The sequence below is a fragment of the Oryzomicrobium sp. genome (assembly GCF_036820405.1).
Classification (GTDB): domain Bacteria; phylum Pseudomonadota; class Gammaproteobacteria; order Burkholderiales; family Rhodocyclaceae; genus Oryzomicrobium.
Genome location: NZ_DAISLS010000002.1, coordinates 227,503 through 341,332 on the forward strand (window position 1 = coordinate 227,503; position 113,830 = coordinate 341,332).

The 113,830-nt window shown below is 66.1% G+C and carries 105 protein-coding genes, 1 tRNA gene and 1 other RNA gene (1 of these 107 cut by a window edge); 24 read left to right on the top strand and 83 right to left on the bottom strand.

Features of this window, described 5'->3' with window-relative positions:
- Positions 1-25: 25 nt before the first annotated feature.
- Positions 26-754 carry a phosphoglycolate phosphatase gene (locus tag V7Z98_RS02525; RefSeq protein ID WP_334156872.1) on the bottom strand — a complete coding sequence of 243 codons (729 nt, stop codon included), beginning with the start codon at positions 752-754 and terminating at the stop codon, positions 26-28.
- A gap of 24 nt (positions 755-778) precedes the next feature.
- On the bottom strand, positions 779-1,468 hold the full coding sequence (rpe, locus tag V7Z98_RS02530; protein ID WP_334156873.1) for a ribulose-phosphate 3-epimerase: 690 nt from the start codon (positions 1,466-1,468) through the stop codon (positions 779-781).
- A gap of 138 nt (positions 1,469-1,606) precedes the next feature.
- Between rpe and apaG the strand changes: the two genes are divergently transcribed.
- Positions 1,607-2,017: a Co2+/Mg2+ efflux protein ApaG gene (gene apaG / locus V7Z98_RS02535; protein WP_334156874.1), complete on the top strand. Its 411-nt coding sequence runs from the start codon at positions 1,607-1,609 to the stop codon at positions 2,015-2,017.
- A gap of 154 nt (positions 2,018-2,171) precedes the next feature.
- Positions 2,172-3,149 (top strand): cytochrome-c peroxidase, encoded by a 978-nt coding sequence (locus V7Z98_RS02540; protein ID WP_293259292.1) that lies wholly within the window; start codon positions 2,172-2,174, stop codon positions 3,147-3,149.
- A 521-nt stretch (positions 3,150-3,670) separates the two neighbouring features.
- Here V7Z98_RS02540 and V7Z98_RS02545 read toward each other — a convergent pair.
- The 5 genes from V7Z98_RS02545 to V7Z98_RS02565 form a co-directional block, all read right to left on the bottom strand.
- The gene (locus tag V7Z98_RS02545; RefSeq protein ID WP_334156875.1) at positions 3,671-3,886 is read right to left on the bottom strand and encodes a hypothetical protein; all 216 of its coding nucleotides are present in this window, start codon (positions 3,884-3,886) and stop codon (positions 3,671-3,673) included.
- A gap of 485 nt (positions 3,887-4,371) precedes the next feature.
- Positions 4,372-8,067, bottom strand: coding sequence for an ATP-binding protein (locus V7Z98_RS02550; protein ID WP_334156876.1), 3,696 nt, complete (start codon positions 8,065-8,067; stop codon positions 4,372-4,374).
- Between the two features lie 296 nt (positions 8,068-8,363).
- On the bottom strand, positions 8,364-9,614 hold the full coding sequence (argJ, locus tag V7Z98_RS02555) for a bifunctional glutamate N-acetyltransferase/amino-acid acetyltransferase ArgJ (RefSeq protein ID WP_293259286.1): 1,251 nt from the start codon (positions 9,612-9,614) through the stop codon (positions 8,364-8,366).
- Positions 9,615-9,677: 63 nt separating this feature from the next.
- A complete protein-coding gene (gene secA, locus V7Z98_RS02560) occupies positions 9,678-12,395 on the bottom strand; it encodes a preprotein translocase subunit SecA (RefSeq protein ID WP_293259283.1) in 2,718 nt (905 codons plus the stop codon).
- A 166-nt stretch (positions 12,396-12,561) separates the two neighbouring features.
- Positions 12,562-13,515 carry a M23 family metallopeptidase gene (locus V7Z98_RS02565; RefSeq protein ID WP_293259280.1) on the bottom strand — a complete coding sequence of 318 codons (954 nt, stop codon included), beginning with the start codon at positions 13,513-13,515 and terminating at the stop codon, positions 12,562-12,564.
- 14 nt (positions 13,516-13,529) lie between these two features.
- Between V7Z98_RS02565 and V7Z98_RS02570 the strand changes: the two genes are divergently transcribed.
- Positions 13,530-13,955 (top strand): DciA family protein, encoded by a 426-nt coding sequence (locus V7Z98_RS02570; protein ID WP_293259277.1) that lies wholly within the window; start codon positions 13,530-13,532, stop codon positions 13,953-13,955.
- Between the two features lie 91 nt (positions 13,956-14,046).
- Here the strand turns inward: V7Z98_RS02570 and V7Z98_RS02575 are convergent, their stop codons facing one another.
- The 22 genes from V7Z98_RS02575 to rsmI all read right to left on the bottom strand — a co-directional run bounded on the left by V7Z98_RS02575 (position 14,047) and on the right by rsmI (position 36,766).
- A complete protein-coding gene (locus V7Z98_RS02575; protein WP_293259275.1) occupies positions 14,047-14,244 on the bottom strand; it encodes a hypothetical protein in 198 nt (65 codons plus the stop codon).
- A 29-nt stretch (positions 14,245-14,273) separates the two neighbouring features.
- Entirely contained in the window at positions 14,274-15,200 is a 927-nt protein-coding gene (lpxC, locus tag V7Z98_RS02580; protein ID WP_293259272.1) for a UDP-3-O-acyl-N-acetylglucosamine deacetylase, read from the bottom strand.
- Positions 15,201-15,361: 161 nt separating this feature from the next.
- Complete coding sequence (gene ftsZ, locus V7Z98_RS02585; protein ID WP_293259270.1) at positions 15,362-16,504, bottom strand: cell division protein FtsZ; 1,143 nt, start codon at positions 16,502-16,504, stop codon at positions 15,362-15,364.
- A gap of 127 nt (positions 16,505-16,631) precedes the next feature.
- Complete coding sequence (gene ftsA / locus V7Z98_RS02590) at positions 16,632-17,861, bottom strand: cell division protein FtsA (protein ID WP_293259268.1); 1,230 nt, start codon at positions 17,859-17,861, stop codon at positions 16,632-16,634.
- Positions 17,858-18,664, bottom strand: coding sequence for a cell division protein FtsQ/DivIB (locus V7Z98_RS02595; protein ID WP_334156877.1), 807 nt, complete (start codon positions 18,662-18,664; stop codon positions 17,858-17,860). The genes ftsA and V7Z98_RS02595 overlap by 4 nt, the downstream gene beginning before the upstream one ends.
- A 22-nt stretch (positions 18,665-18,686) precedes the next feature.
- Positions 18,687-19,607, bottom strand: coding sequence for a D-alanine--D-alanine ligase (locus V7Z98_RS02600; protein ID WP_293259262.1), 921 nt, complete (start codon positions 19,605-19,607; stop codon positions 18,687-18,689).
- Positions 19,608-19,614: 7 nt separating this feature from the next.
- Positions 19,615-21,015: a UDP-N-acetylmuramate--L-alanine ligase gene (gene murC / locus V7Z98_RS02605; protein ID WP_334156878.1), complete on the bottom strand. Its 1,401-nt coding sequence runs from the start codon at positions 21,013-21,015 to the stop codon at positions 19,615-19,617.
- A gap of 13 nt (positions 21,016-21,028) precedes the next feature.
- Complete coding sequence (murG, locus tag V7Z98_RS02610; protein WP_293259256.1) at positions 21,029-22,114, bottom strand: undecaprenyldiphospho-muramoylpentapeptide beta-N-acetylglucosaminyltransferase; 1,086 nt, start codon at positions 22,112-22,114, stop codon at positions 21,029-21,031.
- Positions 22,111-23,223, bottom strand: coding sequence for a putative lipid II flippase FtsW (gene ftsW, locus V7Z98_RS02615; protein WP_334156947.1), 1,113 nt, complete (start codon positions 23,221-23,223; stop codon positions 22,111-22,113). The genes murG and ftsW overlap by 4 nt, the downstream gene beginning before the upstream one ends.
- 44 nt (positions 23,224-23,267) lie before the next feature.
- Complete coding sequence (gene murD / locus V7Z98_RS02620; protein WP_334156879.1) at positions 23,268-24,653, bottom strand: UDP-N-acetylmuramoyl-L-alanine--D-glutamate ligase; 1,386 nt, start codon at positions 24,651-24,653, stop codon at positions 23,268-23,270.
- Positions 24,654-24,659: 6 nt separating this feature from the next.
- Positions 24,660-25,763: a phospho-N-acetylmuramoyl-pentapeptide-transferase gene (gene mraY, locus V7Z98_RS02625; protein ID WP_293259250.1), complete on the bottom strand. Its 1,104-nt coding sequence runs from the start codon at positions 25,761-25,763 to the stop codon at positions 24,660-24,662.
- The gene (locus V7Z98_RS02630; RefSeq protein ID WP_334156880.1) at positions 25,763-27,160 is read right to left on the bottom strand and encodes a UDP-N-acetylmuramoyl-tripeptide--D-alanyl-D-alanine ligase; all 1,398 of its coding nucleotides are present in this window, start codon (positions 27,158-27,160) and stop codon (positions 25,763-25,765) included. Before V7Z98_RS02630 ends, mraY begins: the two co-directional genes overlap by 1 nt.
- Complete coding sequence (locus V7Z98_RS02635; protein WP_293259243.1) at positions 27,157-28,638, bottom strand: UDP-N-acetylmuramoyl-L-alanyl-D-glutamate--2,6-diaminopimelate ligase; 1,482 nt, start codon at positions 28,636-28,638, stop codon at positions 27,157-27,159. The genes V7Z98_RS02630 and V7Z98_RS02635 overlap by 4 nt, the downstream gene beginning before the upstream one ends.
- The gene (locus V7Z98_RS02640) at positions 28,638-30,374 is read right to left on the bottom strand and encodes a peptidoglycan D,D-transpeptidase FtsI family protein (protein WP_293259240.1); all 1,737 of its coding nucleotides are present in this window, start codon (positions 30,372-30,374) and stop codon (positions 28,638-28,640) included. Before V7Z98_RS02640 ends, V7Z98_RS02635 begins: the two co-directional genes overlap by 1 nt.
- Positions 30,371-30,661: a cell division protein FtsL gene (gene ftsL / locus V7Z98_RS02645; protein WP_293259237.1), complete on the bottom strand. Its 291-nt coding sequence runs from the start codon at positions 30,659-30,661 to the stop codon at positions 30,371-30,373. Before ftsL ends, V7Z98_RS02640 begins: the two co-directional genes overlap by 4 nt.
- A gap of 7 nt (positions 30,662-30,668) precedes the next feature.
- Positions 30,669-31,601, bottom strand: coding sequence for a 16S rRNA (cytosine(1402)-N(4))-methyltransferase RsmH (gene rsmH / locus V7Z98_RS02650; RefSeq protein WP_334156881.1), 933 nt, complete (start codon positions 31,599-31,601; stop codon positions 30,669-30,671).
- Positions 31,598-32,047 (bottom strand): division/cell wall cluster transcriptional repressor MraZ, encoded by a 450-nt coding sequence (gene mraZ / locus V7Z98_RS02655; RefSeq protein ID WP_293259231.1) that lies wholly within the window; start codon positions 32,045-32,047, stop codon positions 31,598-31,600. The genes rsmH and mraZ overlap by 4 nt, the downstream gene beginning before the upstream one ends.
- 511 nt (positions 32,048-32,558) lie before the next feature.
- Positions 32,559-32,998, bottom strand: an RNA gene (gene rnpB / locus V7Z98_RS02660) — RNase P RNA component class A.
- 10 nt (positions 32,999-33,008) lie between these two features.
- Entirely contained in the window at positions 33,009-33,818 is an 810-nt protein-coding gene (locus V7Z98_RS02665; RefSeq protein ID WP_334156882.1) for a DUF3025 domain-containing protein, read from the bottom strand.
- Entirely contained in the window at positions 33,815-34,285 is a 471-nt protein-coding gene (locus tag V7Z98_RS02670; protein WP_334156883.1) for a hypothetical protein, read from the bottom strand. Before V7Z98_RS02670 ends, V7Z98_RS02665 begins: the two co-directional genes overlap by 4 nt.
- Before the next feature lie 46 nt (positions 34,286-34,331).
- Positions 34,332-35,378 (bottom strand): dihydroorotase, encoded by a 1,047-nt coding sequence (gene pyrC / locus V7Z98_RS02675; RefSeq protein WP_334156948.1) that lies wholly within the window; start codon positions 35,376-35,378, stop codon positions 34,332-34,334.
- Between the two features lie 530 nt (positions 35,379-35,908).
- Positions 35,909-36,766: a 16S rRNA (cytidine(1402)-2'-O)-methyltransferase gene (gene rsmI, locus V7Z98_RS02680; RefSeq protein ID WP_334156884.1), complete on the bottom strand. Its 858-nt coding sequence runs from the start codon at positions 36,764-36,766 to the stop codon at positions 35,909-35,911.
- A 111-nt stretch (positions 36,767-36,877) separates the two neighbouring features.
- Between rsmI and V7Z98_RS02685 the strand changes: the two genes are divergently transcribed.
- The 4 genes from V7Z98_RS02685 to V7Z98_RS02700 all read left to right on the top strand — a co-directional run bounded on the left by V7Z98_RS02685 (position 36,878) and on the right by V7Z98_RS02700 (position 39,022).
- On the top strand, positions 36,878-37,252 hold the full coding sequence (locus V7Z98_RS02685) for a YraN family protein (protein ID WP_334156885.1): 375 nt from the start codon (positions 36,878-36,880) through the stop codon (positions 37,250-37,252).
- A complete protein-coding gene (locus V7Z98_RS02690) occupies positions 37,239-37,634 on the top strand; it encodes an HIRAN domain-containing protein (RefSeq protein WP_334156886.1) in 396 nt (131 codons plus the stop codon). Before V7Z98_RS02685 ends, V7Z98_RS02690 begins: the two co-directional genes overlap by 14 nt.
- Before the next feature lie 105 nt (positions 37,635-37,739).
- A complete protein-coding gene (locus V7Z98_RS02695) occupies positions 37,740-38,333 on the top strand; it encodes a phosphoheptose isomerase (protein WP_293259213.1) in 594 nt (197 codons plus the stop codon).
- Positions 38,330-39,022 (top strand): BON domain-containing protein, encoded by a 693-nt coding sequence (locus V7Z98_RS02700; RefSeq protein ID WP_334156887.1) that lies wholly within the window; start codon positions 38,330-38,332, stop codon positions 39,020-39,022. The genes V7Z98_RS02695 and V7Z98_RS02700 overlap by 4 nt, the downstream gene beginning before the upstream one ends.
- Positions 39,023-39,109: 87 nt before the next feature.
- Here V7Z98_RS02700 and V7Z98_RS02705 read toward each other — a convergent pair whose 3' ends face one another.
- Entirely contained in the window at positions 39,110-40,636 is a 1,527-nt protein-coding gene (locus V7Z98_RS02705; RefSeq protein WP_334156888.1) for a CoA-acylating methylmalonate-semialdehyde dehydrogenase, read from the bottom strand.
- A 169-nt stretch (positions 40,637-40,805) separates the two neighbouring features.
- Between V7Z98_RS02705 and chrA the strand changes: the two genes are divergently transcribed.
- Together chrA and V7Z98_RS02715 are read left to right on the top strand one after the other, a co-directional pair.
- Positions 40,806-42,191, top strand: coding sequence for a chromate efflux transporter (gene chrA / locus V7Z98_RS02710; protein ID WP_334156889.1), 1,386 nt, complete (start codon positions 40,806-40,808; stop codon positions 42,189-42,191).
- Positions 42,192-42,303: 112 nt separating this feature from the next.
- Entirely contained in the window at positions 42,304-43,548 is a 1,245-nt protein-coding gene (locus V7Z98_RS02715) for a nitronate monooxygenase (RefSeq protein WP_334156890.1), read from the top strand.
- A 269-nt stretch (positions 43,549-43,817) separates the two neighbouring features.
- On the opposite strand, the gene V7Z98_RS02720 is transcribed toward V7Z98_RS02715, so the two are convergent.
- Together V7Z98_RS02720 and cysQ are read right to left on the bottom strand one after the other, a co-directional pair.
- Positions 43,818-44,597, bottom strand: coding sequence for a sulfite exporter TauE/SafE family protein (locus V7Z98_RS02720; RefSeq protein WP_334156891.1), 780 nt, complete (start codon positions 44,595-44,597; stop codon positions 43,818-43,820).
- Positions 44,594-45,382 (bottom strand): 3'(2'),5'-bisphosphate nucleotidase CysQ, encoded by a 789-nt coding sequence (cysQ, locus tag V7Z98_RS02725; protein WP_334156892.1) that lies wholly within the window; start codon positions 45,380-45,382, stop codon positions 44,594-44,596. The genes V7Z98_RS02720 and cysQ overlap by 4 nt, the downstream gene beginning before the upstream one ends.
- Positions 45,383-45,548: 166 nt before the next feature.
- On the opposite strand from cysQ, the gene cysD reads away from it, so the two are divergent.
- On the top strand, positions 45,549-46,910 hold the full coding sequence (gene cysD / locus V7Z98_RS02730; RefSeq protein ID WP_334156949.1) for a sulfate adenylyltransferase subunit CysD: 1,362 nt from the start codon (positions 45,549-45,551) through the stop codon (positions 46,908-46,910).
- Complete coding sequence (gene cysN / locus V7Z98_RS02735; protein ID WP_334156893.1) at positions 46,910-48,832, top strand: sulfate adenylyltransferase subunit CysN; 1,923 nt, start codon at positions 46,910-46,912, stop codon at positions 48,830-48,832. The genes cysD and cysN overlap by 1 nt, the downstream gene beginning before the upstream one ends.
- Here cysN and V7Z98_RS02740 read toward each other — a convergent pair.
- The 36 genes from V7Z98_RS02740 to V7Z98_RS02905 form a co-directional block, all read right to left on the bottom strand.
- A complete protein-coding gene (locus tag V7Z98_RS02740; RefSeq protein WP_334156894.1) occupies positions 48,810-50,759 on the bottom strand; it encodes a polysaccharide biosynthesis protein in 1,950 nt (649 codons plus the stop codon). The two genes, cysN and V7Z98_RS02740, sit on opposite strands and share 23 nt — an antisense overlap.
- A 30-nt stretch (positions 50,760-50,789) precedes the next feature.
- Positions 50,790-51,350 (bottom strand): sugar transferase, encoded by a 561-nt coding sequence (locus tag V7Z98_RS02745; RefSeq protein WP_334156895.1) that lies wholly within the window; start codon positions 51,348-51,350, stop codon positions 50,790-50,792.
- On the bottom strand, positions 51,347-52,279 hold the full coding sequence (locus V7Z98_RS02750) for a UDP-glucose 4-epimerase family protein (RefSeq protein WP_334156896.1): 933 nt from the start codon (positions 52,277-52,279) through the stop codon (positions 51,347-51,349). The genes V7Z98_RS02745 and V7Z98_RS02750 overlap by 4 nt, the downstream gene beginning before the upstream one ends.
- Positions 52,276-53,523, bottom strand: a complete 1,248-nt coding sequence (locus V7Z98_RS02755) for a glycosyltransferase family 4 protein (protein ID WP_334156897.1) — start codon at positions 53,521-53,523, stop codon at positions 52,276-52,278. Before V7Z98_RS02755 ends, V7Z98_RS02750 begins: the two co-directional genes overlap by 4 nt.
- 7 nt (positions 53,524-53,530) lie before the next feature.
- Positions 53,531-54,661 (bottom strand): non-hydrolyzing UDP-N-acetylglucosamine 2-epimerase, encoded by a 1,131-nt coding sequence (gene wecB, locus V7Z98_RS02760; RefSeq protein ID WP_334156898.1) that lies wholly within the window; start codon positions 54,659-54,661, stop codon positions 53,531-53,533.
- Between the two features lie 22 nt (positions 54,662-54,683).
- Positions 54,684-55,802 (bottom strand): UDP-2-acetamido-2,6-beta-L-arabino-hexul-4-ose reductase, encoded by a 1,119-nt coding sequence (gene wbjC, locus V7Z98_RS02765; RefSeq protein ID WP_334156899.1) that lies wholly within the window; start codon positions 55,800-55,802, stop codon positions 54,684-54,686.
- Position 55,803: 1 nt separating this feature from the next.
- Positions 55,804-56,853, bottom strand: a complete 1,050-nt coding sequence (locus V7Z98_RS02770; protein ID WP_334156900.1) for a polysaccharide biosynthesis protein — start codon at positions 56,851-56,853, stop codon at positions 55,804-55,806.
- Positions 56,854-56,855: 2 nt separating this feature from the next.
- A complete protein-coding gene (locus V7Z98_RS02775) occupies positions 56,856-57,827 on the bottom strand; it encodes a hypothetical protein (RefSeq protein ID WP_334156901.1) in 972 nt (323 codons plus the stop codon).
- 1 nt (position 57,828) lies between these two features.
- A complete protein-coding gene (locus V7Z98_RS02780) occupies positions 57,829-58,620 on the bottom strand; it encodes a class I SAM-dependent methyltransferase (RefSeq protein WP_334156902.1) in 792 nt (263 codons plus the stop codon).
- On the bottom strand, positions 58,617-59,756 hold the full coding sequence (locus V7Z98_RS02785; protein WP_334156903.1) for a CgeB family protein: 1,140 nt from the start codon (positions 59,754-59,756) through the stop codon (positions 58,617-58,619). Before V7Z98_RS02785 ends, V7Z98_RS02780 begins: the two co-directional genes overlap by 4 nt.
- Positions 59,753-60,481, bottom strand: coding sequence for an FkbM family methyltransferase (locus tag V7Z98_RS02790; protein ID WP_334156904.1), 729 nt, complete (start codon positions 60,479-60,481; stop codon positions 59,753-59,755). Before V7Z98_RS02790 ends, V7Z98_RS02785 begins: the two co-directional genes overlap by 4 nt.
- On the bottom strand, positions 60,478-62,259 hold the full coding sequence (locus V7Z98_RS02795; protein ID WP_334156905.1) for an ABC transporter ATP-binding protein: 1,782 nt from the start codon (positions 62,257-62,259) through the stop codon (positions 60,478-60,480). The genes V7Z98_RS02790 and V7Z98_RS02795 overlap by 4 nt, the downstream gene beginning before the upstream one ends.
- On the bottom strand, positions 62,226-63,464 hold the full coding sequence (locus V7Z98_RS02800; protein WP_334156906.1) for an acyltransferase family protein: 1,239 nt from the start codon (positions 63,462-63,464) through the stop codon (positions 62,226-62,228). The genes V7Z98_RS02795 and V7Z98_RS02800 overlap by 34 nt, the downstream gene beginning before the upstream one ends.
- Positions 63,457-65,205, bottom strand: a complete 1,749-nt coding sequence (locus V7Z98_RS02805) for a hypothetical protein (protein WP_334156907.1) — start codon at positions 65,203-65,205, stop codon at positions 63,457-63,459. Before V7Z98_RS02805 ends, V7Z98_RS02800 begins: the two co-directional genes overlap by 8 nt.
- Positions 65,206-65,225: 20 nt before the next feature.
- Positions 65,226-66,119, bottom strand: a complete 894-nt coding sequence (locus V7Z98_RS02810) for a sulfotransferase (RefSeq protein WP_334156908.1) — start codon at positions 66,117-66,119, stop codon at positions 65,226-65,228.
- A 47-nt stretch (positions 66,120-66,166) separates the two neighbouring features.
- Positions 66,167-66,967, bottom strand: a complete 801-nt coding sequence (locus V7Z98_RS02815; RefSeq protein ID WP_334156909.1) for an SDR family oxidoreductase — start codon at positions 66,965-66,967, stop codon at positions 66,167-66,169.
- Between the two features lie 15 nt (positions 66,968-66,982).
- Complete coding sequence (locus tag V7Z98_RS02820) at positions 66,983-67,687, bottom strand: acylneuraminate cytidylyltransferase family protein (RefSeq protein ID WP_334156910.1); 705 nt, start codon at positions 67,685-67,687, stop codon at positions 66,983-66,985.
- Between the two features lie 11 nt (positions 67,688-67,698).
- Positions 67,699-68,694 (bottom strand): Gfo/Idh/MocA family protein, encoded by a 996-nt coding sequence (locus tag V7Z98_RS02825; RefSeq protein WP_334156911.1) that lies wholly within the window; start codon positions 68,692-68,694, stop codon positions 67,699-67,701.
- Between the two features lie 51 nt (positions 68,695-68,745).
- Positions 68,746-69,522 carry a crotonobetainyl-CoA--carnitine CoA-transferase gene (locus V7Z98_RS02830; RefSeq protein ID WP_334156912.1) on the bottom strand — a complete coding sequence of 259 codons (777 nt, stop codon included), beginning with the start codon at positions 69,520-69,522 and terminating at the stop codon, positions 68,746-68,748.
- Between the two features lie 28 nt (positions 69,523-69,550).
- A complete protein-coding gene (locus V7Z98_RS02835) occupies positions 69,551-70,246 on the bottom strand; it encodes a class I SAM-dependent methyltransferase (RefSeq protein WP_334156913.1) in 696 nt (231 codons plus the stop codon).
- Complete coding sequence (locus V7Z98_RS02840) at positions 70,246-71,301, bottom strand: GNAT family N-acetyltransferase (protein ID WP_334156914.1); 1,056 nt, start codon at positions 71,299-71,301, stop codon at positions 70,246-70,248. Before V7Z98_RS02840 ends, V7Z98_RS02835 begins: the two co-directional genes overlap by 1 nt.
- Before the next feature lie 15 nt (positions 71,302-71,316).
- The gene (locus V7Z98_RS02845; RefSeq protein ID WP_334156915.1) at positions 71,317-72,363 is read right to left on the bottom strand and encodes an N-acetylneuraminate synthase family protein; all 1,047 of its coding nucleotides are present in this window, start codon (positions 72,361-72,363) and stop codon (positions 71,317-71,319) included.
- Positions 72,364-72,379: 16 nt separating this feature from the next.
- Complete coding sequence (locus tag V7Z98_RS02850; RefSeq protein WP_334156916.1) at positions 72,380-73,504, bottom strand: hypothetical protein; 1,125 nt, start codon at positions 73,502-73,504, stop codon at positions 72,380-72,382.
- Entirely contained in the window at positions 73,498-74,667 is a 1,170-nt protein-coding gene (gene neuC, locus V7Z98_RS02855; RefSeq protein ID WP_334156917.1) for a UDP-N-acetylglucosamine 2-epimerase, read from the bottom strand. Before neuC ends, V7Z98_RS02850 begins: the two co-directional genes overlap by 7 nt.
- A 1-nt stretch (position 74,668) precedes the next feature.
- Positions 74,669-75,724, bottom strand: a complete 1,056-nt coding sequence (locus tag V7Z98_RS02860) for a nucleotidyltransferase family protein (protein ID WP_334156918.1) — start codon at positions 75,722-75,724, stop codon at positions 74,669-74,671.
- A 1-nt stretch (position 75,725) separates the two neighbouring features.
- Positions 75,726-76,898, bottom strand: coding sequence for a LegC family aminotransferase (locus V7Z98_RS02865; RefSeq protein WP_334156919.1), 1,173 nt, complete (start codon positions 76,896-76,898; stop codon positions 75,726-75,728).
- 16 nt (positions 76,899-76,914) lie between these two features.
- On the bottom strand, positions 76,915-77,937 hold the full coding sequence (locus tag V7Z98_RS02870) for an NAD-dependent 4,6-dehydratase LegB (protein WP_334156920.1): 1,023 nt from the start codon (positions 77,935-77,937) through the stop codon (positions 76,915-76,917).
- A gap of 18 nt (positions 77,938-77,955) precedes the next feature.
- Positions 77,956-79,044 (bottom strand): DegT/DnrJ/EryC1/StrS family aminotransferase, encoded by a 1,089-nt coding sequence (locus V7Z98_RS02875; RefSeq protein ID WP_334156921.1) that lies wholly within the window; start codon positions 79,042-79,044, stop codon positions 77,956-77,958.
- Complete coding sequence (locus V7Z98_RS02880; protein ID WP_334156922.1) at positions 79,037-79,420, bottom strand: sugar 3,4-ketoisomerase; 384 nt, start codon at positions 79,418-79,420, stop codon at positions 79,037-79,039. Before V7Z98_RS02880 ends, V7Z98_RS02875 begins: the two co-directional genes overlap by 8 nt.
- Positions 79,421-79,579: 159 nt before the next feature.
- A complete protein-coding gene (locus V7Z98_RS17825) occupies positions 79,580-79,855 on the bottom strand; it encodes a hypothetical protein (protein WP_442951800.1) in 276 nt (91 codons plus the stop codon).
- A gap of 111 nt (positions 79,856-79,966) precedes the next feature.
- Positions 79,967-80,131, bottom strand: coding sequence for a hypothetical protein (locus V7Z98_RS17830; RefSeq protein WP_442951801.1), 165 nt, complete (start codon positions 80,129-80,131; stop codon positions 79,967-79,969).
- Entirely contained in the window at positions 80,112-80,414 is a 303-nt protein-coding gene (locus V7Z98_RS17835; protein WP_442951802.1) for a hypothetical protein, read from the bottom strand. Before V7Z98_RS17835 ends, V7Z98_RS17830 begins: the two co-directional genes overlap by 20 nt.
- Positions 80,415-80,809: 395 nt before the next feature.
- Positions 80,810-81,067, bottom strand: coding sequence for a hypothetical protein (locus V7Z98_RS02890; protein WP_334156923.1), 258 nt, complete (start codon positions 81,065-81,067; stop codon positions 80,810-80,812).
- Positions 81,068-81,269: 202 nt separating this feature from the next.
- The gene (gene rfaH, locus V7Z98_RS02895; protein WP_334156924.1) at positions 81,270-81,767 is read right to left on the bottom strand and encodes a transcription/translation regulatory transformer protein RfaH; all 498 of its coding nucleotides are present in this window, start codon (positions 81,765-81,767) and stop codon (positions 81,270-81,272) included.
- 324 nt (positions 81,768-82,091) lie between these two features.
- Entirely contained in the window at positions 82,092-82,244 is a 153-nt protein-coding gene (locus V7Z98_RS02900; RefSeq protein WP_334156925.1) for a hypothetical protein, read from the bottom strand.
- Positions 82,245-82,364: 120 nt separating this feature from the next.
- Entirely contained in the window at positions 82,365-82,883 is a 519-nt protein-coding gene (locus V7Z98_RS02905) for a recombinase family protein (protein WP_334156950.1), read from the bottom strand.
- On the opposite strand from V7Z98_RS02905, the gene V7Z98_RS02910 reads away from it, so the two are divergent.
- Positions 82,882-83,106 carry a DUF2188 domain-containing protein gene (locus tag V7Z98_RS02910; protein ID WP_334156926.1) on the top strand — a complete coding sequence of 75 codons (225 nt, stop codon included), beginning with the start codon at positions 82,882-82,884 and terminating at the stop codon, positions 83,104-83,106. The two genes, V7Z98_RS02905 and V7Z98_RS02910, sit on opposite strands and share 2 nt — an antisense overlap.
- Before the next feature lie 303 nt (positions 83,107-83,409).
- Here V7Z98_RS02910 and V7Z98_RS02915 read toward each other — a convergent pair.
- From V7Z98_RS02915 to V7Z98_RS02940, 6 genes are all read right to left on the bottom strand, one after another.
- Positions 83,410-83,485: transfer RNA gene (locus V7Z98_RS02915), tRNA-Ala, on the bottom strand.
- A gap of 73 nt (positions 83,486-83,558) precedes the next feature.
- Complete coding sequence (locus V7Z98_RS02920; RefSeq protein WP_334156927.1) at positions 83,559-84,614, bottom strand: L-threonylcarbamoyladenylate synthase; 1,056 nt, start codon at positions 84,612-84,614, stop codon at positions 83,559-83,561.
- A gap of 15 nt (positions 84,615-84,629) precedes the next feature.
- On the bottom strand, positions 84,630-85,811 hold the full coding sequence (locus tag V7Z98_RS02925; RefSeq protein ID WP_442951803.1) for a 5-(carboxyamino)imidazole ribonucleotide synthase: 1,182 nt from the start codon (positions 85,809-85,811) through the stop codon (positions 84,630-84,632).
- A gap of 2 nt (positions 85,812-85,813) precedes the next feature.
- Positions 85,814-86,311 (bottom strand): 5-(carboxyamino)imidazole ribonucleotide mutase, encoded by a 498-nt coding sequence (gene purE / locus V7Z98_RS02930; protein ID WP_293266367.1) that lies wholly within the window; start codon positions 86,309-86,311, stop codon positions 85,814-85,816.
- A 27-nt stretch (positions 86,312-86,338) separates the two neighbouring features.
- Positions 86,339-87,202, bottom strand: coding sequence for a bifunctional methylenetetrahydrofolate dehydrogenase/methenyltetrahydrofolate cyclohydrolase FolD (gene folD / locus V7Z98_RS02935; protein WP_334156929.1), 864 nt, complete (start codon positions 87,200-87,202; stop codon positions 86,339-86,341).
- Positions 87,203-87,278: 76 nt separating this feature from the next.
- Positions 87,279-88,043: a hypothetical protein gene (locus tag V7Z98_RS02940; protein ID WP_334156930.1), complete on the bottom strand. Its 765-nt coding sequence runs from the start codon at positions 88,041-88,043 to the stop codon at positions 87,279-87,281.
- Positions 88,044-88,477: 434 nt separating this feature from the next.
- Between V7Z98_RS02940 and aceE the strand changes: the two genes are divergently transcribed.
- The 4 genes from aceE to V7Z98_RS02960 all read left to right on the top strand — a co-directional run bounded on the left by aceE (position 88,478) and on the right by V7Z98_RS02960 (position 96,485).
- Positions 88,478-91,150 carry a pyruvate dehydrogenase (acetyl-transferring), homodimeric type gene (aceE, locus tag V7Z98_RS02945; RefSeq protein WP_293266373.1) on the top strand — a complete coding sequence of 891 codons (2,673 nt, stop codon included), beginning with the start codon at positions 88,478-88,480 and terminating at the stop codon, positions 91,148-91,150.
- A 15-nt stretch (positions 91,151-91,165) separates the two neighbouring features.
- Positions 91,166-92,827, top strand: a complete 1,662-nt coding sequence (gene aceF / locus V7Z98_RS02950; protein ID WP_334156931.1) for a dihydrolipoyllysine-residue acetyltransferase — start codon at positions 91,166-91,168, stop codon at positions 92,825-92,827.
- A 10-nt stretch (positions 92,828-92,837) separates the two neighbouring features.
- The gene (lpdA, locus tag V7Z98_RS02955) at positions 92,838-94,622 is read left to right on the top strand and encodes a dihydrolipoyl dehydrogenase (protein WP_334156932.1); all 1,785 of its coding nucleotides are present in this window, start codon (positions 92,838-92,840) and stop codon (positions 94,620-94,622) included.
- A gap of 159 nt (positions 94,623-94,781) precedes the next feature.
- Positions 94,782-96,485, top strand: a complete 1,704-nt coding sequence (locus V7Z98_RS02960) for a hypothetical protein (protein ID WP_334156933.1) — start codon at positions 94,782-94,784, stop codon at positions 96,483-96,485.
- On the opposite strand, the gene V7Z98_RS02965 is transcribed toward V7Z98_RS02960, so the two are convergent.
- The 4 genes from V7Z98_RS02965 to V7Z98_RS02980 form a co-directional block, all read right to left on the bottom strand.
- Entirely contained in the window at positions 96,428-97,663 is a 1,236-nt protein-coding gene (locus V7Z98_RS02965) for a glycosyltransferase family 4 protein (protein ID WP_334156934.1), read from the bottom strand. The genes V7Z98_RS02960 and V7Z98_RS02965 overlap by 58 nt on opposite strands.
- 75 nt (positions 97,664-97,738) lie before the next feature.
- Positions 97,739-98,119, bottom strand: a complete 381-nt coding sequence (locus V7Z98_RS02970) for a diacylglycerol kinase (protein WP_293266383.1) — start codon at positions 98,117-98,119, stop codon at positions 97,739-97,741.
- A 12-nt stretch (positions 98,120-98,131) separates the two neighbouring features.
- Positions 98,132-99,415 carry a glycosyltransferase gene (locus V7Z98_RS02975; RefSeq protein WP_334156935.1) on the bottom strand — a complete coding sequence of 428 codons (1,284 nt, stop codon included), beginning with the start codon at positions 99,413-99,415 and terminating at the stop codon, positions 98,132-98,134.
- A gap of 5 nt (positions 99,416-99,420) precedes the next feature.
- Positions 99,421-100,308, bottom strand: a complete 888-nt coding sequence (locus V7Z98_RS02980) for a UDP-2,3-diacylglucosamine diphosphatase (protein ID WP_334156936.1) — start codon at positions 100,306-100,308, stop codon at positions 99,421-99,423.
- 142 nt (positions 100,309-100,450) lie between these two features.
- On the opposite strand from V7Z98_RS02980, the gene rpiA reads away from it, so the two are divergent.
- The 3 genes from rpiA to V7Z98_RS02995 all read left to right on the top strand — a co-directional run bounded on the left by rpiA (position 100,451) and on the right by V7Z98_RS02995 (position 102,597).
- Positions 100,451-101,128: a ribose-5-phosphate isomerase RpiA gene (gene rpiA / locus V7Z98_RS02985; RefSeq protein WP_293266389.1), complete on the top strand. Its 678-nt coding sequence runs from the start codon at positions 100,451-100,453 to the stop codon at positions 101,126-101,128.
- Positions 101,129-101,259: 131 nt separating this feature from the next.
- Positions 101,260-101,961, top strand: a complete 702-nt coding sequence (gene phoU / locus V7Z98_RS02990; protein WP_293266391.1) for a phosphate signaling complex protein PhoU — start codon at positions 101,260-101,262, stop codon at positions 101,959-101,961.
- A 345-nt stretch (positions 101,962-102,306) separates the two neighbouring features.
- Entirely contained in the window at positions 102,307-102,597 is a 291-nt protein-coding gene (locus V7Z98_RS02995) for an HU family DNA-binding protein (RefSeq protein WP_293266393.1), read from the top strand.
- A gap of 242 nt (positions 102,598-102,839) precedes the next feature.
- On the opposite strand, the gene V7Z98_RS03000 is transcribed toward V7Z98_RS02995, so the two are convergent.
- The 4 genes from V7Z98_RS03000 to V7Z98_RS03015 all read right to left on the bottom strand — a co-directional run bounded on the left by V7Z98_RS03000 (position 102,840) and on the right by V7Z98_RS03015 (position 107,241).
- Positions 102,840-103,112, bottom strand: a complete 273-nt coding sequence (locus V7Z98_RS03000; RefSeq protein ID WP_293266395.1) for an oxidative damage protection protein — start codon at positions 103,110-103,112, stop codon at positions 102,840-102,842.
- A gap of 169 nt (positions 103,113-103,281) precedes the next feature.
- Positions 103,282-104,637: an amino-acid N-acetyltransferase gene (gene argA, locus V7Z98_RS03005; protein WP_293266397.1), complete on the bottom strand. Its 1,356-nt coding sequence runs from the start codon at positions 104,635-104,637 to the stop codon at positions 103,282-103,284.
- A 186-nt stretch (positions 104,638-104,823) separates the two neighbouring features.
- On the bottom strand, positions 104,824-106,320 hold the full coding sequence (gene pap, locus V7Z98_RS03010; RefSeq protein WP_334156937.1) for a polyphosphate:AMP phosphotransferase: 1,497 nt from the start codon (positions 106,318-106,320) through the stop codon (positions 104,824-104,826).
- A gap of 177 nt (positions 106,321-106,497) precedes the next feature.
- Positions 106,498-107,241, bottom strand: a complete 744-nt coding sequence (locus tag V7Z98_RS03015; RefSeq protein WP_334156938.1) for a 16S rRNA (uracil(1498)-N(3))-methyltransferase — start codon at positions 107,239-107,241, stop codon at positions 106,498-106,500.
- Between the two features lie 85 nt (positions 107,242-107,326).
- Here V7Z98_RS03015 and V7Z98_RS03020 point away from each other — a divergent pair, with 85 nt between their 5' ends.
- Together V7Z98_RS03020 and V7Z98_RS03025 are read left to right on the top strand one after the other, a co-directional pair.
- Positions 107,327-107,881: a thioredoxin family protein gene (locus V7Z98_RS03020; RefSeq protein ID WP_334156939.1), complete on the top strand. Its 555-nt coding sequence runs from the start codon at positions 107,327-107,329 to the stop codon at positions 107,879-107,881.
- A gap of 42 nt (positions 107,882-107,923) precedes the next feature.
- Positions 107,924-108,727 carry an inositol monophosphatase family protein gene (locus V7Z98_RS03025; protein WP_293266405.1) on the top strand — a complete coding sequence of 268 codons (804 nt, stop codon included), beginning with the start codon at positions 107,924-107,926 and terminating at the stop codon, positions 108,725-108,727.
- A gap of 167 nt (positions 108,728-108,894) precedes the next feature.
- Here the strand turns inward: V7Z98_RS03025 and V7Z98_RS03030 are convergent, their stop codons facing one another.
- Positions 108,895-111,468 (bottom strand): putative bifunctional diguanylate cyclase/phosphodiesterase, encoded by a 2,574-nt coding sequence (locus V7Z98_RS03030; RefSeq protein WP_293266407.1) that lies wholly within the window; start codon positions 111,466-111,468, stop codon positions 108,895-108,897.
- Positions 111,469-111,712: 244 nt separating this feature from the next.
- Between V7Z98_RS03030 and V7Z98_RS03035 the strand changes: the two genes are divergently transcribed.
- From V7Z98_RS03035 to tkt, 3 genes are all read left to right on the top strand, one after another.
- Complete coding sequence (locus V7Z98_RS03035; RefSeq protein ID WP_293266409.1) at positions 111,713-112,726, top strand: class 1 fructose-bisphosphatase; 1,014 nt, start codon at positions 111,713-111,715, stop codon at positions 112,724-112,726.
- A 19-nt stretch (positions 112,727-112,745) separates the two neighbouring features.
- The gene (locus tag V7Z98_RS03040; protein ID WP_293266411.1) at positions 112,746-113,621 is read left to right on the top strand and encodes a phosphoribulokinase; all 876 of its coding nucleotides are present in this window, start codon (positions 112,746-112,748) and stop codon (positions 113,619-113,621) included.
- A gap of 109 nt (positions 113,622-113,730) precedes the next feature.
- Positions 113,731-113,830, top strand: the start of a protein-coding gene (gene tkt, locus V7Z98_RS03045; RefSeq protein ID WP_334156940.1) for a transketolase. It continues 1,934 nt past the right edge of the window; 100 of the gene's 2,034 nt are visible here — the first part of the coding sequence; its start codon is at positions 113,731-113,733; its stop codon lies beyond the right edge, outside the window.

Here is a 113,830-nt window from a genome sequence, read left to right on the forward strand (position 1 = left end):
TGCCGGCGGAATCGTTACGCTTCAATCACGAGTGCCGCGCCGGCGGTGGAAGCTCCCCGCCTTGGCGGAGGCTTTCGTTCCATGCCGCCACCATGCGGGCGGCGTCATGAAGGTCCGATACTAGCGCATGGCAGGAAGCGACGTCTACCGATGACTCTGTCACCGGCCGTCCCTCGTTGTAGCCGTAGGGTACGCCGATGGTCAGACAGCCGGCGCCCCGGGCGGCGATGAAGTCGTTGCTCGAATCGCCGACGTGGACATTCTCCGCCGGCAGGCAGCCCAGCAGCTCGCAGGCGTGGCGTACCGGCGCCGGGTCCGGCTTTTTCTGCGCCAGGGTGTCGCCGGACACCACCGCGGCGAAGTAGTGGGCCAGCCCCTGGCGTTCGAGCAGCGGCAGGGTGAAGGCCTCGGGCTTGTTGGTCACCACCCCGAGCTTGAGCCCCTGGGCCGCCAGGGCGTCCAGCCCGGCGAACACACCGGGATAGGGCTGCGCCGTCCGGCCATTGGTTTCGGCGTAGTGGCGGCGAAAGGCGGCGATGCCGGCCTGCACCAAGGCGGGTTCCGGCGGCGCGCTCCAGGTCAGGCAGCGCTCCACCAGCACCGCCATGCCTTTGCCGACGAAATTGCGTATCTCGTCGTCGCTGCGCGGCGGCTGGCCCAACTCGGCCAGCATGGCATGGCAGGCGGCGGCCAGGTCGGGCACCGTGTCGAGCAGGGTGCCGTCCAGGTCCAGGGTTACCGAAAGGAGCGCCATGGCAGTCACCGGCCCGTCGCCCACTCAGGCCTTGGCCAGTTCGGCGCGCAAGGCGGCGATGACCGAGTCGTAGCGATTGCGGTCGCTGTCCTTGCCGGCCCCGTACACGGCCGAACCGGCGACGAAGGCGTCGGCCCCGGCCCGGGCGATTTCGGCGATGTTGTCCACCTTCACCCCGCCGTCGATCTCCAGGCGGATGCTGCGGCCGGTGCGGGCGGTGTAGGCGTCGATCTTGGCCCGGGCCTCGCGCAGCTTGTCCAGGGTGCCGGGAATGAATTTTTGCCCGCCGAATCCCGGGTTCACGCTCATCAGCAGCACCACGTCGAGCTTGTCCATGACGTAGTCCATGTAGGTAAGCGGCGTGGCCGGGTTGAACACTAGGCCGGCCTGGCAGCCGGAATCGCGGATCAAGCCCAGGGTGCGGTCCACGTGGTCGGAGGCTTCAGGGTGGAAGGTGATGATGTTGGCGCCGGCCTTGGCGAAGTCCGGGACGATGCGGTCCACCGGCTTGACCATGAGGTGCACGTCGATCGGCGCGGCGGTGCACGGGCGGATCGCCTCGCACACCAGGGGGCCGATGGTGAGGTTGGGGACGTAGTGGTTGTCCATCACGTCGAAGTGGATCCAGTCGGCGCCGGAGGCGATCACGGCGGAGACTTCTTCGCCCAGCTTGGCGAAGTTGGCGGAAAGGATGCTGGGGGCGATGACGTGCATGGCGGAGGCCGAAGGGGCAAAAAGGCGAAGGGGCGATTTTACCGCGAACCCCATCCTGACTCCGCTGTCAGAATGCAACCCCAACCCGGACGCTGCCATCCCGGCGCCCGGCCCACGAACGCTTACAACAAGACCGCCATGGCCACCATCACCAGCCCCGACCCCGAGCAGTCCCGGGACGACTACGCCGTCCGCGTCAGCGCCGTCCCCCAGTTCATCCCCGAGCAGTCCGACAGCGACGCCGGACGCTACATCTTCGCCTACACCATCACCATCGAGAACGTCGGTCGCGTCGCTGCCAAGCTGGTGTCGCGCCACTGGATCATCACCGACGCCCGGAACGAGGTCCAGGAAGTGCGCGGCATCGGCGTAATCGGCCAGCAGCCCCTGCTACGTCCCGGCGAGCGCTTCGAATACACCAGCGGCTGCTCCCTGCCCACCCCGGTGGGCACCATGCGCGGCACCTACCGCATGGAAGCCGACGACGGCACCGCCTTCGACGCCGACATCCCGGAATTCACCCTGGCCGCCCCCCGGGTGCTGCACTGAGCCGGCCTTTTTTCCCCGTCATGAATAGGCACGCCCTATCGCAGCCATAGGGCATGCCTATTGCAAGCCATTGATTTAAATCAACATTGATCCTGACGTGAAACGGACAATCCCCTTCTGATAACAAGGTTTTTCAACCAGCAAGGGAGATGTCATGAAAAAGAGAGTCGCATTGCCCCTCCTCGTCGCGGGGCTCCTCGTCGCCGGTGCCAGCCAGGCCGCCGACCCCTACGGCAAGTTCAAGGAACTGTTCAAGCCCCTGCCGGCCATCGCCCCGATTCCGGCGGACAACCCCCAGACCGAGGCCAAGGTCGAGCTGGGCAAGATGCTCTACTTCGACGCCCGCCTGTCCGGCGACGGCACCATCGCCTGCGCCACCTGCCACAACCCGGCCCTAGGCTTCACCGACCGCATCCCCCGGGCCATCGGCCACGGCGCCGCCCGCGGGCCGCGCAACTCGCCTACCACCCTGAACGCCGCCTTCCTCACCTCCCAGTTCTGGGACGGCCGCGCCCCCACCCTGGAAGCCCAGGCCCTGGGCCCCCTCCAGGCCAACATCGAGCACAACATCACCCTGGACAAGGCGATCGCCGTGCTGAAGGGCTTCCCCGAGTACCAGAAGCGCTTCGCCGACGTGTTCGGCGGCAAGGACCCGGTCAATCCGGACAACCTGGCCAAGGCCATCGCTGCCTTCGAGCGCACCCTGATCACGCCGAACTCCCCCTTCGACCGCTACCTGGCCGGGGATGAATCGGCGATCAGCACCCAGCAGAAGAAGGGCATGAAGGCCTTCGTCGAAAAGGGCTGCGTCGGCTGCCACAACGGCCCCAACTTCACCGACGGCAACTTCTACGCCATCAAGGTGCCGGGCTCCACCGACGAAGGACGCTACACGGTGACCAAGAAGGAGAGCGACAAGCACGCCTTCCGCACCCAGACCCTGCGCAACGTGGCCCTGACCTACCCGTACTTCAACAACGGCTCGGTGTGGAAGCTCGACGAGGCGGTGAAGATCATGGGCAAGGAAATGCTCAAGACCGACCTGAGCAAGGATGAGGTGGACGACCTGGTGGCCTTTCTGCACGGCCTGACCGGCGAGATGCCCAAGTTCACCATCCCGGCCCTGCCGTAAGCCGCCAGGCCCGCAGCAACCACGAACGGGGGCGCAAGCCCCCGTTTTCGTTGGGCACGCCTACTCCAGCCGCCCACCCCGGGCGCGGCCAAGGGAAGCGGACTTTTCCGGGCGCAGGGTGCGCAGGTGCGGCGTTCGTAGTAAAAGCGGGGATCTGCTCGATTGCGTGGGATTGGCGCGATGGCCCGCCCCGGTGCTGTGCAAGGCTAGAAACCGGCCCAGCCCGACCAACGCGCCCTCTGGCACGGAGTATCGCCCGGATATTTCAGGCCCAACCCCGGCTCTCCGCCCGCCAAGCCATCGTCAACCGCGATGGCTGTTTTTAGCCCCTGCTGAAACCCCACGACTGGCGTGGGGTTTGGCGGTGCATCAAAAAGTGCCATCGCCGTTGACGATGGCAAAAGAGAGTCTAGCCGCCGTAAAGCCAGGGCCGGAGTAGCGCCACCTGTCGGACCGGGGCCATGGCAAGGCACGGAGGTTTGCCCAGCGGCCGCCGCCATCGCCGGGGTGCCTCGGTGGACTCAACGATCCGCCGCGTTGGCGGGTGGGATGCGCCCCTCGTCCATGCGCTCGCCGTAGATTTCCACCGCCATCAGCCCGGCGATCAGGGCCACGATCACGGCGCAGGCGATCGCCCCGAAGATCAGGGTGCCGCGCCGTTCCGACTGCGCCGCTGCCCGCACTGCCGCCTGTTCCGCCGCCCGCTTGGCCGCGGCCGGGTCCTGGTGATCGCTCATGGCTGTCGCTTCCGCAAGATAAACGCCCATTATCCGCCCTTTCGCCCGCCGCCTTCCTGCCGGAGGTCAGCGCGGTCGCCAATGAAAAAGCCCGCGCGCAAATGCGGCGGGCTTTTCCGGAAGCCGGGTTCTTCGGGCCCAAGGCCCGAGAGCTGCAGCGCTGCGGTAATCGGCGTTAATGGTCTGAACACCACAGAACACAGGGGAGATGCCTTTTATATTTTTCTTCATACCAGCTTTATACCCACTTTAATTTTTGCAGGGTTCATTCTACCGGCAAGGCTCCCAGGTCCAATCAGCCCCAACTTGCCCATCGCGTCCCCAACACCAGTTTTTAGCCATTATTTTCGCAAGGACAAGCGTCCTTTACTCAGCATGATGGCGCGATGTCCCTCTCTCAACTATGGCTGGGGTGAGGCTCCGCTACGCAAGCTATCGTCAGAATGGATCACAAGAATAGTTAGGGCTGTCCCGACTGGTCTTGCTTATGTCGCGTCAACTCGCTGGACAGACCACGCTCGAAGCCCGTCATAGCTGAAGCCCACGAAGCATGTCACGAACACGTTTTCATCACGAGCTTTCGTAATTCCACATGACCCGGGAACGAAGAACGCCTTCAAGCCGCCATTGAGCTCAATTTCGCCGGACTGTGGCCCCAATATGGATGTGACAACTCCTTGTACTCTGCTCAACTTGTCATCGAGCTCCCAAAAATCTCTTTGTTCAGACCACGCCCCGAGTTCATTATGGTGGACCAGTTTGTCTAGGTCGCATCCATTTCCCAGCCACTCGAAACTGAAAGAGCGGTCCCGCCTGTAGCGCGCTCGGGCCCGTGTTTCCTCTAACTCCCGCTGGGAGCGCTCTGCAGCCAACGAAAGACCTGCCAGACCTTGGGTCGCATACAAGACGTACAAGTAGTAGCAGGCGTCTATGCTGTTGGCATTAGCTTTCCAGTACGCAATCTTTTCTATCGCAGCATCCAAGGACGGTGCTGGCTTCAAGTAACGGGCGCCCTGAAGCCAAAGCCTAGTAGAGCTATCATCCCCGGGTTCCTCGGTGATGTTCTGTTCAAGGAGATTGAGGCTCCTTCGTAGGTCCTTGGATGAAAGTTTCCCCCAATGGCGCCCAGTTCTGGCCAAGTAAGTCCAAACAATTTGACGCCGAATCGGTGGAGCGAAAACTTGCGACGCACCAGATCGATCCCGTCTATCAAGCAGGTTCTGCCAGCGCTGTAAAGCATCATCGTGCGCGCCATAAAGCACATCCAACTCAGCGCGACAGCGTTCCTCATAGTCACTCGGTCGTTCGCCGCGTCGAAGTTGTCGCGCGCCGGCTAACACATTTTCGACCCGCTGAAACGCTTCGCGTAGCCAGCTATCAGTTGATTCGGCCGAAGCCTGGATAGCTGACTTCTTTTTAACGCTTGCAGCATATTCAAGCACCCGTATGAGCAACTGAGCCTCGCTGATGTATCCGTACTCATCATCTGGAGCCATTTCTCTACTGACTTCGAAACTGGTGGATGCTTTCTTTCCGAGGTCAATGATCGTGTCGAGGCTTGCGTTCGCAGCAACCTGCGTGAACAAGGAATTTCTTAGCACCATACCTTTCATATGGTGGAGCAAATAATCGCTTTGATCGAGTTCGATTGCCCTCTCAATTGCATCTAGCGCATCGTCGAAACGCTGTAACTCAACCGAATAGAACCGCCCCAGATGTGCCCAGTAATGGGGCTTCCCTGGAAAAAGGTCAGTTAGGTGCTTAAATAATCGAAGCCTTGATTCAGACGACGGGAGATCGCTCACCAAAGAAGAGAACAATCGCCCCCCTGAACTGACAGTCCCCAAGAGATCAGAGTCATCACGGAACAGGAAGACTCGGTCCGAAATCGCACTGAGCTCTTCGGGCTGCACCGGTCGAGATGGATTACAAAAATCCGCCAACGAAATAGCGGCATCTGCTAAATGCGACCTCCAGTTTCGAGTGTCGTGCATATCAGCAGACAGTGTCTGAATAATAATTTCTGTCGCGATCAACTCATGCGCGGTGCGCCATTGGCTTTTCCCTGAACCGACCACAAGGCCCTTAGCCGCAGGACACAAGACATGATCGAGATTAACGGGACGAGATTGCGGCACGCCCAATAGATCGGCAAAATGCTGCTCCGAAACGGACTGGTGCCCATACTTGTGTACTAAAGCCAATATGAGCAGGATTTGTCGTTGCGCCGGAGAGACTTCACGAAGGTGGTTCGCAACAAATGGAGTAATGCCCATGAAATCCTGCTGAAACGCAGTAAGGCAAAAAACAAATGGCGTCTGATTTTCCGCCGGCCCGCGTGCGAGCCCCTCCAGCTTTTGACGCTGATTCGGAACTTCACTTGCCAAAACCTCTATAAACCTTGGCAGCTCCGAGCGGCTGACGGACGATGGCAACGTGAACGAACGATTTCCTTGTTTCGGAAGGTTATGCCGACGGAGAACCTGAAGGATGACGGAGGGAGTGCGCCGCGCTGTGAGCTGTCGAGCCAAGTCGGCTGCACTAGCATCGTCGACAATACTGCCTTCTCGAATTATCAAAACGGGCTTTTCGGTCCGCTGATAGATCCAGGCAATGCGCTCGACTGTTTCCTTCGGTTCGCATCTCGTCAATGCGACGCACGGAAAATCAGAACGGAGAGTCCATGCTATCCGTTTAGCGATAGTCGTTCCACCCGCGCCCGGCTTATGAAAAAGGTTGATGCGAGACGAAAGTCTGGCCGTTAAATCGGTCTGGACGGCATTTTGCACTTCCCTTGTCTTCTCGCGTTCAATATCGCAAGCAACCCCCAATTCGAACCATGCGATTGCACGGCCCCTCAGAAATTCGAATCCAAGTGGACCGAGTCGCTCCGGCTTCTGCCCGACGGTAGGATGGATAAGTTCTAGGTCTTCTTCGAGCCACGCAACATCCTTCGGCTCAATATGCTTCTGCACCCCTCCTATCCCCGGAAGAAATATTGCATGATCGGAGCCTTGCAATTGCGATGTGGCAAACGATGATAGGCCATCAAGGAAATGGCGAGGCTCGAAGGAAAACATTTCAGCACCGCAATCTTCCGCCGTCCGCCTTAAGGCGTCGTTCTCATCGGTCACGAGGATAGCCGTAACTGCATCACCGAAAGCTTCCGTCGACGATTCGAAACAGCGACGTAGATGCTGTTCAGAGCTGAGATCATTCCATAACGCAATTGCAACGACTGGTTCCGAACTCGCTGCAGCGTAAGCCAGTAACCTAGTTCGAAAATCCGCTGCGCATTTCTTCAGCCATTCTTGCCATTTCGGCCCCACCAACGAACTCGCCCGGCCCGTAATTCCTCTAGCAAGGTACCAAAGTGTGCTTTTGGAATACGCACCTCCAGGTGTATCACCATTCGTTACAGCGTGAACGGGGCGTCTCTTTTCCAATATGGGCCTAACCGCATTGAGCACCCCCGACCCAACACTGTTTGGATCAAAATCTGCGACAAATCCCCAGTCCAATCCCGCTAGAGCCTTCGCATATTCGGGGGACGGAATTTCCTTGAGCCCCAAGAACAAAACATAGCGAATTCCCTTTTCCCCCAAGCATGTGACCTCGGAAAATCGCGGCCATTGCGGCTCGTCCGATTGAAGTGCTGGTTTGGCAACTTGGGCCCCGATGAACCAACCAACAATGTTCTTAACTTCATCGGGATTTGCTTCAGAATTCTTCGAGCCACGTCGGGTGTAAAGGACGTTAGGCCTGAGTGCCTCCCCCCCTTTACTCTTGACTGTGGGATAGAACGGACCACTAGCGAAGTGATCGTTGTAGATCTCAATTACTCCAAACTGCTTTGAATCGTGCGTGATCTCGTGATAGGCAAACTTTGGATGCGGATACACCCAGTCGTCCAGTTGCTGCTGAAAGATATTGTCATCGACGTGCTGTACCACCCCCTTCTTCTCAACCGTCCCGTCGGCATGTCGCTTTACGCCGATAACGATAAACGCGCTGCACTCTCGTGGCGTGTTTGCAAAAGAGATAATGTCTTTAACGAATGCTGTTCTGTTCTTTTTCTTCTCATCAGGATCGGATGCCGAAAGATCGTAAGGATCCCGCTTGAAATCCAGAACGTTCGACTCGGATTGTTGGAGCAGTGACAACAATTGTTGTTCATTCATTACGTCACCTTGAGAAGTAGCGCCGTGGAATCTCGAATAGACCGTAGGCATCTTACACAAGGCATTGCCAGATGTGAAACGGGCTGAGATGACGGTGCTGGTGACGAGATTTCGCTCTGTCGCGGGCTCTCAGGCAATACCCGCTTTTTACAGAACCAAAATTGGTTTCGGTACACGCTTTTTCACCCGCTTTTTAGTTGGATGTCAATGGACATTACCGGACAGTAGCGTATAAAAAAGCCCGCATTTCGCGGGCTTTCTGGATCTCATCGGACAACACCGGATTCTGAACTTTACTAGCTGCGGTAGTCGGCGTTGATCTTCACGTAGTCGTAGGAGAAGTCGCAGGTCCACACGGTGCCGGCGGCGCTGCCCCGGCCCAGGTCGATGCGCACGGTGATCTCGGCGGACTGCATGATGCGGGCGCCATCCTCTTCCCGGTAGGCCGCGGCGCGGCCGCCGTTCTCGGCCACCAGCACGGCGTCGTCGCCGGCCGCCAGCCAGACGCGGATGCCGTCCACGTCCAGGTCGGCGATGCCGGCGTAGCCCACCGCCGCCAGGATGCGGCCCAGGTTGGGGTCGGACGCGAAGAAGGCGGTCTTGACCAAGGGAGAATGGGCAACGGCGTAGGCCACCTGGCGGCATTCCTCCCGGGTTTTGCCCCCTTCCACGGCGATGGCCATGAACTTGGTGGCGCCCTCGCCGTCGCGCACGATGGCCTGGGCCAGTTCCCGGGCCACTTCGATCAGGGCGGCGCGCACTTCGGCCCAACCCGGCTCGTCGCCGCGGGCAAAAGCCACGCCGGCCTGGCCGGTGGCGGCCACGACGAAGGAATCGTTGGTGGAAGTGTCGCCGTCCACGGTGATGCAGTTGAACGACTGGTCCGCCGCCTCCTTGGTCACCGCCTCCAGCAGGTCCTGGGCGATGCCGGCGTCGGTGGCGAGGAAGCCGAGCATGGTGGCCATGTTCGGGCGGATCATGCCGGCGCCCTTGGAGATGCCGGTCAGGGTCACGGTCTTGCCGCCCACCACCACGCGGCGCGAGGCGGCCTTGGCCACCGTGTCGGTGGTCATGATGCCGTGGGCGGCGGCGTGCCAGTTGTCGGCCTTGAGATCGGCAATGGCCGCCGGCAAGCCGGCCACCAGGCGATCCACCGGCAGGGGCTCAAGGATCACCCCGGTGGAGAACGGCAGCACCTGGCCCGCCGCCAGACCCAGCATTTCGGCCAGGGCGGCACAGGTGGCGTTGGCCGTGGCCAGCCCCGGGGCGCCGGTGCCGGCGTTGGCGATGCCGGTGTTGACCACCAGGGCGCGGATGCCCGCAGCGCCGTCCCGGGCCGCCGCCAGGTGGCTGCGGCACACCTGCACCGGCGCGGCGCAGAAGCGGTTGGCGGTGAACACGCCGGCCACGGTGCTGCCCTCGTCCAGGGCGATCACCGTCAGGTCGCGGCGGTTGGCCTTGCGAATGCCGGCCTCGGCAACGCCGAGGCGGACGCCGGCGACGGGAAACAGGGCTGCGGGAGCGGGGGTGGCGTAATTGACGGGCATGGCGGGTACCTGGAAAGAAAACCGGCCGGGCGCGGGGTCATCCCCGGCCCGGCCGCACGGTCGTCAGTTGAGTTTGCCGTGGCAGTGCTTATACTTCTTGCCGCTGCCGCAGGGGCAGGGATCGTTGCGACCGACCTTGTCGGCACCGGCCGGCAGGGGCGTCAGTTCGGTTTCGGCACCGTCGGCGCTGGACAGGGCTTCGTCGTAGTCGGCGTGGTGGTATTGGACATTCTCCACGTCGGCGTGGGGCGCCGTCTCGGCCACTTCCTCGGCGGAACGGATCTGCACGGTCATGAGCAGGCGGGTGACCTCGTTGCGCACCGCGTTGAGCAGTTGCTCGAACAGCTCGAAGGACTCGCGCTTGTACTCCTGCTTGGGGTTCTTCTGGGCGTAACCGCGCAGGTGGATGCCCTGGCGCAGGTGATCCAGGGCCGCCAGGTGCTCGCGCCAGCGCTCGTCGAGGCGTTGCAGCATGACGTTGCGCTCGAACTGATGGAAGGCGTCGTCGCTCACCAGGGCGATCTTGGCGGCGTAGGCGGCGTCGGCGGTTTCCACCAGGCGGTGCAGCAGGTCGTTCTCCTGCAACTGGGGCTCGCTCTTCAGCCATTCGCCCACCGGGGCTTCCAGCAGCAGTTCGGCGGCCAGGGTCCGTTCCAGGCCCGGAATGTCCCACTGCTCTTCCACCGACTCTTCCGGCACGTGGGCGCGGAACAGTTCTTCCACCACGCCGTGGCGCATGGCGGTGATGGTCTCGGAGATGTCGGCGCTTTCGAGCAGCTCGTTGCGCTGGGCGTAGATCACCTTGCGCTGGTCGTTGGCCACGTCGTCGTATTCGAGCAGCTGCTTGCGGATGTCGAAGTTGCGGGCCTCGACCTTGCGCTGGGCCGACTCCAGGGAGCGGGTCACCAGGGGGTGCTCGATGGCCTCGCCCTCGGGCATCTTCAGCCGCTCCATGATCGCCTTGAGGCGGTCGCCGGCGAAGATGCGCAGCAGGGGGTCGTCCAGGCACAGGTAGAAGCGGGACGAGCCCGGGTCGCCCTGGCGGCCGGCGCGGCCGCGCAGCTGGTTGTCGATGCGGCGGGATTCGTGGCGCTCGGAGCCGATGATGTGCAGGCCGCCGGCGGCCACCACCTGCTCGTGCAGGGGCTTCCACTCGGCCTTGAGGGCGGCGATGCGCTCGGCCTTTTCCTCGGCGGACAGGGCCTCGTCCTCGCGGATGGCGTCCACCTTCTTGTCGATGGCGCCGCCGAGCACGATGTCGGTGCCGCGGCCGGCCATGTTGGTGGCGATGGTGATCATGCCCGGGCGGCCGGCTTCGGCCACGATCTCGGCCTCGCGGGCGTGCTGCTTGGCGTTGAGCACCTGGTGGGGCAGCTTTTCCTTGTCGAGCAGGGCCGAGAGCAGCTCGGAGTTCTCGATCGAGGTGGTGCCCACCAGCACCGGCCGGCCCTTGCCGTACTGCTCGCGGATGTCGGCGACGATGGCGGCGTGCTTCTCGTCGGCGGTGCGGAACACCTGGTCGTTCAGGTCCTGGCGCACCACCGGCCTGTTGGGCGGGATGACCACGGTTTCCAGACCGTAGATCTGGTGGAATTCGTAGGCTTCGGTGTCGGCGGTACCGGTCATGCCGCCGAGCTTTTCGTACATGCGGAAGTAGTTCTGGAAGGTCACCGAGGCCAGGGTCTGGTTCTCGGGCTGGATCGATACGCCTTCCTTGGCCTCCACCGCCTGGTGCAGGCCGTCGGACCAGCGGCGGCCGGCCATCAGGCGGCCGGTGAATTCGTCCACGATGACGATCTCGCCCTGGGGGCTGACCACGTAGTGCTGATCCCGGTGGAACAGATTGTGGGCGCGCAGGGCGGCGTTCAGATGGTGCATCAGGGTGATGTTGCCGGCGTCGTACAGGCTGCGGCCGTCGGCGAGCAGGCCGATTTCCACCAACAGCTGCTCGGCGTGCTCGTGGCCGGCGTCGGACAGGTGCACCTGGTGGCCCTTCTCGTCCACCCAATAGTCCCCCTCGCCGTCCTCGGTCTCCATGCGCGTCAGGCGGGGCGCCACCTGGTTGAGCTTGAGGTAGAGGTCGGTGTGGTCGTCGGCCTGGCCGGAGATGATCAGCGGGGTACGGGCCTCGTCGATGAGGATCGAGTCCACTTCGTCCACGATGGCGAAGTGCAGGCCGCGCTGCACCCGGTCGTCCTCGTCGTAGACCATGTTGTCGCGCAGGTAGTCGAAGCCGAACTCGTTGTTGGTGCCGTAGGTGATGTCGGCGGCGTAGGCGGCCTGCTTGGAGTCGTGGTCCATCTGGGACAGGTTCACGCCCACGGTGAGGCCCAGGAAGCGGTGCAGGCGGCCCATCCACTCAGCGTCGCGGCTGGCCAGGTAGTCGTTCACCGTGATGATGTGCACGCCCTTGCCGGTGATGGCGTTGAGATAGGACGGCAGGGTGGCCATCAGGGTCTTGCCCTCGCCGGTGCGCATTTCGGCGATCTTGCCGTAGTGCAGGGCCATGCCGCCGATCATCTGCACGTCGTAGTGGCGCATGCCCATGACCCGTTTGCCGGCCTCCCGGACCACGGCGAAGGCTTCCGGCAGCAGGGCGTCCAGGGATTCGCCCTGGGCGTGGCGCTGCTTGAACTCGGCCGTCTTGGCGGTCAGGGCCTCGTCGCTCAGGGCGGCGATGCCCGTTTCCAGCTCGTTGATGCGGCGGACGGTCTGGGTGTATTGCTTGATCAGCCGGTCGTTGCGGCTGCCGAAAAGCTTTTTGAGAAGGCCGGAAATCATGTCGGGAAGGACCCTGAACTCACGCAAATCGCGAAAGGCGGGATTCTAGCATGGGGGAATGACCGCCCCGACGGGGCGAGCCCGGGGCGGTACCAGAAGGCGGCGGGGACGAGCCGCCTGGGGAAAGCGGAAGGCCGAGGCGGGGCGGGGCCAGCCTCTGAGAGGATCAGCGCTGCGCCAGGCGCGGCAGGGCCCGCTCCAGGAAGCGGTTGGGGTTCTGCGCCACGCCGTTCATGCGCACCTCGAAGTGCAGGTGGGGGCCGGTGGAGCGGCCGGTGGTGCCTACCTCGGCGATGCGCTCGCCCGGCTTGACCACCTGACCTTCGCGCACCACCAGCTTGGAGCAGTGAGCGTAGCGGGTGGTCAGGCCGTTGCCGTGGTCGATCTCGACCATGTTGCCGTACTGGGGATGGAGTTCGGCGGCGATCACCACCCCGCCGGCGGCGGCAACGATCTCGGTGCCCACGCCGGCGACGAAATCCACCCCTTCGTGAAGGGCCCGGGCGCCGGTGAAGGGATCGATGCGCCAGCCGAAGGTGGAGGCGTTCCACTGGGAATTGACCGGCAGCACCGTGGGCAGCCGGCTCTTTTCCGCCCAACGGGCGAGCAGCTCGGATTCGAGCAGGGAAAACTGTTCGCTCTGCACGTCCAGGCGTTCGGAGAAGCGGTCCAGCTCCTGGTGCAGGTCGCCCAGGGACATGGCCGGCCGGGCCAGCACCAGGGGCCCGCCCTGTCCGCCGGCGGACAGGGCGTCCAGGGGCTTCAGGGCCGCCCCGCCCTGGCCCACCTTCTCGCCGGACTTCACCCCGGCCAGGCCCATCAGGCGCTCGCTCATGGAATCTAAGCGCAGCACCTGGGCCTGGAGTTGCCCCAGGCGCAGAGCCATGGCATTGACGTTGTCGCGCAGGAAGGCCTCGCGCTTTTGCGCTTCATGTTCACGGACCGCCGTCAGCATCTGCTCGGCCACGGGCAGCCGGAAGTGCAGCGACAGGTAGGCGAGGATCAGGCCCACCAGCAGGACGCCACCCAGCAGCGCCAGGCCCGCCAACAGCAGGTGTCGCCCGGTCAGGGTGACGGTCTTGGCGGTGGCCAACCGGTTTGAGACTACAATGATGTGCATACGCTGATCTCCCCATGCCCAACTTCATCAACGCTTATTTCGACGCCCCCGACGGCCTGGGCCGAATGATGGCCCACGCTCGTCTGCTCAAGCGGTTGCAAGCCGCCTATGAACAGGCGGCACCAGCCTATCTGGGACAAGCGAGCCGAGTGGCGAACTACAAGCAGGGAATGGTGGTTATCCACGCCGACAGCGGCGGCGTGGCGGTCAAGCTGAAGCAGCTAAGCCCCTCATTGACCGGTGTTTTTCTTGGAATGGGGATCGAGTGTAGCGGCATCCAGGTGAGGGTGCAACCCGCCCCGGAAGGCCCGGAAGCCCGCCCCCGCCCGAACCGGGCGCTCACCCCCAACGCCCGCCAGGGCCTCGGCGAACTGGCCGCCGGCATGGCCGACAGCCCCCTGCGCCGCGCTCTGGAATCCCTGCTCAAGCGTAGCGCCTGAGCGCTGTTCCCCACCCTGGGCGTGGTGATTCAGCGATTTCAGTAGGTCGATCAGCCAGGAAGCAGCGTCGCGCCTCCGGCCAACAAGCACCTCAGACCAGCAACGGCGCAATCACCGCCACCCTCTCCAGCAGCAACAGGCCGAAGAAGCACAGGGCGACGATCAAGGCCCAGCGGAACAGGCGGAACGCGATGGTCAGGTAGCGCCGGTCGGCGGTGAAGAAGTAGGCGGCCACGCAGCCGGCCACGCCGATCACCACCAGCACCGCCAATATCCGCAGGACGAGCATGGCGGCGGCGCGGAGTCAGAGCACCCGGCTCAGGCGGCCAGGGCGGCCGGCTGTTCCAGCCAGCGGGAAACGGCGGGCGGGGCCTCGCCTTCCTTCTCGAAGGTGACGAACTCCCAGGCGTCCTGCTGGGCCAGCAGGGCCCGGGCCAACTGGTTGTTCACCCCATGCCCGGACTTGTGGGCGGTGAAGGAGGCCAGCAGCGGGTGGCCGAGCAGGTAGAGGTCGCCAATGGCGTCTAGCACCTTGTGCTTGACAAACTCGTCCGGCAGACGCAGCCCGTCGGCGTTGAGCACCCGGAACTCGTCCAGCACCACCGCGTTGTCCAGGCCGCCGCCCAGGGCCAGGCCGTTCTCGCGCAGCCACTCGACCTCCTGCATGAAGCCGAAGGTGCGGGCCCGGGAGACTTCGCGCACGTAGGACTGCTCGGCGAAGTCGAAGGTGGTTTCCTGGGCGGTACGGTCGATGGCCGGGTGGGAGAAGACGATGGAGAACGACAGCCGGTAGCCGTCGTAGGGCTCGAAGCGGGCCCACTTGTCGCCGTCGCGCACCTCGATGGGTTTCAGCACGCGGATGAATTTCTTGGCCGCCGGCTGCTCCTCGATCCCCGCCGACTGGATGAGGAAGACGAAGGGTGCCGAGGAACCGTCGAGGATGGGCACCTCGGCCGCATCCAGGTCCACGGTGGCGTTGTCGATCCCCAGGCCGGCCATGGCCGACATGATGTGCTCGACGGTGCCGACCTTGACCCCGTCGCGCTCGACGCAGGAGCACATGCGGGTATCCCCCACCAGCAGGGCGGAGGCGGGCAGATCCACCGGCTCGGGCAGGTCCACGCGACGGAAGACGATGCCGGTGTCGGGGGCGGCCGGGCGCAGGGTCATGGTGACCCGGGCGCCGGAATGGAGGCCCACGCCGGAGGCGCGAATCGTCGATTTGAGGGTGCGCTGCCTGAGCATTTTTATACCGAAGCGAACCTCCGCGTCGCCGATGGCCCGCAACGGGCCGGCAACGGAAGGCAAAAATTCGTTTTCGCGTTGAAAAAGGGGGGAAGAACGCATTTTAGCACGCGCACGTCCTTCCCCCTTTCAAGAGGCGAGTATCGATACGTTAGGCTGGATTAATCAGCCTGCCGGCGCAGGAAGGCCGGGATGTCGTAGCGATCGACGCCGGAGGAGACCATGGCCTCCACCTTGGCGTTGCTGCGGTTGGTGCGGAACACAGCCGGCACTTCCAGGCTGGCGTAGTCGGGACCGGCGGCCATGGGGGCGTCGTCGGTGCCGGTACGGGCAGCCACCACCAGCTGGGGCTGCTTGACCGCCTGGCCGAGGCCGGTGGCGACCACGGTGACGCGCAGGGCGTCGCCCACGTTCTCGTCGAACACGGCGCCGAAGATGATGTGGGCGTCCTCGGCGGCGAAGGCGCGGATGGTGTTCATCACCTCGTTCACTTCCTTCATCTTCAGGGAGCGGGAAGCGGTGATGTTGACCAGCACGCCCTTGGCGCCGGACAGGTTGATGCCTTCGAGCAGCGGGCTGGCCACGGCCTGCTCGGCGGCGATGCGGGCGCGGTCCACGCCGGCGGCAACGGCGGAACCCATCATGGCGCGGCCCATCTCGCTCATCACGGTGCGCACGTCTTCGAAGTCCACGTTCACCAGGCCGGGGAAGGTGATGATCTCGGCGATGCCGCCCACGGCGTTGCGCAGCACGTTGTCGGCGGCCTTGAAGGCCTCGTCCATGGACACGTCGTCGCCCAGCACTTCCATCAGCTTGTCGTTGAGGATGACGATCAGGGAATCGACGTGCTGTTGCAGCTCGGCCAGGCCGGCTTCGGCCAGCTTCATGCGCTTGCCTTCGAAGCCGAACGGCTTGGTCACCACGGCCACGGTGAGGATGCCCAGCTCGCGGGCCACTTCGGCCACGATCGGGGCGGCGCCGGTGCCGGTGCCGCCGCCCATGCCGGCGGTGATGAACACCATGTTGGCGCCCTTGAGGGCTTCGGCGATCTGCTCACGCTGCTCCATGGCGGCGCTGCGGCCGGCTTCCGGCTTGGCGCCGGCGCCAAGGCCGGTGGCCCCGAGTTGCAGCTTTTGGACGGCCACGCTGCGGTTGAGCGCCTGGGCGTCGGTGTTGGCGGCGATGAATTCCACCCCCTGCACCCCTTCCCGGATCATGTGGTCGACGGCGTTGCCGCCGGCGCCACCCACGCCCACCACCTTGATGATGGTGCCGCCCACTTCCTTATCGATGATTTCAAACATACTCGCCTCCGTTACAAGAGATTCATTGATATTGTTTGCTGCTTAAAACGGAACTACCGAAAACACGGGTACTGCCTGACACCTGAAGCGCCCGGGCTGCAAAGGTCGCCCGGGATGCCGCGAAACCTTAGAAGTTCTTCTCGAACCAGCCCTTCATCACCGAGAACACGTCCTTCACCGAACGGGTCTCGCGCACCTTCATGCCCCGCTTGTGCTGGGTCTGGGCTTCGAGCAGCAGGCCGTAGGCGGTGGAGAAGCGCGGGCTCTGCACCACGTCGGCCAGGCTGCCCACGTACTTGGGGATGCCCAGGCGCACCGGCATGTGGAAGATTTCCTCCCCCAGCTCGACCATGCCCGGCATCAGGGCGGCGCCACCGGTGATGACGATTCCCGAGGACAACACGTCCTCGAAGCCGGAGCGGCGCAGCTCGGCGTGGATCAGGTCGAAAAGTTCCTCGATGCGCGGCTGGATCACGTCGGCCAGCGCCCGGCGCGACAGCTTGCGCGAGGGGCGGTCGTCCATGCCGGCCACTTCGAACACGTCTTCCGGATCGGCCAGGTCGGACAGGGCGGTGCCGTACTGGCGCTTGATCTCTTCCGCTTCCCGGGTCGGGGTGCGCAGGGCCATGGCGATGTCGTTGGTCACCTGGTCGCCGGCGATGGGGATCACCGAGGTGTGGCGGATGGCGCCCTGGGTCCACACGGCGATGTCGGTGGTGCCACCGCCGATGTCCACCAGGCACACACCCAGATCCTTCTCGTCCTCGGACAGCACGGCGTAGCTCGACGCCAGGGGTTGCAGCACCAGGTCGTTCACTTCCAGGCCGCAGCGGCGCACGCACTTGACGATGTTCTGGGCGGCGGACACGGCGCCGGTGACGATGTGCACCTTCACTTCGAGGCGCATGCCGCTCATGCCGATGGGCTCGCGGATGCCGTCCTGGCCGTCGATGACGAATTCCTGGGTGAGGATGTGCAGGATTTCCTGGTCCGCCGGGATCGGCATGGCGCGGGCGGTCTCGATCACCCGGTCCACATCCATCGGGGTGACTTCCTTGTCCTTGATCGCCACCATGCCGTGGGAATTGAAGCTCTTGATGTGGCTGCCGGCGATGCCCGTGTAGACGTCCTTGACCTTGCAGTCGGCCATCAGCTCGACTTCCTGCACCACCCGGGAGATGGTGGCCACGGTTTCCTCGATGTTGACCACCACGCCCTTCTTGAGCCCCTTCGACTCCTGGGTGCCCATGCCGATGACGTTGAGGCGTCCTTCCGGCGTGATCTCCGCCACCAGCGCGACGATCTTCGAGGTGCCGATATCCAGGCCGACCACCAGATCCTTGGTATCCCTGCTCATTTCTTTTCCTTGCCGTCAGGCTTCGTTCCAGCGTTGCCGGTGCCCATCACCCGCAGCGCAAATCCATTGGGGTACCGCATGTCCACCACATCCAGCCGCGGCGTGCGCACGGCCAGGGTGCCGGGGTAGTAGGTGACGAAGCGGGCCAACCGCGCCGCCACCGGCGCCTTGGCCTGCTCCCGCCCCAGTTCCACCACCATCCCGTCGTCCAGCTTGAGGTGCCAGGCCAGCCGGGGCGACAGGGTCAGCTCCACCGGCCGTCGCGCGATCGGCTTGAGGGCGGCCTGGGTATCCACGTAGCGGCGCAGCACCTCGGCGCTGGAGCCGGCCGGTCCGTAGAGCATGGGCAGGCGCGCCAGCGCCAGACCGCGGGCCTCGCCCTCTTCCCCCGGCACCGGCGCCGTGGCCCCGGTGGCGAAGACCTCGCCGTAGGTATTGACCATCTGCCCCGGCTCGGCACCCCAGCGAGCGGCGGCCTGATGCTCTTCCAGGCGCACTTCCAGCTTGCCCGGCCAGCGCCGCCGCACCTCGGCCTTGCGCACCCAGGGCAGTTTTTCCAGGGCGCCGCGCACCGCTTCCAGGTTCACGTTGAAGAAGTTGCCGCGCAGCAGCCCGGACCCGGCCAGGGCGCCTTCCAGCTCGTCCGGACGCACCGACTGGAGCCGCTCCAGCAGCACCACCTGGTGCAGCGGAAAAAGAGGCAGCCGCGCCGCCGCCAGCACGCCCGCGGCGAGAATGGCCGCCGCTCCCGCTGCGAACAGCAGGTCGGCCAGGACATTCAGCAGGTGCGGTTTGTGCCACATGCGCGGGAGCCATTTCGTCGGATCAATCGTTGGCCGCCAGGGCCAGGACCTGGAGCACCAGGGCCTCGTAGTCGAGGCCGGCCACCCGGGCCGCCATCGGCACCAGGGAGTGGTCGGTCATGCCCGGGGAGGTGTTGGCTTCGAGGAAGTAGGGGTTGCCGGCCTCGTCCATGAGGAAGTCCACCCGGCCCCAGCCGCGCCCGCCCAGCACCCGGAAGGCCTGCAGGGCCTGGGCCTGGATGGCGGCCTCCTGCTCGGCGGACAGGCCGCAGGGGCAGCGGTAGGCGGTGTCATCGCGCAGGTACTTGGCCTCGTAGTCGTAGAACTCGGTGGCCGGCTCGATCTTGACGATGGGCAGGGCGCGCATGTCCTCGCCGCTGCCCAGGATGCCCACGGTGTATTCGCCGCCCAGCACCGCCTGCTCGGCGATCACCAGGGAATCGTGGCGGGCGGCCTCCTGGTAGGCGCTGCGCAGCTCGGCGGCGGTCTTGACCTTGGTCACGCCGATCGACGAACCCTCGCAGGCCGGCTTGACGAACAGGGGCAGGCCCAGCTCGCGGGCCACGGCGTCGAAGTCGCTGCCGGCGTCGAGCATGCGGTAGGCCGGCACCGGCAGGCCCGCGGCCTGCCAGAGCAGCTTGGTGCGCCACTTGTCCATGCCCGCGGCGGAGGCCAGCACGCCCGGGCCGGTGTAGGGGATGTGCATCAGTTCCAGGGCGCCCTGGATGGTGCCGTCCTCGCCGTGGCGGCCGTGCAGGGCGATGAACGCCCGGTCGTAGCCCTTGAGGGCGTCCAGGGGCTGTTCCGCCGGGTCGAAGGGATGGGCGTCCACGCCCTGCCGTTGCAGCGCCGCCAGCACGCGGGAGCCGCTGTTCAGGGAAACTTCCCGTTCTGCCGAGGTGCCGCCGAACAGCACCGCCACTTTTCCGAATTCCTTGTTCATAACCACGTCACACCGTTGCAAGTTTGGCGGGAACGGCGCCGATCGACCCCGCTCCCATCGTCAAAACCACATCGCCGTCCTGAGCCACGGCGCGGATGGTGGCCGGCATCTCGGCCATGTCCTCGACGAACACCGGCTCCACCTTGCCCGCCACCCGCAGAGCCCGCGCCAAAGCCCGACCGTCGGCGGCGACGATGGGCGCCTCGCCGGCGGCATAGACGTCGGCCAGCACCAGGGCATCGACGGTGGACAGGACCTTCACGAAATCCTCGAAGCAGTCCCGGGTGCGGGTGTAGCGGTGGGGCTGGAAGGCCAGCACCAGGCGGCGGCCGGGGAAGGCGCCGCGGGCGGCGGCCAGGGTCGCGGCCATTTCCACCGGGTGGTGGCCGTAGTCGTCGATCAGGGTGAAGCTGCCGCCGCTTTCCAGGGCCACTTCGCCGTAACGCTGGAAGCGCCGGCCGACGCCGCGGAATTCGGCCAGGCCCTTGGCGATGGCCTCGTCCGACACGCCGACCTCGGTGGCCACGGCGGCGGCGGCCAGGGCGTTGCGCACGTTGTGCAAGCCGGGCAGGTTGAGGGTCACCGGATAGCGCACGGTGGTGCCGTTGACCCGCACCAGGTCGAACTTCATCTGGGCACCGGCGGCCTCGATGTTCTCGGCGCGGAAGTGGGCCTCGGCGGCATGCTCCGGATCGATGCCGTAGCGCACCACGTGCTTGGAGACGAAGGGCAGTATCTCGCGCACGTTCGGGTCGTCCACGCACACCACCGCCACGCCGTAGAAGGGCAGGCGGTTGAGGAAGTCGATGAAGGCGTGCTTGAGCTTGCCGAAGTCGTGGCCGTAGGTCTCCATGTGGTCGGCGTCGATGTTGGTCACGATCGACATCACCGGCGTCAAAAACAGGAACGAGGCGTCCGACTCGTCGGCCTCGGCCACCAGGAATTCGCCGGTGCCGAGCCGGGCATTGGCACCGGCGGCGTTGAGTCGGCCGCCGATGACGAAGGTCGGATCGAAGCCGCCCTCGGCCAGGATCGAGGCTACCAGGCTGGTGGTGGTGGTCTTGCCGTGGGTGCCGGCCACGGCGATGCCCTGCTTGAGGCGCATCAGCTCGGCCAGCATCTGGGCCCGGGGCACCACCGGGATGTGGGCGGCGCGGGCGGCGATCACTTCCGGGTTGTCGGCCTTGACCGCGGTGGACACCACCACGGCGTCGGCGCCGGCCACGTGGGCGCCGTCGTGGCCCAGCAGCACCCGGGCACCGGCGGCGGCCAGGCGGGCGGTGGTGGCGTTTTCCGCCAGGTCCGAGCCGGACACGGTGAAGCCCAGGTTCACCAGCACCTCGGCGATGCCGGACATGCCGGAGCCGCCGATGCCGACGAAGTGGATGTGTTTGACCTTGTGTTTCATGGTCGTCGATTCCTCAAACGTTCTTTTCCGCCGCTTCGGCGCAGATCGCCGCCACCCGCTCGGCAGCGTCGGTGCGGGCCACGCCCCGGGCCTTGGCGGCCATTTCGGCGAGTTGTTCCCGGGGGATCGCGGCCAGTTCGGCCAGGGCCGCCGGGGTCAATTGGTCCTGGGGCATCAGCACGGCGCCGCCGGCGTCGGCCAGATGGCGGGCGTTGGCGGTCTGATGGTCGTCCACCGCATGGGGGAAGGGCACCAGCACGCTGGCCACCCCGGCGGCGGCCAGTTCGGCCACGGTCAGGGCCCCGGCGCGGCACACCACCAGGTCGGCCCACTCGTAGGCACCGGCCATGTCGGTGATGAAGGGCACCAGGAAGCCGTTGGCGCCGGCCACCTCGTAGTTCTCGCGCAGGGCCTTCATGTGCTTTTCGCCAGCCTGGTGCACCACCTCGGGCCGCTCTTCCTCGGCGATCAGGGCCAGGGCCTGGGGCACGGCGGTGTTGAGGGCCGCGGCGCCCAGGCTGCCGCCCACCACCAGGATGTGGCGCACGCCACTGCGCTCGGCGTAGCGGGCGGCCGGCGGAGCCTTGTCGGCCACGGCGGCGATCTCGGCGCGCACCGGGTTGCCGACCCACTCGCCCTTGGGCAGCACGTCGGGGAAGCCGGTGAGGACGCGGTCGGCCACCTTGGCCAGAACCTTGTTGGCCAGGCCGGCCACGGCGTTCTGCTCGTGGACGATCAGGGGGATACCGGCCAGGGAGGCCATCATGCCGCCCGGGAAGGTGATGTAACCGCCCATGCCCAGCACCACGTCGGGCTTGATCCGCTTCAGGGCGCGGCGGGCCTGCCAGAAGCCGGACAGCAGGGTGAACGGCAGCAGCAGCTTACGGGCCAGGCCCTTGCCGCGCAGGGCGCCGAACTTGATCCAGACACACTCGAAGTCCTGCTCGGGCACCAGGCGGGCTTCCATGCCGTCCGGGTTGCCCAGCCAGACCACGCGCCAGCCCTGGCTGCGCAGCACCTTGGCCACGGCCAGGGCGGGGAAGATGTGGCCGCCGGTGCCGCCGGCCATCACCAGGAGGGTTTTCGGGCTAGTGCTCACAGCTTTCCTCCCCGCATCAGCTGGCGGTTTTCCCAGTCGATGCGCAACAGCACGGCCAGGGCGATGCAGTTGGCGAGGATGCCGGAGCCGCCGAAGCTCATCAGGGGCAGGGTCAGACCCTTGGTGGGCAGCAGGCCCATGTTCACCCCCATGTTGATGAAGGACTGCACCCCCAGCCAGATGCCCACGCCCATGGCCACCAGGGCCGGGTAGAGGCGGTCGAGGGTGACGCACTGGCGGCCGATGGCGAAGCAGCGCTGCACCAGCACCGCGAACAGGGCCACCACCAGCAGCACGCCGGCAAAGCCCAGTTCCTCGGCGATCACCGCCAGCAGGAAGTCGGTATGGGCTTCGGGCAGGTAGAAGAGCTTCTCGACGCTGGCCCCCAGGCCGACGCCGAACAGCTCGCCGCGGCCGAAGGCGATCAGGGCGTGGGACAACTGGTAGCCGCGGCCGAAGGCGTCGGTCCACGGGTCCATGAAGCCGAAGATGCGCTCGCGCCGGTAGGGCGAGACGATGATCAGGATGGCGAAGGCCACCAGCATCACCACGATCAGCACGGCGAACAGGCGGGCGCGCAGGCCGCCGAGGAAGAGGATGCCCATGGCGATGGAGATGATCACCACGAAGGCGCCGAAGTCCGGCTCCTTGAGCAGCAGCATGCCGACGAAGATCATGGCCGCCGCCATGGGCAGGAAGGCCTTCTTCAGGTCGCGCATGTGGGGCATCTTGCGCACCGTGTAGTCGGCGGCGTAGAGCACGGCGAACAGCTTCGTCAGCTCGGACGGCTGCAGGTTCACCGGCCCCAGGGGCAGCCAGCGCCGGGCGCCGTTCACGTCCCGGCCCAGGCCGGGGATGAGCACCACCACCAGCAGCAGCACCCCGGCCATGAACAGGTAGGGCGCCCACTGCTGCCAGGCGGTGAGCGGCACCTGGAAGGCCACCACGGCGGCGACGATGCCGACGGTGAGGAAGACGCCGTGGCGCACCAGGAAGTAGGCCGGCTGGTGGCCGGTGAAGCGGCTGCCCTCGGCGGTGGCGATGGAGGCCGAATAGACCATCACCATGCCGAGCAGCAGCAGGACCAGGCCGGACCAGAGCAGCAGCATGTCCACCTCGGTGGGCGCGCGGCGGGTGTTGTCGAGGATGGCCCTCACCGCTCCTCCCCCTGACCCTTGGCCACGGCGGCCAGCTCGGCCACGGCGTCGATGAACACCTGGGCCCGGTGGGCGTAGCCGCGGAACATGTCGAAGCTGGCGCAGGCCGGCGAGAGCAGCACGGCGTCGCCGGATTGGGCCCGGTCCGCCAGCCAGCGCACGGCGGCGGGCAGGTCGGCGCAGCGCTGCACGGGCACCCCGGCGGCGGCCAGGGGCGCGGCGATGGCGGCGTCGATCAGCCCAGCGTCGCGGCCGATCAGGGCCACGGCGCGGCCGTGGGCGGCCAGGGCGGCACCCAGGGGTGTGAAATCCTGACCTTTGCCGTCGCCGCCCAGGACGATGCCGACCTTGCGGCCCAGGCCCTCGATGGCGGCCAGGGTGGCGCCCACGTTGGTGCCCTTGGAATCGTCGATGTAGGTCACGCCGCCGACCTCGGCCACGGTCTCGACCCGGTGCGGCAGGCCGGCGAAGGCCTTGAGGGCCGGCAGCACCCGCTCGGCGGCCACGCCCACCGCCTCGCACAGGGCGATGGCGGCCAGGGCGTTGGCGGCGTTATGGGCGCCGGTCAGCTTGAATTCGTCCTGGCGCACCAGGGCCTTGTCACCCTTCACCAGGGCTCCGCCCACCAAGCCGAAGTCGCCGGCGCGGCCCGGGGCGTCCAGGCCGAAGGTGACAAAGGGCACGCCGCAGCGGCCATTGGCCAGGCTCCAGTCGTCGTCCCGGTTGAGCACGGCCACCTTGGCCCCCTTGAAGACGCGGGCCTTGGCCGCGGCGTAGTTGGCCAGGCTGCCCTGGTAGCGGTCCAGGTGATCCTCAGAGACGTTCAGCACCGTAGCCGCGTCGGCGTTCAGGGTATGGGTGGCCTCCAGCTGGAAGCTGGACAGCTCCAGCACCCAGGCCTGGGGCAGGTCGCCGTGGTCCACGGCGTCCATCAGGGCGTCCAGGGCCGAGGGCGAGATGTTGCCGGCGGCCCGGGCGGTGACGCCGGCGCCGTTGAGCAGGTGAGCGGTCAGCGCCGTGGTGGTGGTCTTGCCGTTGCTGCCGGTGATGGCCACCACTTTGGTGGCCGGGGCCAGGGCGCGCAGGCCCCAGGCGAACAGTTCGATTTCCGAGACTACCGGCACGGCCAGGGCCGGCAGGGTTTCCCGAGGCACGCCGGGGGAGATGGCCACCACGTCGGCGCCGGCGAAGGTGTCGGCAGCGAAGGCACCGCAAACGAGTTCGGCCGCCGGCACGGCGGCGGCCAGTTCGGCTTGGTTGGGCGGCACGGCACGGCTGTCGGCGACCCGTACCCGGGCGCCTTGCCGATCCAGCCATTTGGCCATGGCCAGGCCGGACTCGCCGAGCCCCGCCACCACGACCGTTTTACCCTTGAGTTCCATGTTCGCTTACCGCAGTTTCAGGGTGGAGAGGCCAAACAGCACGAGCATGATGGTGATGATCCAAAAGCGCACCACCACTTGGGTTTCCTTCCAGCCGCTCTGCTCGAAGTGATGGTGCAGAGGCGCCATCAGCAAGATGCGGCGGCCTTCGCCGAAGCGCTTCTTGGTGTATTTGAAGTAGCCGACCTGGAGCATCACCGAGAGGGTCTCGACGACGAACACGCCGCCCATGATGAACAGCACGATCTCCTGACGGACGATCACCGCCACGGTGCCGAGGGCCGCGCCCAGGCCCAGGGCGCCCACGTCGCCCATGAACACCTCGGCCGGGTAGGCGTTGAACCAGAGGAAGCCGAGGGCCGCGCCGGCCATGGCGCCGCAGAACACCGCCAGCTCGCCGGCACCGGGGATGTAGGGCACCCCCAGGTAGCGGGAGAACACGGCGTGGCCGGCCACGTAGGCGAAGATCGCCAGGGCGCCGCTGACCATGGCGGTGGGCATGATGGCCAGGCCGTCCAGGCCGTCGGTGAGGTTCACCGCGTGGCTGGTGCCGGTGATGACGAAGTAGGTCAGCACGACGAAGCCGATGGCGCCGAGGGGATAGGCCACGGTCTTGAAGAAGGGCACGATCAGTTCCATCTGGGACGGCACACTGGCGGTCAGCGCCAGGTAGAGGGCCGCCCCCATGGCCAGCACCGAGGTCCAGAAGTATTTCCAGCGCGAGGCCAGGCCCTTCGGGTCCCGGTACACCACCTTCTTCCAGTCGTCGTAGAAGCCCACCGCACCGAAGCCCAGGGAAACGATCAGCACCACCCAGATGTAACGGTTGGTCAGGTCGCCCCACAGCAGGGTGGTGATACCGATGGCGATGAGAATCAGCACCCCGCCCATGGTCGGGGTGCCCGACTTCTTGAGGTGGGTCTGGGGGCCGTCCTGGCGCACCGCCTGGCCGATCTTCTTGGCCGCCAGCCAGCGGATCACGCCGGGGCCGGCCCAGAAGGCGATCAGCAGGGCAGTCATCGCCGCCAGCACCGTGCGCAGAGTGATGTAGTTGAAAACGTTGAAGGCCCGGATGTCCTGGGCCAGCCACTGGGCGAGAAGCAGCAGCATCAGTGGGACTCCTGCACGGGTTCGTCGGCGAGCAGGGCGACGACCCGCTCCATCTTCATGAATCGGGAGCCCTTGATCAGGACGGTGACGTCCGGGCCCAGCTCGGGGATCAGGGCCTGGGCCAGGGTCTCGGGGCTGCCGAAGTGCTGGGCGCCCTCGCCGAAGTTGCGGGTCGCCACCTCGGCCAGGTCGCCCAGGGTGTACAGCCGGTCCACCCCCTGGCTCTTGGCGTAGCCGCCCACCTCGTCGTGGAACTGGCCGCTCATCTCGCCGATCTCGCCCATGGCGCCGAGCACCATGACCTTGCGGCCGACGGTGGCGGCGAGCACGTCGATGCCGGCGCGCACCGAATCCGGGTTGGCGTTGTAGGTGTCGTCGAGCAGCTGGGCGCCCTTCTTGCCGGCGCGGCGTTGCAGCCGCCCGGCGACGCCGGTGAAGCGGGCCAGCCCCTCGGCCACCTGGGCCAGGGGGATGCCGGCGGCCAGGGTGGCGGCGGCGGCGGCCAGGGCGTTGGCGGCGTTGTGCCGGCCGGGGACGGCCAGGCGCACCATGGCGCTGCCCTCGGCGCAGGCGAGGTCCAGCTCCAGGTCGAGGCCGTGGGTGCGCACCGCGCCGCGCACGCTGGCGCCCTCGGCAAAACCGAAGGTACGCACGGTGCGGCCGCAGTTGAGGCCCTGCCAGTAGCCGGCGAACTCGTCGTCGGCATTGACCACCGCCACGCCCTTGGCGTCGAGGCCGGCGTAGATGCTGCCTTTCTCCCGGGCCACCTCGTCCAGGGTGCCCATGCCTTCCAGGTGGGCGCGCTGGGCGTTGGTCACCAGGGCCACGGTGGGCCGGGTCAGGCCGGTCAGGTAGGCGATCTCGCCGGGGTGGTTCATGCCCATCTCGATCACCGCCACCTTGTGGGCGGCGGTGAGGCCGAGCAGGGTCAGGGGCAGGCCGATGTCGTTGTTGAAGTTGCCTCGGGTGGCCAGCACCGCTTCGGCACCGAAGGCCACCGCCAGGATGCTGGCGATCATTTCCTTGGTGGTGGTCTTGCCGTTGGAGCCGGTCAGGGCGATCACCGGAATGGCAAACTTGGCGCGCCAGTGGGCGGCCAGCCGGCCCAGGCCGTGGCGGGTGTCGGCGCAGGCCACCAGGGGCAGGGCCGGCGCTGCGGCGCGCGCCTTGGCCAGCTGGTCGTCGGCCACCAGGGCGGCGGCGGCGCCCTGGGCGGCCACCTGGGCGATGAAGTCGTGGGCGTCGAAGCGCTCACCCTTCAAGGCGACGAACAGCTGCCCGGGGGCCACGGCCCGGCTGTCGGTGCTCACGCCGGCGACGTTGGCCGGGCCGCCATGGACGGTGCCGCCGACGGCGGCGGCGATTTCAGCCAGATCCAGGATCACGTGTTGGCTCATTGTTGGTTGCTCCACGCAGCCAGGGCCGCCTTGGCCTGGACCACGTCGGAATAGGGCCGGCGCACGGCGCCGACCTCCTGATAGTTCTCGTGCCCCTTGCCGGCGAGCAGCACCACGTCCCGGGCGCCGGCTTCGGCGATGGCGCGGGCCACGGCCCGCTCCCGGTCCAGGTCGTGCTCGGCGCCCGGGGCCCCGGCCAGGATGGCGGCGACGATGGCCGCCGGGTCCTCGCTGCGCGGGTTGTCGCTGGTGACGATCACCCGATCGGCGCGGCGCATCGCCACTTCGCCCATCAGGGGGCGCTTGCCGCCGTCCCGGTCGCCGCCGCAGCCGAACACGCAGACCAGCTTGCCGCCCCGGGCCATGGCCACTTCGCGCAGGGCCGCCAGGGCGTTGTCCAGGGCGTCCGGGGTGTGGGCGTAATCCACCGCCACCAGGGGCTGGCCGTCGCCGCCCAGGCATTCGAGGCGCCCGGGGGGCGGCGCCAGGCGGGACAGTTGCTCGGCCACCTCTTCCACGGGCAGGGCCAGGCTAACGAGGGCGCCGGCCACCGCCAGCAGGTTGGCGGCGTTGTAGCGGCCGATCAGGCGGGAGGCCACGGGAGCGCGGCGATGGCCGTCGCTCAGGGTGAAGTGCAGACCGGTGGCGGCGATGGCCAGGTCCTCGGCGACCAGGGTTCGGGTGGCCCGGGGATGGCTGGCGCCGGCGAGGCTGTAGGCGATGCGTTCCCGGGCGTCGGTGACGGCCAGCAGGTGGGCGCCGTAGGGGTCGTCCAGGTTCACCACCACCGCGTCGAGGCCGGGCCAGCGGAACAGCTTTTCCTTTTCCGCCGCGTAGCGCTCCATGGAACCGTGGTAGTCCAGGTGGTCCCGGGTCAGATTGGTGAACACGGCGGTGGCGAAGCGGCAGCCGGCCACCCGGTCCTCGGCCAGGCCGATGGAGGACACCTCGATGGCGCAGGCCCGGGCGCCGGCGGCGACGAAGCCGGCCAGCTTTTCCTGGAGGTGGGCCGGTTCCGGAGTGGTGAAGCCAGACGGGACCAGGGCCCCTGGGAAGCCGTCGCCCAGGGTGCCGACCACGGCGCAACGCCGGCCGGCGCCGTCCAGGGCCTGGGCGATCCACTGGGTGCAGGACGTCTTGCCGTTGGTGCCGGTGACCCCCACCAGGGCCAGCTTGCCGGTGGGCGCGCCATAGACGGCGTCGGCCAGGGCGCCGCACCAGTGCTTGAGCTGCGGGACGGCCACGGCGGGAACGGCCAGGGACGCGGCATTCCAGCCGGCGGCCTCGTAGACCACCGCCACGGCGCCCCGGGCGATGGCGTCGCCGATGTAGCGGCGGCCGTCGGCGGCGTCGCCCGGGTAGGCGAGGAAAACGTCGCCCGGACGCACCCGGCGGCTGTCGTTTTCCAGCCGGGCCACGGCCACGCCCTGGGCGCGCAGGGCATCGAGCACGGAGGCGATCACGGTTTGGGCGTCCATCACATGCCCTCCGGTTCGGCGACCACCTGGGCCACTTGCAGATTGCTGTTCAGGGGCGCGTCGTGAGGCACCCCCAGGGTGCGCAGGGCGCCGGCCATGATGCGCGAGAAGGCCGGGCCGGCCACGTCGCCGCCGAAGTGGCGGCCGTTGGAGGGCTCGTCGATCATCACCGCCACCACCAGGCGCGGGTCCGAGGCCGGGGCCAGGCCGATGAAGGAGGCCACGTACTTCCGGGCGTAGACGCCGTTCTCGATCTTGTAGGCAGTGCCGGTCTTGCCGGCGACGCGGTAGCCCGGCACCTGGGCCTTGGGCGCGGTGCCGCCGGGCTGGGTGGCCATCTCCAGCATGGTGCGCACTTCCTGCACGGTCTGGGGCGAGAAGATGCGGGTGCCGGTGACCGGGCCCGGAGGCAGCTTGGTCAGTGACAGGGGCAGCAGCTCGCCGTCGGTGGCGAACACCGAGTAGGCCCGGGCCATCTGCACCAGGGACACGGCGATGCCGTGGCCGTAGGACATGGTGGCCTGCTCGATGGGGCGCCAGTGGGCGTAGGGCCGCAGCCGGCCGCCGACTTCGCCGGGGAAGCCCAGGCGCGGCGGCTTGCCGAAGCCGACGCTGTCGAACATTTCCCACATTTCCTTGGGGGCGAAGGTGCCGGCCACCTTGGCGGTGCCCACGTTGGACGACTTCTGGATCACCTGGGCCAGGGTCAGCACGCCGTGGGGGTGGGCGTCGGAAATGGTGGCGGTGCCGATGGTGAGCTTGCCCGGGGCGGTGTTGATCAGGCTGTCGAAGCGGAACTTGCCCTTTTCCAGGGCGAGCGCCGCGGTAAACGGCTTCATGGTCGAGCCGGGCTCGAAGGTGTCGGTCACCGCCCGGTTGCGCAGCTGGGCGCCGGACAGCCGCTCCCGGTTGTTCGGGTTGTAGGTGGGCCAGTTGGCCAGGGCCAGCACTTCGCCGCTCTTGGCGTCGAGCACCACCACGCTGCCGGCCTTGGCGGCGTTGTCGGTCACGGTCTGCTTGAGAGTGCTGAAGGCCAGGTACTGGATCTTGCCGTCCAGGGCGAGCTGGATGTCGCGGCCGTCCTGGGGCGGCTTGATCGAGCCCACGTCCTCGACGATCTGGCCGCGCCGGTCCTTGATCACGCTGCGGCTGCCGTTCTTGCCTTCGAGCTGGTTCTGGAAGGCCAGCTCCACCCCTTCCAGGCCCTTGGCGTCCACACCGGTGAAACCAACGATGTGGGCAGTCATTTCGCCGGAGGGGTAGTAGCGGCGGTATTCCTTTTCCTGGTGGATGCCGGGCAGCTTGAGGGCAGCGATGCGGTCGGCGGCGTCCGGCGGGATCTGCCGTTGCAGGAAGACGAAGTTGCGGTCGGTGGCCAGCTTGCGGTTCAGCTCGCGCTGCTCCAGGTCGAGCAGCTGGGCCAGAGCGCGGGACTGGTCCGGGGCCAGCTTGACGTCGCTAGGGATGGCCCAGATCGACTTCATCGGCGTGGAGATGGCCAGCACCTCGCCGTTGCGGTCGGTGATGCGGCCGCGGGAGGCGGACACCTCGATGTCGCGGCGGTAGCGGGATTCGCCCTTTTCCTGGAGGAAATCGTTGTTGATCACCTGCAGGTAGAACGAGCGCCCCACCAGGGACACCATGGCGGCCATCAACAAAACGACGATCGCCCGGCTGCGCCAGGCGTCGAGTTTGAGGTGGAGCACGGGGCTCTCGGTGTATTTGTGGGGCTTCATTTCGCCCCCCCGCCGCCCCGGGGCGAGGACTCCCGGGCCACCACCACCTTGGCCGGGTCCGGGGTCTGCATTTTCAAGCGCTCCCGGGCGATTTTCTCGATGCGCGGATGGGTCGCCCAGGTGGACAGTTCGAGCTGGATCTGGCCGTACTCCACGTCCAGGCCGCGGGCGTGCTCCTGTTCGGCCTCCAGGGCCTGGAACAGCTTGCGCGCCTTGTGCTGGGCGGTGATCACTCCCAGGGAGCAGAGCATCACGGCGAGGAGCAGGGCCATGTTGAAGCGCAGCATGGTCGCCTCAGGCCGCCAGCTTTTCGGCGACGCGCATCACGGCGCTGCGCGAACGGGGGTTGGCCGCCACTTCAGCGGCGGAGGCCTTGACCGGCTTGCCGACGATCTTGAGGCGCGGCTGGGGCAGCTGGGCGGCGGTCAGGGGCAGGTTCTTGGGCAGGTCGTCCGGATTGGCCTCGGCCTTCATGAAGCGCTTGACGATGCGGTCTTCCAGGGAATGGAAGCTGATCACCGCCAGGCGGCCGCCGGGGACGAGCAGGCCCATGGCCGCGGGCAGGGCTAACGCCAGCTGCTCGAGCTCCTGATTGATATGAATCCGTAGAGCTTGAAAGCTCCGCGTCGCCGCATCCTGCCCTGGCTCGCGGGTACGCACGGCCTCGCGCACGAGCGCAGCGAATTCACCTGTGGTTGCAATACGCCGTTCCCGCCGAGCAGCCACAACCTTCTTTGCAATCTGGAAAGCAAACCGTTCTTCGCCATAATCCCTGATCACCTCCGTAATTTCCCGCTCGCTGGCGCGGTCGAGCCACTCGGCGGCGGTTTCGCCCCGGGAGGTGTCCATGCGCATGTCGAGGGGCGCGTCGAAACGGAAGGAAAACCCCCGCTCCGCTTCATCCAGCTGGGGAGACGAGACGCCCACATCGAGCAGCACGCCATCCACCGCCGGGTAACCCGCACCCCGGACCACCTCGCCCATTTCGGCAAATGGGGCGTGGAACAGGGTGAAGCGGGGGTCGTCGATGTTGCCGGCCGCAGCGATCGCCTGGGGATCGCGGTCGAAGGCCAGCAGCCGGCCATTGGGGCCGAGTTTGGAAAGGAGCAGGCGGCTGTGGCCGCCACGGCCGAAAGTCCCGTCGACGTAAACGCCGTCGGCTTTCACCGCCAGCGCCTCGATCGCCTCTTCAAGCAGGACCGTGACGTGGGTGAGGGGCGCGGTCACAGCGAAATCGCCTCGAAGCCCGGCGGGGGAACGTCGCTCTGCAGCGCCGCCAGGGCCGCCGCGTTCTGGGCCTGCCAGCCCTCGTCGCTCCAGATTTCGAAGTGGGAACCCATACCCACCATCCACACCTGCTTTTCCAGCTTGGCGTGGCCGCGCAACTCGGGGGCGATCAGCAGGCGCCCGGCGGAATCCATCTCTTCTTCCCGGGCGTTACCCACCAGCACGCGCTTGAGGGCGGCGGAGCGGGGATCGAAGCTGGGGGCCTTGAGAATCTGGTCGCGGATCGGCTCCCAGGCTTGCAGGGGGTAGAGCAGCAGGCAGCCATGGGGATGGGCGGTCAGCACCAGCCCGCCGGCCGACGCCTGGGCGAGCGCCTCCCGGTGACGCGCCGGAATGGCGAGCCGCCCTTTGGCGTCGAGGCTGATCGAAACCGTCCCCTGGAACATGGCGCCCTGTCGCTTCCCCTGTTAAACCCGTTTTCGCCTCACCGAGGCGAAGCCCAAAAAACCCGTTTTTCCCACTTCCTACCACTTTCACCCACTTTAGAGGAATGATTTCCCACGGTCAAGCAAGAAAACGGGTTTTTCTCAATGGAGACAATGACTTAGAAGCGCTTTTGCGCAAAAAACCTCGAAAAATAAACCTTATGAATCAATAGGGATACAAAAGCATCTGAAAGTGCTTTGTGAGGAATACAACCGTTATTCCCGGGCGACGGACGGTCATGCCGGACGCATCGGCCGATACCAGGGGCGAACAGGCGGGGAAAACGGCAGTGAGGGCAGCGGCAGGCGCGATGCCCAGAGGAGACGCCACGGCGCGCTCGGCGCGGGGCGGATGGCCGACCCAGAAGGGGCACGGCCGGAAGGAAGTGCGACACAGCAGATAACGCCAGACAGCCAATACCGATAAAACAGCCCGGCACCCGGACAGGTGTGCCGCGGCAAGAAACGCGAAGTGGGAAGCCGGCCGGTAAGCCGGGTTCTGTCGATGCCCGAAGGCACCGTGGCAGCCATTCCTCTAGGCGACGCGTTGCCACGCCGCTCAAGCAGCCTACCCGGGAGCAGCGCGAGCCACGCCATTGCTCCCCTATTTGGCCTTGCTCCGGATGGGGTTTACCGTGCCGTCCGGCGTTGGCCCCGGACGCGGTGGGCTCTTACCCCACCATTTCACCCTTACCTGGCGTGCGGCGCCATCGGCGGTATCTCTCTGTTGCCGGAATCAGGCGGCGCGAAGGTTGCCCTTCAAGCCGCACCGCCGCCTGATCCGCCCACCCCTGCGGGCGGGACTTTCCGTCACCTTGGTTATAGTGCCCGGCCGTTAGCCGGCATCCTGCTCTGCGGAGCCCGGACTTTCCTCCCCGTGCTTGCGCACGCGGCGGCTGCCTGGCCGACTTCCCGGGGCGGATTATACCCCGAGAGGTGCCCTCTCCCGCCGCCCCGGGCGGAATTGCCGTGTGTCGTCGTAGTAAGCCGGATCGGCGTTGGCCGCAGTCGCCCCGGGAATGCCCAGCAGCGGCACCGGCTGGAGCGCCCGGGGAGCATCGTAGCTGCCGGCGGCCAGGTCCCGGGCCAGCCAGCCGTCCAGGGCCGCGCGCAGTTCGTCCGCGGGCAGGGCCAGGGCGTCCGCCGCCACCGGATAGAGGATGGCCTTGGCGGTGAGGCCGAAGAACGGCGCCAGCAGGGCCTCGTAGGTGGCGTGGCCGAAAACGATGAAGCGCATGTGCCGGGCCACGTCGGCGCGGCGCTCCCAGAACAGGGTCTTCCACTGGAAGCCGCGCAGCAGGTCGAGCAGGGACGGATCGGAGGACAGCACCGCCATGCCGCACTCGTCGAAGTGGGTCATGGCGTCCCGGGCATGGCCGCGGGCCTGGCCGGGGGCCGGTTCGCCGCCCGCCTCGGCGATGCCGCGCAGGTGGCGGGCGTTGAGCGCCGCCTTGGCCCGGGGAAAGGCCAGCCAGACCAGGGCATTGAAGAAGTCATGCCAGTTGTCGGGGCGGGTTTCCACCTCGCCCCGCTCCCACACCCGGCGCTCGTAGCCCAGGCCGTCGTCGGCCGGCGGGACGAAGCGCACCGGCAATCCGGATTCGGTGAACACCGGCAGGGCCGCGGCCAGCGCCGCCAGGACCTGCCCGTCGGGCCGGCCGGGCAGGCGGTCGAGCCAGGGGCGCAGCGGGTCGAACAGGGGATGGGCGTAGGCGCCCGGACCGCCGGTCATTGCCCGGCGGCAGCCCCGGCAACCCCGGCCGTGCCGCTGGCGCCCTCGGCCTGGAGGTCGGGATTGGCGGCGAAGCGCAGCTTGCCGCCCTCGACCTTGAAGGTGCCGAGCCACTCGCCCAGGCCGCCCGGGGGCTCCTCCTCCAGGGCGCGGAAGCCCTCGCAGGTCTGGGTTTCCACCAGGTAAAGCTTCTTGCCCTGGCGCAGCACGTAGGTCTTGTCGCCGGCCCGATGCACTTCCATGGCGATGCTGGCGATCGGCACCGCCTTCAGGTTGTGGCGGCGCTGGCAGTCGGGCAGGCGCGCCGCCACCACGGCCAAGTCGGCCTCCGGCTTCCAGAACCAGGGCTGGTCGGCGATCAGGGTCAGGGCATGGTCGCGGCCGGCGATCTGGTACGACGCGGCGTCGTGCATGCACCCGGCGAGAAGCGGCAGGGCGATGAGGGGCAGGAGCAGGTGGGCGCGCATGGGGGCCTCGGCTGGGCTGGGCGGTAGGGGGAAGAAGGTCGCGGGGTCAGTCCTGCAAGCGCCAGGCCAGGGTCTCGCCGGCACGCAGCGGGGTAAGGGTTTCGCCCGGGGCGTAGTCGTAGGCATCCGGCACGGTCCAGGGCTGCTTGACCAGGGTGACGGTGCCGGCATTGCGCGGCAGGCCGTAGAAGTCGGCGCCGTGGAAGCTGGCGAAACCCTCCAGCTTGTCCAGGGCACCGGCGGCCTCGAAGGCCTCGGCGTACAGCTCCAGGGCGGCGTGGGCGGTATAGCAGCCGGCGCAGCCGCAGGCGGCTTCCTTGGCGTGGCGGGCGTGGGGGGCCGAGTCGGTGCCGAGGAAGAACTTCGGGTTGCCGCTGGTGGCGGCCTCCACCAGGGCCAGCCGGTGGGTTTCGCGCTTCAACACCGGCAGGCAGTAATAGTGGGGGCGGATGCCGCCCTGGAAGATGGAGTTGCGGTTGTAGAGCAGGTGGTGGGCGGTGATGGTGGCCCCCACGTTGGGGCCGGCGGCCTTGACCAGTTCGGCCGCATCCTTGGTGGTGATGTGCTCGAACACCACCTTGAGGCCGGGGAACTTGGCGATCAGGGGCAGCATCACCCGCTCGATGAACACCGCTTCCCGGTCGAAGATGTCGATGGCCGGGTCGGTGACTTCGCCGTGGACCAGGAAGGGGATGCCGCGCTTTTCCATTTCGGCGATGGCCGGGAAGGCCTTTTCCAGGGCGGTGACGCCGGCGTCGGAGTTGGTGGTGGCGCCGGCCGGGTAGAGCTTGACCGCCTTGACGAAGCCCGACTCGGCCGCCTTGACGATCTCGGCCGCCGGGGTGTTGTCGGTCAGGTACAGGGTCATCAGCGGCTCGAAGGCCGCGCCCGGGCCTTGCTGCGGCAGGGCCGCCAGGATGCGCTCCCGGTAGGCGCTAGCGGCCTCGACGGTGGTCACCGGCGGGCGCAGATTGGGCATGATGATGGCCCGGCCGAACTGGCGGGCGGTATGGGGCATCACCGCGGCCAGGGCGGCGCCGTCGCGCACGTGCAGGTGCCAGTCGTCGGGACGGGCGATGGTCAGGGGGGTCAAAGCGGAAGAAGGCTGGGTCACGGCAGGCTCGGCAGACGGCGGGTTACGGACAATGGCGGGATTTTACCGGGGAACCGCCCCGGCTCCGATGGAATCCGCACAGGTGCCGCCGGCACCGGTCGAAACCCCGCGCCAGTGCTTGCTTTCCGGGCATCCCATGGGAAGGCCCGCATCCCGGGCCGGCTTCCGCCGCCCCACCGCCAAGCACCAGGACAGGCGCGGGATTCGGCGGATTCGGCGGATTCGGCGGACCCGCCAACCTCGCGCCTGCCCCGCCTTCCGCTCGCACCGTACTAAATAGGCGCCGCCCCCAGCCGCCCCCGATGCCGCGCCGGAACATGGGCACATGGGAGGCCATCATCGATACATTAATTTTCTTAATGTATTTCTGGAGACACCAGGCCAAACCCCAATACTGGCGCGGACCTTGGTTTTTTCGCCCGCCGCTTACTTGAATTTTTTTAATACATCGGCCGACAGCAGCGGCTGCACAAGCCACACAAGCCGCGCCTGCTGCGGCCGGTGCCGCGTCACGCCGCCCCGTCCTTAAGCTCCAAGGCCCGGGCGTAGAGGGCGTTCTTGGCGGTGCCGGTCAGGGCCGCCGCCAGCTTGGCCGCCTGCTTCACCGGCAGCCCCTCGTCCAGCAACAGGACCAGGGCGCGCTCGGCCTCGGCGGGCAGGCCCTCTTCCACCGCCGCCGGCGCTGCGCCGACGATGACCACGAACTCGCCGCGCTGGTGGTTGGGGTCTTCGGCCAGCCAGGCCGGGCCGTCGGCCAGGGGGCAGGCGTGGATTTGCTCGAAGGTCTTGGTCAGCTCCCGGGCGATCACCAGGGGGCGCGCCGGCTCCAGGGTGGCGGCCAGGTCGGCCACCATGTCCACGATGCGGTGGGGAGCCTCGTAGAAGACCAGGGCGGCGTCCACCGCCTTGAGGGCTTCCAGCTCGCGCCGCCGCTCGCCGGCCTTGGCCGGCAGGAAGCCGACGAACAGCCAGCGGGCATCCGCCAGCCCGGCGGCGGAAAGGGCCGTGACCGCCGCGCTCGGCCCGGGGATGGGGATCACCTTGAAGCCGGCGGCGCGCACCGCCTCCACCACCTTGGCGCCCGGGTCGGACACCGCCGGGGTGCCGGCATCCGAAACCAGGGCCACGGATTCGCCAGCGGTGAGCTTGTCGATGATCTGCCCGGCAGCCTGGCGCTCGTTGTGCTCGTGGGCCGCCAACAGGCGCGCCGAGATAGCGAAATGGCTAAGCAGCCCCTGGGTGTGGCGGGTGTCCTCGGCGGCGATCCAGCCCACCCCGCGCAGCACCTCCTGGGCCCGGGGGGAAAGATCGGCCAGGTTCCCCAGGGGGGTGGCCACCACATACAATGCGAAAGATTCAATCGTCATTTTTTTGCATTCACATCGGCCGCCGCCGGCAAGGTGCAACCACGCGGAACAGGCGGCCGCAAGCGCGCAGGCACAGGCGCGGGGCGGCTTCGGAAACAAAGGGGAAGCGCAATGGCGACGCACGATAGCACACCGTCCGGCACCACCGCCCGGGGCGCCGCCGCCGAGCAGGCGGCCGCCGACCACCTGGTCCGCCACGGGCTGACGGTGCTGGCGCGCAACTACCGGGTCAAGGGCGGCGAGATCGACCTGATCTGCCGCGACCGGGGGGCGCTGGTGTTCGTCGAGGTGCGCGCCCGGGCCGGCTGGGCCTTCGGCGGCGCGGCGGCGAGCATCGACCCGCGCAAGCAGGCCCGCCTGGTGCTGGCTGCCCGCCATTACCTGCAACGGACCCGCCAGGACGACATGCCCTGCCGCTTCGACTGCGTGCTGTTCGACGCCGGCCGGCTGACCTGGCTGAAGGACGCCTTCCATGCCCCGGACTGAGGCCGCCCGGGCCGTACGGCTGACCACCCTCATCTTGCTGCTTGCGGTCTGGGCGGCGCCCGCCGCCGCCCAGACGGTGCGCATCCTGGTGCAGGACTCGCCCCTGGCCGGCAGCCAGTACTATGCGCTGGAAGCGCGCTTTGCCGACCTGCGGGTAGGCGATTCCCTGGCCTTGATCCGGGAGCCGGACAACCGCCACGACCGCAACGCGGTGCGGGTGGACTGGCGCGGCGAGAAGCTCGGCTACCTGCCCCGGGCGGAAAACCGGGCGGTGGCGGCAGCCATGGACGGCGGGCTGGCGGTGGAGGGACGCATCGCCGCCCTGGTGCCCCATTCCAACCCCTGGAAACGCCTGCGCGTCGAAGTGTGGATCGCCCCCTGACGCGCCGGCCGAACACTGCTCCGCCATGACCGGCCTGCCGGAGCAAAAACGGCCCCGTGTTAAACTTGAAGCTTCATTTCTCCCTACGCCCGACGACGACTCGCCATGGATCTCATCGCCCGCATCAGCCAGCAATTTCAGGACAGCGCCGACACCAAGCTGGCGGCCGTGGAACTCCTCGCCGCCCCCATCGCGGCGGCCACCGAGCTGATGACCGGTGCCCTGCTCAACGGCGGCAAGATTCTGGCTTGCGGCAACGGCGGCTCCGCCGGCGACGCCCAGCACTTCGCCGCCGAGCTGGTGGGCCGCTTCGAGCGCGAGCGTCAGGAACTGGCCGCCATCTCCCTGTCCACCGACACCTCGATCATCACCGCCGTGGCCAACGATTACGCCTTCGAGCAGATCTTCGCCAAGCAGGTGCGGGCGCTCGGCCATCCGGGGGACGTGCTGCTGGCCATTTCCACCTCGGGCAACTCGGCCAACGTGATCGAGGCCATCCGCGCCGCCCATGACCACGATATGAAAGTGGTGGCGCTGACCGGCAAGGGAGGCGGAAAAATCGGGGAACTGCTGCGTGACGACGACATCCACCTCTGCGTGCCGGCCAAGCGCACGGCGCGCATCCAGGAGGTGCATCTCTTGACCATCCACTGCCTGTGCGATGGCATCGACTGCATGCTGTTAGGAGAAGACGAATGACCGAGCGCGTTTCCCGATCCGCCCCCACCCGCAACACCCTCCCCCGCCGCGCCGTCCGCGGCGTGGCCGCCGCCCTGGTGGCCGCGACCCTGGCCTCCGGCCTGGCCGGCTGCTTTCCGGTGGTCGCCGCCGGCGTCGGCGCCGGCGCCCTGATCGTGGCCGACCGCCGCACCAGCGGCACCTACACCGAAGACCAGGGCATCTCGCTCAAGGCCGGCCAGCGCATCGGCCACATCATGGGCGAGAACTCACACATCAATTCCACCAGCTACAACCGCAAGGTGCTGCTGACCGGCGAGACCGACAGCGAGGAGCTGCGCGCCAAGATGGAAGAGACGGTGCGCGGCATCCCCAACGTGGCGGGCGTGTACAACGAGATCAAGATCGCCCCGCCGACGCCGTTCACCTCCCGCTCCGCCGACACCTTCATCACCTCCAAGGTGAAGGGCCGCTTCGTGGACGCCAACAAGTTCTCCGCCAACCACGTCAAGGTGGTGACCGAGGCCGGCGTGGTCTACCTGCTTGGCCTGGTCACCCAGCGCGAGGCCGACGATGCGGTGCAGATCGCCCGCACCACCGGGGACGTGCGCAAGGTGGTGAACGTGATGGAGATCATCAGCGACGCCCAGGCCAAGGAGATCGACGCCAAGCCGGCCACCGATGCCAACAACGACGCCACCTCGCGCTGAACGCCCCGTTCCCGCCGCGAGGACGAAAAAAGCCGGAGCCAACGCTCCGGCTTTTTTCATGCCCGTGCGGATCGCGGGGGCCGCGGCTCAGCCGTTGACCGGCATGACGAACTCCGGCCCCTTGCCGAGGCTGTCCGGCCAGCGCTGCATGACGCTCTTGTAGCGGGTGTAGAAGCGCACGCCCTCCTCGCCGTAGGCATGGTGGTCGCCGAACAGGCTCTGCTTCCAGCCCCCGAACGAATGCCAGGCCATGGGCACCGGGATCGGCACGTTGATGCCGACCATACCCACCTCGATGCGCTGGGCGAATTCCTGGGCGGTGCGGCCGTCCCGGGTGAAGCAGGCGACGCCGTTGGCGAACGCGTGGCCGTTGACCAGGGCCACCGCCTCGGCCAAGGTGTCCACCCGCACCACGCCCAGCACCGGGCCGAAAATCTCGTCCCGGTAGATGTCCATCTCCCGCCGCACCCGGTCGAACAGGGTGGCACCGAGGAAGTAACCCTGGGGCCGTGCCGGCACCGGATGGGCGCGGCCGTCGAGCACCAGTTCGGCCCCGGCGGCGATTCCCGATTCGATATAGCCAAGGATACGCTCCCGGTGGGCGGCGGAAACCACCGGCCCCATGTCCACGCCCGGCTCCAGGCCGTCGCCGATGGTCAAGCGGCGGCTCCGCTCCGCCACCTTGGCCACCAGCTCGTCGGCAATGCCGCCCACCGCCACGGCGACGGATACGGCCATGCAGCGCTCGCCGGCCGAGCCGTAGGCCGCCCCCACCAGGGCGTCGGCAGCCTGATCCAGGTCGGCGTCGGGCATCACCACCAGGTGGTTCTTGGCCCCGCCCAGGGCCTGCACGCGCTTGCCATGGCGGGCGCCGGTCTCGTAGATATGGCGGGCGATCGGCGTCGAACCGACGAAGGACACGGCCTGCACGTCGGGGTGGGCGAGCAGCCCGTCCACCGCCACCTTGTCGCCCTGCAGGACGTTGAACACCCCGGCCGGCAGCCCGGCCTCGGCCCACAGGGCAGCGGTCATCAGGGAGCCCGACGGGTCCCGCTCCGAGGGCTTGAGGACGAAGGCGTTGCCGCAGGCAATCGCCACCGGCGCCATCCACATCGGCACCATGAAGGGGAAGTTGAACGGCGTGATACCGGCCACCACGCCCAGGGGCATGCGCTGGCTCCAGTGGTCGATGCCGCCGCCGATGGCCGGCGAATGCTGGCCCTTGAGCAGTTGGGGCGCGCCGCAGGCGAATTCGATCACCTCCAGCCCGCGCTGCACCTCGCCCAGGGCATCCGGCAGGGTCTTGCCGTGCTCCCGGGTGATCCAGCGCGCCAACTCCTCGGCGTGGCGCTCCACCAGTTCGCGGAAGCGGAACAACACCCGGGCGCGCTTCTGCGGCGGAGTCTCGGCCCAGGCGGGAAAGGCCGCTTTCGCCGCGGCCACGGCGGCCGCCACGTCGGCGGCGTCGGCCAGGGCCACCTGGCGCGCCACAACGCCCCGGGCCGGATCGAACACGTCGCCCCGGCGCCCGGAACTCCCCGGCGTATTGGCGCCAGCGATCCAGTGGCCGAGCAGAGGCAGGCCGGAAGCGGCCTGTTGTTGCGGTTCGGTCATCGATGCATCTCCTTTGTTCATGCCTGGCTAAAATCTGGCGGCCGGTCCGGCGGCGCGCCACTCCATACTGTGTTATGGGCCTGCCAGAACCAGGCCGCATACTGCGCCGGATGCCGCCGGCCGCCAACAATGCTGCCACGCCAGCGGCCATACCCATTCGCCCACCGCCATGACCGACGCCCCGCCCAATCACCCGCCGCCACCCGCAGTTTCCTTCGCCGCCGCCTTCCGCTTCTGGCTCAAGCTGGGCTTCATCAGCTTCGGCGGGCCGGCTGGGCAGATCGCGGTGATGCACCAGGAGCTGGTGGAAAAGCGCCGCTGGATTTCGGAGCGGCGCTTTCTCCACGCCCTCAACTATTGCATGCTGCTGCCCGGCCCGGAGGCCCAGCAGTTGGCCACCTACATCGGCTGGTTGATGCACCGCACCTGGGGCGGCATCGTCGCCGGCGGGCTGTTCGTGCTGCCGTCCCTGCTGATCCTGACTGGCCTGTCCTGGCTGTACGCCGCCCAGGGCCACACGCCCCTGGTGAGCGGCCTGTTCTACGGCATCAAACCGGCGGTCACCGCCATCGTCCTCCACGCCGCCCTGCGCATCGGCGGCCGGGCCCTGGGGCGCCCCCTGCACTGGGCCATCGCCGTGGCGGCCTTCGTCGCCATCTTCGCCTTCGCGCTTCCCTTCCCCCTGATCGTTGCCGGTGCCGCCCTGACGGGCTACCTGGCCAACCGATTCGCCCCGGCCACGGCGGCGGCACAAGCCGCCGCACCCAATTCCCAGGCCCAGGACGGGCATGCCCCCTGCCTGATCGACGACCACACCCCATCGCCGCCCCACGCCCGCTTCCGCTGGCCGCTGCTCGCCCGGGTGGCGGGCATCGGACTACTGCTATGGCTGCTGCCCCTGGCCCTGCTGGCACTGGCCGGCGGCTGGCAGGCCCCCCTGCCCCAGATGGGCTGGTTCTTCACCAAGGCGGCCCTGCTGACCTTCGGCGGCGCCTACGCGGTGCTGCCCTACGTGTACCAGGGGGCGGTGGTCCACTATGGCTGGCTGTCGCCCGCCCAGATGATCGACGGCCTGGCCCTGGGCGAAACCACCCCGGGACCGCTGATCATGGTGGTGGCCTTCGTCGGCTTCATCGGTGGCTACGGCCACGCCGAGGCCACCCTGGCCATGGCCGGGGCCAACCCGTTCCTGGCCGGCGCCGCCGCCGCGGCCGTGGTCACCTGGTTCACCTTCCTGCCCTCCTTCCTGTTCATCCTGGCCGGCGGCCCCCTGGTGGAATCCACCCACGGCGACCTGCGCTTCACCGCCCCCCTTTCGGCGATCACCGCCGCCGTGGTGGGGGTGATCGTCAACCTGGCCCTGTTCTTCGCCTACCACGTCTTCTGGCCCGCCGGCTTCGGCCCGGACCTGGCAGCCCTGGCCCGGCCCGACTGGCCATCGCTGGTCATAGCCGCCCTGGCAGCCACGGCCCTGCTGCGCTTCAAGCGCGGCGTGGTGGAGGTGATCGGCGGCTGCGCCCTGCTGGGGCTTCTGCTGAGCCAATTCCCCCACTAACCGGCCGCCTATTACCCGCTGACCCACGGTTTTTTTCGTGGAAATTTCCCCTTCCCCCCCACGAGCGGCGATAATGCGGGGTTAGGCATAAAAAAACCGGATTCAAAATTACATGAAGCGAGTGGATGACTTTCGCCTGCGCCTGGGCAACCAGGAGCTGGTTCCGATCGTAATTGGTGGCATGGGGGTCGATATCTCGACCGCCGAGCTTTCGCTGGAGGCCGCACGCCTGGGTGGCATCGGCCATATCTCGGACGCCATGGTCCCGACCGTGTCGGACCGGCGCTTCAACACCAAGTACGTGCGCAACAAGCTCGCTCAGTACAAGTTCAACGTGGCCAACCCGGACAAGTCGGTGGTCAAGTTCGACCTGGGGCTGCTTGCGGAAGCCACCAAGCTGCACGTCAGCCGCACCATGGAAGCCAAGCGCGGCCCCGGACTGGTGTTCATCAACTGCATGGAAAAGCTGACGATGAACGCCCCCAAGGACACCCTACGGGTGCGCCTTTCCGCCGCCCTGGACGCCGGCATCGACGGCGTCACCCTGGCGGCCGGCCTGCATCTGGGCACCTTTTCCCTGATCGAGGATCACCCGCGCTACAACGACGCCAAGCTGGGCATCATCGTCTCGTCCCTGCGGGCGCTGCAAATTTTCCTCAAGAAAAATTCCCGCCACGGCCGCCTGCCCGACTACGTGGTGGTGGAAGGCCCTCTGGCCGGCGGCCACCTGGGCTTCGGCATGGACTGGGCCAAGTACGACCTGGCCGCCATCGTCGCCGAGATCCATGCCTGGCTGGTGGCGGAAAAGCTGGACATTCCCCTGATCCCCGCCGGCGGCATCTTCACCGGTAGCGACGCGGCAAACTTCCTGGAGATGGGCGCCGGCGCCGTCCAGGTCGCGACCCGCTTCACCGTGACCCACGAATGCGGCCTGCCCGAAGATGTACAGCAGGAATACTTCAAGGCCAGCGAAGACCAGATCGAGGTCAACCAGATCTCGCCCACCGGCTATCCGATGCGCATGCTCAAGAATAGCCCCGCCATCGGCAGCGGCATCCGCCCCAACTGCGAAGCCTACGGCTACCTGCTCGACGCCTCCGGCAACTGTCAGTACATCGAAGCCTACAACCGCGAAGTGGCCGCCCACCCCGAGGCACGCAAGGTCAAGGTATTCGACAAGACCTGCCTATGCACCCACATGCGCAACTTCGACTGCTGGACCTGTGGCCACTACACCTACCGGCTGAAGGACACCACCCGCAAGAACGAGGATGGCAGCTACCAGCTGCTGACGGCTGAACATGTGTTCCATGACTACCAGTTCAGCACTGATGGGAAGATTGCGCTGCCGGAGTAAACAGCACTTTGTACTCTTGCAGTGCCAAGACGCAAAAAAGGCCAGAGATTTCTCTCTGGCCTTTTTCATGTTCCGGTGGTGAGTTCCCCAGTACAGGAAACCGTCCTGCCTCGCAAGCAAGCTCACCATTTGCCCCCCAACTAACCGAGCGGTCGAAGACGGCATCGTGTTCGACCCTGCCTCCGTCATGGCCGAGGAGATCCACAAGGAAGCTGGCTACGGCGGCGTTCGCGTGATCATTGCGGCCGATCAGTCGTACTCCGGCTGAGTCAGATCAGTACTTTTACTCCCGCTGCCATCAAGATCAAGGCCAAGGCAATCTGAATTCCTCGACCAGGAATCTTCCCGGCTAACAAGCTTCCCAAGAGCACGGTGGGAATTGAACCCGCTAACAAACTGGCCAGCATCCACCAGTCAACCATGCCTGCGAACAGATAACCCAGCCCGACCACCACCGCCAAGGGAATGGCATGCACGATGTCGGTTGCCACCAACCGATGCGGTGTCATCCGCAGCGGATACAAGTAGAGCATCATCACGCTACCCAATGCGCCTGCCCCTACCGAAGTCAGCGCAACACACAGGCCCAACACGCCGCCGGACACTACCGAGAGCGCAGGCTGGATGGCCTTGAAACGCTCGGGCTGCCCAATGCGCCGACCTCGGGCATACGCCACCAGCTTAGGGGCAACCAGCAAACCGATGGCAGTGATCAGCACCACTATGCCTATGGCTTTCGTCAACCAACCCACTTTCGCAACCTGCGCCCCCAGGCTGACAATCACCACAATCAACAAAGCCATGGGCAGACTACCTAACCACAGACGTTTAGCAACCTGCCAGTCGACATTGCCATTGGTATGATGAACTCTGGCCCCCACCAACTTGGTGATGGCTGCAAACCAAAGGTCTGTGGCAATGGCCGTCGTGGGCGACACACCAAAAAAGATCAGCAGGATGGGCGTCATCAAGGCACCGCCACCGACTCCGGTCAATCCCACTACAAAGCCAGTTAACGCTCCAGCCAAGGCATACGCGGTATCGATCATGTTGGAATCAAAGCCGTATTGCGGGTGGCGATGAAGGAAGGATTGAGTACATCGGGCTTTCCGTACTGCAACGGCACACCCTGAAGATCCACAACCGCGCCCCCGGCGCCCTCCAATACCGCCTGGGCTGCCGCCGTGTCCCACTCACAAGTCGGTGCTAACCGGGGGTAGATGTCGGCAGCGCCCTCAGCCACCCGGCAGAACTTGAGTGAGCTGCCGGCCTGAAGCAGGTCTAACTCACCCAGGCGATCAATCATTGCTTGGGTTGCTTCGTTCAAATGGCTTTTGCTGGCCACCACCCGGCATACGTGGTCTGTCTTACTGGCGCCTACCTTGATGGCAACCGTTTGAGCACCCATGCAACGAAACGCCCCCAGCCCGGCGCCGCCCCAGTACAGCGCATCGATGGCGGGGGCATACACCACCCCGAGCGTGCAGCGGCCATCTTCAATCAGGGCGATATTGATCGTGAACTCACCATTGCGGGCGATGAACTCCTTGGTGCCATCTAGAGGGTCAATCAACCAGAAACAACCTGTATTTCGACGGTACACCAGCGACGCAGAGTCTTCTTCAGAGACGACTTGGCAGCCTGGCAACAGGTGGGCTAACTGCGTGGCCAGCACACAATGCGCCGCCAAGTCAGCCTCCGTCACCGGGCTGGCATCCACTTTGTGGCGCACTTCCGTCGATCCGCGCCTGTAGATCGCCATGATGGCGTCTCCAGCTGTACGGGCAATGGGAATCAATTGCTCCATCAGGTCTTTGCGGTCAATTTGTCGCATTGCGTATGTTTTTGTGATTTAATTTTCAAAATAATCATAACACAGCCAATTGGCAATAGCCTTCATGGACAAAAAACAATCTGCGACAAAATCTGAAGTCGGCCTGCTTGGCTTGGACGCCCCCCGAGTCTGGGACACCGAACTCGCCTTCGCCCACCTGCAAGCAATGGGCGAAGCCGATACCAAACGCACGGCCGAGCGGCGCCTGAACTCCTTAGGCCTGCTGCCGCAGGAACTGGCGCCCGCGTTGCTGCTGGACGAGCGCGACCGTTCTCCCAACCGGCTGGTACTGGAATGGGCCGTGGAGCAAGCCCGCAAGCGACGCGACCGAGTGCTGTTTGCCCAGTTGTATTCCTTGCCTGGCGGCCGGCCCTGTTTACACGCCAACGACGCCCGTGGGGCCCGTTTCTGGGTACCTTTGGCCAGTTTGTGCGATACGGCCATTCAAAAAGCACTGACCGACCTGCAGGGCCACATCAACAAACCCGTCGCCGTGTTTCCGCATAGCGCGTTGGTCGGGCACTTGCGCCATGCCCCGAGCACCACCGAGATTCAGCTATGTCCGCAAGCCTATCGCCCTGTCTTGCATACGGGGTTGAGCCTGAGCGGCAACGCTAAACCCAGTCTGGCACCTTCTCCCCACCTCAAACGGTTGGAGGCAGAAAGCATCCACATCCTGCGCGAGGCGGTCGCCGAAGCGCAGAACCCGGTGATGATGTACTCCATCGGCAAAGACAGTGGGGTCATGCTGCACCTGGCGCGCAAGGCGTTCTACCCGGCACCTCCACCGTTTCCGCTGCTGCACATCGACACGCGCTGGAAGTTCCAGGAGATGTACCTGTTTCGGGATTTCATGGCGTGCGAAAGCGGCATGGATCTGTTGGTGCACACCAACCCCGAGGCAATCGAAAAGAACATCAACCCGTTTGACCATGGGTCAGCGCTGCACACCGACATCACAAAGACCGAAGGACTGAAACAAGCACTCGACCATTACAAATTTGACGTCGTCTTTGGTGGCGCCCGACGCGATGAAGAGAAGTCCCGCGCCAAAGAGAGGGTGTTCTCATTCCGAACCGCCACACACCGCTGGGACCCGAAAAACCAGCGTCCAGAACTCTGGAACCTCTACAACACCAGAAAGAGCCCCGGCGAGAGCATCCGGGTGTTCCCATTGAGCAACTGGACTGAGCTCGACATTTGGCAGTACATCTATCAGGAGAACATTCCCATGGTGCCGCTGTACTTTGCAAAACCCCGGCCGGTGGTGGTGCGGCCCGATATGATCATGATGGTGGACGACGAGCGCTGCCGTCTCCTGCCGGGTGAGGAAGTTCAAATCAAGAAGGTGCGCTTTCGCACCCTGGGCTGCTACCCGCTGACCGCTGCGGTGGAGTCCAACGCCGAAACGCTGGAAGACATCCTGCTCGAAATCATCCACGCCCGCCAGTCCGAACGCCAGGGCCGCAAGATCGACACCGATAGCGCCGGCTCCATGGAAAAAAAGAAACAGGAGGGCTATTTCTAATGGTACGCCCCCAGAAAACCTCTTCGGCGCCCCTCCAGCAAGCCACGTCCCAGGTCCCTAAAGATGCCACCATCCACGACTGGATGACCCAGCAAGCCCAGCAGGATTTGCTACGCTTCATCACCTGCGGAAGCGTGGACGACGGCAAGAGCACCCTCATTGGCCGTCTGCTGTGGGAGTCCCAGCAGGTATTTGACGACCAGCTCACCGCCTTGCAGGCCGACTCCAGGCGGCATGGCACGCAAGGGCAGGACATCGACTTTGCCTTGCTGGTAGATGGTCTCGCCGCGGAGCGCGAGCAAGGCATCACCATCGACGTGGCCTACCGCTTTTTTGCCACGCCAAGACGAAAATTCATCGTGGCCGACACCCCGGGGCACGAGCAATACACCCGCAATATGGTCACCGGCGCCTCAACCGCCGATGTAGCAGTACTACTGATCGATGCCCGCCAGGGTGTGCTCACCCAAACGAGGCGGCATGCCTACCTTGTGTCGCTGGTCGGCATCAAACAAGTGGTCCTCGCCGTCAACAAGATGGACCTGGTGGGCTACAAGCCAGAGGTATTCGATACCATCGTGGCCGAATTCCACACCCTGGCCCAACCGCTAGGTTTCACGGGCATCACGCCTATTCCGCTGTCGGCCCTCAAGGGCGACAACATAACCGAGCGCTCCAGGCATACGGCCTGGTACCAAGGCCCCACCTTGGTGGGGTGTCTGGAGACCCTCCACATCGACCAGCCAAGCCACAGCAAAGCTGTGTTCCCGGTGCAATGGGTCAATCGGCCGAATGCCAGCTTCCGAGGCTTCAGCGGCACGCTCGCTGCGGGCCAGTTAGCGGCAGGCGATGCGCTTCGCATCACGGCTTCTGGCCAGACCGCCACCCTGGCGCGCATCGTCACGGCGGATGGGGACTTGAATACGGCTTATGCCGGCGATGCCATCACCTTGGTGCTGGACCGTGAGGTGGATGCCTCGCGCGGCGATGTGATGGCCTTGGCCGACAAGCCACTGGAAATGACCGATCAGTTCGAGGCGACACTCGTTTGGATGCACGATGAGCCTGGGCACATGGGCCGGGCCTACGAGTTGAAACTGGCTAACCAATGGGCCAGTGCTAGCCTCACCAGCCTGAAGTACCGGGTGGACGTTAATACCCAGGCGCACGAATCGTGCAAACAACTGGCCTTGAACGACATTGCTGTGGCTAACCTGGCATTGAGCAAGCCACTCGTATTTGCTCCCTACGGTGACAACCGTACCCTGGGCGGCTTTATTTTGGTGGACAAGTTCACCCATGCCACGGTGGCAGTTGGCATGATCCGACACAACCTGCGCCGCGCGCAGAACGTGCACCGGCAGGCACTGAGTATCACCCGCGAAGATCGCGAGCGCCTCAATGGCCACAAGGGCAAGGTCATCTGGTTCACCGGGCTGTCCGGCTCAGGCAAGTCCACTCTTGCCAATACCCTGGAAAAAGAGCTGCACACCCAGGGCAAGCGCACCTACATCCTGGACGGAGACAACATCCGCCAGGGGCTGAACAAAGACCTGGGCTTCACCGATGCCGACCGCGTAGAGAACATCCGACGAGTAGCAGAAATGGCCAAGCTGATGATGGACGCCGGCCTGATCGTGATGACTGCATTCATTAGCCCCTTCAGGGCAGAGCGGGAAATGGCACGAGAACTCATTGGTCCCGAAAATTTTGTCGAGGTGTTTGTGGATACGCCACTAGAAGTCTGCGAACAGCGAGACCCTAAAGGGCTGTACAAAAAGGCACGTAGCGGGCAGTTGCCGAACATGACGGGTATCAACAGTCCTTATGAGCCCCCTTTAAGTCCTTCATGTGTGTTGGTACATGGGGGTCAGGATATGGAAGTAGCGATTAGTTTGCTCACGAATTTGTTACACCCATAGCGAGTGCCTCCGCCTCCTGTTCTAGGTACACCCAATCCACGATCTCATCGCTCGGCGTGTAGCCAGTGACGAACTTTTCCATCATCAAGCGGATGACGCCGACGTCGTTCACAGTGAGCGCCATCTCCAAGGCGTTTAACTTGGATTCCAAGTCTGTCCAGGGGATGAATTCCTCGTGCGCTTTCATAATTCGCGAATGGGATGTGGGCTTGGGGTTGTCGCCAATTAGTAGCTCCTCGTAGAGCTTCTCACCAGGGCGCAGACCAGTAATCTCGATCTCGATGTCTCCGTCGGGATTCTGCGCATCCTTCACGGCGAGCCCGGACAGCTCGATCATCCGCCGCGCTAGGTCGAGAATCCTGACCGCCTGGCCCATGTCGAGGACGAACACGTCGCCGCCGCGGGCCATCGCCCCGGCCTGGATCACCAGTTGTGAGGCTTCCGGGATGGTCATGAAATAGCGGGTGATCTCCGGGTGGGTCAGGGTGATCGGTCCGCCATCGCGGATCTGCTGCCGGAACTTGGGCACCACCGAGCCCGACGAGCCGAGCACGTTGCCGAAGCGGACCATGCTGAACTTAGTCCCCGGCTGGGTCGCCGCCAGGGCCTGCAGCACCATCTCGGCCAAGCGCTTGCTGGCGCCCATGATGTTGGTCGGGCGGACCGCCTTGTCGGTGCTGATCAGGACGAAGTCGGTCACCCCGTTGGCCGCAGCCGCCCGCGCGGTGCGCAGGGTGCCCAACACGTTGTTCTTGATGCCCTCGGCCGGGTTGTGCTCGACCAGGGGCACGTGCTTGTAGGCGGCGGCGTGATAGAGCGTGTCAGGATGCCAGGTGGCGATGATCTCGCCCATCCTGTCGTCATCCTGAACGGAAGCCAGGAGCGGGACCAGGGCGATCTCGCGGCCGGCGACCTTGGCCTCCAACTCCTGGTGGATGGCATACAGGGCGAACTCGCTCTGCTCGATCAGCAGCAGCTTGGCCGGTCCCACCGCAACGATCTGGCGGCACAACTCGCTGCCGATCGAGCCGCCAGCACCGGTGACCATCACCACCTTGCCGCGGATGTTCATCGCCAGCAGGATGTGATTGGGCATCACCGGCTCGCGGCCGAGCAGGTCGTCGATGTCCAGTTCGCGCAGGTCCGACACACTGACCCGGCCCTGAGCAAGGTCGATCACGCTGGGCAGGGTGCGCACCGAGACCCGGGCGGTGCGAATCTGGCCAAGAATCTCGTTGCGCCGCTTGCGCCCGATCCCCGGCATGGCCAGCAGCACGTCGCTGATCGCCAGGGTCGCGGCCAGGTTGGGCAGGTCGGCTGGGTTGTAGATCGGCTGGCCGTTGAGCACATGCCCGTGCAGCCTGTCGTCGTCGTCGAGGAAGCCGACCACCTGCATCTCGTGGCTGTTTGCCATCGCCGCCACAAGCTGGCGGCCGGTATTGCCGGCGCCGTAGATCAGCACCTTGGGCCGCGAGGCGTGTTTCAGGATGGTCTGGTACTGATCGCCCAGCCAGACCCGGGCCAGGGCCCGCGAGGCGCCGACGAAGAGCAGCAGCAGGATCGGCTGGATGATGCCCACGGTGCGCGGCACGCCGGAGACGCTCATCGCGGTGAAGATTGCCGCGTAGAGCAGGCCGTAGATGCCCACCGCACGGGCCACCGTGAGCAGGGCCGGCCAGCCGCTGTAGCGGAAGATGGCGCGATAGAGTCCCGAGATGATGAAGATCGGCAGGGCGATCCCGATCGCCGCGGCGACGGCCCACAGGGCGGTGCCCGAGAGGGCGACGAATTCGCCCAGGCGCAGGTAGAAGGCCAGCCAGACGGTGAGCACACACAGGCCCAGATCCACCGACAGGGCGACGACGCGCTTGGACGTTCGCGGCAGGGCGAGGACCGGAATTGCTAATTCATAGAGGGGCTTTTTCATGGCTGAGCATCCGCTGAAGCTTGCGTCGTTTCAATGGAACACGCCGTCCCTTGCCAACACCTTCACCGCAGTCAGCCAGAGAATTTTCAGGTCGAAGAGGAAGCTGCGCCGCGCCAGGTATTCGGTATCCAGCGCCACCTTCTGCGGGATCAGCAACTCGTCGCGACCATTGATCTGGGCCCAGCCGGTCAGCCCGGGAACCAATTCGTGTACCCCGCGCTCAGTGCGCAGGGCGATCAGATCATCCTGATTGAATAGGGCCGGCCGCGGACCGACGAAGCTCATGTCGCCGACCAGTATGCTCCACAGCTGAGGCAGTTCGTCCAGGCTGCTCTTGCGCAGGAAGGAGCCGATCGGGGTCAGCCACTGGGCCGGGTTGTCGAGCAAATGGGTGGCCACCGCCGGGGTGTCGATGCGCATGCTACGGAACTTGGGCATCCGGAAGATCCGGTTGTGTCGCCCGACCCGGTCGCTCCAGTACAGGGCCGGCCCCGGCGAGGTCAGGCGCACGGCCAGCGCGACCAGCAGGATGGGCAGGGCCAGCACGGCGGCGGCGAACAGTGCGAGGAGCAGGTCGAAGGCACGTTTCATCGATCGTATCCTTTCGCGGCGAGGCGCAGGCCCTCGTCCACGGACAGGGGCGGCGTCCACCCGAGCCGACGCCGGGTATCGCCGATATCGAGTTGCAGGGAACTGCACAGGCGCCGATAGACGCCCCCGCTGCCGACCAGGGTGGCGGCCATGCGAAGTAGGCCAAGGGGCACCCGGACCAGCCGCGCCGGCTTGCCCAGGGCGAGGCCCAGGCGGCACAGCAGATCGGCGGTAGACAGGTCCTCGCCGTCACTGACGAGGAAGGTCCCCGCCGCCGCGGCGGGATGGTGAAGACAGACCACGATTAGGTCCACTAGGTTGTCCAGGGCCAGCAGGCTGCGCCGGTTGCCGCTCACCGCGCCCAGGGGGAGCGGCAGGCCGCGCTCGACCCAGCGCATCATGGTGGCGAAGTTGGCCTTCACCCCCGGGCCGTAGATCAGCGGCGGCCGGATCACCACTAGCTCCATGCCGGTGCTCGCGGCGACCTGGCCGAGGGCCTGCTCGGCCTCCCATTTTGATATGCCATATGGGTCCGCAGGGGCGGCCACGTCGGTGGCCGAAAAGGGCCGTCCCGGCAGGGTGGATTCGCCATTGACCTTGGCCGAGCTGAGATAGACGAAGCGTCGCACCCCGGCGGCGGCGGCCTGGCGGGCCAGGTTCACGCTGGCCTCAACATTGACCCGGCGGAACTCGGCGAGGGGGTCGGCGCTGGGGTCGTCCATCACATGTACCCGGGCCGCCAGGTGCACCACCTGATGCACCCCGGTCAGGGCGGCGCGCCAGTCGGTGTCGGCGGCCAGGCTGCCAACCGTGACCTGATCGTCACCCGCCGCCTGCCTGAGCACCCGCCGCAGGGCCGCGCCGTCCCGGCACAGGCGGGCGCAAAGAGCGGTGCCGACGAAGCCGCTAGCCCCAGTGACCAGGATCATCGGCCGCAGCCTCCACGCCGGCCGCGGGCGGCCACCAGCTCTTCCAGCCAGCCCTCCAGGCGGCGAATCTGGTGCTCGCGCTGGAATTCCTGGGCGCACAGGCGCCGACCGTTGTCGCCCATGGCCTTGCGCGCCGCCGGGTCCAGAGCTGCCATCCGTTCGACGATGTCCGCCAGCCCGGCGCCATCACCGGCCCGGCAGACATAACCGGCCACTGCCTCGGCGACGATCTGCGCGCCCTCGCCGTTGAGCATCGCCAGCACCGGAATGCCGGCCGCCAGATAGGACTGGAGCTTGCCGGGGATGGTCAGGGAAAAGATCGGCTCGTCGCGCAGGCTGACCAGCAGCGCGTCGGCGTGGGCGAAGAATGAAGGCATCCGTTCGAGGGGATGGCGGCCAGCCATGGTGACCCGCTCGCCCAGACCGCGGGCCTCGATTTGCTGACTCACCCAGGGCGCCAGGCGGCCGTCGCCGACTATGATCCAGCGTATGTCCTGGCGCGCCTTGAGGCGCTCGATGGCGTCGAGGATGGACGGAAAATCCTGGGCCTCTCCGATATTGCCGGCAAACATCACGGTGAACACCCCGGGAGCGGCGCCGACTTCCGCGGCCGGCACTGCGTCCTGGGCATCGAAGATCGATTCGGCCCAGGCCGGGAAATACTCGACCCGCTGCCCGGGCGGTGAATAGCTGGCGATATTGCCGACGAAACTCTTCGACTGGGCGAGGATCAAGTCGCAGCGTGCATAGATCCAGTGCACCAGACGGCCAACCAGGTCGAGCATCCAGCGGGCACGAACCACCCCGACGGCGACCAGGGTCTCCGGCCACAGGTCGAGGACCCAGAACACCTGAGGCGCCCGCTTCAGCCAGCGCAGGCAGGCCGAGGGCAGCCCCACGGTGATCGGCGAGGGCTCGAAGGTGAAGATCACGTCCACCGCCTCGCCGCGCAGCTTCCAGGCCCCCAGCAGGCTCGCGCTGAAGGCGAAGCTGAGGTAGTTGAGGACCAGCCACAGCTTGCCCTGGCGGCGCGGCGTCATCGCCACCCGGACGACCCGCGCACCCTCGTACTCGGCGTAGCGTCCGGGATCGGCGCGGTACTGGGGAAACACGTCGCCGGCGGGATAGTTCGGCAGGCCGGTCAGCACCGTGACCTGGTGGCCGTGGCGAACCCACTCGGCGACCAATTCATTGACGCGGAAGTTCTCGGGCCAGAAATACTGGCTGACGACAAGGATTCTCACAGTATGTTCAGGTCCGCTTCCAGACCACCCGATTCACATAATCGGTGTAACTGTGGATCAGACGGACTACCTTGTCTGCCACGTTGGGCATCGAGTAATCGGCGACCTGGCGCAGGCTGCGCGTCGTGCCGCGGCCCTGCTCCTCGAGGATGGCCAGGGCCTGCAGGGCGCGCCCGGTCTCCAGGCCGACCATCATCACTGCGGCCTCCTCCATACCTTCGGGGCGCTCGTGGGCCTCGCGCAGATTCAGCGCCGGGAAGTTTAGTATCGAGGACTCCTCGTTGATCGTGCCGCTATCCGACAACACCGCCCGGGCATGAAGCTGGAGATGGTTGTAGTCGGAAAAGCCGATGGGCTTCAGCAATCGCACTTGGGGATGGAAGCGGGTCCCAGTGGCATCGATGCGCTTCTGGGTGCGCGGATGGGTGGACACGATCACCGGCAGCCCATAGGTCTCGGCCAGGGTGTCGAGCAGGCTGGCCAGCTTCTGGTAGTTGCGCTCCGAATCGACGTTCTCCTCGCGATGGGCGCTGACTAGGAAATAGCCCTCCGCAGAGAGGCCGAGACGGGCGAGGACGGCGGACTGGTCGATCTGCGCCCGGTAGTAGGAGAGCACCTCGTACATCGGGCTGCCGGTCTTGATCACCATGTCGGGTGGCAGCCCCTCGCGCAATAGGTACTCGCGGGCGATCGAGCTGTAGGTCAGATTGATGTCGGCGGTGTGGTCGACGATGCGCCGGTTGATTTCCTCCGGCACCCGCATGTCGAAGCAGCGGTTGCCGGCCTCCATATGGAAGGTCGGGATCTTGCGCCGCTTGGCCGGCAGTACCGCCATGCAGCTGTTGGTGTCGCCGAGGAGCAACAACGCGTCGGGCTGTTCGGTGGCGAGGACGCCGTCGACCGCGATGATCACCTTGCCAATGGTTTCCGCGCCGCTGGCCCCGGCCGCGGAAAGGAAGTAATCGGGCTTGCGGATGCCCAGATCGTCGAAGAAGATTTGGTTCAGTTCGTAGTCGTAGTTCTGCCCGGTATGCACCAGCACGTGCTCGCAATATTCGTCGAGCCGGGCGATCACCCGAGACAGGCGGATGATCTCGGGACGCGTGCCGACCACGGTCATGACTTTGAGCTTGTTCATGGGTTTCACCTGTTCAGCCCCGTCACAGGGGACAACTGTAGGTATCGGGCCGCTGGCGATCGAAGATCTCGTTGGCCCACAGCATCACCACCATTTCCTCGGCGCCCACATTGGTGATGTCGTGGGTCCACCCGGGCACCGTCTCCACGATCTGCGGCTCCTCGCCGCGGGTGTGCAACTCGTGGGTCTCGCCGCTCTGCATGTGGCGGAAGCGGAAACGGGCCGTGCCCTTGATGACCAGGAATTTTTCCGTCTTCGTGTGGTGGTAGTGGCCGCCGCGGGTCACCCCTGGATGGGCGGTGAAGAAGGAAAACTGCCCGGCGTCCGGGGTCTTCAGCATTTCGACAAAGCTGCCGCGCGAGTCGCGATGAGCCGGCACCGCGTAGGCGAAGGCGGCCGGCGGCAGATAACTGACATAGGTCGCGTAGAGGGCGCGGCCGAGGCCCACGCCGACCCGCTCGATGCACAGGGTATCGCGCCCGGCGCGGAAGTGTCGCAACTGTTCGGCAAGGGCTCCGATGGTGGTCTGGTACACCGGCGCGACCTCGGCGTAGGCGCCCGGCGCCACCTCACCGTCCATGATCGCCAGGAAGCGGGCGATCACGTCGTCCACATAGACCAGGTTGAGGACCGCGGCGGGATCATTGATCTGGATCGGCAGATCGCGGGCGATCTGGTAGCAGAAGGTTGCCACCGCCGAGTTGTAATGGGGCCGCGCCCATTTGCCAAACACATTGGGCAGGCGGAACACATGCACCGGCAGGTCCGCTGCCCCGGCCGCGGCGAACAGGGCCTGTTCCGCCTCGCGCTTGCTGCGTCCGTAGGGATTGTCGAGGGCCGCCTGGGTGGACGAGGCATAGACCAGGGTCGGCCGCCGCCCGGCACGTGCCGCCGCGGTGGCAGCCGCGGCCAGCAGGCGGCTCAGGTCAGCGTTGCCGCTCTGGAATTCGGCTGGATCCTGGGGACGGTTGATACCGGCTAGGTGAAACACCACATCGGCCTCGGCCACCCGCGCGGGCAGCTCGGCTGGATCGTCGGCACGGGTGTAGGCGCGCAACTCGACGTCGGCCCGCTCGGCCAGGTGCAGGCGCAGATTCTTGCCGAGAAAGCCGTCGGCGCCAGTAATGAGTATGCGTTTCAATTCATTCCTCTGCTTCAACCGGCTCGCCGCGAACGATCCGTTGCATGAAATCCAGCTTGAGGAGTAGCGCTTTCATGCCTTCGACACCAAGACGGGTGGTGTTGTGGGAGTTGTAGTCCTCGCCGTGGCTGCTCTGGGTCAGGCGGTCCTCGCCCTGTTCGACGAACTTGGCGTAGTTCAGGTCGCGGCCGTCCGAGGGCACCCGGTAGTAGTCGCCCAGGTCCTCGGCGCAGGCCATCTCCTCGCGGCCGAGAAGCGCCTCGTAGAGCTTCTCGCCGTGGCGGGTACCGATCACGTCCAACCTGTGTTCGGGGCGGCCCATCAGGGCCAGGATGGCCTCGGCGAGGACCTGCACGGTAGCCGCCGGGGCCTTCTGCACGAAGATGTCACCGTTGTTGCCGTAGCGGAAGGCGTAGAGCACCAGGTCCACCGCATCGTCGAGGGTCATCATGAAGCGGGTCATGCTCGGGTCGGTCACGGTGATCGGACGGCCGGCGCGGACCTGATTCACGAACAGCGGGATCACCGATCCGCGGGAGGCCATCACGTTGCCGTAGCGAGTGCCGCAAATCACCGTACTGGTCTTCTCCAGGTTACGGCTGGTGGCGACCATGACCTTTTCCATCATCGCCTTGCTGATGCCCATGGCATTGATCGGATAGACCGCCTTGTCGGTACTCAGGCAGACCACACGGCTGACCCCGGCGGCGATCGCCGCCTCGAGCACATTCTCGGTGCCGAGGACATTGGTCCGCACCGCCTCCATCGGATGGAATTCGCAGGACGGGACCTGCTTCAGCGCCGCCGCGTGAAACACATAATCGACGCCACGCATCGCCGCGCTAACACTACGGCTGTCGCGCACGTCGCCGATGTAGAACTTCAGCTTGGGATTCGCGTAGCGCTTGCGCATGTCGTCCTGCTTCTTCTCGTCCCGGCTGAAGATGCGGATCTCGCGGATCCCGGTGTCGAGAAAGCGCTTGAGCACCGCGCCGCCGAAGGAACCGGTGCCGCCGGTGATCAAGATCGTCTTGTGATCGAAGTCGTTCATGGTTATACGGCCCTGATAAATTTTTTCAGCCATTCTTTGACCGGGGCTGGCAGCAGGAGCTGGACGAGGCGCTGGGCATAGACCCGCAGCGCCGGTTTCATCCCGGCGGAAAATCCCGCCCGCCGCTGACGCACCTCGGCCAACACTCGGCGCAAGGCCTGTTCGTATTCCGCGTACACCCGCTCCGGCTCACGTCCCATCCCGGTGTAGGCGCCGGAGATACGATTGAAGCGACCGTTGGACAACATCTGAAACTGATGGAAATGATAAAAAATCAGGGGCGCGGCATCCACCGTGATCGCGCCGCTGTCGTCCTGGCGGAAATCGTACTGGCCAAAATTCCACGGCGCGACACCGCCGCCGGGGTGCTGCAGGACATGCACCGAGCGGAAATCCTGAGGCCAGCGGTCCAGGTATTTCTGGTCGCCCATCCGATCCGCCTCGAGGCGATAGAAGCACCAGTCGATGCACTGCTCGCGCCAGCGCGCCAGGCAGGCCATGCCCTCCTCGTCGCGGCGGAAGCCCACCCACTCAACGCAATAACGGCCGCGCACCTCCAGATGCTTGAGGGGCGGCGGGAAACGGTGCTCGATGATGACGATCGAGGCCGCGCCGATCTCGTCGAACAGGGGTTGCAGCGATGAATAGAAGTACAGGTCGGCGTCGATGTAAGTGATCGCATCGATCTCTGGGTTCCGTTGCAGCACATGCCAGGGCAGGCAGGGCGACAGGGTCCAGCAATATTCAGCGATGCTGCGCGTCGGCTTGACCGCGAGCAGCTCGGGGTCCTCCACCTCGGCCAGGGAGAGGCAGCTGACGTGGGGCATCGCCAGCTCCTGCAGAATCTCCCGGGTCTCCTCGTCCATGCACAGCACGTGCACCCGAGCGGTCGGACAATGGCGCTGCAGGGAGCGCAGCATAGCCACGCCCTTAACCAGGTAGTTGCGATCGAACAGGGTGCAGAAATGATGCATCTCAGGCGACCTTCTTGCGACAGACGTAGCTGCGGGTGGCGTGGCCCCGGCCGTCCACCAGGGTTTCGTCCAGGGTATGGGTGGCAATCAGCTCCAGGCCCGAGGCGGCCAACAGGGCCAGGAAGCCGGCCTCATTGAAGTGGATCTCGACGGTTTCCACCCCGTAGGCCTTCTTGCGGTAGTACATATCCGGCCGCCCGATCACCACCGGGGTGCGATGGAAGATCGCGTAGCGGCGGGCGACCCGGGCGGTCTCGGCGACGGCGAGCGGATAGGCCGGAATATGCAGCAGACAGCAGCCGGAAATCACCACGTCATATGCACCATCGGGATAACCCAGGGCGGTAGCGTCCTCGACGGCGAAATTGAGGCCCGGATAACGCGCCCGGGCCATCGCCACGAAGGCCTCTGAATAATCGCATCCGGCATATTCCACGACCAGTCCGGCGATCGCGAAGACCTCCGAGTAATAGCCGCTGGAGCAGCCGACCTCGAGCACGCGCAGGGGTTCACCGGTGTCGTCGAGGTCGCGCAGACTACGCACCAGCACGTCGAACACCGGTACCGCCGCGCCCTGCAGGTAGGCCGTCAGCTCCCGCTCTACCAGCTCGCGCTGGCGGGCCGGCAGGATCTCGCTTTTCCAGGCCGGGCCGAGCCGCTCCAGCTCCGCGGTGCGGCCCTCGTCGGCGAGTTCCTGATAGTCGGTCGACACCCCGCGTGCCGACAGCAGACGCTGAGCCGCCCGCTTGAGCCGGGGAAACCGCTTGAGCAGCTTGCGCAGGTGATGCTTCATCGCTTGGCCTTCTCCGCCAGATATCTTTCCAGCATCGGTCCCAGTTCCTCCATGCGGCGCAGGTAGGTGTGTTCCGCAAGGGTCCGCGCCTGGCCGGCCAGGGCAATCGCCCGCGCCTCGTCGGGGTGGGCCCGGTAATGGCCGATCAGCTCGATGGCTTCCTCGATGCTGCTGTAGGCGACCACTTCCTTGCCGATCTCGAACAGTTCACCGAGATTATCCTTCTTGTCGGTGAGGAGCATCGCGCCAACCCCGGTGGCCTCGTAGAGGCGCATGTTGTTGGCGTAGTTCTCGGCGACGTTGATATGCCGGTTGAGGGTGAGTCGGCTGCGCGCCAGAGCCCGGTACATGTCCACCCCCCAGACCTCGCCGTGATGCCGGCGGCGGATCGCCGAGCGGCGTGGCAACTGGCCGGCACCGTAGCCGAAGAAATCGATCCCGCATTCGTCGGCGAGGCGTTCCAGCATCGGCAGGGCGTTGCCATGGTGGCGCGATATGCCGCCGACGAAGCTGGCCTCGATATCCTGCTCGACCGCGCCCAGCAGCTCCAGCACCCGCGGCTCGAAGGAGATCCGGAAGTATTCGGATGAAATTCCCATCGCGCGCAGGCGAGGAACGAAATGGGGAAACGAGGTGGTAATCAGATCGAAGGCGCGCAAGTAGGGCGGCGGCGGCAGCGGGCTTGCGACCTGGCCAGCGATGATGCCGACATAGGGCTTCAGGCCAACCAGGGCCGTCGGCGGCAGGAACCATAGGTCCTGGCAGTACAGCACGTCCGGGCGCAGGGCACGAATCTGGGCCACGGCGATCTGTACCAGCCCGGGCAGGCTACCTAGCCACGGCCCGATCAGGGGCGCGCGCAGCAGGCGCTGGGGCACCCCCAGCGCCAGACGGCTGAAGGTCACGCGGCTCTCCCGGGCCCAGGCGTTCTGCAACGGCACGCAGTTGACGATCAGGTCGTGGACCTCGTGGCCGAGTTGGCGCAGGTGGGCGGAATAGAAATCCGCAGTGCCGAAGGCGCGCCCGAGCAGAGACTCCCGTTGGCTGGCGTGGTCCTGCGCGGCGAGGCCGGGGCGCTGCCGATAATGCTCGGCGAGGAAGCGCGGATAGTAGGTGTCGAGGATCGCGATCTTCACGCTGGGGCGTCCCGGCTGTCCACGAAGAACACCGTATTGACCGACTTGGCGCAGGCCCGGTAGCCATGGTCGGCAAGGAACAGGGCGGTCGGATGTGCGGCGATCTCGGCCAGGCCGGTTTCGAGCAGTTCGACCAGGACGAAGCGCGGCCGATAGCGCTGCCAGTCATTCGACTGGACGATCTCGAAGTCCAGGCCCTCGGCGTCGATAGTCATGAAGTCGATGGCCGTTCCGGCGGGCAGGTGCTGATTCAGGAGGTCGTCGAGACGGCGGACCGGGACCTGAGTCCGGGCGATCACCCGGTATTCCCCCTGGGCCTTCTTCGCCGCCTCCTCCGCCGAGAAGGTGTTCAGGGCCGGCTCGTTGAAGGCATGGTAGGTCAGCACTCCCGGCGCTACGGCGACCCCGCACTCGAGGGTGATGTCGCGGGGCCGCAGGCGCCGGAAGCGGTGCTCGGTGCCGGGCAGCGGATCCACGTTGATCCCGCACCAGCCTCGCCGGTAGAAGTAATAGGTATTCGAAAAGCGCACCGGATGGTGGGCTCCCACATCGACGAAGAAGCCGCTGGTAGCCGGCGCGCCGAGTAGCCGGGCAAGGATCAGGTCCTCCCCTTCCTGGGAATAGGACAGGCGGCCGAGGGGTATCCAGTCGCGGATCGTCTGCTTGAGACGAGGCCACCACTGGGTCGTTCCCGCAAATGCCGTTTGGTTAGTGTCTGTGCTCACGGGAGATTGCCTTGCGACAGGAAGAGTTCTTTGTAGAGGGGACTGGCGGCGAGCAGCTCGTCATGGCGGCCGCGAGCGACGATGCGGCCCTGGTCCATGACGAATATCTCGTCGCAATCCTCCACCGCGGAGATTCGGTGGGAGACGATCAGCAGGGTGATCCGCCCCTTCAGGGCGGCAAGCTCGCGGGCGATTTCCTTTTCGGTGATCGGATCAAGAGCGCTGGTCGCCTCGTCGAGGACCAGGATCGCCGGCTCCCGATAGAAGGCGCGGGCAATGCCGACTCGCTGGCGCTGGCCGCCGGAGAGGCGGGCGCCGTTCTCCCCGGCCAAGGTCTCGACCCCGTCAGGCAGGCTGGCGATCAGCCCGTCCAGATTGGCCATGCGGATCGCGCGTGCCATCCGCTGGGGATCGTAGTCGTGCTCGAAGGCGATGTTGAAGGCGATACTCTCATCAAGCAGGGTGATGTTCTGCGGCACGTAGCCGACTAGGCGGGTCAGGCTCGCGCTGGAAAACGGATCGAAGGGCGCGCCGTCGCTACGGAACTCGCCGGCGCCGGCCATCTGCAGGCCGGTCAGGATGTCGAGTAGGGTGGACTTGCCGGCCCCCGAGGGCCCGACGATGCCATAGCTGCCGCCGCACCGCAGGGTCAGGTCAATGTCATCGAGAATGGTTTTCTCGCCGTAGGCAAAGCTGATCCCGGAAAGGCTGATCTCCTCGCCGAAGGCGAGCGCGTCGGCGACCTTCTCGTGGCGCGCCTCGATCAGCTGGCGGCGGGTGTCCATGTAGCGGAGAACCGACTCGCGATAGAAGCGGAAGGAGTTCAGCGCCATGAAGAACTTGGCCGCGGCGGGCACTAAGCGGGCGGCGGCGACGCCGATCAGGGCGATCACCGGAAGGGCGCGGGCGATATCCACTTCGAGCAATGTGATCCCCATCACCGTCGCCACCACCCCGACCAGCACCGTGGCCTCGATCGCCATCAGCGGCAGGGCGTGGTTGTAGTTGTAGCGCCAGGAGACCTCCTCGAAGGCGGCGGTGACGTCCTTGCTGAAGGACTCGAAGAGGCCGGCGAGACCCATTACCTTGATGTCGCGGATGGCGTTGATCATTGAGAACAGCAGGCGGTAACGGGCCTTTTCGGCGTCGGCCTGGCGCCGTCCGATGCGCGCGGTGTTACGGATGACCTTGAAGTAGAGGACCACCCCGACGGCAAGCAGGACCACCACCGCAACCAGGGTCGCCAACGGACTGGCGATCAGGAAGGTGACGAACAGCAGGCTGACGAAGGTCATCTCGTTGGCCATCTGCAACAGGGCGCGGAAGGCCAGGGAGGCGTGAATCGGGCTGGTGAACACGGTGGCCCCGATATCGGAACCGGGAATCCGCAGGAACAGGGCATAGCGGGCGTGGAGCAGCTGGTTCACCGCATCGTCAGTGAAGGCCGACATCAGGGCCGCCAGCTGCCGGTTCTGGTACCGCAGCAGCAGGGCCTGGAGCAGGCTTTTCAGCAGGTACAGGACGATCAGGGCGAGGCCGAGGCCGATCAGCACCTGAGCCTGGCTGTAGGCCGCGACCGCCGGCCACAGCTCGAGCAGGCGTTGCAGGCTGGCGGCGTCGGTGACCACCCGTAGATAGGGGAAGATCACCGCAATGCTGACCAGGTCGAACAGCGAGGAAAGCAGGATCGCCGCGAACAGGCGGGCGGAAAATCCGCGCCCAGCGAAGTCCGCGAGGAAGCCGATCACCGAGTCGGGCTGGATGCTACGTGCATGCAAGGCTGGCGTTCCCCACAAGTGAGTTTGTTGATGATTATCCACGGCGACCGAGGCCGAGCCGCGGCGCCAGGCTGGCATCGACCGCCAGCAGCAAGGCGAGGAAACGCTTCTTGTCCTCGAACAGGCGGGCCGACAGGTGGGCCACCGTCAGCGACACCGCCCCCCCCCGCGACGGCTCCACCGAGGGCCACAGGGAGAGCTGTGCCTAATGCCGATTGCATAACCGAGAGGAAAAATAGCATCAGCGGGAAATGAAGGATGTAGAGGCTGAAAGAGCATTCGCCAAGATGGAACAGGGCCCCCCAGGCCATGGTCGTGCCACTTCGCTGATCGGGTAGGATAAGCGCACACCAGAAGGCGCAGATGACGAACTGGACGGCGTTCTCACCCCAGCCGAACAGGCGGCCGCCGGCCAGGACCAAGTCCGGGGCGAGGGCACTGACCAGCATGATCACCGCGAACAGGCCGCCGATCAGTCCCCAGGGGCGGGCGGGCCACCCCCCGGCGCGCTGGCGGGCGAGGGCCAGGGCGCCGCCGAACAGCCAGATACCAAGATAGAACAGGGCATGGGTATTGACCCCATGCAGGCGCGTCGCGGCCAGGACGAGCACCCCCCCCCAGGCCGCCTTGCACAGCAGGCCGCGTACCGAGAAGACGAACACCGTCAGACCAACGACGACATAGATCCACCATTCGATGCACAGGGACCACAGGGGGCCGTTGGCGAGCAGTAGGCCGTTAACCATCGCAAGGGCGCGCAGGGCGTCCCGTCCGCTGAGCGCGAAGACCTCGCGCATCAGCGGAAAGCTGCCGATCCGGTAGGGTGCCTCAGCGCTGCTGCCGGCCAGACCCAGCGCCTGCACGATCAGGTAGAGCAGGCATGTGAGAAGCACCGAAAACACCAGCGGCGGATAGACTCGGGCGATCCGCGCGTAGAGATAGTCGCGCAGGGAAAAGCCGGCGTTGCGGTCGAGGTTGGCGAGGATGCTTCGGGTGATCAGGAAACCGCTGATCGCGAAAAAGACCATCACCGCCTGGTGGGCGGCCAGGGCGACGAAATGGGAAGCCACCGCCGTGTCGCCAAAATGGGGCTCGAGGAACAGGCCGTAGGCGTGGTCGATGCAGACGAACAGCGCGGCGATCCCGCGCGCGGCGTTCTTGCCGGCGTCGAGGGGTCCCGCCCCGGCCTGGCACGCGTCAGTCATTGGCCAGGCAGGCCTCGATCCTGCTGCGGAACTGGGCGTCCTCGGGATTGCTGATCGATTCCATGAATGCGCCATAGGCCTGCCGGATCCCCTGGCGTTCGACGGCGGGATCGCCGGCGGGCCCCATCGGGAAGGCACCGATGTGGCTGTCCCGGTTATTGACAATCGCATAAACCAGCTTGTCGGCACCGGCCGGCGGACGGGCCCGCCCGCGAATCTCGTCGAAGCCGCCGGCGAGGCCGAGGGCGCTGCGCAGCTTGCGGCGGAGCAGCTGCATCATCCGGCCGCGACGGGTGGCGGCCTGGCGGGCGGGATCGTAGGCATCGGCGATGTCGATCGCGGTCTCGGTGTTCAGGTAGTTCAGCCAGCGATACACCCCGACCACCCGGGAAAAGCGCCAGCCCGAGGCGCAGGCTGCGGCGATCCGAGCCACGTAATCGTCGATCGAGTCCGGCTCCTCCTGCAGGGCCAGGTCGAAGGCATACAGATCGTCGCGGATGCCAACCACCGGAATTCCGAACAGGGAGGCCTCGAGACCGGCGGTGGACGTGTTGTTGAGCAGCACGTCGGAAATCTTCAGCAGGTCGTGGAGGGAGAGGTTGTCCCGCGGCAGGTTGATGTGCAGGTTGGCGGGCAGCTCGAGGGTCTCGATGAAATTCATGAACGCATAGGCGTTCTGCGAGGTCACCCCTTCCCGCTTGTTGGGGAATTCGCGTGGATGGACCCGAAAGATGATCACGTATTCGGGATGGTTCCTGGCGAACCCGGCCAGCCAGGACAGCCACTGGTATTGGTCGGCGAACAGCGGGGTGCCGTCGTAGTGGCCGACCCCGGCGAAGCGCGCGGCAAGTCGCTCGTCATTGGAACGCATGACCGCGAGGAGCACCTTGCAGCCCTCGCCTACGGCATAGCGGTCGAGCAGTTCAGCGCTGGCGCGCTTGCCGCTCCGGATCGAATAGACCCAGGGCGAGGTGGCCCGGAACAATTCGCGCACATGCTCGGTGACGATGTCGACCTGGGCCGCCGTGCACGGCTGGGCGCGGTACGCCGCCAACGCCGGCAGACGGTTCACGGTCACCCCGTAGCCGATCCCCTTGTAGATCGTCATCTGTTGCAGGCGGTGCTTATGGTGGCGGCCCGCATGGAGGGTGAAATGGGGGATCGCCTTCTGCTCGGCGACCGCAGCCATCACCCGATTGACGCTGTAGAGGGAGTTGTAGCAGACGATGCGTGCGGGCTTCAGATCGTCCATCATCCGCCGGCTGGCGAACAGGGTCTTCAGGGTATTCTCAAAGATCGCCAGGTACTCGGGCCAAAGCGCCGTATCGATCTCCTCGGAGGAGAGCTTGTGGTTCAGCCAGAACTCATACAGGGCGTAGCTGGCGACCGGGATGCCGTCCCACTCGAACTGCAGGAAATTGGCCGGGTCCAGGGCCGCGGCGGCGGCCGCGGCCTGGCCCGCCTCGGCGGCGGTCAGATAGGCCTCGATGCCCGTGGTCGGGAAGCGGAACTCGGCGCCGATCGCATTGCGATTGGTCTTGCACACGGCGCAGATGCGGCGCTTCTTCGCCTGGTCGGCGTAGCCCACGTTCGACATGGTCAGGCAGTGCCGGCGATATAGGCCATCGCAGCTGATCATATGAATGTCATGGCCGGCGAGGGCCAGCGCCTCGGCGACCACCGCCTCGGGCAGGGCATGAACGGAGAAATAGGCGTGCGGGCTGAAAAACAGGATCTTCATGACGGGGCCCCGGGCGCGCCTCACTCCGCCCTGGCGGACAGCTCGACCACCCGCGCCCGGAACTGCTCGCTGATCCGGTTGATAATCCCAGGATCGCGGGGCTTGCCGGTCGGCCTGATCGTCTCAAGCACCGAGGGGGTGCGTTCGCCGAAACCGACGCCGAGGAAATCGGCCAGCCGCTCGGCGGCGGCCTGCGGCGCCGCCAGCAACTCAGAATACTTCTGCAGGAACTGGCGATCGCCGCCGTCCGCCGCCTCGCTCATGCAGATGTAGTAGTACGCGCAGCGGTCGATCTCGTTGAGTTCCGTCCACAGGACCTCGTCACCCGGTTTGACCCAATAGGGGATCACCGCCCCCGCATCGCGGCGGAAGGGCCAGGGCAGCGCGGCGCTCGGATGGTCGGGGGTAAACACGTGCTTGGCCATCAGCGAGTGGATCGTCTCGACCGCGTCGCGGACCATCATGATCACGGCCATCCCCGGATAGCGACGACGCAATTCCGGGATGCAGGCGACGATGTTCGGAATCTTGTAGGCCGCACGCCGACCGGCGACAAGCCGGGCGGCCTCACCCTTCGGCCAGGAGCGGTCGAGGCGCTGGGCGATCTCTGCCTCGCCCTTGGTCGCGAATATCGAACTGTCATCGGCCCGGTTGGTATTGATGGTCCGCCCGGAGACCGCGTTAATGAGGAACTCCTCGTACAGATAGGCCTCGTAGAGGTAATTCCACTGCTCCCGGGGCATGGCGTCCATCAGCGGGAACAGGGCGATCAGGGCCGGCGGCTCGAAGACGTACTCGACCGTGGCGAAACTGTGAATCAGCTTACCGACGATGGTCGTGCCGCTGCGTGCGCTGCCCGAGACAAGGATCGCGGCATTGGCGCAGTCACGGGTGACAGGATGTAGTTCTAGCATTCTCGGTTCCAACTTCGGTTGCGTTCGACAGGGCGCCGGCGTGGCGCTCACCAGGCAGTCCAGCCGCCGTCCACCATCAGGACCTGGCCTGTCACGTAGGCCGACAGATCGCTGGCCAGGAAGGCGATCGCGCCCTTGAAATCCTCCTCCGTCGCCATCCGCCCGAGGGGCGTGCGGGCGACATAGCGCTCGACGAAGAATTCGGACTGATTGCGCGCCACGCCGCCCAGGCAGAGGCAGTTCACCCGCACCGCGGGAGCCAGGGTGGTCGCCATCCAGCGGCTGAGCTGGACCAGGCCGCCCTTGCTCATGGCATAGGCCGCGGGATTGCCCATGCCGGTATCGCCGTAGAGGGAGTAATCTGGTCCGAGCACACCGTAGATTGAGCCGATGTTGATGATCCGGCCGCGGCACTGGCGCAGCGGGCCGACCAAGATCTGGGCAAGATGAAAGCCGGCGGTCAGATTGACCTCTATGCAGCGGCGGATCACCTCCAGGCACTGCTCCTCGAGCGGCGCCACCCAGCCTTCGAGCTTTTCGCGGGGATAGAAGGCGGCGTTGTTGATCATGATGTCCAGGCGACCGAAGTGTTCCTCGACGAAGGCCGGCACCCGGCAGCGCTCGGCCTCGATTTCCAGATCCACGTGCAGGGCGAGGACCCGGGTGCCCCAGTGGGTCTGCAATTCGACGGCCACCTCGTCAACCTTGCTCTCCGCCAGGTCGAGCAGACAGAGGTCGCAGCCGAGTTCGGCCAGGCCGGCGGCGACGGTACGCCCGACATGTCCAGCACCGCCGGTGATCAGAGCCAGCTGGCCTTTCAGGTTGCCGAGTTCAGCAAGTGTTCTCATGTTCGGGTCCGTGACCTAGCGAGTCAGATGGATGCCGGGATATGCTTTGGCGATGCATTCGGCGATGAAGAAATCATGGGGGGTGTCGATGTCCAGGGCGCGTTCGACCGGCACTTCGCGCATCCTCACATGGCCTTGCCAGATGTTGTCTGCGTCGAGGATGAAACGGGGGCGAGAAACGTAGGCGACGGTGGTGATGTCATAGACCTGGGGCGCGTCCTGGCGCCGCACCAGGACCTGGTCCGGGGGAATGACGACATGCACGTAGCCGTGCTCGTCCATCCGGACCATGTTGAAGTAGGGACTGCGCTCCGAACGCCGGCCGGTGATGACGATGCTGGCCTCGGGGTCGGCCTCGAGTGTCTCGATGCAGGCGGTGACATCGGTGACATTGCGGAACGGCGAGGTGGCCGGCAGGCTGACGAAGGCGTCGAAGGCGCCGCTGGCCGCTTCCACGCTGCGGATCGCATGACGCCAGGCCTGCCATTCGCTCGCCGTGTCAGTGGCCAGCTCGGCCGGCCGCATGAAGGGCACCGAGGCGCCGAACTCGCGGGCGACCGCGGCGATCTCCGGGCTGTCGGTGGAGACCACCACGTCATCGAAACACCCGCAGGCCAGGGCCGTCTCGATCGGATAGCCGATTAGCGGCTTGCCGGCCAAGGGCCTGATGTTCTTGTTAGGGACGCCTTTCGATCCTCCGCGGGCGAAGATGAAGGCCACACACCGTTTCGTCATGCCCTGCCCTCCCAGTCGATATCGACCCGCTGCCCGGCTTGGATGGAAACCCGGGCCGCGTCGACAACCTGCAACACCTGGCGGCCCTCGCCGCCGGTGCAGGTCGGCTGCCGTCCGGTGCGCACGCAGTCGACGAAGGCGGTCAGCTGGTCGATGTACATCAGATTCTTGTCGTCAAGCCGCAGGACATCGACCTGGCGCCATTGCCGGTCGGCGGCCTGGAACAGGTCGAGCCGGTCGGCGATGCAATCCCAGAGCAGCACCCCCTCGCTGCCGACCACGCGGCAGGTCCGCGTCGGGCTGCGTTGCAGCATATCCAGATGGATGCTGACCAGACGCCGCGGGTTGTCATATTCCAGGAGCAGTTCGGCGAGGTCCTCCACATCCCAATCGAAGTCACTGTACTTACCGCCGGCGGCGGTCACCCGCGCCGGCAGCCCCAGGGTCCAAAGCAGGTAGTCGATGTCGTGGCTCAGCTCGAGGAGCACCCCGCCGCCCAGCGCGGCGCGGGCGGTGACGCCCTGCCGGTAATCGGCGGCCGGCCGCCAGTCGGGCAGGTATTGGCCGACCTCGGCGCGCGCGCTGAGGACCTGGCCGATGGCCCCGGCGCGGACCAGTTCGCGCAGTCGCATCAGGCTGGGCATGAAACGCAGGTTGTAGCCGACCATCAGGATCACGTCCCGCGCCTGGCAGAGGTGGATCAGCGCGTCGATCCCGACGGCGGAAACCGAGAGGGGCTTCTCGACCAGCAGGTGCACGCCCGCGCCGGCGAGGGCGAGGGCCGCCTCCAGGTGGACCGAGGCCGGGCTGGCGATGATCGCCGCCTCGGGAAGGAAGGCCAGCACCTCCTCCAGGGACAGGCACAGCCGGTCGGCACCGGCCGGCGGGGCCTCGTCCGCGCCGCCGGAGCGGCGCCAGACGGCGATTTCCGCGTCGGGATAGGTCGCCCTCAGGTTGCGCAGATGGCGCTGCCCGATGCTGCCCAGGCTCATGATCACGAATCGCATGATGGATAGGACGAAGGGATAGTCGCCGGCGGCCGGTTATTCGATGATTATGTAGGACTGAGTCGGGCTGAATCGACTGTGGCGGATCTTGTAAGTCGACAGACCAAGGGTCTCCTTCAGTGCCAGGGTCTCGCCCGGATAGGTGGCGTTGTTCAGCTCGTCGAAGCCGATCACGCTGCCGCGGGTCAGACAGCCGCGGATCGCTTCGAGGCAGTCCAGGGTCGGCTTGTATATGTCGAAGTCGAAGTAGGCCAGGGCAACGATGGTCTCCGGATGCTCACCCAGGTAGCGTGTGATCCCCGCAGAGGCGTCGCCCTTGACGATCTCGTACTTCTTAATGTGGGAGATCGGACTTTCCTGCTCGTGGTAGTCGAGGACATTGACCAAGTAATCGACGTAATCCCGGGTCACGTTGTAGGCCCCGACGGTGATGATTTCGTCATTGCCGTCCTTCTGGTCTACCGAGGGGAAGCCCTCGAAAGTATCAAAGCCGATAATCTTTCGATTATGGTTGAACGGCTCGTAGATGCCGCGCAGGGATTCGTAGAGGGCCAGGTTGCGCCCCCAGCGCACGCCGAACTCCATAATCACGCCGTGAACGTCGACGATGTGCTGGTACATCTCGTGGACGAACAGGATCTGCGAGAGGTTCTGCCGGCTGAGGAACAGGGGTAGATTCTGCAGAATCTCCCGATCTGGGATCGGGCACTGGCGGAAATATTTGACGATATCACCGCGGATGCTTTCCTCGTGGGCCGAGGAGTTCCACTTGGCCTTGATGTTCTTATCCTGCTTGTCGGTCTTGTCAGTCATTTTTCGTGTTTCCTAAAATTTGATCGGGCTACTTCCGGGCGGTGACCAGCCAGTGAAAGATCCGCGTCTCGCTACCGTGGTCGGTGCGCAGGACGGAATCAATGCCGAGGCTAGCGAATCCACCGAACAGTTCATGCAGTTCCGCCGAGTTGAAGAAATGGGCGACCGCGTTGCCGGCGCAGGGCCCGCAATCCGGGTTTTCCCGCGTGCCGGGTTCGATTTCCACGCCGCTGTCGCTGCCCGTGGTCTGCTCGCCGAACAGCTTGCCGAAGAACAGTCCTCCGGGCTTCAGGCAGCGATGGATCTCGGCGATGGTGCGGCGAATCCCGGCCAGGGGGTTGGCATACAGGGCCGCGACCTCGATCACCGCGTCGAAGGCCCCGTCGGGCCAGGGCAGGGCAGCGAAGTTGCCCACCCGCAGATCGAGGTGCTCGCTGTCGGTCGGCAAGGATTCGGCTTCCAGGCGCTGGCGGGCCATGCGCAGGGCGGTCGCCGAGCAGTCGATGCCGGCGACGCGATAGCCTTCCCGGGCGAGGTACCACAGGTTCGGCCCCGGGCCGCAACCGATCTCGAGGACACGCAGTCCGTTGTGCGCCTGGCCGGCGAAGTTGCGCGCCATGAAGCGCACCAGTTCCTCCGGCGGATAGGCGCCCCACCCTCCCCGCGTGGCAAAGAGGTTTTCCCAGTAGCTTTTGGTGGAAGTGTCGATCTGCAAGGTATCCATCAGAGGTCGTAGAACTGGAATCGATTGGTGGCCACGGGCAGCCCGACATTCAGCATCCCGCCGCGGAGATCGTCATAGACCTGCGTATTCCAGACGGTTCCCCCCACCAGCGACGGGTAGACGCCCTCGGGCGCATAGGCTTTCTTAAAATTGAAGATGCCGTCATCGGGTGCCTGGCCGCCGCCGAGCAGAAAGTATTGACATCCGCATGCCTTCATCTCCTTGCAGATCTCGAACTTGAGCATCGGATTGGCCGCCAGAGGCAGCGCCTCGCGGAGCGTTCCGCCGAGGAAAGAATGGGAATAATCGGCGCAATGCAGGACCAGCTCGCAGGAAACGATTTTATCGCCGGCGACGGCGTAGATGAAACTGAACATCCCGGGCAGCAGTTCAGGCAGGCGGGCGAAAAATTCCTTCGGGAAGTAATAGAACTCGCTCGCCGCATTGCGCTCCATCGTCTGATAGTAGATGTCGAGGAAGTCGCCTAGGTGATCGCAATTCCCCTCGATGAAGCATTTGACCTCGTTGCGCGCGGCCTTGCGGATGTCCTTGCGCACCGAGGACTTGAAGCTCGCCTCGATCCCCTCCTGGGACGGCCGCAGATCCACCACAACGAAGCCGCCTACGTCGCGCAGCGAGCCAGCGGGCGGGTTCAGCCGCTGGTTGCCGATCACCGGGTGCAGGCGGTCGAAGCTGCAGAACACCCGCTGCTCGGCCATGTAGGCGGCCAGCCCACGGTGGAAGGCGGCGAGGCCCTCGGCGCCGGCCTCGCCGACTACCCCGCCGCGGCCGTACAGGCTGATCGTGTCGGCCAGCCCGGCGGCGGCCGGAAGGTCCACCAGAGTCTCCATCCGGCGCAGGACAAAGGGATATAGCAGCACCCCGCCGTCGTCATCGGCATAGGCCGCGCAGCGCACCCGATGGGCGACATCGAGGGTTTCCTGGCAAAGGCTGGCGAAGCCGGGCGAATAGAAAACGTCACGCGCCGCGCGGGGCAGCGCGGCGAACAGTTCGCCCCAGCGTCGGTCGCCGGGCTCCAGCACTTCAAAATTCATGGCTCAGGTCGGCTCTCAGATGGATTCCAGCATGGTCCAGGCGAGGGGAGTGTCAGCGGCCACATCCCTGACTAGACGTTTTCCGATCAGCATGTCGAGATGCTTGGGGGAGATCCCGTCGACGACTTTCTTGAACACTACGTCGGCCGCGCTCAGCTCACTGCCGGCGGACAGGTCACGGGCCGAAACGAGAAAGCGGCGGAAGGCTTTGCGCGCGTCCATCTCGCACGGCATGATGCGCTTGACCCCGTCGCCGAGGGCGCGCTGGACGTTGCGCAGAGCCTCGCAGTAGGTCTTCATCTCGGCCGGCTCAAGGGACGCCTGGTGATCCGGCCCAGGCATCCCGCGGTCGAGGGTCAAATGTTTCTCGAATATCCGCGCCCCCAACGCGACCGCGGCGCAGGCCGCCTCGACACCCTCGGTGTGGTCAGAAAAGCCGACCGGGAAACCGAAGGTGGCGGCCAGGTTGGGGATGGTGCTCAGGTTCATCTGCTCGAAGGGCGCGGGGTAGGACGACACGCAATGCAGGATGATGACCTCCCGGGTGGCAGAAGAGACCGCCTCCACCGCTTCCGCCAGCTCGGCCAGGGTGCAGGCCCCGGTCGAGAAGATGATCGGCAGGCCCATCGCCGACAACTGGCGCAGGAAAGGCAGGTTGGTCACGTCCTGGGAGGCGGTCTTCATCAGATCCACACCCAGGTCGAGGAGGAACTCGGCGCTGTCCGATTCGTCCGGGGTGGAGAAGAACAGGATACCCCGTGCGTCGCAGTATTCCTTGATCCGGCGGAAATCGGCGAAGGAGAGCTCGAGCCGCTTGATGGTATCGAACTCCGACTCGCTGGCGTCGGTCGCCCGCGCCTGGTACTCGGGCTTGACCGAGCGGGTGGTGCAGTAAACCTTCTCGGTGATCCAGGTCTGGAACTTGATGGCGTCACAGCCGCTGTCAATGGCGGCATCCACCAAGCGGAGGGCGGTGTCCACATCGCCGTTGTGATTGACCCCGGCCTCCGCGATGATGAACAGGCTGTCGTTGGCGCGGGCAAGCAGATCGGCGAACTTCATGATGGGGTAATTCCAGTTAGTGAATGCGGTGAAGGGCGTCGATCAGGCGGCCCGTGTCGTCGTCCGACAGGAACTCGCTGACCGGCAGCAGCAGGTGATCGCGAAGGAAGGCCTGCTCGGCGGGGAAGCCCGCCGCGTCCTCGCGGGGCACGAAATTCCATTTGTCGACCAGGATGGATGCCAGCACGTTGTCATCGAGCAGGCGGTGCTGCACCTCGTCGCGCCGCTGATCGGCCACGCTCACTGCGATCCCGAAGGGAACCACCTGGCTCGGCAACTCGTTCCAAAGGGGGCGGATGACAGGGTGTCCGGCCAGCGCCTGGTGTACACGGGCGCCATGCCGCCGACGCTGCCGGGCCGCCTCGGCGAAGGGGAAGCGGGCTTCGAGGCGGCGCGAGTCAGCACTCTGCCGACGCGGGCTCAGGTCGCGGTTGATGAACTCATAGTAGGTTTCGTAGCTGGCGCCGATCGGCGCCAGCTGCTCCGCGGCGCAGGCCACGGACGGCGCGTCGAACAGCCGGCGGCAGGCCGCTAGATGCTCCCCGTAGGCCTCGACCGTAGCGGCGGGCAAGGCCGGCAGGGCGGCCTCGTCGAGGGTCAGGTCCACTCGCGGGTTCAGGCTGGCCAGGATGGCACCGTCGCACACCGGAATGAACTTGTTCAGGGAGTACAGCGCCACGTCACCGAGCTCGCCCAGGGGCGTGCCGTCCTCGGTCCGCGTCAGCGGCGCGTGGGCGCAGTCGCTGACCACCAGGGCCCCGGCCTGGCGCAGCCGGGCGAGCAGGGAGGGGGCGGCGGAGGGATAGCCAAAATAATGCAGTAGCATGAACACCGGCGGCCCCGGAAGCTCGCCGAGCAGCTCGCCGACGTGGTCTTCGTCCGGCTGCAGGGCGCCGCCTAGACGATAGAAACGCAGCGCGAAACCGGCGGCGCGGAAGGGCTGGATGACCCCTTCGGCGACATAGCAGGGCAGCAGCACGGTCCGCGCATAGGTAGTGGGCAGCCGGTCGATCAGGTGGAACAGCGCGCTGCGCCCGGTGGCCAGACGGCAGCGCGAACTCGCCGCGGCCGGCAGCAGGACGCCTTCCGCGGCGGCGGTGCGCTCGGCATAGTCGGTGGCCAGGCGCAGCAGGGTCAGCACCGGGTGGTCCCGTCGTGGAAGTACTTGAGGATCAGCGCAGGAAAGTCCTGCACCTGATCGAGGCACTCCATCATCAGTCTGGCGCAGTCGCCGCGCTGATAGGGATTGGCCACCACCTGACGGCCGAAGGCCAGTGCCCGAGTGATCGCCCGGTGGATCTGGTCGGCCTCCGGCGCGCAGTCGAAGACCGATGCCGCGCGCAGACGGCCCTCCTGGCGGCGACCGATATTCACCGTCGGCGTGCGCAGGGAGGGGGCCTCGTAGAGGCCGCTGGAGGAGTTGCCAATGACCACGTCCACCTGGCCCAGGGCGCCCAGGTAGCGGCGCTGGCCGAGAGAGGTGAATACCTTGACCGTTGGCCGGCTCTCGCCGTACTGGCGCAGGCGCTCGATCAGCCCTCGCCCCTCGGTGTCAGCGTTGGGCAGGGTGATCAATACCCCGGCGTCATCGCCGTAGCGATCAAGGGCGGCAAGCAGCGCTTCGAGCTGGACCTGGGAGGGCACCGAATCGAGGGTCACCGGATGGAAGGTGACGAGGAAATTGCGCGCGCGGAAGCGGAAATCCAGTTCCGCTTCCAGGGTCGCCCGATCGGGGAACTCGCTGTGCAGCAGGTGATCAAGACCCGGGCTGCCGACGTCAAAGATGCGTTCCGGGTTTTCGCCCATCCGCGCCAGACGCTCCGCGGCGACGGCATTGGTGACGAAATGCAGCTGCGCCAGCTTGCTGATGCTGTGCCGCATGGCTTCGTCGAAAGCGCCGGCGGTGACGTCGCCGCCGCCGATATGGGCAATCGGGATGCGCAGAAACAAGGCTGCCTGGGCGGCGGCGAAAATCTCGAAGCGATCGCCGAGCACCACCAGCAGGTCCGGCTTCAACTGATTCAGGGCGTCGGCGAAGCCGAGGACGCCGAGGCCGGTCGCCTTGGCCACTCCGACCGCGGTGTCGCTGGAGAGCAGGGTTTCCACCCGCAGCGAGATCGGGAAGCCGTCGCTTTCGATGACATTGGCGGTCATGCCGAATTCCGGCGAGAGGTGCATCCCGGTGACCGCCACCTGGAGCTCGTAGTTCGGATTGCGCTGCAGTGCACGCATCAGGAAATACAGCAGACCGTAATCGGCCCGGCTGCCGGTGACGACACAGACCTTACGCGGCGGCGTCTGCATGTCAGTGTTCTCCCGTGGCCTTACCGCCGCGCTGGGCGCTGGCGTAGTCGTCGGGACGGCCGACGTCCAGCCAGTATTCATGGATCGGGAACATCGAGACCCGGTGAGCACGGCCGATCATGTCCTCGATTAGGTCAGGCATGTCGAGGCGGCGGGGCGGATGGGTATGCCGCACCACTTCCGGCGACACCACGTAGATTCCAGCATTGACGAAAAAGCGATGAACCGGCTTCTCGACAATCTTGCGCACCTTGGCGCCCTCCCCGTCGACCACGCCGAAGGGCACCTGCATTTCATACTCGCGGACGCAGACGGTCATCGCCGACTGCTGGGCGAGATGGAAGTCCATCAGCGCGTTGAAGTCCAGGTGGGTCAGCACGTCGCCGTTCATCACGATGATCGGCTCGGCATCGATCTCAGGGAGCAGGCCAAGGGCGCCACCGGTACCCAGCGGGGTGGTCTCCTCGACGTAGCGGATGGTCACACCCCAGCGCGAACCGTCGCCGAAATGGTTCTTAATCAATTCGGGCAGGTAATGGACCGAGATGTAGAAATGGCGGAAGCCGGCGGCGACGAAACTCTCCAGGATCGACTGGAGGATCGGCTTGCCGCCCACCGGCAGCATCGGCTTGGGGCAGTCGTCGGTCAGCGGCCGGAGCCGGGTACCGAAGCCACCGGCCATCAGGAATACCCAGTTGTCACGGACCGGAGCGGTGGTCAGTTGATGGTAGGTCTCCAGCCCGACGATTCTCCCGTCCGGGTCGACGATGGGCACATGGAGCAGGGAATGGTGCTCCATCTTGGCGCGGATGGACTCGCGCGGCTCACCGACCTGAGCGGTATGCGGATGGGGATTCATCACCTCGCTGATCCTGGCCTCCAGGTCGACCCGGCGGAGCAAGGCGCGGCGGATATCCCCGTCGGTCACCACACCAAGCAGGCGATCGGCCGCGTCGGCGACCATGACCAGGCGGATTCCCGCATCGTCGATGACCTTGAGCGCCTGGCTGACGGTCGCCTCGGAGGCGACAAGTGCGTCGCGCCATGTCTTCTGCATATTAAGCCCCTCCTTGGCCGGCGGTCCTGAGCGGTGGAGAGCTCGGCAGGTTTACCACGTGGTCGGCAAGGAATTCGGTCATCGGCAGGGGGCCGCGCGGCGCGTCGAGATACATCGCGGTCTGGTGCATCGGCGTCCACACCGGCCGCAGGCTGATACCTTTAGCGTTGGTCTCGATGAGCAGCGCGTCCCGCGTCGCCCGGTCGGTACAGACCACAGCGCACAACCAGTAGTTCGAGCGGGTGCCGGCCGGTTCGAGGCAGAACGTCAGCTCGCTGCCGCGAAGGAATTCCGCATACTCGGCGGCCAGCACCCGCTTGGCCTCGACGAAGCCCGGCAGGCGCTCGAGCTGGCCGCAGCCGAGCGCGGCGTTGATGTTGGGCATGCGGTAGTTGTAGCCCAGTTCGTCATGGATGAACTCCCACGGATGGGGGCGCTTGGCGGTGGTGGTCAGGTGGCGGGCGCGGGCGGCGAGTTGCGCGTCGCTGAATATCAGCGCGCCGCCGCCACCGGTGGTGACGATCTTATTGCCGTTGAAGCTGAACACCCCGACCCGGCCGGCGAGGCCCACATGACGCCCGTGGTACTGGCTGCCGAGGGCCTCGGCGGCGTCCTCCACCAGGGAGATACCCCATTTGTCGCAGACCGCTACCAGGCCGTCGAGGTCGACCGGATGGCCGAAGGTGTGCATCGGCACGCAGGCGCGGATTCGGCGGCCGCTGGCCCGGTGCACCGCGCCCTGCTCGTCGCGGCAGGCGACCTCCTCGAGCAGCACGTCCATCGCCCGCGGCGACAGGCCGAGGGTCTCCCGGTCTACGTCGGCGAACAGGGGCTGGGCGCCGCAATAAGCGATCGCGTTGCAGGTCGCGACGAAACTGAGGGACTGGGTCAGCACCAGGTCGCCCGGCTCGACCCCGACCAGACGCAGGGCCATATGCAGGCCGGCGGTGCCGTTGACCACCGAGACCGCCTTGACTGCACCGGTGTAGTGGGCGAACTCGTCCTCGAAGCGGTCCACATAGGCGCCGACGCTGGAGACGAAGGTGGAGTCCAGGCAGTCGAGTAGATACTTGCGCTCGCTGGCACCGAAGGTCGGCGCATGGAGGGGGATGCCCCCCTCGTTCCGATATCTGGAACGGATGAAGTCGATGAGTTGCGAGGTGCTGGGAGTCAAGGTGCCGGGCCCCGCGTCAGATGTTGTAGATGTCCGCTTTGTAGCGGCCTAGATTGGCCTGGTCGGAGAACCAGGCGACGGTCTTCTCAAGACCGCGGCGCAGGCCGTCGCGGCCACCGTGGGCCGGGCTCCAGCCGAACAACGCGTGGGCCTTGCGGTTGTCCGCCCACAACCGTTCGACTTCCGAGTTCGCGGGGCGCAGACGCTGCTCGTCGGTGGCGATAACGATCTCGGCGCCCATCACCTCGCTGATCAGGGCGACCGTGTCGCCGATGGAGATCTCGAAGTTGCTGCCGAAATTGACCACCTCGCCGAGACCGCCCTCGCCTTCCAGCGCAGCTATGAAGGCGGCCACTGTATCCTCGACGAAGTTGAAGTCGCGGGTCGGGGACACCGCACCCAACCGAATCTCGCGCATCCCCGATGCAATCTGGGTAATGATCGTAGGGATCACCGCACGCGCGGACTGGCGCGGGCCGTAGGTGTTGAACGGGCGGGCGATCACCACCGGAGTGGCGAAGGAGGCGTAGAAGGAATAGGCGATCTGGTCGGCGCCGATCTTGCTGGCCGAATAGGGCGACTGGCCCTGCAGCGGATGCTCCTCGGTGATGGGCACGAAACGTGCGGTGCCGTAGACCTCGCTGGTGGAGGTATGGACGACTCGGGCGACCCCCAGGTCGCGGGCCGCCTGTAGCACGTTCAGGGTGCCCTTGACGTTGGTATCGACGTAGGTGTCGGGGGAATGGTAGGAGTAGGGAATCGCGATCAGCGCCGCCAGGTGCAGCACCTTGTCGCAACCGCGCATCGCCTCGCGGACCCCGTTGGGATCGCGCACATCGCCGGCGAAGACCTCCAGATTGGCCTTGATCTCAGGCGCGGCCTGATCCAGCCAGCCCCACGAGTTAAACGAGTTGTACAGGACGAATGCACGAACCTGGTAACCCAGGCGGACCAGCGCTTCGGTCAGATGGGAGCCGATGAAGCCGTCGGCGCCGGTGACCAGGACCTTGGTTCGGGATAGGGTGCTGGTTGAATTCATAGGGCAGTCCACCGCCAGTCAGACAACATATTTTTGAAGAATCTCGCAGACCCGGCCCAGATCCTCAGCGCGGTGACCGCAGGAAATCGGCAGGCTCAGCTCGGTTGCGTGCAACTCGTCCGCCACAGGCCAGTCGCCGCCGAGGATGCCGACCATTGCCGCTTGCCGGTGGGGCGGGATCGGATAGTGGATTTCGGTCCTGACGCCCTGCTCTAGCAGCCAAGCGCGCAGGGCATCGCGATCGGGGTAACGCACAGCGAAGATGTGGAACACGTCGAACTCGTCGTCGCGCCGTCGCGGCAAGCTCAGCCAGTCGGGCAGGCCGGCGAAATACACCTCGGCCAGCCTCCGCTTGTGGGCGGTCATCTCGGTCAGGTGCCGTAGCTTGACGCGCAGCATCGCGGCCTGGATCTCGTCCAGCCGCGAATTGACACCGACATAACGGTTCACGTATTTCTGCTTCGAACCGTAGTTGCGCAGATGGCGCAGGTGGTCGGCCAGTGTGTCGTCATCGGTGACCACCGCGCCGGCATCGCCGATCGCCCCCAGGTTCTTGGTCGGATAGAAGCTGAAGCAGCCGGCGTCGCCAAAGGTGCCCGCCATGCGCTCGCCGAGGCGGGCACCGTGGGCCTGGGCGCAATCCTCGATCAGCCTGAGGCCGTGGGCTTCGGCAAACGCGCCGATCTCGTCCATCCGGCAACACTTGCCGAAGAGGTGGGTGACGCAGATTGCCCGGGTCCGCCCAGTGAGGGCCGCCGCCAGCCTGCGCGGGTCCATGTTGAAGGTTTCCAGTGCCGGCTCGACCAGCACCGGGCGATGCCCGGCGCGAAGGATGGCGAGGATCGTGGCGATATAGGTGTTCGATGCCACCAGAATATCGCTGCCGGGCGGCAGGGCAAGAGCCTCGATCGAGAGGATCAGGGCATCCAGCCCGTTGGCCACGCCGACGCAGTGGCGCGCGCCGACATAGGCGGCGAACTCATCCTCGAAGGACTTGACCTCCTCGCCAAGGACATACCAGCCGCCGCGGATCACCCGCCCAGCGGCGGCCTCGAGTTCATCGAGGTAGGCGGCGTTGGACTTGGCCAGGCTTTCGTATTCAATCATTCGCCGGTCGCTCGTAGGGAGTGTCGATGTATTCGCCGCGATTGTACGGATGGGAGGACATCACCAGCAGCACCGCATTGTCGGCGAAACTCATGGTGTGCCAGTCCTTGGGTTCCACCAGCAGACATTTGCTCGGGTGGTCGAGGACCAGGGTTTCTTCGGTCACCCCGTCGTTCATGTACATGGTGACCTTGCCGCTGACCGCGACCAATGCCTGCCGAGTGTAGGTATGCCGGTGTCCGCCGCGGGTCTGCCCATCCGCGCCGTAGATCCAGTAGCTCCGCACTACCTCGAAGGGCAGGGCCTTTTCCAGTACAGTCAAAGCCCCTCTCGTGTCGTCGTATGTTGGCAAGTTAAGGATTGCAAAATGGGACATATAGTTGTGATCGGATACGTTTGTATAAATTGGCGCGCATTTCGGACAAGATACGGCTACAAAAATACAGCACGTTCAAGTTCCACTTGGACTAAATCTTTTTCTCAACGAATACATTTAATGCCAAGCAGCAGCCGCAATTGAAGTGTCTTCCGATCACTAATCATTACCAAACAAGTCTCGCGAGTAGACTTTGTAGAGGACATCAGCCAGCGCAACGTCATTTCTGTTGGCGATGATGACGCCAACCTGTTTCTTGAAGGCTTCGAGATCGGCGACGACTTTAGCATTGTAGAACTCGCCATCCTTCAAAGCAGGCTCGCAGACGATCGCCTCGATACTTTTGGCCTTGATGCACTTCATGATGCCCTGGATACTCGAGGCGCGAAAGTCGTCCGAGTCGATCTTCAGGATCAGACGATAGACGCCGACCACTTTGGGTTTTCGCTTGAGGATCTCTTCGGCAATGAAGTCTTTACGCGTGGTATTGGCGTCGATGATGGCGTGAATGAGGTTTTGCGGGACATCGCGATAGTTGGCGAGGAGTTACTTAGTGTCCTTGGACAAGCAGTAGCCGCCGTAGCCAAAGCTCGGATTGCTGTAATGGACATCGATGCGCGGGCCGAGACACACGCCGTCGATGATCTGGCGGGCATCCAGCCCATGGCGGGCCGCATAGGTGTCCAGCTCGCTAAAGTAGGCAACGCGCATGGCCAAATAAGTGTTTGCGAAGTGCTTGATCGCCTCGGCCTCGTTGCTGTCGATGAAGAGGATAGTGATGCCCTATTTCACTGCCCCCCTGCTTGAGCAGATTGGCGAAGGTTTCGGCACGGCGAATTGTTCGTTCGCCGACGACACTGCGGCCAGGGTGTAAGTTGTCGTAGAGCGACCGGCCTTCGCGCAGGAATTCCGGCAAAAAGATCAGGTTTTGCGTGCCGAGGGTTTTACGAGTGCGGAGGGTATAGCCGACCGGAATCGTGGATGTGATGACCACCTCAATCGACTTCGTATTGAAGCAATTGGTCTCGGGGTCCTAGTCGGTGGGTGTGGCGATGATGACGTAGTCTGCGCCAGCGTAGGCTTCCTATTTATCGAGCGTTGCGCGGAAGTTGAGCAGCCTGTTCTTGAGGAAATCTTCCATCTCAGCATCCTCAATCGGCGATTCCTTGCGATTGAGCATTGCCCCGCCTCTTGGGGACGATGTCGGTGCAGACCGCTTCGCTGTGCTGCACCAGCAATACCCCGTTTGGCAGGCCAACATAACCGGCACCGGCAACGGCGATTTTCACTGTTGGCAGCCCTTTACTGGATTCATCTCAGCCTTCAAGGCCTCGACTTCGGCTTGAAGCGCCTCATACTCCGCCACTTTCCGCATTAAAAACTCCGCCGTCAGCTTTGACTTTCCGCCTCCCCAGCAGGGGTCAGCAAATATGCATAGCACAGCCTGTTCTTGCTCTGGCTGAAATTCAGCATCTTGACAAAACCCTTCTCAACCAGCGCCTGGAAGCAGAAATTGATCGTGCCGAGCCCCACATCCAGCCCCCTCTCCAGAGCGAACTGACTGACTTGGGGCGCCTGGTGTAGACGACGCAGAACTTCGAACAGGATTTCCTCTTGAAAACCAGATAGTTTCTGCAGCGGGGACACTAGACTCAAGGTGATTTAAGCACGCTACCGCCATGCCGTTTCACGATCAGCAAGCGCGGTCAGTGGATTTTAGCAGGGACCCGGAGCAATAAAGTGAAGTGCGGCAAAGGGCGCTGCCGCAAGCTCGATGGACAAACAGTATTGTGCCACACCGTCATGACTTTGAGGAAGGCTCTTGCCAAACGAGCAATAGCAATACGGGCTAGCTCGCCTTGCGCAAACTCGCCGGTGCGACACGCACAGCCACGGGCTTGCTCAGAATCTCGATCAGCACCATGACCCGACGCTCGCCGTCAGACATTTGGTAGACGCCTTCGATACCGGCAAACGGTACTTCTGTGAGGAGCACGCGTTCCCCCCGCCTGAACAAGCGCTCGGGTTCAGCCTTGACCGACGCTTCCTGTGTTCGCAACAGTTCGATCAGGCCATCGCCCACCCGAGCAGGCTCGATCCCGAAACTGACCAGGCGACTGACGCCCTTAGTGGAACGGATCGGCGCCCAACTCTTGGCCGTACCGTCCATGCCCAGCCGGATGAACAGGTAGCGCGGAAACAGGGGCTCGTCTGCAACCGTAAGCACCCCCTGACGGAGCTTTTCTGAGGGGAGGGTTGGAAGGTAGCACTGATAACCCTGCTGATGGAGGTTGTCCAGGGCGCACTTTTCCTGCCTAGGCTTGGTATGAACGAGATACCAGTGCATCGCCACCTCCGGAGGTTATCTTTATTGTTAGTATTTTATCCCTTGGTATTGCAGCGCGGCAATGTGACATTTCTATAGTTCATCACATCCGTGCTTCCTATTCGGTGGCGTTTTCTCCCGGCGCCAATGTTTCGCTGCCTGCGCTTGATGGTCAAGGGGACAAAGGTCACGGCGCGGCCCTGACTTTGGTATTCCCGCGAGGGCCCGCCACCGATATCTCGTTCTTGCATCGTTACCGGGCTCTCTGGGTCATACCAGCACCTGGTAACGCTTGCAGTTTTTCTTTTGCGTGCAGATCGACAACATGCGCTAACCGTCAGGGGCTTAGAGGAATCCCGCCAGCAGCGCCGGGATCTCGTTGTACCGGTCACGGGTCGTGCCGCGCTTGCGATGCACAATGATGGCGTCACCCGCCTCCCATTGCGCCACCGAGATGATAGGCTGGCGTTGGCCTTTGAAGACCTCGCCCTTATGCATGATCTCACCCAGGTACAAACGGTTGCGCAGCAGCTTGAACAGGTACTGCTGATCAATGATCCGACCGTGGTGAAGCTTTCCGGCCTGGATCTCCCAGGAGTTGGTGGTGTGGCCTTCAACCTAGAGCCCCCGTACCAGACGAGACACTGATCCGCGTTCTGCGCAAGGGGTGAAGATCTCGCGCACCAGCGCCACTTCTCTTTCGTTAACGATGAGCGTGCGATCTTTGATCGTCATAACCACAAAGGTGGCACTCCACCCATCCACATGCCCTTGGCCTTGCTGGCGGCGATCTTGTTGCGGATGCGCCCCCGTGACCTCACGCTCGAATTGGGAAAAGGAGAGCAGGATGTTGAGCGTCAGACGCCCCACCGAGGCGATGGCGTTGAACTGCTGGATCACGGACACGAACGAGACTCTGTACCGATCGAACACTTCCACCAGTCGCGCGAAGCCCGGTAGGCTACGCGCGAGGCGGTCGATTTTGTAGACCACAACGATGTCGATCTTTCCGTCCTCAATGTCAGCCATCAATCGGCACTGCGCCGGCAGCTCCATATTGCCACCAGAGAAGCCGCCATTGCCATATCCATCGGCAACAGCGACCCAACCTTCATGGTGCTGAAAGGATTTTGAAATGGCCGGTAAAAACCGGCATGTAGTGAAGCGTGACTATGGCTGGGCCGTGCGTGGCGCAGGCAATCAGCGAGACACCTCGCATCACCGCCCCCAGCCCGAGGCCGAATGGTCCGCCCGTGACATCGCCATTAACCAACGTAGCGAGGTCTTGATTCATAGCGAGAACAGCCGCATCCGCGAGTGCAACAGTTACGGCAACGACCCGCACCCACCCAAGGGCTGACGATCGCTGCCATGCGGCTATCGGTTCGACTATTGGGACAGGCTGTTCATACGTCGAACCCGATACAGCACATCGATGGCAAGCGCCTGTCACGAAAGGGTTTCTTCGTGTGCTTGGCTGGCGAAGTTCTGGCCGTTTTTTTGAGAACAGAGACCAGAAAAGAGTCAAACTGGGCTGGTCGACAGGCGCTTTCTGGTTAGCGCGACACTGCCTGTGGCACACGCAACATCGGCGGAATCCCCGCACAGCAGGGGAAAGCCCAGATGTGAAAAAGCCCAACCGATAAGGGCTGGGCTTTGAAAGTGGTGGAGCGGATGAGGATCGAACTCACGACCTTCGCATTGCGAACGCGACGCTCTCCCAGCTGAGCTACCGCCCCAAAATGAGCGGCCGATTATAGCGACTTCGCCCCGGTTGTCAAAGCGAAGCCCCTTTGCCACCAACCAACCGCTTCAGGTTTCGTCCTTGTCCGCACCGGCACCGCAGGCAGCGCGGCCGAGGCGGTCGTGGATGGCGGACCAAGCAGAGCCGGTCGGCGGTGTCTCGATCAGCAGTTGGGCGACCCCCAGGCCATCGAGGCGACGCAGGGCGGCGTAGAGGTCGTGGGCGTAGGCATCGGGAGTCGCAGGCGCAGAGACCCACGCAACACCTTCTGGCAAACCCACGGGCGCAGCGCAAGACCACGCATAGACCGCCATCGGCTGACCGCCTGCGCGCAAAACCTCGGCCTGCAACGCCGCCGAGCCGACCAGGGTCAGCCTTGTGCGGGGGGCGTAGTGGGCCGCCAGGGCGCCGGAGACCCGGGGCACGTCGGCATCGCGCAGGTGCTCAGGCAGCGCCAAAGGCACACCCATCACCGCTTCCAGCTGGTCGGGGCGGATGTGGCCGGGGCGCAGCAGGCGCGGTTGGCCCGAGGATAGGTCGACGATGGTGGACTCGATGCCCACGGGGCACTCGCCACCGTCGAGAATCATCGCCACCCGGTCGCCCAGCTCTTCCTGGACGTGGCGGGCGGCAGTGGGGCTGATGCGGCCGAAACGGTTGGCCGACGGGCCGGCCACGCCGCCGCTGCCGCCAGCCGCGGCAAAGGCCCGGAGCAGCGCCAAGGCCACCGGATGCCCGGGGACGCGCAGGCCCACGGTGTCCTGCCCGCCAGTGACCGCATCGGGCACCCAAGATTGGCGCTTGAGGATGAGAGTCAGGGGGCCGGGCCAGAAGTATTCGGCCAGCTCCCAGGCCACCGCCGGAATGTCCTGGGCCCAGTTTTCCATGGCCTGGGAACAGGGCAGATGCACGATGACCGGGTGATCCGCCGGCCGGCCCTTGGCGGCGAATATCTTGGCCACTGCCGCCGCATTAGCTGCGTCCGCGCCGAGGCCGTAGACGGTCTCGGTGGGAAAGGCCACCAACTCGCCAGCCTTGAGCAACGCCACCGCCCGCGCCAAATCGGCATCGGAAACGGTGGCGGGCAATGTTGCTGACGACGGGGACTGGGCGGCGTCGGTCATGGCGGGTTCCGGGACTCAGTCCTGGATGCCGATGGCGGCGCGGGCCGCCTGGGCAAGGATCAGGGCGCGGGCCGGATCGGCGTCGATCACGGTGAAGTGCCCCATCTTGCGACCATGACGGGCGTGGTGCTTGCCGTAGAGGTGCAGCTTGAGGTTGGGCACGGCGTACAACTTGGCCCAGTCGGGTTCCCGGTAGCGCTCGTTGCCGTCGGCATCCTTCTCGAACCAGATGTCGCCGAGCAGGTTCACCATCACCGCCGCCGAGTGGGCGCGGGACTCGCCCAGGGGCAGGCCGCACAGGGCGCGCACCTGCTGTTCGAACTGGTCGGTGACGCAAGCGTCCAGGGTGTAGTGGCCGCTGTTGTGAGGGCGCGGCGCCATCTCGTTGACATACAACTGGCCGCGGGAGACGAAGAACTCCACCCCCAGGGTGCCGATGTAGCCAAGCTTGTCGGCGATGCGCTCGGCCACTTCCTGAGCGCTGTCGGCGGTGCAGGCCGAGGCCCGGGCCGGGACGATGGAAATGTCGAGGATGCCCTTACGGTGGATATTCTCGGCCGTGGGGAAGCAGCGGGTGGCACCGCGCTCATCCCGGGCCAACACCACCGAGACTTCGTAATCCAGGTGCAGCTTCTGCTCTAGGACGCAGATCTCGCCCTTGAATGCCTGGAAAGCGGCGATGGCTTCTTCCCGGCTGTTCACCACTGCCTGGCCCTTGCCGTCGTAGCCGAAGCGGGCGACCTTGAGAATGCCCGGAAACAGGTGGGCGCCGACCTTGGCGGTATCGCGCAGGTCATCCTCGTTGGCGATGGCGGCGAAGGCGGCGTGGGGAATGCCGTTGTCGCGCAGGAAGGATTTTTCCGCAACCCGGTTCTGGCAAATCGCCACGGCGCCGGCATGGGGCCGCACCGGGACGAACTTGGCCAGGTAGTCCAGGGTATCCGCCGGCACGTTCTCGAACTCGGTGGTCACCGCGGCGCAGCCCTGGGCGAACTGATCCAGGGCTGCGTAGTCGTCGTAGGCGGCCTGCAGGTGGCAGTCGGCGATCTTGCCCGCCGGGCTGTTGGCGTCCGGGTCCAGGACCCACACCTGGTAGCCCACCTCGTGGGCGGCGGCGACGAAGAAGCGGCCGAGCTGGCCGCCCCCCAGCATGCCCAGGGTGGCGGGCGGCAGGATCGGGGTGATGGCGTCGCTCACGATCACACTTCCGGCAGCTTCATGGCCAGAACCTTGCTGCTCTGGGCATGGCGGAAGGCCGCCAGCTTGGCGGCCAGCGCGGCGTCCTGGGTGGCCAGCTGGGCCACGGCGAACAGGGCGGCATTGGCGGCACCAGCCTCGCCGATGGCGAAGGTGGCGACCGGGATGCCCTTGGGCATCTGCACGATGGAGTAGAGCGAATCCTGGCCGGACAGATGCTTGGACGGCACCGGCACGCCCAGCACCGGGACGATGGTCTTGGACGCCAGCATGCCCGGCAAGTGGGCGGCGCCGCCAGCCCCGGCGATGATCGCCTTCAGCCCCCGCTCGCCGGCGGTGGCGGCGTAGTCGAACAGCAGGTCCGGGGTGCGGTGGGCGGAAACCACGCGGGCCTCGAAGGGCACGCCGAATTCCTTGAGCATGACGGCGGCGGCCTGCATCACCGGCCAGTCCGAATCCGAGCCCATGACGATGCCCACCAGGGGATGCTTGTCGGTCATTGTGTGTCCTTGTGTGCTGAGGGCAGGTTACTTGGCGGCGGCCCGTTCGGCCGATTCCAGGGTGTTGGCGAGCAGCATGGTGATGGTCATCGGCCCGACGCCGCCAGGCACCGGGGTGATGGCACCGGCCACCTCTTTGACCGAATCGAAATCCACGTCGCCGCACAGCTTGCCGCCCTGCTCCGCCGGCAAGCGGTTGATGCCCACGTCGATGACCACGGCGCCGGGCTTGACCATGTCGCCGGTGACGAAACGGGGACGGCCCACCGCCGCCACCAGGATGTCGGCGCGGCGGGTGTGGAAGCCCAGGTCGGCGGTCTGGGAATGGCACACGGTGACGGTACAGCCGGCGTGCAGCAGCAGCATGGCCATGGGCTTGCCGACGATGTTGGAGCGGCCGATCACCACGGCCTCCTTGCCCTTCAGCGAGCCGCCGGCTTCTTCCAGCAGCTTCATCACGCCATAGGGCGTGCAGGGCAGGAAGCGCGGGTTGCCTTGCATCAGGGCACCCACATTCTCGGCGTGGAAGCCGTCCACGTCCTTTTCCGGGGAGATGGCTTCGAGCACTTCGTCCTCGTCGAACTGGCGCGGCAGGGGCAACTGCACCAGGATGCCGTGGATGGCCGGATCGGCGTTGAGTTCGGCGATCTTGGCCAGCACCTCGGCCGGCGCCACGTCGGCGGGGTAGTCGAGCTTGACCGAATGGAAACCGGCCTCGGCGCAGGCATTAACCTTGTTGCGCACGTAGACCTGGGAGGCGGGGTTCTCGCCCACCAGGATCACCGCCAGCCCGGGGCGGGTGCTCTGGGCGGCCAGGGCCTCGGCCCGGGCCTTGAAGTCGGCGCGCAGTTTCTTGGCCAGCGCGTTACCGTCGAGGAGTTTCGCCGTCATGGTCGTATCCGGAAAAGCAAAAACGGACACGGGGGCCGTGTCCGATCATGGTGTGCAAGGTCTGTTCGGGCGAATTTTACCCCACTTTTCCCCTTGACTCCCGGCCAGCGGCAAACGGCGGAATCTCCCCGCATTGCAGGACTATCCCCTCTTCGGCCAGGGCCGCCGGCACCCAGTCGCCGCCCCCGGGGGCCCAGCAGGTCAGCGCGGACACGGCCACCACGCCCTTGATCGTCTTCAGCGGCAACGGCCAAGCCAGGTCCAGGCGCAGGCAGCGGGCCTGCGGATAGCGGTGGCGGGCAAGAAGCCAGCCCGGGCCGGCGCAAATTAGCCCCAGGCGCCGGTCGCCGCTGCGCTGCAAGCGCCAGGCCCCCAGCCCTTCCACATGATTGGCCAGGGCCACCGCCCGGGCCGCCGCTGCCTCGGGCTGGGGAACGGCCGGCGGCAGGCCGGCGAGCAGCGCCGCGACCTGCTCCAGCGCCAGGCATGCGCCACCCACGCCGGCCAGGGCCAGGCACACCGGGGTGGTGAACTCCTCGGACAAGGCCAGCGCCTGGGGCAGCAGGCGCACCGCCTCGGCAGCGTCGGCCGGCACGAACACCGGGAACGGCAGCCGCCCCAGCCGCTCCGACGGGCCGCACACCACCAGCAGGCGCCCGCCCAGGCCGCCTTCGGCGTGGGCGGCCAAGGTCGGCGCGAGCCGGTCGTAATCGGCCCCGTGCAGCACCAGCGCCCGGACCGCCTCGCGCTCATCGACGAAGGCGTGCAGACCGGCCGGACTCGGCGGGCAATCCAGCGCCACCTCGATGGCCAGCTTCAGGCGGCGGACGGCCTCGGCCAAATCCGGCCATTTCGGTAGCGCCGGCAAGGAGATCGTCGGGTCATCGGGGCAATCGTCGGGCATGGCGCAAAGCATTTGATAAACAAGGAAAAACCAGGAACGGCGCGGCTTTCCAGGAAAAAACCCGGCCAACCCGGAGAGTGGCGTAAAAACGCGGGCAAAGCCAGGCCTGGCGGTTATTGCAGCGCAATATTGCGTATCGCAAAAAATCATCTTACGATGCGAAATTGTGCGGCGCGGGACATGATCCCCGAATCACGTATTACGCTGTGTCGCGTACCTTTCCTGCGGAAGCGCTCGCCGGGAAGCGCCCGAGACACTCCGACGACATTTTCGCCCCCGCACCGGATCGGCATCCGTTTTCTTCGGTCGAAGCAAACGCCGCCAACAGCGATGGCGCCGATCCGGTGCTGACATAAATCAGGAGACGAACCATGGCAGAGACGCCCGAGAACAATCCTTTGGCGGACGTGGACCCCCGGGAAACCCAGGAATGGCTGGACGCCCTCGGGGCAGTGGTGGAAAAGGAAGGGGCGGAACGGGCCCATTACCTGATCGAACGGTTGATCGACGGTGCCCGCGACGAGGGCGTGGATCTGCCCTATAGCGCCAACACTGGCTACTACAACACCATTCCGGTCAGCCAGCAGCCCCACTACCCGGGCAACCCGGATCTGGAAGAAAAGATCCGCACCTACATTCGCTGGAACGCCATGGCCATGGTGGTGCGCGCCAACAAGCACACCAACGTGGGCGGCCACATCGCCTCCTTCGCCTCCAGCGCCGTGCTCTACGACGTGGGCTTCAACTGGTTCTGGAACGCCCCCAGCGAAAACCACGGCGGCGACCTGATCTTCTTCCAGGGCCACTCGGTCCCCGGTGTCTATGCCCGCGCCTTCATGCTCGGCCGTCTGACCGAAGCGCAGATGGACAGCTTCCGCCAGGAAGTGGACGGCAAGGGCATTTCGTCCTACCCGCACCCCTGGCTGATGCCGGACTTCTGGCAGTTCCCCACCGTATCCATGGGCCTGGGGCCGATCCAGGCCATCTACCAGGCCCGTTTCATGAAGTACATGGAAAGCCGGGGCCTGGCCAAGACCGACAACCGCAAGGTGTGGGCCTTCCTCGGCGACGGCGAGATCGACGAGCCCGAATCCATGGGCGCCATCGGCATGGCCGGCCGGGAAAAGCTGAACAACCTGATCTTCGTGGTGAACTGCAACCTGCAGCGCCTCGACGGCCCGGTGCGCGGCAACGGCAAGATCATCCAGGAGCTGGAGTCCGACTTCCGCGGCGCCGGCTGGAACGTCATCAAAGTGGTCTGGGGCACCCACTGGGACACCCTGTTCGCCCGCGACAAGAAGGGCATCCTCAAGAAGCGCATGATGGAATGCGTCGACGGGGAATATCAGACCTTCAAGGCCAAGAACGGCGCCTACGTGCGCGAGCATTTCTTCAACACCCCGGAGTTGAAGGAGCTGGTGGCCGACTGGACCGACGACGACGTCTGGAATCTCAACCGCGGCGGCCTGGACATGTTCAAGGTATTCGCCGCCTTCAAGGCTGCCTCCGACTCCAAGAGCCAGCCCACCGTCATCCTGGCCAAGACCATCAAGGGCTTCGGCATGGGCGACGCCGGCGAGGCCATGAACATCTCGCACCAGGCCAAGAAGATGGGTACCGAGGCGCTCAAGCGCATGCGTGACCGCTTCAACCTGCCGGTGCCGGACGACAAGATCGAGGAAGTCCCCTACCTGACCTTCCCCGAAGGCTCCCCCGAACTGACCTACATGCGCGAACGGCGCCAGGCCCTGGGCGGCTACCTGCCGGTGCGCCGGCAGAAGGCCGATCCCCTGCCCGCTCCGCCGCTGTCCGCCTTCGAAGGCCTGCTCAAGGCGTCCGGCGAAGGCCGCGAGTTCTCCACCACCATGGCCTTCGTGCGCATCCTCAACACCCTGTTGAAGGACAAGACCCTGGGCCGCCGCGTGGTACCGATCGTCCCGGACGAATCGCGCACCTTCGGCATGGAGGGCATGTTCCGCCAGTACGGCATCTGGAACCAGGAAGGCCAGAAGTACGTTCCCGAAGACCATGACCAGCTCATGTTCTACAAGGAGTCGAAGGACGGCCAGATCCTTCAGGAAGGCATCAACGAGCTGGGCGCCATGGCCGACTGGGTCGCCGCAGGCACCAGCTACAGCACCCACGGGGTGCAGATGATCCCCTTCTACATCTTCTACTCGATGTTCGGCCTGCAGCGCACCATGGACCTGTGCTGGGCGGCCGCCGACCAGCGCACCCGGGGCTTCCTGCTCGGGGGCACCTCGGGCCGCACCACCCTCAACGGCGAGGGCCTGCAACACGAGGACGGCCATAGCCATGTGCTCTCCGCGGTGATCCCCAACTGCGTCTCCTACGACCCGACCTTCTCCTACGAAGTGGCGGTGATCGTCCAGGACGGCCTGCGCCGCATGGTGCAGGAGCAGGAGGACGTCTATTACTACGTCACCGTGCTCAACGAGAACTACGAGCACCCGGAGATGCCCGAAGGCAGCCAGCAGGACATCCTCAAGGGCATGTACCAGCTGAAGAAGGGCCAGGCCTCCGACGCCCCCCGCGTCCAGCTGCTGGGCGCCGGCTCGATCCTGCGCGAAGTGATGGCCGCCGCCGAGCTGCTGCGCCAGGACTGGGGCGTGGAAGCCGATCTGTGGTCCTGCCCGTCCTTCACCGAACTGGCCCGCGACGGCCAGGCGGTGGAACGCTGGAACCTGCTCCACCCGCTGGAAAAGCCGCGTGTCACCCACGTCGAGAAATGCCTGGCCGACACCCGCGGCCCGGTCATCGCCTCCACCGACTATGTGCGGCTGGTGGCCGAGCAGATCCGCCCCTACGTGGATCGCCGCTACGTGGTGCTCGGCACCGACGGCTTCGGCCGTTCCGACACCCGGGAAAAGCTGCGCCACTTCTTCGAGGTGGACCGCCACTGGGTCGCCGTCGCCGCGCTGAAGGCCCTGGCCGACGAAGGCACCATCGAGCGCGACAAGGTCGCCGCCGCCATCCACAAGTACGGCCTCGATCCCGAGAAGCCGAATCCCATGTCCGTTTAAGGGGAGCCACGGAACATGAGTCAAATCATCGAAGTGAAGGTCCCGGATATCGGCGACTTCAAGGACGTGCCGGTCATCGAGGTGTTCGTCAAACCCGGCGACAGCGTCAACGCCGAGGACGCCCTGATCAGCCTGGAATCCGACAAGGCCACCATGGACGTCCCCTCCCCCGCCGCCGGCGTGGTCAAGGAGATCAAGATCAAGGTCGGCGACAAGGTCAGCGAAGGCAGCCTGGTGCTGCTGCTGGAAGCCAGCGCAACGGCCAGCACGGCCGCCGCGCCTGCGCCCGCAGTGGCGCCGGCTCCGGTCCAGGCTCCTGCCCCCGTGGCCGCCGCTCCGGCCCCGGCGCCTGCCGCCGCCCCCGCCACCGCGGGCGGCCTGGTGGACGTGAAGGTACCGGACATCGGCGACTTCAAGGACGTGCCGATCATCGAGGTGTTCGTCAAACCCGGCGACACCGTCAAGGCCGAGGACCCGCTGATCAGCCTGGAATCCGACAAGGCCACCATGGACGTGCCCGCCCCCACCGCCGGCGTGGTCAAGGAACTGAAGGTCAAGTTCGGCGACAAGGTCAGCGAAGGCACCCTGATCCTGGTGCTGGAAGCGGCGGGAAGCGCCACCCCGGCCGCTGCTGCGGCGCCGGCGCCTGCCCCGAGCACGGCCCCGGCAACCGCGCCCGTCGCGCCCAGCGCCCCGGTGGCAGCCGCCCCTGCCCCCAGCCCGGCCGCCCCCTTGCCCGCCCTGGGCGGCAAGGTGCACGCCAGCCCGTCGGTGCGCGCCTTCGCGCGGGAGCTGGGGGTGGACCTGACCAAGGTCGCCGCCAGCGGTCCCAAGGGCCGCATCCTGACCGAGGACGTGAAGGCCTTCATCAAGGGGGTCATGAGCACCGGCGCCGTGCCCGGTGCGGCCACCGCAGCCGGCGGCGGCATCACCGGTGGCGGAACCCTGGACCTGCTGCCCTGGCCCAAGGTGGACTTCGCCAAGTTCGGCCCCATCGAAACCCAGCCCCTGTCGCGCATCAAGAAGATTTCCGGTGCCAACCTGGCACGCAACTGGGTGATGATCCCGGCCGTGACCTACCACGAGGATGCCGACATCACCGACTTGGAAGCCTTCCGCGTCGCCCTCAACAAGGAGAACGAGAAGGCCGGCCTCAAGCTGACCATGCTCGCCTTCATCATCAAGGCCTGCGTCAAGGCACTGCAGCAGTTCCCGCTGCTGAACAGCTCCCTGGACGGCGACAACCTGGTGCTGAAGCAGTACTACCACATCGGTTTTGCTGCCGACACGCCCAACGGGCTGGTGGTGCCGGTGCTCAAGGACGCCGACAAGAAGGGCATCTTCGAGATCGCCAAGGAAACCGGCGAACTGGCCAAGGCCGCCCGGGACGGCAAGCTCAAGCCCGCCGACATGCAGGGCGCCAGCTTCACCATCTCGTCGGTGGGCGGCATCGGCGGCACGGCGTTCAGCCCCATCGTCAATGCGCCGGAAGTGGCCATCCTGGGCGTTTCCAAGAGCACCATGAAGCCGGTGTGGAACGGCAAGGAATTCGTGCCGCGGCTGATCGTGCCCCTGTCCTTGTCCGCCGACCACCGCGTCATCGACGGCGCCCTGGCGACCCGCTTCAACGCCGAACTGGCCAAGCTGCTGGCGGACTTCCGCCGGGTCATGCTGTAAGGGGAACGCCATGAGCCAACTGGTTGAAGTAAAGGTCCCGGACATCGGTGACTTCAAGGACGTGCCCGTCATCGAGGTGTTCGTCAAACCCGGCGATACGATCAAGGCCGAGGACGCCCTGGTCAGCCTGGAATCCGACAAGGCCACCATGGACGTGCCCTCCTCGGCCGCCGGCGTGGTCAAGGAGGTCAAGGTCAAGGTCGGCGACAAGGTCAGCGAAGGCAGCCTGATCCTGGTGCTGGAAGCCAGCGCTGCCGTGGCGGCGCCTGCGCCGACGGCGGCAGCACCGGCCCCGGTGCCCGCCGCCCCGGCCGCTCCCGCAGCCGCCCCCCAGGCCGCCGGCGCCTACAGCGGCCCGGTGGACGTGGAGTGCGACATGCTGGTGCTGGGCGCCGGCCCGGGGGGCTATTCCGCCGCCTTCCGCGCCGCCGACCTGGGGCAAAAGACCGTCATCGTCGAGCGCTACGCCACCCTGGGCGGCGTCTGCCTCAACGTCGGCTGCATCCCCTCCAAGGCCCTGCTGCACGTCACCGCGGTGATGGACGAGACCGCCCATTTCGCCGACCTGGGCGTGACCTACGCGGCGCCCCAGGTGGACATCGACAAGCTGCGCGCCCACAAGGCCAAGGTGGTGGGCAAGCTCACCGGCGGCCTGGCCGGCATGGCCAAGGCGCGTAAGGTGGACGTGGTACGCGGCTACGGCAGCTTCATCGACGCCCACCACGTGGAAGTGGAAGTCACCGACGGCGCCGGCCAGGACAAGACCGGCGCCAAGCAGGTGTTGCGCTTCAAGCAGTGCATCATCGCCGCCGGCAGCGCCGCGGTGCACCTGCCCTTCATCCCCCGCGACCCGCGCATCGTCGATTCCACCGGTGCCCTGGAACTGCGTTTCGTGCCCGAGAAGATGCTGGTCATCGGCGGCGGCATCATCGGCCTGGAAATGGCCACGGTCTATTCCACCCTGGGCGCCCGCGTCGATGTGGTGGAAATGCTCGACGGCCTGATGCAGGGCCCGGACCGGGACGCGGTCAAGGTCTGGGAAAAGCAGAACCTGCACCGCTTCGACCAGGTCATGCTCAAGACCAAGACCGTGGCGGTGGACGCCAAGGACGACGGCCTGTGGGTGACCTTCGAGGGCGACAAGGCCCCCGCCGGGCCGCAGCGCTACGACCTGATTCTGCAAGCCGCCGGGCGCAGCCCCAACGGCAAGAAGATCGGAGCAGAAAAGGCCGGCGTGATCGTCGGCGAGCGCGGCTTCATCCCGGTAGATGCCCAGATGCGCACCAACGTGCCGCACATCTTCGCCATCGGCGACATCGTCGGCAACCCGATGCTGGCCCACAAGGCCGTGCATGAAGCCCACGTGGCCGCCGAGGCCGCCGCCGGTCAGAAGGTCGCCTTCGACGCCCAGGTCATCCCCGGGGTGGCCTACACCCACCCGGAAGTGGCCTGGGTCGGCGTCGGTGAGGACGAGGCCAAGCAGGCCGGGCGCAAGGTCGAAGTGGCCAAGTTCCCCTGGGCCGCCTCCGGCCGGGCCATCGCCAACGGCGCCGACTACGGCTTCACCAAGCTGGTGTTCGACGCCGAGTCGCACCGGGTGATCGGCGGCACCATCGTCGGCCCCTCCGCCGGCGACATGATCGGCGAGGTGGCCCTGGCCATCGAGATGGGCTGCGACGCGGTGGATATCGGCAAGACCATCCACCCGCACCCGACCCTGGGCGAATCCATCGGCATGGCCGCCGAAGTCGCCCACGGCTCGTGCACCGACCTGCCGCCGATGAAGAAGCGCTGACGCGCCGCGAGTCACTACGAATCGCCTCGGCAATCCCGGCAAAAAAAGCGGCGGAGCGGCACAAGCCCTCCGCCGCTTTTTTGCCAACTATTTCACGAAATGGCGAACCCGACGGAAGAGGCACGGTCATTTTCGTACCGACTTTGCAATAATCCGCCAATGTTGAAGCACTTCGTCTCCCGCCTCCGCGGCGAGCGCAGCGACCACCCGCTGGGCACCGCGGACAACCTGGCCGCCGTCATCGCCGACCTTGCTGGCAAGCGCCCCACTCACGCGCTGATGGCCCTGCGCGGCTGGCTGGCCGACGCCGCCCCCCTGGTCGGGCAACTGCCCCGGGACGCCTGCCAGCGCGCCATCCTGCGCTTGGACGAGGCGGCCCAGCCCTGGCTCGCCGCCCTGTGGGACGATGCTGCCCGCCAGTTGCACACCCTGGACCCCCAGGCCGAGATCACCCTGAAGGCCCTGGAGTCCTACTACCACACCGCCGCCCGGGCCCTGGAAGTGGCCCTCAACCTGCAAGAGGCCCTGTCGCCCCAGCAGCCCAAGGCCCTGACCGTGATCCTGGCGCGCATGCTGCGCGCCCTGTCCCGGGAAAAGCTGGCGGCCCGCATCTGCTTCCAGGACCTGCCGGGCGAATGGTGGCCCGCCGCCCACGCCCTGATGGAAAAGGCCCGCGCCCTGGGCGCCCTGCACCTGCGCGAGATCCTTTACCCCGGCGACCCCGGCGACACCTCCCCCTGGCGCGAATACCGCATCGGCCTGTTCTACGAGCTGGGCCCCCTGGGCAACCTGTCGCCGCGCCAGATGATCCTGCTCGACCGCATCGTCGCCTGGGCCGAGCCCCACTTCACCCTGGCCGACACCCCGGCCGCCGGCACGCCCTGGCGCCTGCGCACCGACGGCCTGCGCGGCCCCGAGCGGATGATCGAATCCCCCACGGCGGAACAGGCCGCCGAGCCGGGCTGGCGCTACCTGGGGCCGGGCCGGGTGAGCATGCTGCTGTTCCCCCTCAAGAGCGACGTGGTGCGCCAGCAGACCGTGCCGGACTGGCTGTCCATCCCGCCCGAGAACGACAGGGAGGCGGCGGCCCTGCTGCAACGCCTGATGCAGCACTGGTCCCAGACCCCGCCCAAGCGCCGCCACGCCCGCAAGGACGCTCAGAGCGCCCTGCGGGTGGTGCCCGGTTTCGACCTGGCGCGCCGCATGGTGGCCGCCGGCGAATACGCCCGTTCCGGCCGCCAGCTCGAATACGCTGCTGCCAGCCAGCAGGCCATGCGCCAGGCCTTCGCCCTGCCCACCCCCACCGGCGAGACGCTGACGCCCGAGGAGGTCCTGGCCAGCCTGGAAACCGCCGGCGACCGGCAGATGATGGAACGCTGGGAACTGCGCGACATCAGCATGTCGGGCCTGGGCGCCCGCCCCCCGGTGAAGCGCCAGTGGCAGGCCATCGGCGCCCTGGTGGGCCTTCGCACCGACCAGTCCCTGCATTGGCGGCTGGCCCTCATCCGCCGCCTGACCCGCAGCCACGGCCGCTACAACGCCGGCCTAGCTCTCCTACCCGGAGAGCCCCGCTGCGCCCTGCTCGAAGCCATCAAGCGCCCCGACGACCCCTGGGCGGCCGAGACCGGCGGGCTGCGCGGCACGGTGGACGCTCTGCTGGTGGACGACAAGGCCGGTCACCTGCTCGCCCCCCTGGGCACCTTCGGCCCCGGCGGACTGCGCTACACCCTGGTTTCCGGCGGTACCCGCCAGCCGGTGGTTCTCCAGCACCTGCTGGAGAACGGCCCGGACTACGAACTGATCGCCTACACCGTCGGCGCCGAGGGCAGCGATCCCGCCGCCCCGGCCACCTCCGCGGCGTAGGGCTGCGGCCCGTCGCCCGCGCTGACGGCGCGTAGCACCGCCTCGAAATCCCCCACCACCTGTTCCCAGGCGCAGGCCAGGGCCCGCTCCCGGGCAGCCCGGCCGAGCCGGGGCCGGCCCGCGTCGTCCAGGGCCAGCGCCACGGCGGCGGCGGCGAAGGCGTCCTCATCCCCCGGGCTGACCGTCAGCCCCTGCACCCCGTCGGCAATCAGCTCGGCGGCGGCGGCGCTGCGGTAGGCCACGGTCGGCACGCCGCTGGCCAGGGCTTCCAGGGTTACGTTGCCGAAGGTCTCGGTCAGGCTGGGGAAGAGGAACAGGTCGCCGGAGGCATAGTGGGCCGCCAGGTCCTCGCCGATGCGCACCCCGGCGAAGCGGTGTTCGGGATGGCGTTCCTCCAGGCCGCGCCGCAGCGGCCCGTCCCCCACCAGCACCAGCCGGGCGTCGGGCCGCCGGGCGCGGATGGCGGCGAAGGCCTTGAGGGTCAGGGGCAGGTTCTTTTCCGCCGCCAGCCGCCCCACCGACAGCACCGCCAGCCCGCCCTCGCCCACGCCCCAGGCGGCGCGCAGCCCATCGTCGCGGCGCGCCGGGTCGAACAGGGCAGTATCCACGCCGCGCCCCACCACTTTCACCCCGGGGATGCCCTCCCCGGCCAGGTCCGCCGCCAGGGCCATGGTCGGCGCCAGGGTGGCCCGGGTGCGGCGGTGGAAGGTGCGCAGGTAGGCGGCCACCGCCGGGCGCAGAAAGCCCATGCCGTAGTGGACGCTGTAGCGGTCGAAGTTGGTGTGGAACCCCGAGGTGGCGGGAATGCCCAGACGCCGCGCCGCCCCCAGGGCAGACCAGCCCAGGGGCCCCTCGGTCACCAGGTGCACCACGTCGGGCCGCTCGTGGCGCCATTCCCGCAGCAGGCGGGACTTGGCCGGCAGGCCGAAGCGCAGCCCCGGATAGCCGGGCAGGGGCAGCCCGGCCACGGTGCGGTCCGCCGGGGCGCTAGCGCCCCCGGCCCCGACATCCCCGTCGCCGGGCTGGCGCGGGCGGATCACCGTGACCAGGTGGCCCCGCGCGCGCAGGCCTTGCACCAGCCGCCCCACCGTCATGGCCACCCCGTTCACTTCCGGAGGATAGGTTTCGGTCACCACCGCCACTTTCAGGGGCGGGACCGGGACGGCGGATGCGTTCATGGCATGACCTCCTACGGGGTTGCACTCAACGGGGAAAGGAAGGGGCCGCGGAAGGAGCAGAGCGGCCCCTCCGCATCACAACAGCACGCAGCCCCACACCAGGGCCACGTTGATCAGCGCGATCAGCACCGCCGCGCTGCCGATGTCCTTGGCCCGCTTGGCCAGCCGGTGGTGCTCCAGGGAGACTCGGTCCACCGCCGCCTCCACCGCCGAGTTGAGCAGTTCCACCACCAGCACCAGCAAGATGCTGCCCACCATCAGGGCCCGCTCCACCCCGGCGACGGGCAGGAAGAAGGCCAGGGGCACCAGCACCAGGGCCAGCCAGACTTCCTGGCGGAAGGCGTCCTCGCAGGCGTAGGCGGCGCGCAGGCCGGCCAGGGAATAGTTGAGGGCATTCCAGACCCGGGTCAGGCCGGTCTTGCCCTTGAAGGGGCTTTCGTCGTGGGGAGCGTTCATGGGCAAAAGGGGTCAGCCCCGGGCCTCTGGCCGGGGGATCAGGAGGGCGGGACGGGGATCGACGGCACAGCGGGCGTGATAACGCTCGGCCAAGCGGGCGGCCAGGGCCTGGTCGGACCAGCCGGCGGCGCTGCCCCGGGCTTCCCGCTCCAGGCGGAGGCGGGCGTGGGGATCCTGGTGCAGGCCGCCCAGCAGGTCGGCCAGGTGCAGGGCGAAATCGGCCACCTCGGCCCGGGGCACCACGCAGCCCGGCATGGGGCAGCCGTCGCGGTCGAGCAGGATGTCGCGAGTGCCCATCTCGGCCAGGGCCACCACCGGCAGCCCGGCGGCCAGGGCTTCGAGCAGCACCAGCCCCTGGGTCTCGGTGTGGGAAGCGAAGGCGAAGACGTCCGCCGCCGCGTAGCAGTCGGGCAGGGCCCGCTCCCGCTCCAGGTAGCCGAGGAAGCGCACCGAGTCGCCCAGGCCCAGGCTGGCGGCATGGCGTTCCAGGGCCGGGCGGGCCGGGCCCTCGCCGGTAACCAGCAGCAGCAGGTCGGGCAGGTGGCGGCGCGCCAGGGCGTGGGCTTCGAGCAAAAAGGCGATGTTCTTCTCGAAGGCCACCCGGCCGACGAAGAGGGCCACGGGCCGGGCCGGCGCAATGCCGTGGGCCAGGCGGAAGCGCTGCCGCGCCGCGGCCCGGGCCCCGGTGTCGGTGCAGTCGAAGCGGGCCATGGGGATGCCGGTGGGCAGCACGGTGAGGGGCGTCGTCACACCGTAGTCCGACAGGCGCTCGGCCATGGCCCGGCTGGGTACCACCACTTCGTCCACCCCATTGCACTGGTGGCGCGACAGGCGCCTGGCCAAGCCGCGCAGCAGGGCGCCGGGGAGGAAGGGGGCGTAGTGGTGCAGGTATTCCTCGAAGAAGGTGTGATAGGTGGCAAGCACCGGCACGCCCCGCCGCCGAGCCTCGGCCACCCCGGCGTAGTGGGCCAGGAACGGGGTCTGGACGTGGATCAGGTCGGCCCCCTCGGCGGCCTCGGCCACGGTGCGGCCCAGCTTGCGCCAGGCCATCAGCCGGTCCTCCGGGTCCCGGGGCACCGGCCGGCCCGGGACGCGCCACAAGGCATCGTCGGCGTCGTCGGAGGCACCGTAGGCGGGCGCCACCAGGCGCACCGTCACCCCCAGGTCGGCCAGGGTACGGCGAAAGGTTTCGATGGAGGTGGAAACGCCGTTGATACGCGGGAAATAAACGTCGGAAACCATCAGCACCGTCAGGGGGCGAGACAACGACGGCGGCGACGCGGGATGGAGCGTCATGGGCATCAGGAGGCGCCCTCCGGGGAAGAAGGATAGAGAGGATGGGGGCTTCCGCCGTTGCCGACCTCGGACTCGCCACGCAGGGCGGCCGGTGCAGGCAGGGGCAAGGGCGCTTCGGGCGCCGGCAGGGCGGCGGGGGCGTCGGCGTCGTGCAGGAACGGCGAGCCCCAGGACACCAATTCCAGGCGGCCGTCGAAGTGCTCGACGATGGCGGTGCACGAGTCGACCCAGTCGCCGCAATTGACGTAGGTGAGGCCGTCCACCTGCTTGATGGCCGCCCAGTGGATGTGGCCGCAGATCACCCCGTCCATGCCCCGGGCCCGGGCATGGCGGATCACCGCGTCCTCGAAGTCGAAGATGAACTGCAGGGCACTCTTCACCTTGCGCTTGGCGTAGCCGGCCAGAGACCAGTAGCCCGGCCGGCCGAGGCGCCGGCGCACCCAGGAGAGCCAGCCGTTGAGGCGCACCAGGGCGTTGTAGGCCACGTCGCCGACCACCGCCACCCAACGGTGGTAGCGGGTCACCTGGTCGAACTCGTCGCCGTGCACCAGCAGAAAGCGGCGTCCATCGGCAGTTTCGTGGACCCACTCGGACTCGACCCGGATGTCGCCGAAAGCCACGCCCACGTATTCGCGCAGGGCCTCGTCGTGGTTGCCGGGGACGAACACCACCTGCTCGCCGTGGCGGGCCCGGCGCAGAATCTTCTGCACCACCGTGTTCTGGGCCGCCGACCAGGCGATCGAGCGCCCCATGGCCCAGAAATCGATGATGTCGCCGACCAGATAGAGATGGTCGGCGGGGGTTTCCTTGAGAAAGTCGAGGAGCCGTTCCGCCTGGCACGCCCGGGTGCCCAGGTGGACGTCGGAGATGAAGATCGAACGCACCTTTGCCATGCCGCTAGGGTGGGCCCGGCGCATGACCGGGCCGTGGCACTGCCGTGACAGCGCCGTGACACCCCGATTTCCCTTCCGGGCAGTCGCCAGCCTCCGCCACCGCCCCGTAGAATGGCGCTTTTGCCCCACAGGAGATTTCCCCATGAACCAGGACGAACTGAAACGCGCCGTTGGTCAGGCCGCCGCCGACTACGTGGTGGCCCACGCTCCCCAAGGCGCGGTGCTGGGCGTGGGGACCGGCTCCACCGCCAACTGTTTCATCGACGCCATCGCCCCGTTCAAGGAGCGCTTCCGCGGCGCCGTGTCCAGCTCCGAAGCCTCCACCGACCGGCTGCGCAGCCATGGCTTCGCCATCCTCGACCTGAACGACGTAAGCGAGATTCCCGTCTACGTGGACGGCGCCGACGAGGTGAACGACCGCCTGCATATGGTCAAGGGCGGCGGCGGCGCCCTGACCCGGGAGAAGATCGTGGCCGCAGTGGCCGACACCTTCGTCTGCATCGCCGACGCCTCCAAACTGGTGCCGACCCTGGGCGCCTTCCCCCTGCCGGTGGAGGTGATCCCCATGGCCTGCGCCCACGTGGCCCGGGAACTGGCCAAGCTGGGCGGCGACCCGCACCTGCGCAAGGGTTTTATCACCGACAACGGCAACCTGATCCTGGATGTGCGCGGCCTGTCCATCGACGATCCGGTGGCCCTGGAGGCCCACATCAACCAGATCGTCGGTGTGGTGTGCAACGGCCTGTTTGCCGCCCGGGGCGCCGATCTGTTGCTGCTCGGCACCCCCGACGGGGTGCGGCAGTTGCACCCGAAATCCTGAGGCCGGACGGCCGCGCCGGCCGCCCAATCCGCCACCGCAACATTTCTGTCATATTGGAATGCTAGGTTCCACGTTTTGATCGGCCCCGCCCGCAACGCCGGACGGGGCTTTTTTCAGACAAGAGAGACCCCATGCTCGAACACACCTCCAAGCAATTCGATCTGGAACTGGAAAGCCTGCGCACCCGGGTGCTGCAAATGGGCGGACTGGTTGAACAGCAATTCCGTCTGGCCATGGAAGGCCTCTACTCCGGCGAAATCGCCGACCTGGAGCGGGTCATCGTCGGCGACGCCCGGGTCAATCAGCTGGAGGTCGAACTGGACGAGGCCTGCACCCAGGTGATCGCCAAGCGCCAGCCCACCGCCATCGACCTGCGCATGATCACCACCGTGATCAAGACCATCGCCGACCTGGAGCGCATCGGCGGCAAGGCCCAGAAGATCGCCAAGCTCGGCGTCCGTCTGTACGACCAGCACGCCTCCTTCGCCCCGGAAGTGGAGCTGCGCCACACCGCCGACCTGGCCCTGACCATGCTGCGCGCCGCCCTGGACGCCTTCGCCCGCCTCGACGCCGCCGCCGCCGCCGACGTGGTCTACAAGGACGAGCAGGTGGACATGGAACACAACGCCATCACCCGCCAGCTCATCACCTTCATGATGGAAGACCCCCGCACCATCTCCCAATCCCTCGACATCATGGCCATCGCCAAGGCGGTGGAGCGGGTCGGCGACCACGCCAAGAACATCGCCGAATACGTGATCTACATGGTCAAGGGCCGCAACGTGCGCCACGTTCCGCCCGAAGAACTGGACCGGGAAATCAACGAGCATTGAGCGGCACCCAACATCGTTCTTTTTCGGCGCAAACCCGCCACAGGCAAGGGTTTGCGCCGGGCCGCCAGGCGCCCCATCCCGCTAGCATCGTTCCCTCCCCGGCGCAATACCCAGCACGCAAATATTTCTCCGGCAAATCGCTTGCAAATGCTGGCGCAGAGCGGTTTTCCGGGCTATGCTTGCGCCACTCGGAGTCTCAAAGCAGCCGTAGAACGCTCCTCTGGAGCGACCTGCGGAGGCTTGTATAAACTTGTCGGGCCTGACGGACTTTCGCGGTTAGCCTGACGGCCCGGGATCATTACTTGTCCTGAATCGGACTTCCTATCTCACGAAGGAGATGTTTGCATGAACAAGAACGAACTGATCGATGCCATCGCCCAGGAAGCGGACGTCACCAAGGCTGCCGCCGGCCGCGTTCTCGACGCCCTGACCTCCACCGTGGTGAAGGCCGTCGCCAGCGGCGACTCCGTCACCCTGGTCGGCTTCGGCAGCTTCAAGTCCAGCACCCGCGCTGCCCGCGAAGGCAAGAACCCGAAGACCGGCGAAAAGATCAAGATTCCGGCCGCCACCGTGCCGAAGTTCTCCGCCGGCGCCGGCTTCAAGGAAGCCGTGAACAAGCCCGCCAAGAAGAAGTAAGCGACGCTTGCACTGTTCCGGGCGCCTGCGCCCGGACGCAAAAAAGCCGCACGGCCTGCGCCCTGCGGCTTTTTTGTTGCCCGTCGCTTGTTCCCGCGTCGCTTGTTCCCGCGTCGCTTGCTCCCGTTATCGCGGCTCGCCATTTCCTACAGCGCCGCCGCCTCCGGGATTGCCGTGAAGCCGCCGTCGCGCCAAGGCGCCAGCGGCTCCGCCGAGACTCGTCGGGGGTGTGGGCGCGCCGTTCAGCCCTGGGGCGGAACGTAGCCCTGCACCTGGTCGGCCCCTTCGCCGAAGAAGTGCTTTTCCACCTGCTCTTGCAGGTACTTGCGGTGCCGGGCGTCGGCCAGGTTGAGGCGGTTCTCGTTGATGATCATCGTTTGCAGCTTGATCCACTGCTGCCACGCCTCCTTGGAGACGTTGAGCCACAGCTTCTTGCCCAGTTCGCCGGGCATGGGGGGAAAGTCGAGCCCTTCGGCCTCGCGGCCGAGCTTGATGCAGTTGACGGTACGTGCCATGAAAATCCTCCGCGGATGGAATGCCGCGTTGCCGCGGGCCGTAATAGTTGAGTATTAATCTCGGGTATCGATTATAGCGGCGCCGCACCGCCTCCGGGCCTTGATCCGGGGCAGAACGGCAGCACCCGAAGGAGCGGGCCAGCGCGATAAGGCCGGCCCGGCGTTCCGGTCAGGCCGCGTCCAGCGCCTTAACCATGACCTTGGAGCGACGCTGGAAGTTGTACATCAGCCGCTTTTCGTCCGGCAGCTCGTCCACCGAGGCCGCCGAGAAGCCCCGTTCGAGGAACCAGTGGGAGGTGCGGGTGGTGAGCACGAACAGGCGGGAGACGCCGGCCACCCGGGCCTGCTGTTCGATGTGGTTCATCAGCCGCTCGCCGTAGCCCCAGCGCCGGTGGTCCGGGCTGACCGCCAGGCAGGCCAGCTCGGCCATGCCGTTGCCGAAGGGGTAGAGAGCGGCGCAGCCGACGATCACCCCGTCGTGCTCGATCACCGAGAAGCGCCCGATTTCGCGCTCGAACAGTTCCCGGGGGCGGGGCACCAGGGTGCCGTCGTTCTCCAGGGGCTCGATGATCGACAGCAGGCCGCCGATGTCGTCGGGCTTGGCGCCGCGCAGCACATCCAGGGATTCCCGGGTGATCACTGTGCCCACCCCATCGTGGGTGAACAGTTCCTGGAGCAGCGCCCCGTCCTCGGCGTAGCCGATGATGTGCACCCGCTTCACCCCGCGCCGGCTGGCGCGCACGGCACAGGGCAGATAGCGCTTGAGGTCGGGCGAGAGCCAGTCCCCCACCCGCATCAACTGCTCGGCGGCGTCCGCCGTCAGTTCGTCGAGCAGCTTGCCTTCGGCGTCGGTGGCGCCCTGGCTGTCGGTCAGGTAGAGCAGCTTGTCGGCCCCCACCGCCACCGCCACCGCCTCGGCCACGTCTTCCATGCCCAGGTTGAAGATCTCGCCGGTGGGCGAGGCGCCGATGTTGGAGAGCAGGACGATGTTGCCCAGCCCGAGCTGGGCGCGGATGCCCTCGCCGTCGATCTTGCGCACGGCGCCGGTGTATTGCAGGTCCACCCCGTCCACCACCCCCACCGGGCGGGCGGTGATGAAGTTGCCGCCGACCACCCGGATGGTGCTGCCGGCCATCGGCGTGTTGGGCAGGCCCTGGGAGAGCAGGGCCTCGATTTCCAGGTAGACGCTGCCCACCGCGTCGATGACGCAATCCAGGGTGGGTGCGTCGGTGATGCGGAAACTGCCGTGGTAGCGCGGCTCGATGCCCTTCTCGTGCAGTTCCTCGTCGATCTGGGGCCGGGCGCCGTGCACCAGCACCAGGCGTACACCCAGGCTGGCCAGCAGGTTCATGTCGTAGGCGAAGGTCTTGGCCAGGGGCCCGGAGATAGCCTTGCCGCCGAAGCCGATGACGAAGGTCTTGCCGCGGAAGCCATTGACGTAGGGCGCCACCGAGCGGAACCAGGCGACGAAGTTTTCGGAGTGCTGGGACGGCAGGGACTTCGGAAGGTCGGACGAGCCGGACATGGGGGCCTCGCGGTCATGAAGAGCGGGTGGGCGGCGGCGCGCAGAAGGTACGCCGCAGCGCAGCAATCAAGGCGCGATTCTAGCGCCAAACCCGGCCGCCACGCAGGCCGACGCAGCCCCGCCCCGTGGCGATCTCATCATCGTCCCATCCGCGCCCCCGGCATCCGGCAGCGGCGGCGGATGGACTCAGACCGCCTCCCCGTCCAGGGCCGCTTCCAGCTGCCGGACTACCGTCTTCAGCACCTTGATGCGGGCGAAGTACTTGTCCTCGGCCTCCACCAGAGTCCAGGGTGCCACCTCGGTGGAGGTGCGGTCCACCATCTGGCACACGGCGGTCTCGTAGTCGCTCCACTTCTCCCGGTTACGCCAGTCCTCGTCGGTGATCTTGAAGCGCTTGAAGCGGGTTTCCTCCCGCTCCTTGAAGCGGCGGTACTGCTCGTCCTTGGAAATGGCCAGCCAGAACTTCACCACCACCGCGCCATGGCGCACCAACTGGTCCTCGAAATCGTTGATCTCGCTGTAGGCGCGCATCCAGTCGGCCTCGCTGCAAAAGCGCTCGACCCGCTCCACCAGCACCCGGCCGTACCAGGAACGGTCAAAGACAGTGACCCGGCCATGGCCCGGCACGTGGCGCCAGAAGCGCCACAGGTAGGGCTGGTCCCGCTCTTCCTCAGAAGGGACGCCGATCGGCACCACCCGGTAGCTGCGGGCATCCAGGGCACCGGTGACGCGGCGGATGGCGCCGCCCTTGCCGGCGGCATCGTTGCCCTCGAACACCAGCACCAGGGAACGCTTGGCGAAGCGCTCGTCGCGCACCAGCTGGTTGAGCCGCCCCTGCCAGCGGGCCAGCTCGCTGGCGTAGGACTTTTTCTTGCTGAGGCGCTGCTCCAGGTCCAGGGCGGACAGCACGTTCACGCCCGTGCCGGCCACGGGCTGGAAGGGAGCCGCGGCGATGCGCTGGGTGGCGTCCGGCATGGCCAGGCGACGGTGAATCGCCGAGGCCAGGATGCGCCCCACGGACAGGGCACGGTAGCGCGGATCGAAACCGTCCACCACCACCCAGGGGGCGTAGGCGGTGCTGGTGCGGCGCAGCACGTACTCGGCCATGCGGTGGTAGCGCTCGTAATTCTCGAAGCGCCACCAGTCCTGGTCGGTGATGCGCCAGGCGGTCTTGGGGTCCTTGGAGAGAGTCTTGAGGCGCCGCTCCTGCTCGTCCCGGGAGAGGTGGAACCAGAGCTTGAGGATCAGGGCGCCTTCGTCCGCGAGCATCTTCTCGAAGCGCAGGATGCGCTCCAGGTGGTGGGCGGCGGCGGCCCGCTTCATGTCCTTGCGCACCCAGCCGGTGATCGGCTCGGCGTACCAGTTGCCGAAGAACACGCCCACCCGCCCCTTGCCCGGCAGGGCTCGCCAGTAGCGCCACATGGGCGGGCGCTGGCGTTCCTCGTCGCTGGGATCGCCGAAACCCTCGGTGCGGATGTGGCGCGGGTCCATCCAGGCGTTGAGCAGGTTCACCGTCTCGCCCTTGCCCGCCCCGTCCAGCCCGTTGACCAGGATCAGCACCGGAAAGCGCCGGGCGGCCAGCAGGTCGTACTGCAGGTCGAGCAGGTCGGCGCGCAGCTGGGGCACCTCGGCATCGTAGGTGGCCTTGTCGACGCGCTGGCCCAGTTCGGCGGATTCGAACATCGCAACCTCCCAAGGATGGCCGGGGTCCGGGTCGGGCCCGGCCCCGTTTCATGTCATCGTTCCCGCCCGGCGGCGAGGCGCACCCGGCCAACGTCCGGCGCATCGGCCGGCCCCGGCGGAGCCTGGCCCAGCTTAGCCGAAATCAGCGGAAATCAGGCAACCGGCAGAAACCGGCGATCAGCAAAAATCACCGCGCACCGCGTGCAGGGCGGCCAGGGCCGTCAGGGCCGCGGTCTCGGTGCGCAGCACCCGGGGGCCCAGGCGCAGGCCGATGAAGCCGGCGGCCCGGGCGGCGGTCTCCTCTTCCGGGTCCAGGCCGCCCTCGGCTCCCACCAGCAGGTCGATGCGGCTGCCCGGGGGCAATTGGTTCAGGGTTATACCCCCCTCCGGATCAAGCAGCAGACGCAGGCGTTCGCCACTCTCCTCCCCGCCCAGGGCCTGGGCCAGAGGCATGATGGGCGCCACCTCGGGCACCCGCGTGCGGCCGCACTGCTCGCAGGCGGACACCGCCACCCCCTGCCAGTGGGCGACCCGCTTGGCCGCCCGCTCGCCGGACAGGCGCAGCACGCTGCGCCGGCTGTCCACCGGGACGATGCGCCCCACCCCCAGCTCCACCGCCTTCTGCACCGTGTAATCCATCTTGTCGCCAGACTGGAGGGCCTGGTAGAGGGTCACGTCCAGGCGCGATTCCCGGTCGGCGCCGGTGGCCTCGCCCACGGCGACCCGGGCGTCGCGCTTGCCGATCTCGCTCAACACCGCGGCGAACTCCCGGCCGGCGCCGTCGAACAGCAACAGGCCGTCGCCCACGGCCAGGCGCAGCACCCGTACGGCGTGATGGGCCGCCTCGGCGGGCAGGTCGAAGGTGGCGCCGGCAACGAGCCGGCCCTCGGGATCGGGGCAGTGGAATCGGGGAAGGGCCATGGGTGCTATTATCCCTTGAACCGGCGCCGTCCCCTACCCGCACCGGGTCCAGGCCCGCCGGGCCCCTTCTCTCAGGTACCGCATCATGGCCGCCTTGAATCCCCCCCTCTGCGATTTCGGCTGGAAAGCCCCCGATTTCGACCTGCCCGGCACCGACGGGCGTCGCCACAGCCTGGAGGCCCTGCGCGGCCCCAAGGGGCTGGTGGTGGTCTTCATCTGCAACCATTGCCCCTTCGTCCAGGCCGTGGTCGACCGCCTGGTGCGCGACGCCCGGGATCTGGCGGCCAAGGGCATCGGCTTCGCCGCCATTTCCAGCAACGACGTGGCCGCCTACCCGGAGGACGGTTTTGCCGAAATGGGCGAGTTCGCCCGTCGCCACGGTTTTTCCTTCCCCTACCTGTACGACGAGGACCAGTCGGTGGCCCGGGCCTACGGCGCCGTGTGCACCCCGGACTTCTTCGGCTTCAACGCCGACCTGGAACTTCAGTACCGGGGCCGGCTCGACGACACCGGCCGGAACACGCCCCGGCCCGACGCCCGGCGCGAGCTGTACGAGGCCATGACCCTGGTGGCCGACACCGGCCGGGGCCCGGCCGATCAGGTGGCCTCCATCGGCTGCTCGCTGAAATGGAAGGCCTGATGCCGCTCCCCCACCCCGCCCCCCTTGCACGGAGCCAGGCCGATGCGTGACGCCGCCACGTTGAAGGTCATGCTCGACGCCACCATCGACCTGGTGCGCCAAGTGTCGCGCCAGGAAATCATGCCCCGCTTCCTGCGCGTGGAGCAGCAGCAGAAGGCCGACGGCACCCTGTTCTCGGAAGCCGACCTGGCCGCCCAGCACTTCCTCTACCGGGAACTGCGCCGGGTGGCCGACTGCCCGGTGGTGGGCGAGGAGATGGGCGAGGACGAGCAGGCCCGCGCCTGGGCCGCCGGCCGGGACGGGCTGTGGTGCCTCGACCCCATCGACGGCACCACCAACTTCATCAACGGCATCCCCATGTTCGCCGTGTCGGTGGCCTTCTTCGAAGGCGGCACGCCGCGGCTGGCGGTGACCTATTCGCCGATCACCGACGAGATGTTCTACGCCCGGGAAGGCAACGGCGCCTACCTCAACGGCCAGCGCCTGCCCCTGCGCCCGGTGGCGGACAGCCTGGAGCGGGCCGTGGCCGGGGTCGATTTCAAGCGCATCCCCAAGGCCCTGGCCGACCGGCTGGCCTGCGATCCGCCCTTCTACTCCCAGCGCAACTTCGGCTGCTCGACCCTGGAATGGTGCTTCGTCGCCGCCGGCCGGCTGGACGTGTACCTGCACGGCGGCCAGATGCTGTGGGACTACTGCGCCGGCAGCCTGATCCTCAAGGAAGCGGGCGGGGTGATGGCCACCCTGGACCAGACCGAGTTCAACGCCGCTCCGGTGTGGAAGCGCCCGGTGATGGCCGCCCTCAACCCCCGGGTGTTCGCCGCCTGGCAGGAGTGGATCCGGGGCTGACCCGCAGCCCGGCCTCCTGCCCCCCTGGCGCAACCCCGCGCCAGGCAACGATCTTCACGACCCCATCCCGGAAAGCCAAGCGGGGCGCGGCGTTCCACGGCACCTGCCGCGAACGCCGCGCCCCGCTTGGGGTTTGGGCCTACGCCTGAAATCGGTCAGGCCATCGCTCAGACCAGCATCGGCTCCCCGGCCGGCGACCAGGCGCCGTGCAGGATCTGGGGTTCGGGCCGGCCGATGTAGTAGCCCTGGGCCAGGTCCACGCCCATGCGCCGCAGCTCTTCCAGCACCTCGGCACTCTCGACGAACTCCGCCACCACCTGGATGCCCAGTTCCTGGGCCAGAGACTGCATGCTCTGGACGAAGGCCCGGTCCCGCGGGCTTTGCAGGATGTTCATGACGAAGTCCCCCTCCACCTTCAGGTAGTCCACCGGGAAGTGGCGCAGGTAGTGGAAGGAGGAGAAGCCCGAACCGAAGTCGTCAATGGCCAGCTTGAAGCCGTCGAACTTCAGGTCGTTGAGGAAGCGCTGCACCAGGCTCAGGTTCTTCACCGTGTCGCGCTCGGTGATCTCGAACACGATGCGCGACGGGTCCACCCCGGAATCGGCCACCACGCGGCGCACCGACTTGGCGAATTCGTTGAGCACCAGGGCCCGGGGCGACAGGTTGAGGAACATCAGGCCGTCGTGGCCGGCGTCGCGCAGACGGCCCAGGGCCTCCTCGATGATCAGGCAGTCGAGGCGGTGAATCACCCCCATCTTCTCGGCGATCTCGACGAACTCGTCGGCGCGCAGGATGCGTCCTTCCAGCGGCATCCGGCACAGCACCTCGTAGGCCGCCACGGTATTGCTGCGCACGTCCAGGATCGGCTGGAAGTGGGGCACCAGCTTGCGCTCCTCAATAGCGTTGAGGATCAGCACGCTCTTGTTGGAGATGTCGCGGAACACCTCCACCACGTCGTCGCTGGAGGGGATCGCCACCCGCTCCTTACCCTCGGCCTTGGCCCGGTACATCATGTTGTCGGCGAACAGGAACAGGTCCTTGGCCTCGGTGGCGTGCTCGGGGAAGACCGCCATGCCGATCGAGGCGGTGGCACGGATCGGCGTCCCGTCCGGGCCGTCCAGGGTCATGTCGCGCACCGCATGGAGGATGCGGTGGGCCACTTCCGAGACCTGGGGCAGCTCGGCCTCGGGCAGGATCACCACGAATTCGTCGCCGCCGTAGCGGGCGAAGATGTCGCCACCGCGCAGCACGCCATGGACGGTGCGGGCGAAGAGCTGCAAGAAGCGGTCGCCGGTGGCGTGGTCGTAGTGGTCGTTGACCAGCTTGAAGTTGTCCAGGTCGATCAGCAGCACGCCGAAGGAGCAATCGTGGCGCTTGGCCCGGTCGATCTCGTAGCCGAGCAGCTCCCAGAACACCCGCTGGTTGAACAGGTCGGTGAGGGGGTCCCGGGTGGCGTAGTACTCCAGGTCCCGGGTGTATTTGTAGATGGCCTTCACCGAGCCCACCACGTTGAGCAGGGTGGACAGCACCGAGTCGAGCACCAGGTGGCGAGTCTCGTCCTCCAGCTCGTTGGCGTGGACGCCCACGCCAACGATGCCGCCGATCTTGGGGGTGTCGACGAAGAACGACTTAACGTGCAAGGCCAGGGTTTCCTCGTCCAGTTCCACTTCCGACGCGTCGGCCTCGGCCACGTGGTGGTTGATGTTGAAGTGGGTGTAGGCGGAGAAGCGCGGGTGGCGTTCCAGGATGTCGCGGATGTGCCGCTCCACCTGGGCCCGGGCCCCGGCGTTGGGCGGGTTGAACCAGAAGATTTCCAGGTCGAACAACTCGTCGTCGATCTGGAACAGGGAGAACAGCAGGTGGGCGGGCATCACCTTGTTGATGTCGCGCACCAGATGGTTCACGTACTCGTGCCAGTCGCGGATGATTTCCGAGGTGATGACGAATTTTTCCAGGAGGCCGATCTCGAAGGTCAGCATGTCCTTGTCCACCGCCACGGCGCGCAGGCGCTTCACCAGTTCCTCGACGGCGCCGAGAATGCGGTGGATCTCCTCGAAGCCGGACTCTTCCCGAGGGAATTCCAGCTTGCGCAGGTCGGCCACCGCGTTCACCTCGGCCACCCGGGCCTCGACCCCGTCCAAGGCCCGGCCGACCCGGCGGTTGACCAGGAACACGCCGAGCAGGGTGAGGAAGGCCGCCGGCAGCAGCCACCAGGCGGTCTGAGCGAGGAAGCCGCCGCGCAGACCGGTCAGGGCCGGGGTCAGGTCCTGGCGCACCTCGATCACCCCCAGGGTGTCACCCACCGTGGCGTTGTGGTGGCAGCCCAGGCATTTTTCCTCGGCCTGGAGCGGGTAGAGCAGGCGGATGTTCTCGTCCTTGACCCGGTGGAAGGAGTGGCCGCTGAGCAGCACCTGCTCCAGCTCGGCATCCAGGGCGGGCTGCTCGATGGGTCCGTACAGAGCCTCGACCCGGGGGCCCCGGTAGATCTGCACCATGCCCCCCTGGCCGGCGTTGGCCTCCCGGGTGCGGGCGACAAAGCGCTCGGCCTGGGCCCGGCTCCACCCGGTGGACATCAGTTCGTACATGGCCACGAAGGTGGTGCGGGCGGTAGCCTCCGCCGATTCCCGGGCCTGGGTGGTCACCGCCACGTCGAAGGCGCGGGACACGGCCAGGTAGCTACCGGCGAAAAGGACCGATCCGGTGAGGATCGAACCTGCGAGGATGAAGGTTCTGATTTTCATGTTCGTATGGGCTCCCTCGGCCCGGCGTCCCGGGCCCGGCGGCTCCCGGAGCCGCCTTTCTGCCATTTATTTACCGCTGGCATATTACCGTAGCCACCTGCTTCACCGCAGGAGATATTTGCCCTTCCGGACCGCGCCGGACCACGGCTGCGGACCTTATTGCGCAGCGCAGCAGCGGGCGGGGCATCGCGGTACAATCCGGCGCAGATTGTCGTCATCGCAGTTTCAGTTTCCGGAGTTTTCCATGCGCCGCATCACCCTCACCCGCTTCCTGATCGAAGCCCAGCGCCAGCAAGGCGCCCAGAACAACGACCTGCGCCTGCTCATCGAGGTCGTGGCCCGGGCCTGCAAGGCCATTTCCGTGGCCATCGGCAAGGGCAGCCTGGGCGGTGTGCTCGGCGAGGCCGGCAGCGACAACGTGCAGGGCGAGGCGCAGAAGAAGCTCGACGTGATCTCCAACGAAATCCTGCTCGAAGCCAACGAGTGGGGCGGCCACCTGGCCGGCATGGCCTCCGAAGAAATGGAGCTGCCCCACGCCATCCCCAGCCACTACCCCCGCGGCGAATACCTGCTGCTGTTCGATCCCCTGGACGGCTCGTCCAACATCGACGTGAACATCTCGGTGGGCACCATCTTCTCGGTACTCAAGTGCGCCGACAGCAGCTGCGACCTGCACGACCACGACTTCATGCAGAAGGGCACCCGGCAGGTGGCCGCCGGCTACACCGTCTACGGCCCCTCCACCCTGCTGGTGCTGACCCTGGGCAACGGGGTGCATTGCTTCACCCTGGACCGGGAGCTGGGCTCCTTCGTACTCACCAGGGAAAACCTGTCGATCCCTGCCGACACCCGGGAATTCGCCATCAACATGTCCAACCAGCGCTTCTGGGAAAAACCCATGCAGCGCTACGTGAACGAACTGGTGGCCGGCAAGGAAGGCCCCCGCGGCACCGACTTCAACATGCGCTGGGTGGCCTCCATGGTGGCCGACGTGCATCGCATCCTGACCCGGGGCGGCATCTTCATGTACCCCCTGGACAGCAAGACCGTGGCCCAGGGCGGCAAGCTGCGCCTGATGTACGAGGCCAACCCGATGGCCTTCATCGTCGAGCAGGCCGGCGGCGCCGCCACCACCGGCCGGGAGCGTATCCTCGACCTGGAACCCACCGGCCTGCACCAGCGCGTGCCGGTGGTGCTTGGCTCGAAGAACGAGGTGGAGCGGGTCACCCGCTACCATCAAGAAGGCAGCGAAGGCTGATCGTCCCGGAGGCTCCGCCATGTCGGTCAAGCACCCCATCATCGCCGTCACCGGGTCCTCGGGCTCGGGCACGACCACGGTCCGCCAGACTTTCGAGCGCATCTTCTGGCGCGAGAACGTCAAGGCCGTGCTGATCGACGGGGACAGCTACCACCGCTACATCCGGGCCGACATGCACAAGAAGGTGCAGGAGGCGGAGGCATCCGGCCACCGTCCTCCGTCCCACTTCGGGCCGGACGCCAACCTGCTGCCGGAACTGGAAATCCTCTTCCGCGACTACGCCGCCAGCGGTACCGGCCGGATGCGCCACTACGTGCATGACGAGGCCGATTCGCTCAAATGGGGCCAGCCCCTCGGCACCTTCACCGCCTGGGAGGACATCCCGGCGGGCACCGATCTGCTGTTCTACGAGGGCCTGCACGGCGGCGTGGTCACCGACACGGTAAACACGGCCCAGTACCCGGACCTGCTGATGGGGGTGGTGCCCACCATCAACCTGGAGTGGATCCAGAAGATTCACCGTGACACCCGCACCCGGGGCTATTCGCTGGAGGCGGTGACCCACACCATCCTGCGCCGCATGCACGACTACGTGCACACCATCACCCCCCAGTTCTCGCGCACCCACATCAACTTCCAGCGGGTGCCGGTGGTGGACACCTCCAATCCCTTCATCGCCCGGGACATCCCCAGCCAGGACGAGAGCTTCGTGGTGATCCGCTTCGCCAACCCGCGCGGCGTGGACTTCCCCTACCTGCTCAACATGATCGCCGACAGCTTCATGAGCCGGCCCAACACCATCGTCGTGCCCGGCGGCAAAATGAACCTGGCCATGGAACTGATCCTGACCCCCTTCGTCTGGCGCCTGATGGAGCGCCGCCACGGCGCCGGCTGACCCTCCCGGGCCCGGCGGCGCCCCGCGCCGCTCTTGCCGCACTGCAAAATCTGTTCAACCCCCCTGTTTTGGCGGATAATTTCGGTTTTTGCTGATCTTGGCCGCCGCCGTGTCTTCTACCGCTTCCACCGCGTCTTCCGCACCCTCCGCATCCACCCAATTCCTGCTTTCCCCCCTGACCGGCGCCATCCGCGCCCTGGCCATGGATG

Bases quoted from the DNA above. Each gene is read 5' to 3' on its own strand.
- folD (WP_334156929.1), bottom strand. From the start codon at position 87,202: ATGACGGCGAAACTCCTCGACGGTAACGCGCTGGCCAAGAAACTGCGC.
- V7Z98_RS02780 (WP_334156902.1), bottom strand. From the start codon at position 58,620: ATGAAGCATCACCTGCGCAAGCTGCTCAAGCGGTTTCCCCGGCTCAAG.
- V7Z98_RS02545 (WP_334156875.1), bottom strand. From the start codon at position 3,886: ATGAGCGATCACCAGGACCCGGCCGCGGCCAAGCGGGCGGCGGAACAG.
- V7Z98_RS02830 (WP_334156912.1), bottom strand. From the start codon at position 69,522: ATGACTGACAAGACCGACAAGCAGGATAAGAACATCAAGGCCAAGTGG.
- V7Z98_RS02900 (WP_334156925.1), bottom strand. From the start codon at position 82,244: ATGCATAAGGGCGAGGTCTTCAAAGGCCAACGCCAGCCTATCATCTCG.
- V7Z98_RS02670 (WP_334156883.1), bottom strand. From the start codon at position 34,285: ATGCGCGCCCACCTGCTCCTGCCCCTCATCGCCCTGCCGCTTCTCGCC.
- V7Z98_RS02995 (WP_293266393.1), top strand. From the start codon at position 102,307: ATGAACAAGAACGAACTGATCGATGCCATCGCCCAGGAAGCGGACGTC.
- pap (WP_334156937.1), bottom strand. From the start codon at position 106,320: ATGTTCGAATCCGCCGAACTGGGCCAGCGCGTCGACAAGGCCACCTAC.
- V7Z98_RS02690 (WP_334156886.1), top strand. From the start codon at position 37,239: ATGCCCCGGACTGAGGCCGCCCGGGCCGTACGGCTGACCACCCTCATC.
- V7Z98_RS02550 (WP_334156876.1), bottom strand. From the start codon at position 8,067: ATGAATGAACAACAATTGTTGTCACTGCTCCAACAATCCGAGTCGAAC.
- V7Z98_RS02805 (WP_334156907.1), bottom strand. From the start codon at position 65,205: ATGAAGATCCTGTTTTTCAGCCCGCACGCCTATTTCTCCGTTCATGCC.
- V7Z98_RS02700 (WP_334156887.1), top strand. From the start codon at position 38,330: ATGACCGAGCGCGTTTCCCGATCCGCCCCCACCCGCAACACCCTCCCC.
- V7Z98_RS03025 (WP_293266405.1), top strand. From the start codon at position 107,924: ATGCGTGACGCCGCCACGTTGAAGGTCATGCTCGACGCCACCATCGAC.
- V7Z98_RS02810 (WP_334156908.1), bottom strand. From the start codon at position 66,119: ATGCTAGAACTACATCCTGTCACCCGTGACTGCGCCAATGCCGCGATC.
- V7Z98_RS03000 (WP_293266395.1), bottom strand. From the start codon at position 103,112: ATGGCACGTACCGTCAACTGCATCAAGCTCGGCCGCGAGGCCGAAGGG.
- V7Z98_RS03035 (WP_293266409.1), top strand. From the start codon at position 111,713: ATGCGCCGCATCACCCTCACCCGCTTCCTGATCGAAGCCCAGCGCCAG.
- ftsZ (WP_293259270.1), bottom strand. From the start codon at position 16,504: ATGTTTGAAATCATCGATAAGGAAGTGGGCGGCACCATCATCAAGGTG.
- V7Z98_RS02715 (WP_334156890.1), top strand. From the start codon at position 42,304: ATGAAGCGAGTGGATGACTTTCGCCTGCGCCTGGGCAACCAGGAGCTG.
- rfaH (WP_334156924.1), bottom strand. From the start codon at position 81,767: ATGCACTGGTATCTCGTTCATACCAAGCCTAGGCAGGAAAAGTGCGCC.
- V7Z98_RS02965 (WP_334156934.1), bottom strand. From the start codon at position 97,663: ATGAACGCATCCGCCGTCCCGGTCCCGCCCCTGAAAGTGGCGGTGGTG.
- V7Z98_RS17830 (WP_442951801.1), bottom strand. From the start codon at position 80,131: ATGCGCGTTGCCTACTTTAGCGAGCTGGACACCTATGCGGCCCGCCAT.
- V7Z98_RS02960 (WP_334156933.1), top strand. From the start codon at position 94,782: ATGTTGAAGCACTTCGTCTCCCGCCTCCGCGGCGAGCGCAGCGACCAC.
- rpiA (WP_293266389.1), top strand. From the start codon at position 100,451: ATGAACCAGGACGAACTGAAACGCGCCGTTGGTCAGGCCGCCGCCGAC.
- argJ (WP_293259286.1), bottom strand. From the start codon at position 9,614: ATGCCCGTCAATTACGCCACCCCCGCTCCCGCAGCCCTGTTTCCCGTC.
- V7Z98_RS02565 (WP_293259280.1), bottom strand. From the start codon at position 13,515: ATGCACATCATTGTAGTCTCAAACCGGTTGGCCACCGCCAAGACCGTC.
- wecB (WP_334156898.1), bottom strand. From the start codon at position 54,661: ATGAACAAGCTCAAAGTCATGACCGTGGTCGGCACGCGTCCCGAGATC.
- V7Z98_RS02775 (WP_334156901.1), bottom strand. From the start codon at position 57,827: ATGCATCATTTCTGCACCCTGTTCGATCGCAACTACCTGGTTAAGGGC.
- V7Z98_RS02720 (WP_334156891.1), bottom strand. From the start codon at position 44,597: ATGATCGATACCGCGTATGCCTTGGCTGGAGCGTTAACTGGCTTTGTA.
- V7Z98_RS02595 (WP_334156877.1), bottom strand. From the start codon at position 18,664: ATGTGGCACAAACCGCACCTGCTGAATGTCCTGGCCGACCTGCTGTTC.
- mraY (WP_293259250.1), bottom strand. From the start codon at position 25,763: ATGCTGCTGCTTCTCGCCCAGTGGCTGGCCCAGGACATCCGGGCCTTC.
- V7Z98_RS02845 (WP_334156915.1), bottom strand. From the start codon at position 72,363: ATGAAGTTCGCCGATCTGCTTGCCCGCGCCAACGACAGCCTGTTCATC.
- purE (WP_293266367.1), bottom strand. From the start codon at position 86,311: ATGACCGACAAGCATCCCCTGGTGGGCATCGTCATGGGCTCGGATTCG.
- V7Z98_RS02970 (WP_293266383.1), bottom strand. From the start codon at position 98,119: ATGAACGCTCCCCACGACGAAAGCCCCTTCAAGGGCAAGACCGGCCTG.
- V7Z98_RS03030 (WP_293266407.1), bottom strand. From the start codon at position 111,468: ATGAAAATCAGAACCTTCATCCTCGCAGGTTCGATCCTCACCGGATCG.
- V7Z98_RS02740 (WP_334156894.1), bottom strand. From the start codon at position 50,759: ATGAAAAAGCCCCTCTATGAATTAGCAATTCCGGTCCTCGCCCTGCCG.
- V7Z98_RS02975 (WP_334156935.1), bottom strand. From the start codon at position 99,415: ATGACGCTCCATCCCGCGTCGCCGCCGTCGTTGTCTCGCCCCCTGACG.
- ftsL (WP_293259237.1), bottom strand. From the start codon at position 30,661: ATGCTGCGCTTCAACATGGCCCTGCTCCTCGCCGTGATGCTCTGCTCC.
- V7Z98_RS02910 (WP_334156926.1), top strand. From the start codon at position 82,882: ATGGCCGGTAAAAACCGGCATGTAGTGAAGCGTGACTATGGCTGGGCC.
- secA (WP_293259283.1), bottom strand. From the start codon at position 12,395: ATGATTTCCGGCCTTCTCAAAAAGCTTTTCGGCAGCCGCAACGACCGG.
- V7Z98_RS02750 (WP_334156896.1), bottom strand. From the start codon at position 52,279: ATGATCCTGGTCACTGGGGCTAGCGGCTTCGTCGGCACCGCTCTTTGC.
- V7Z98_RS02525 (WP_334156872.1), bottom strand. From the start codon at position 754: ATGGCGCTCCTTTCGGTAACCCTGGACCTGGACGGCACCCTGCTCGAC.
- V7Z98_RS02665 (WP_334156882.1), bottom strand. From the start codon at position 33,818: ATGACCGGCGGTCCGGGCGCCTACGCCCATCCCCTGTTCGACCCGCTG.
- mraZ (WP_293259231.1), bottom strand. From the start codon at position 32,047: ATGTTCCAGGGGACGGTTTCGATCAGCCTCGACGCCAAAGGGCGGCTC.
- V7Z98_RS02600 (WP_293259262.1), bottom strand. From the start codon at position 19,607: ATGAACAAGGAATTCGGAAAAGTGGCGGTGCTGTTCGGCGGCACCTCG.
- V7Z98_RS02575 (WP_293259275.1), bottom strand. From the start codon at position 14,244: ATGCTCGTCCTGCGGATATTGGCGGTGCTGGTGGTGATCGGCGTGGCC.
- V7Z98_RS02770 (WP_334156900.1), bottom strand. From the start codon at position 56,853: ATGAACGACTTCGATCACAAGACGATCTTGATCACCGGCGGCACCGGT.
- V7Z98_RS02695 (WP_293259213.1), top strand. From the start codon at position 37,740: ATGGATCTCATCGCCCGCATCAGCCAGCAATTTCAGGACAGCGCCGAC.
- V7Z98_RS02840 (WP_334156914.1), bottom strand. From the start codon at position 71,301: ATGAATTTTGAAGTGCTGGAGCCCGGCGACCGACGCTGGGGCGAACTG.
- apaG (WP_334156874.1), top strand. From the start codon at position 1,607: ATGGCCACCATCACCAGCCCCGACCCCGAGCAGTCCCGGGACGACTAC.
- V7Z98_RS02870 (WP_334156920.1), bottom strand. From the start codon at position 77,937: ATGAATTCAACCAGCACCCTATCCCGAACCAAGGTCCTGGTCACCGGC.
- V7Z98_RS02980 (WP_334156936.1), bottom strand. From the start codon at position 100,308: ATGGCAAAGGTGCGTTCGATCTTCATCTCCGACGTCCACCTGGGCACC.
- V7Z98_RS02860 (WP_334156918.1), bottom strand. From the start codon at position 75,724: ATGCAGAAGACATGGCGCGACGCACTTGTCGCCTCCGAGGCGACCGTC.
- neuC (WP_334156917.1), bottom strand. From the start codon at position 74,667: ATGCAGACGCCGCCGCGTAAGGTCTGTGTCGTCACCGGCAGCCGGGCC.
- ftsA (WP_293259268.1), bottom strand. From the start codon at position 17,861: ATGAGCAGGGATACCAAGGATCTGGTGGTCGGCCTGGATATCGGCACC.
- ftsW (WP_334156947.1), bottom strand. From the start codon at position 23,223: ATGCTGCTGCTCTGGTCCGGCCTGGTCCTGCTGCTGCTCGGCATGGTG.
- V7Z98_RS03020 (WP_334156939.1), top strand. From the start codon at position 107,327: ATGGCCGCCTTGAATCCCCCCCTCTGCGATTTCGGCTGGAAAGCCCCC.
- V7Z98_RS02815 (WP_334156909.1), bottom strand. From the start codon at position 66,967: ATGAGAACACTTGCTGAACTCGGCAACCTGAAAGGCCAGCTGGCTCTG.
- cysQ (WP_334156892.1), bottom strand. From the start codon at position 45,382: ATGCGACAAATTGACCGCAAAGACCTGATGGAGCAATTGATTCCCATT.
- lpdA (WP_334156932.1), top strand. From the start codon at position 92,838: ATGAGCCAACTGGTTGAAGTAAAGGTCCCGGACATCGGTGACTTCAAG.
- aceE (WP_293266373.1), top strand. From the start codon at position 88,478: ATGGCAGAGACGCCCGAGAACAATCCTTTGGCGGACGTGGACCCCCGG.
- cysD (WP_334156949.1), top strand. From the start codon at position 45,549: ATGGGCGAAGCCGATACCAAACGCACGGCCGAGCGGCGCCTGAACTCC.
- V7Z98_RS02875 (WP_334156921.1), bottom strand. From the start codon at position 79,044: ATGATTGAATACGAAAGCCTGGCCAAGTCCAACGCCGCCTACCTCGAT.
- rsmI (WP_334156884.1), bottom strand. From the start codon at position 36,766: ATGACGATTGAATCTTTCGCATTGTATGTGGTGGCCACCCCCCTGGGG.
- V7Z98_RS02880 (WP_334156922.1), bottom strand. From the start codon at position 79,420: ATGTCCCATTTTGCAATCCTTAACTTGCCAACATACGACGACACGAGA.
- V7Z98_RS02570 (WP_293259277.1), top strand. From the start codon at position 13,530: ATGCCCAACTTCATCAACGCTTATTTCGACGCCCCCGACGGCCTGGGC.
- V7Z98_RS02920 (WP_334156927.1), bottom strand. From the start codon at position 84,614: ATGACCGACGCCGCCCAGTCCCCGTCGTCAGCAACATTGCCCGCCACC.
- argA (WP_293266397.1), bottom strand. From the start codon at position 104,637: ATGTCCGGCTCGTCCGACCTTCCGAAGTCCCTGCCGTCCCAGCACTCC.
- V7Z98_RS02540 (WP_293259292.1), top strand. From the start codon at position 2,172: ATGAAAAAGAGAGTCGCATTGCCCCTCCTCGTCGCGGGGCTCCTCGTC.
- V7Z98_RS03040 (WP_293266411.1), top strand. From the start codon at position 112,746: ATGTCGGTCAAGCACCCCATCATCGCCGTCACCGGGTCCTCGGGCTCG.
- phoU (WP_293266391.1), top strand. From the start codon at position 101,260: ATGCTCGAACACACCTCCAAGCAATTCGATCTGGAACTGGAAAGCCTG.
- cysN (WP_334156893.1), top strand. From the start codon at position 46,910: ATGGTACGCCCCCAGAAAACCTCTTCGGCGCCCCTCCAGCAAGCCACG.
- V7Z98_RS02835 (WP_334156913.1), bottom strand. From the start codon at position 70,246: ATGGATACCTTGCAGATCGACACTTCCACCAAAAGCTACTGGGAAAAC.
- rpe (WP_334156873.1), bottom strand. From the start codon at position 1,468: ATGCACGTCATCGCCCCCAGCATCCTTTCCGCCAACTTCGCCAAGCTG.
- V7Z98_RS02685 (WP_334156885.1), top strand. From the start codon at position 36,878: ATGGCGACGCACGATAGCACACCGTCCGGCACCACCGCCCGGGGCGCC.
- murD (WP_334156879.1), bottom strand. From the start codon at position 24,653: ATGGAACTCAAGGGTAAAACGGTCGTGGTGGCGGGGCTCGGCGAGTCC.
- lpxC (WP_293259272.1), bottom strand. From the start codon at position 15,200: ATGCTCAGGCAGCGCACCCTCAAATCGACGATTCGCGCCTCCGGCGTG.
- V7Z98_RS02705 (WP_334156888.1), bottom strand. From the start codon at position 40,636: ATGACCGAACCGCAACAACAGGCCGCTTCCGGCCTGCCTCTGCTCGGC.
- aceF (WP_334156931.1), top strand. From the start codon at position 91,166: ATGAGTCAAATCATCGAAGTGAAGGTCCCGGATATCGGCGACTTCAAG.
- V7Z98_RS02745 (WP_334156895.1), bottom strand. From the start codon at position 51,350: ATGAAACGTGCCTTCGACCTGCTCCTCGCACTGTTCGCCGCCGCCGTG.
- V7Z98_RS02800 (WP_334156906.1), bottom strand. From the start codon at position 63,464: ATGACTGACGCGTGCCAGGCCGGGGCGGGACCCCTCGACGCCGGCAAG.
- V7Z98_RS02825 (WP_334156911.1), bottom strand. From the start codon at position 68,694: ATGAGCCTGGGCAGCATCGGGCAGCGCCATCTGCGCAACCTGAGGGCG.
- murC (WP_334156878.1), bottom strand. From the start codon at position 21,015: ATGAAACACAAGGTCAAACACATCCACTTCGTCGGCATCGGCGGCTCC.
- V7Z98_RS02635 (WP_293259243.1), bottom strand. From the start codon at position 28,638: ATGGACGCCCAAACCGTGATCGCCTCCGTGCTCGATGCCCTGCGCGCC.
- V7Z98_RS03015 (WP_334156938.1), bottom strand. From the start codon at position 107,241: ATGGCCCTTCCCCGATTCCACTGCCCCGATCCCGAGGGCCGGCTCGTT.
- V7Z98_RS02630 (WP_334156880.1), bottom strand. From the start codon at position 27,160: ATGAGCCAACACGTGATCCTGGATCTGGCTGAAATCGCCGCCGCCGTC.
- V7Z98_RS02640 (WP_293259240.1), bottom strand. From the start codon at position 30,374: ATGAAGCCCCACAAATACACCGAGAGCCCCGTGCTCCACCTCAAACTC.
- chrA (WP_334156889.1), top strand. From the start codon at position 40,806: ATGACCGACGCCCCGCCCAATCACCCGCCGCCACCCGCAGTTTCCTTC.